This window comes from Arthrobacter luteolus NBRC 107841 (assembly GCF_001552075.1).
In the GTDB taxonomy this organism is placed as follows: domain Bacteria; phylum Actinomycetota; class Actinomycetes; order Actinomycetales; family Micrococcaceae; genus Arthrobacter_B; species Arthrobacter_B luteolus.
In genome coordinates this window covers 1-111,898 of record NZ_BCQM01000004.1, presented here as the reverse complement: position 1 = coordinate 111,898, position 111,898 = coordinate 1, and the positions used below count along the sequence as shown (strand labels likewise).

The window sequence follows — 111,898 nt, the reverse complement described above, 5'->3', positions numbered from 1 at the left end:
CAACACCCGCCAGCCCAGCCACGAAACGCCGCGCGGCCCGCCGGGCAGCGAGGAAGCGGCGCTGCAGGGCCGGCACGGCAAAGGCCCCGGCCCGAAGCAGTTCGGCCCGGGTCAGCGGAGCTTCAGCCGGGTCAGGTTCCGCCAGCTGCAGTGCGGCGAGTGCCAGGACGGCGGCCGAGTCGGCCCCGTCGCCGGCGCCGTCGCCTGGCTCGATCCCCGTCTCAGTCTTTGTCCCAGTCCAGGTTTTCATCCTGCCGCACCCTACCGGCTGGCGGCGGTTCGGGGAATCCCCCGGCTGCTGCTGTCCCGCGGCGGGCGGGCCGGAAATGACGGCCCGGGAATAAGCGGAAGGGCCCCGGACGTTGCGGGTTTTTGTGTTGGTAGAAATTTGGTCCGATATCGGATGTCCCTGGTGTTTCATTGGCAAGCGGCGTTTTGAAACCGCTCTGTCCCGCTTCGAGCACGCCGGAGAGGTGGAGGTCCGCTGGCGCAGCTACCAGCTGGATCCCACGGTCCCCGAGCACTTCGACGGCACGGAAATCGACTACCTCAGCAAGGTCAAGGGCATGGACCCGGCCCAGGTTGCGGGCATGCTGGAGCATGTCACTGCCCAGGCCGCCGGCGAGGGCCTGAATTACCGGTTCGCGGACCTGGTGGTGGCCAACAGCTTCACCGCGCACCGGCTCATTCACCTGGCCCGGGAGTCCGGCGGCGAGGAAGCCGCGGCGGCCGTCAAGGAAGCGCTGCTGTCGGCGCACTTCGAGCAGGGCCTGGATATCGCGGACCATGGGGTCCTGGCAGAGATCGGCTCCCGGGCCGGGCTGAATCCGGCAACCGTGCGCACCACCCTCTCCGGCACTGACTACGCCGAGGCCGTGGAGCAGGACGTGGCCGAAGCCCGGGCCCTGGGAGTCAGCGGCGTCCCGTTCTTCGTGCTGGACCGCAAATACGGCATTTCCGGGGCGCAGCCGGCCGAGCTCTTTGAGCAGGCACTCGCCCAGGCATGGGAGGCCGGGCACCAGCCGCTGCTGCCGGCCGCTGCAGCGGCAGATGCATCGCCGGACGGAGCCAGCTGCTCGCCGGAGGGCTGCAGCTAGCCTGCACCCGGAGTCATGGCGCTCCGCTGCAGCTGCAGCTAGCCTGCGTCCGCTGACGGAGAGCTTGACGACCAGGGGCAGCTGATGGGTCCGGGAATCGCTGCCTGCGCCTTTTCCACCGGGACCAGGCCCTCATACGTGGACCCCAGCACCACATCCACGGAGGAGTCTTTCCGGTCATCCTGGATGTAATGGGTGGACGGAATCTGTTGCTGCACCGTAAAGGCAGCCGCTTCACCGCCCGGTCCGGAAAGGATGATGGCTGTCATTCCCGCCCGGTTTACCGTGCTGTTCCCGGTCTGGTCCACGTTGAAGCCGCGGGATTTCAGCGCTTCCGCCACCTCGGTGGCGAGCCCGGGAGTCGGCGTCGAATTGTAGACGTTCACCGTCACGGTATCCGGCGCCTGGTAGAGGTAGGGGCCGGCGGGGCAGTCGGCCTGGGCCCCGGGCCGGATATCCGGCCGGGGCAGGTTGATCCACCCCGCGGCAATTCCCTGCACCACGATTGCGGCTGCAATCAGCACAGCGATGAGAAGCCCGAGCACAACGCCGTGAAAGGCGCGGCGGCGTTTCGCGCGGCGAGCCGCTGTGTCGTCCCCGCCGTCATTGAAGACAGTGCCGAGGTCCTCTTCGGTGACGATCCTGTGACCGTGCCACTGTTCAGGGGCGCCCTTTGCTTGAGCGCCGTCATGTTGCCCGCGAGGGGGCTGGTTAGTCATCGATCACGAGCACGCGGGCGTGCAGGATTGTGCGCTGGTGCAGCGCGGTCCGTACTGCCCGGTGTAGTCCGTCTTCCAGATACATAGTGCCCCTCCATTGCACGACGTGCGGGAACAGGTCTCCAAAGAAGGTGGAATCCTCGGCCAGCAGGGCACCGAGATCCAGCGTGGCTTTTGTAGTCACCAGTTCATCCAACCGAACCTGCCGGGGAGGTACCGCTGCCCAGTCCTTGGGTGTTACGTATCCGTGGTCGGGGTAGGGGCGTACATCGCCAACAGCTTTGAAGATCACTAACCCAGACTAGAGAAGTTAAGCACCCAAGGAAACAGGACTCCCCGGCGGCAGGCCCAGCATTACGCGGTTCCGGGCTGATTGGATGCCGGCGGGAGCGCTGGGAACGGGAATACTGGAGGGGTGAATCCATCTGCTTCCCGCTTTGGCCTGCTCCTCGACGTCGACGGCCCCATCGCTTCCCCGGTTACCCGCACCGTTTCACCTGCCGTGGTCGGCCATCTGGTGGCGCTTGCCACCGCCGGCTGGCCGGTGGTCTTCAACACCGGACGCTCGGACGAGTTCATCCGCACCCAGGTGATGGAGCCCATGATCGCCGCCGGACTTCCGGATGACGTTCAGGTGCATGCGGTCTGCGAGAAGGGCGCGGTCTGGTTTTCGTTCACCGGCTCCGGCCCGGGCGACGTCCAGGTTGATGAGGCGCTGGCGCTGCCTGCCGACTACGCCGACGCTGTCCGGGAGCTGGTCACCGGGAAATACACCGGTCACATGTTCTTCGACGAAACCAAGCTGGCCATGGTTTCGGTGGAACAGAACATCGGCGTCCCGAATGCCGATTACCTCGCGGAGCAGGAAGCGTTCGACGCCGATGCGCTGGCACTGATGTCCCGCTTCGACATGGGTGTGTGCCGGCTGGACCACCATGCTCCGGACTCGGACGATTCCGTGGACTACCGGATCGATCCCACCATCATTTCAACGGACATCGAAGCGCTCGGCGTGGGCAAGGACCTCGGTGCCCGGCGGGCGCTGTCCCTGCTGGAAGCCGCCGGAACGCCGGTTCCGCGGACCTGGCGGACCGTCGGGGATTCCCGGACGGATTACGCGATGGCCGATGAGCTGCATGCCCTGGGCTTCGACGTCGCACATGTGGACGTCCGTCCGGCCGACGGGGTGCCGGCCACACCGTACCCGGTGCTCACGGTGCCCGGACTGATCCACGACGACGCCGGTGCGGCCTTCCTCTCCCGGTGGGCTGCGATGGCTGCCGGACTGGCGGCGGACGACACCGGCCCGGCATAGGTCCCGAGCGGCTGGTTTTCGAGGCTGCTTGACTCCAAATATGACGCGCAGCAAACTTATGACTGCTGTAAAGCCCCAGGTCACAGCCCCATGACGCTATGTTGCGTAACATTTGGTTCCCAGTTGACAGCCCCCGGTGCTAACTTGCCGGAATGAGCGATAACCCCACATCGATCCCCGTCCTGGACCTCAGCACCGCCCGCAGCGCGGACGGGACCTTCAACGCCGAATTCATCGACCAGCTGCGCGAAGCGACCCACAAAATCGGGTTCTTCCAGCTGGTGGGCTACGGAGCCGGTGAGGAACGCGTCAAGGACCTTTTCGATGTCACGAAGCGCTTCTTCGACCTGCCTCTGGATGACCGGCTGGAGCTGGATAACCGGAAGTCCCCGAATTTCCGCGGCTACACCCGGCTCGGCACCGAACTGACCCAGGGCCGGCCCGATGCCCGCGAGCAGGTGGATTTCGGTCCGGAGCGCGACGCCGTCGAAAACTACCCCGCTGACCAGCCGTTCTGGCTGGTGCAGGGCCCCAACCTCTTCCCGGACACCGTTCTGCCGGAACTGCGCAAAACCTCGATGGAGTGGGCCGAACTGATGTCGGAGGTCGGTGCCGAGCTGCTTTCCGCCATCGCCGTTTCGCTGGAACTGCCCGAAGACCATTTCACCGAGCCGTTCGAAGGCACCCCCGCCTGGATGTCCAAGCTCATCCACTACGTGGGCGGTGTTGTGAAGGAAGCCGGCACCCAGGGCGTCGGCGCCCACGCCGACTATGGTTTTGTCACGCTGCTGCTGCAGGACGAGGTAGGCGGCCTTGAAGTGAAGCCGCACGAATCCGATGAATGGCTGCCGGTGGAACCGATCCCCGGCGCCCTGGTGGTGAACCTGGGCGAGATGCTCGAAGTCGCCACGCAGGGTTACCTCTCCGCGACGATCCACCGCGTGCAGGCTCCGCCGCCCGGCGTGGACCGCTACGCCATTCCGTTCTTCTGGTCCCCGCGCCTGGACTCGGTGATCGACCCGGTCCAGCTTCCGCCGGCACTGGCCGCCCAGTCCCGCGGTATCTCGGACGATCCGCAGAACCCGATGCTCGCCTCCTACGGCGCGAACGTCCTGAAGGGCTGGCTCCGCGCCCACCCGCAGGTCGCCGCGATCCACCACCCGGAGCTGGTCTCCGCGAAATAACAGTCAGCACGCAGCTTTGAAGTACGACGGCGGTCCGGCAGCAGGTGCCTTGAGCATCTGGAGCCGGGCCGCCGGCGTTAAGGCTGGCGGTCTCTAGGACTCAGCCGGCAGGCCTGGTTCGAGGACGAAAAAGATGAAGCTACGGGCCGGACGGCGTTCGTCTTCGCCGCGAGCGCTGCAGCCAGCGGCCCGGAGCCGCATCCGGCGTCCAGGATCCGGCGGCCCGCCACATCACCGGCCAGGCCGAGCATCGCCGGGCGTTCATACCAGGCGTTCAGGAGGCTGGCTTCGTTCTCTGCCGAGTAACTCTCGGCAAAAGCGTCGTAGTGGTCAGGCTCCATGGCTTCCCTTCAGGCGGGCTTTCGCGGACGGGACAACGCGCCGATCCTAGCAAGGGCGCATCCTTCCCCGGCCCGTCCCCGCTCGGCCGCTGACCCTCGGTTCCTCCGCACACCCGAAACCGGTAGGGTTTGCAGCCCCGGCAAAGTTGCCGGGCAGAAACAGGAGAACACGATGGCTGAAGTTCCGGGTCCCCTCGATCACACGTTTACCGCTCCCATCGGGGTGAACGTCAAGGGTGATATCTGGTCCTGCGTGGAGATGCCCGGATCCGCCGGGTTCTTTGGCACCGGAAAGACCGTGAAGGTTGTCGCCACAGTGGATGACGAACCGGTCAGGGGAGGTCTGATGCCCACTGGAACGGGCGGCCATATGCTCTCCATCAGTGCCCAGCTGCGGAAGAAACTGGGCAAGGAAATCGGAGACACCGTCACCGTCCACCTGACCGAGCGCCTGACCTAAGCGTCCTGGCCTAAGCACCGGGGGGGGCTGCACCGGAACCGACCGGAACGGGCCGCGTTGACCCCCTGGGCCCGGACGTCCGTCAGGCCGGCTGCGGGGCAAGCCACTGGCCCCGGCGCATCACCCGGGCCAGCTCAAGCGCCGGCCCCAGCACCAGAAGGTCGGCGGCGGCGCCGGCGGCAAGAACGCCAATCTCCTGCCCGCGGCCCAGAACCCCGGCCGGCACGGCTGCAGCCGAGGTGACCGCATCGTTGAGGCTGGCTCCGGCCCTGACGGAATTGCGGACCAGGTCCAGCATGGTGGCCGTTCCGCCGGCAATGGAGCCGGTTGAGGCGAGCCGGGCAACACCCTCCCGCACTGTCACTTCGGAGGGCCCTAGCTGGTACTGTCCGTCGGCCAGGCCGGCCGCCGACATGGAATCGGTGACCAGGGCAATGTTCTCCGCGCCCAGCAGCTCAAACATGGTGGCCACGAGGTAGGGATCCAGATGGGTGTTGTCAGTGATGAGCTCTACCGCCGCGCCGCCTGCCTTCGCTGCGCGCAGGCAGGCGGACAAGGCCCCGGGGGCCCGGTGGTGGATGGGGTCCATCCCGTTGAACAGGTGGGTGACCGTGGGCCGGGCGGCCTCCTGGGGAACACCGGATGCCGTGAGGTGCTGCCGGGCCAGTGCCAGGGACTGCGCGGCTTCCTCCGGTGAGCAGGCGGTGTGGCCGAGCGACGGCACCACTCCGTTCTCCGCCAGGAGCTCCACCAGGGCAGCGGCTCCGGGCAGTTCCGGCGCGTAGGTCATGGTGCGGAGCTGGCCGCGGGCGGCACTGATGAATTCCCGGGCCAGCCCGAGGTCCGGAGCGCGAAGCCACTGTGGATCCTGGGCACCGCAGCGCGCCTCCGCGAGGAACGGGCCTTCCAGGTGCAGGCCGGCGATCAGGCCCTCCTCCGCCAGATCCGCAAGCAGGGCAAGCTGCCGCAGCAGCGTCGCCGGAGCAGACGTCACCAGGCTGGCCATGACGGTGGTGGCCCCGGTGGAATGCAGCGCCTCAACGGCCCGGCGCGCTTCCTGCGCGTCCGCACCGGAAAAGTCGACGCCGTAGCCGCCGTGGCAGTGCAGATCAACCAGTCCGGGAACCAGCACCTCGCCGGCCGCCAGCTCGACGACGACGTCGCCCGGGCGCGGCACCAAGCCGCTGCCGGGTCCCACGTAGCTGAGCTCCTCGCCGTCCACCACAACTGCGGCATCCACCAGGATCTGGGCCCCGGTGAGCGCGTCCTCCCTCAACTCAGTTCCGCCCAGCGCAGTTCCACGCAGCACACGTCCACGCAGCACAGTGCGGGTGCGGTCACCGGATGCGGACCCGGTCTGCACGGAAGTACGGCCGGGTGCCGGCGTCGTGGAATGCTGCGCCGGGGTAGTCGTGGAATGCTGCGCCGGGGTAAACGGAGGCTTCGCCTGGTTGGCGGTCATGCGGTTGGCCTTTCGATGCGGAGGCGACTCGGGAAGGACGGGTGGCTAGGAAAGGACGGGTGGCCGGTCAGAGCAGCGACGCCGCAGCGGCGTCGGCCAGGACAGTGACCCGGCCGTGCAGCTGCAGGACCGATGCCGGGCAGTCCCGGCTAACCGGTCCCTTCAACGCCGCACGGAGCGCCTCCGCCTTGCCGGCGCCCTGGGCGATGAGCAGCAGGTGCCGGGCCGCCAGGATGGTGCCCAGCCCCTGGGTGAGGCAGTGTGTCGGAACGTCTTCGGGAGAGTCGAAGAACCGCTGGTTGGCGCTGCGGGTGTCCTCGGTGAGGGTTTCCAGCCGGGTGCGGGAATCCAGCTCTCCGCCGGGTTCGTTGAAGGCCAGGTGCCCGTTGCGTCCGATGCCCAGGATCTGCAGGTCGATCCCGCCGGCTGCCGCAATCTGCTGTTCGTACCGGGCACAGGCGGCCTGGTGGTCTCCGGTGTGCGGATTGGGCACGTGGACGGTCCGCGGATCCAGCCCCAGCGGTTCTACGATTTCGCGGCGCAGCACCTCGACATAACTTTCGGGATGGCCCGGAGGCAGCCCCACATACTCGTCGAGCGCAAACCAGGTGACGCCCCCGAAGTCCCGGGGGTTCGCGGCCAGCGCCGCGTACAGCGGCGACGGCGAGGAGCCGGTGGCAACTCCGATCACCGGTTCCGGCCGCGACGCAAGCGCTTCAAAGACACAATCAGCGGCCGCCGGACCGAGATCCTCAGGTTCCAGGCACCTCACCTGGACAGCGGCGGTGCCGCGCAGCATTCCGGTGTTCACGGGGCATCACGCAGCTTCGCCAGCTGGGCCCGGATTCCGTCGAAGTGCCGCCGCAGCCGCTCCGACGCCAGTTCCTTGTCTCCGGCCTTGACGGCCTCAACAATGCCGCGGTGAACGGCAGCGTTTTCCACGAGGTTGACCAGCGGATCCCCGCCCAGCTCCTGGTGGATCTGGCGGTAGACCTTCCAGAAAACGGACATCAGATTGGAGAGCAGCTCATTACCGAGGGGTTCAAAGAGCTGGTAGTGGAACTTTTCGTCCACCTCGGTGAAAGTCCTGCCGCTGGCTGCCGCGGCTTCCATGGCGCCGACCGTCTTCTCGATCTCGGCCAGGTGCTCCGGCGTCCACAGGTCCATGGCCTCACCAATGAGCCCGGCCTCCAGCGCCTGCCGGACATCCACCAGCTGCAGCGCCTCTTTGCCTTCATGACGCAGGGAGAGCCTGCCGCGGAAGGTCAGGCCGTCCGCCAGGGCATCGAAATTCGCCGGGGCCACAAACATGCCGTAGCCGTGCCGGATTTCCACAACACCCAGCGCCTGAAGAACCTTGAGGGCCTCGCGCAGCGTGTTCCGGCCGATCCCGAGCGCGGCAACGAGCTCTGCCTCGGTGGGAAGGGCGTCGCCGGCCTTCAGGTCACGCTCGAGAATCAGCTCCATAATGTCGGCCTGCAGCGCCCGCGAGCGGTTTTGGGCGCTGAACCGGGCCGCCGGCGGTGAGGCGTAGGGCAGACTCATAGGTCCTCCTGGGACAACGAAAAGGTGGGCACGCGGCGTAACGGTACCCGCATGCTCAACAGGTTATAGGATGTCCTATCTTTACGACAGGGTTGCTTATTCTTAATTGTGATTCGCTTGACGTGCTGTTGTGAGGAACCTTACAGTTCTGAACAAGCATCGGACATCCTACGTCCGATAAGTGACATGGATGGCGAGGCAACAGATGAGCAATTCTTTTGAAACCAGCGCGCTGCTGAACGACTCAAGCCGCCGCAACTTCCTCAAGCTGGCGGGCGTCATGGGTGCCGCCGCAGCTTTTGCAGGCTCCATTTCGGCCTGCAGCCCCGGAGGAAGCCCGGCCACGGGCGGCAGTGCTGCCGCCGCAGAAGGCACGGGATCGATCGAGGCCGGCATTTCCTACCAGCTCTCAACCGGGTTTGACCCGATGCTCTCCACGGGAGCAACACCCCAGGCCGCAAACCTGCATGTGTTTGAGGGCCTGACCGAACTTCACCCCGCAACCCGCGAGCCCTACCTGGCCCTGGCCGCCGCAGAGCCCGTCAAGGTCGACGACACCACCTACGAGGTGAAGCTCCGCAGCGGCGCGAAGTTCCACAACGGCGACCCGGTGACCACCGAGGACGTTGTGTTCTCCTATGAGCGGGTCCTCGATCCGGCGAACAAGTCCCTGTTTGCAGGGTTTATCCCCTTCATCGACACCGTGACGGCTAAGGACGACTCCACCGTCCAGTTCAAGCTCAAGTACCCGTTCCCGGGCTTCAGCCCCCGTATTTCCGTCATCAAGATCGTGCCGAAGGCCGTTGTGACCGCAGATCCCGCGGGCTTCGACCTCAAGCCGGTCGGCTCCGGACCGTACAGCCTGGTTTCCGCAGTCAAGGAAGACCGGATCGTCTTCAAGAAGTTCGATGACTACAACGGCAAATACCCGGCCCGCGTCGCAGACATGACCTGGCTGCTGCTGGCTGATCCCGCCGCACGCGTGGCCGCCGTTCCGTCCCGGACCCAGGCGATCGAGGACGTCCCCTACCTGGACGTGGACCAGCTCGCCAGCAAGGTTGATGTGGAGTCCGTGCAGTCCTTCGGCCTGCTCTTCCTGATGTTCAACTGCCAGAAGTTCGCCGACAAGCGCGTCCGCCAGGCACTGCACTACGCCATCGACACGGACGCGGTGATCACCAAGGCCCTGCTCGGCAACGCCACCGCGGCGACGTCCTACTTCCAGGAGGGACACCCTTCCTACACCAAGGCCGCCGGCTCCTACGGCTACGACGCCGAGAAGGCGAAGTCGCTGCTCAAGGAGGCCGGGATGGAGAACATCACCATCACCCTGACCTCCACGGACACCGGCTGGGTGACCCGCGTAGTGCCGCTGATCAAGGAGTACTGGGACGCCATCGGCGTCACCACCACCCTGGAAATCCTCCAGTCCGCTGCGGTTTACGCACCGGAAAAGGTGGGCGGAAAGAACTTCGACGTGCTGTGCGCACCGGGTGATCCCTCGGTCTTCGGCAACGACGGCGACATCCTGCTCAGCTGGTTCTACCGCGGCGCCACCTGGATGGAAAACCGCGCCGGGTGGAACACCACCCCGGAGTACGCGTCCGTGCAGACCAAGCTGGACGAGGCCGTGAAGCTCGACGCCGACAAGGCCAAGGCCATCCACGGCGACGTGGTGGACATTGTTTCCGAGGAAGTCCCGCTGTACCCGCTGTTCCACCGCAAGCTGCCCACCGCCTGGGACAGCAACGCACTGGACGGCTTCCAGCCGCTGCCCACGACCGGCGTCTCCTTCATTGGAGTCGGCCGCAAGTAACGGCACATCCCCGGCGGGGCGCCCACCTGCGGCGTCCCGCCGGATTTTTCCTGCGCATTGGAGTTATTGAGTGACAATGTTTATCCGCCTGCTTGGGCGCCGGCTTGCTGCCCTGCCGATCATGCTGCTGGGCGTGACGGTCATGGTGTTCATCGTGCTGTCCGTGGTCCCAGCAGACCGCGCCACCGCCGTCCTGGGTGAAAACGCCAGCGAGGAAGCCAAGGAGGCCTGGCGTGAAGAACGCGGCCTCAACGCTCCGCTGGTTGTCCAGTTCCTGCGCTACCTGGGCGGCGTTATCCGGCTGGATTTCGGCGTCACCAACCCGCCCGAAGAATCCGTGGCCACCAAGATCGCCGCGGCCTTCCCGGTCACCCTGCAGCTGACCTTCCTGGGCATCCTGCTGGCCATCGTCCTGGCCCTCACGCTCGGCATCACCGCCGCCCTGTACCGGGACCGCTGGCCGGACCAGGCCATCCGCATCTTCTCCATCGCAGCTATCGCCACCCCGTCCTTCTGGCTGGCGATCCTGCTGATCCAGTGGTTCGCCCTTCCCGAGGGATCCATCTTCCCCACCGGCGGGCTGGCCTGGGCAGAGCAGTACGGATTCGTGGGGTGGCTCTACTCCATGACGCTGCCGGCGCTGGCCCTGGGCATTCCCGTCTCGGCCTCGCTCATCCGCGTGGTGCGCACCTCCATGGTGGAGGAGCTGGACCGCGACTACGTCCGCACCGCGATCGGCAACGGTGTCCCCTACCGCACAGTGGTGGCCCGCAACGTCCTGCGCAATGCCCTCGTCACCCCGGTCACCGTACTGGGCCTGCGCGTCGGCTACCTGCTCGGCGGTGCCGTCGTCATCGAGAAAATCTTCAGCCTCAACGGCATGGGCGACCTGATTGTGGTGGGCCTGACGACGTCGGACACCAACCTGGTCCAGGGCGCGGTGCTCACCATCGCCGTCGCCTTTGTCCTGGTCAACATCGTGGTGGACCTTCTCTACCTGCTCATCAACCCCCGAATCCGGACGGTGTAACCATGCGCAACTCACTGGCCGAACGGCTCAGCAACACCGGAGCCCGCTTCACCGCTCTGAACCTCAGCTCCAAACTCGCCCTCGGATTCCTGACCTTCATCGTCCTGGTCGCGATCTTCGGGCCGCTCTTCGCCCCGTTCGAAGAAAACGAATCCAGTGCACCCGTGCTGCCGCCCGGCGGCGAACACATTTTCGGCACGGACGGTTCCAGCTACGACGTGTTCTCCCGCATGCTCTACGGAGCACGGGTGTCCATCGCGATCGGCCTCGGCGCCGTCGCACTGGCACTGATCCTGGGCTCCATCCTCGGTGCCGTCGCAGCCACGTCGCGCAAGGCCGTCAGCGAGACCGTGATGCGTATCCTCGACATCATGATGGCCTTCCCCGGCATCGCACTGGCCGCCGCCCTGCTGTTCGCCCTGCGCGACCACTCACTGAACCTCTTCGGTTCCACCGTTCCGGTGATCATCCTCGCGATCGCCATTGTCTACACCCCGCAGCTCGCCCGCGTGGTCCGGGCCAATGTGCTGGCCCAGTACGGCGAGGACTATGTCCGGGCCGAACGCGTGATCGGCGCCAGCCGCACCTACATCCTGCTCAAGCACATTGCCCGTAACTGCGCCGCACCCGTGCTGGTGTTCGCCACCGTGATGGTCGCCGACGCGATCATCCTCGAAGCGTCCCTGTCCTTCCTGGGCGCCGGTGTGCAGCAGCCCGCCGCGTCCTGGGGCAACGTGATGGCAGACGGCCGCAACGTGGTCTTCAGCGGTTCCTGGTGGCCGACCACGTTCGGCGGCATCACCATCCTGCTGACCGTGCTGGCGCTGAACATCCTCGCCGAGGGCCTGACCGATGCCATGGTCAACCCGCGGATCCGCAAGCCGCGGAAGGGTACGCAGGCACCTGCCGCCGTCGACGCCGTTGCCACCGCCGCCCAGCCGTCCGCCCTGGATGCAGCGGGCACCTCCCTGACGGAATCCGGCAGCGGCCGGCCTCCCGCAGAGGAAGCCGCCACCTCCACGGGAGCCAATGTTCACAAACCTGGCTCGCTGGAAGCCCTTGCCGCCGAGCTGGAGATGCTCGCCGCCGTCGAGGCGACCCGCACCGACCGGCTGCCCGCCGTGGCAGCGGACGCCCCGGTGATCCTGGAAGTAAAGGACCTCTCCATCCGCTTCCCGGAGCGCTACGGCGACACCGCCATCGTGGACCGGGTCAGCTTCACCGTCCGCGAGGGCGAGACCATGGGCCTGGTCGGCGAATCCGGCTGCGGCAAGTCCATCACCTCCCTGGCGATCATGGGCCTGCTCCCCCGCACCGCGCAGCTGACCGGGTCCATCCGGTTCAACGGCAAGGAACTGCTTACCAATGATCCGAAGGAACGCGACCAGCTCTACAAGGGGCTGCGCGGCGAGCAGATCGCCATGGTCTACCAGGACGCGCTGAGCTCCCTGAACCCGTCCATGCTCATCAAGGACCAGATGCAGCAGCTCACCCGGCGGGGCGGCCGCAAGAGCCCCCGCGAACTGCTCGAGCTGGTGAAGCTGGATCCGGACCGCACGCTGAAGAGCTACCCGCATGAGCTCTCCGGCGGCCAGCGCCAGCGCGTGCTGATCGCCATGGCACTCTCCCGTTCCCCGAAGATCGTGGTCGCCGACGAACCGACCACCGCACTGGACGTCACCGTGCAGAAGCAGGTGGTGGACCTGCTCAACGAACTGCGCGAGCAGCTCGGCTTCGCAATGGTCTTCGTCAGCCACGACCTGGCCCTGGTGGCCTCGCTGGCCCACCGGGTCACGGTGATGTACGCCGGACAGGTAGTGGAGTCCGGAGACGTTCCGGACCTGCTGGGCGACCCCCGGCACGAATACACCCGCGGCCTGCTGGGAGCGGTGCTGTCCATCGAGGCCGGCGCAGAACGCCTGCACCAGATCCAGGGCACCGTCCCCTCCCCGCGGGACTTCGCCCCGGGCGACCGCTTCGCCGAACGGTCGCTGCGGCCCGACGCCGATCCGAACCAGGTCCTGGAATTTGTCCAGGTGGGCGAAACCAACCACTACTGGGCCAGCCATGAGACGTCCAACCGCCAGGACCTCGTGGAAACCGGCACAAGCGCAAGGCAGGAAGCATGAGCAGCACGGACAGCAGCAACAGCCCCGTCCTGGAACTGAAGGGCATCAAGGTCCATCACCGGGCCCGCACCGGGTCCCTGTTCCGGCCCAACATCGTCAAGGCCGTGGACGGCGTGGACTTCACGGTGCGTCGCGGTGAAACCGTGGGCATCGTCGGCGAATCCGGCTGCGGCAAGTCCACGCTGGCTTCCGTCCTGGTGGGGCTGCAGGAGCCCACGGCAGGGGAAGTCCTCTTCCAGGGAACCAAGGTCAGCACCCGGGCCTCCTCCTCGAAGAAGACCTTCGGCCGCGCCGTCGGCGTGGTGTTCCAGGATCCGGCCACCGCCCTGAACCCGCGCATGACCATCCAGGACATCCTGACCGACCCGCTCCAGGTACACGGCATCGGCAACCAGCAGACCCGGCTGGCCAAGGTCCGGGAACTCCTGAGCCTGGTGGGGCTGCCGCAGTCCGCCGCCGAGGTAACCCCGCACCAGGTCTCCGGCGGGCAGCGCCAGCGCGTCGCCATCGCCCGGGCGCTGTGCCTGGATCCGTCGGTGATCGTGGCGGACGAACCGACGTCGGCCCTGGATGTTTCGGTGCGGGCGCAGGTCCTGAACCTGCTCTCCGACCTGAAGCGGGAACTGAACCTCGGCATGGTCTTTATTTCGCACGATATCCAGACCGTCCGCTATGTCTCGGACCGGATCTGCGTGATGTATTTCGGGCGGATCGTCGAGGAAGGCCCCGCCCGCGAGGTCTTCGACCGGCCCACCAATGATTACACCAAGAGCCTGCTCGGAGCAGCGCCCAGCCTTTTGCACGTCTAGAACTAGAACCAAGCACTGGAGAACCACTTGTCACACACACCCACATCCCGCTTCCACGGCGTAGTCCCGCCGGTTGTCACACCCCGCACCGCAGACGGGGCCGTTGATACGGCGTCGCTGGAAAAGCTGACCAAACACCTGCTCGAAGGCGGCGTTTCCGGACTGTTCGTCCTGGGTTCTTCCGGCGAGGTTCCCTACCTCACCAATGACGAGCGGGACGTCATCATGCGCACCGTCGCCGGCGTTAACGCCGGCGCTGTGCCCCTGATCGCCGGGGCCTGCGAGCAGACCACCCCGCGTGTCATCGAGGAGGGCCGCCGCCTGATCGACCTGGGCGCCGACGCCATCGTGGCGACCTCGCAGTTCTACGCCATCTCTGATGCCGCCGAAACCGAAACCCACTTCCGCTCCCTGCACGCGGCCCTCGATGTGCCCCTGTTCGCCTACGACGTTCCGGTCCGCACCCACTTCAAGCTGCCGCTGCCCGTGCTGGTCCAGCTGGCCCAGGACGGCGTCCTGGCCGGTGTCAAGGACTCCTCCGGCGACGACGTTTCCTTCCGCCAGCTGCTGCTGGCCACCAAGGACCTGCCGGACTTCGCCGTGTTCACCGGTCACGAGGTAGTGGTGGACGGCGCCCTGCTGGGCGGCGCCCACGGCGTGGTGCCCGGCCTGGGCAACGTGGATCCGGCCGGCTACGCGGCACTCTATGCCGCGTCCCAGGCAGGCAACTACGCCGAAGCAGCCCGGATCCAGGACCGCCTGGCCAACCTGTTCAACATTGTCTACGCGCCCACCCCCGGCCGCGTCTCCCCCGGTGCCGCAGGACTGGGCGCCTTCAAGACCGCGCTGGTGCTGCTGGGCGTCATCGAAACCAACGTTATGTCGGCTCCGATGACGGCACTCAATGAAGCTGAGACCGCCGTGATCCGCACGGTCCTCGAGCACAACGGGCTCCTCTAAGTTCCATGCGCCACGTCATCGGGATCGATCTGGGCGGCACCAAGACCGCGGGCGGAATTGTCGACGGCGGAGGGAACGTTGTGTTCTCCTCCACCGCCGCCACCCCCGCGCAGTCCGGCGCTGCAGCGGTGCTGGAGAATACCGCCGTCCTGGTCCGGTCCCTCCAGCGCGAGGCGGCCCGGCGCGGCCTGGACGTCGACGCGCTGGGCATCGGCTCGGCCGGTGTGATCGACTCCGGGCGCGGCGTGGTGGTATCCGCCACCGACGCCATCCTCGGGTGGGCCGGAACAGCGCTGACGGCTGAACTCTCCGCGCTGACCGGCCTGCCCGCCACCGCCCTGAACGACGTCCACGCCCATGCGCTCGGCGAGAGCTGGCTCGGTGCCGGGGCCGGGGTGCCCAGCGTCCTGTTCATCGGGATGGGCACCGGCGTGGGCGGCGGCTATGTACTGCACGGCGAATGCATCGAAGGCGCCAGTTTCACGGCCGGGCATGTGGGCCACTTTGCGTCCCCGTTCGCCTATGAGGCGGGCCAGCCGCTGCCCTGCAGCTGTGCCGGTGCCGGGCATGTGGAAGCCGTGGCCTCCGGGCCGGGAATCCACGCGCTCTACCGGCGCCTGGGCGGACGCGCTGCAGAGGACGGAGGGGCGGAGGACACCCGCGCTGTCTACCGTCTCGCGGCCGACGGCGATCCAACCGCTTCCGAGGCCCTGCGCCGCGGTGCGGCTGCTGCCGGATCCGCGATCGGCGGGCTGGCCAACATCCTCGATCCCGCCGTCGTTGTGGTTGGCGGCGGACTGGCCTTCGCGGGCCCGCTCTGGTGGGACCGGATGGAAACCGAAGCCCGCCGGGAACTGCTCCCCCCGCTGGCGAACCTGCGGATAGTTCCCGCACAGCTGGGCGAGACGGCAGCGATCCGCGGTGCCGCCCGCCGGGCCCTGATTCTCTTCCCTGTTACCGAAGGCACCCATGTTTAAGCTCGAAGCCCTCCGCTCCTCCCTGATCGTGTCCTGCCAGGCCTACCCCGGCGAGCCAATGCGTGATCCGCGCACCATGGCCCAGGTGGCACAGTCCGCGGTCACCGGCGGTGCCGCGGCCGTGCGGGTGCAGGGCATCAGTGACATCCAGGCGGTGCGCTCCGCCGTCGAAGTTCCTGTGATCGGACTCTGGAAAGACGGGCACGACGGCGTTTTCATCACTCCCACGCTGCACCACGCCCTGGCCTGTGCGAGCGCCGGCGCGCACATCGTGGCGCTGGACGGGACCCGCCGCGGACGTCCGGACGGACTGTCCCTGGCGCAGACCATCGCCGGTGTCCACGAGCACTCCCCCGCCCTGGTGATGGCCGACTGCGGGTCAGCGGCCGACGCCGTGGCAGCCGCCGAGGCAGGCGCTGACATTATCGGCACCACCCTCGCCGGATATACCGGTGAGCGGGAGAAAACCTCCGGACCGGACCTGGAACTCCTGCAGGAGCTCACGGCACTGGATCTGGGCCTGCCCGTTATTGCCGAGGGCCGGATCCACACCCCGGCCCAGGGTGCGGCCGCGCTGCAGGCGGGCGCGTTCGCCGTCGTCGTGGGCACCGCCATCACCCATCCGGCCACCATCACCAGCTGGTTCGCGGACGCCCTGGTGCCGTGATCTCTTTTCGGGACCGGGTGGACCCGGAGCTGCTGCCGGGCCTGGCGTATTCGGAGGCGTTTCCGCCGCCGGTGACGCCCGGTGAGCTGGCGGAGTTCCGCGCCCGGGCCGCCGCGCCGTCAGCTGCGGTGGCCGCTGCGGGCGTGGAGGTCCGGGACATCTCGGCGGACGGCCTTGCCCTGCGGGTTTTCACTCCGCCTGGCCCGGGACCGCACCCGGCGGTGTACTGGCTCCACGGCGGCGGAATGATTGCCGGCAGTGTGGAGCTGGATACGGCGTACTGCTCTGCCCTGTGCTCCCGGACGGACACCGTAGTGGTGGCAGTGGACTACCGGCTGGCACCGGAGCATCCGTATCCGGCCGCCCTGGAGGACGCGCTGGCGGGACTGCAGTGGCTGTTCGCCTCCGCAGAGGAGCTCCGCGTGGATCCGCAGCGCGTAGCCCTGGCCGGTTCCAGTGCCGGCGGCGGCCTGGCGGCAGGGCTGGCGCTGCTGAACCGGGACCAGCAGGGTCCCTCCCCCGCGTACCTGTATCTGATGTACCCCATGCTCGACCCCACACACAGCTCCGGCTCAGCCCGCGAGTTCACCGGGATTCCCACCTGGAACCGGGGCCACAGCCAGTTCGCCTGGAACTGCTATCTGGGTGCCGGTGCCGGGAGTGCCTCGCCGTACGCTGCGCCGGCACTGGCACAGGACCTGTCCGGACTGCCGCCCACCCTGATCCAGACCGGAGAGCTGGATCTGTTCCGGGACGAGGACATCAGCTTTGCGCTGCGGCTGCTCCAGGCCGGCGTTGCGGCCGAGCTGCACGTTTATCCGGGCGTGTATCACGGCTTTGAACTGAACTGCCCTGAATCCTCCGTGGGCCGCCAGAGCCTGCGGGACCGGGACCAGGCGCTGGTCCGGGCACTGCACGGTGCGGCTTTGCCCGCTGCGCTGCCAAAGCCGGATTCCCCAACGATTTCCACCCCCACCCCCAATACCCCCGCGGAAGGTTCACTGTTATGAGGCTCGAAGGCTGGCACATTGTCATCATCGTCGTTCTGGCGATCCTGCTTTTTGGTGCACCGAAGCTCCCCGGCCTGGCGCGCAGCGTCGGCCAGTCCCTGCGGATCTTCAAGTCCGAGGTGCGGCAGCTGAAGGACGAGGACGGCCCGTCGGCACCAGCCACGGACCCCGTGACCGGCGCCGTCATTCCGCCGGTGGTTCCTGCGGCCGGCACACCCCAGGCCAGCGCTCCGGTGCCGCCCGCCGGAGTGCCGCACCCCAGGGCTTAGCCCCCGGCAAACCCAGCAACAAAAACTCCGGGGCTGCCGGTCACCACTGGTGACCGGCAGCCCCGGAGTCTTTTTCTGTTTCTTTGGGTTCAGCCAGAGCGCTCTACTTCAGCCGCACCGGCTCACCCAGAAGCCGCCCTGCTGCGTTGCCCGCACCGGCAACGCTCCAGGTGGTGTCCGGGACAAAATAGCCGCGCGTTACATCCGCGGCGGTCACCGTGTGCTGCGGGGTGGAACAGGTGTAGCTGGCACCGGCTCCCAGGCCCAGATACCGGCAGTTGCCCGCGCCCGGCGGCAGGAACGGACTGAAGTTGCCGGCCGTGGGGGTTACGGACGCCGTCGCAGTCCCGGTGTTACTGACCGCGAACCGGTACGGAACCGCTTCACCCGCGGTGTAGGGGTTGGCAGCGACATTCCGCCCGGTATCCGTGCGGCTGCCGGTGACGGTTACCCCGGTGACCGCCGCCGTCGGAGCCTGGATTCCGGACTTGAGCGCAACCGGGTAGCCGAGCACCTTGTCGGTGCCGGTGGCTGCACCGGAAACGGACCAGGTGGTATCCGGCACAAAGTAGCCATCGGCGGCTTCTTCCGCCGTCACCGTATGGGCCGGTGTGCTGCAGGTGTAGGACGCCCCCGCAGCCAGCGAGAGGTAGCGGCAGTTGCCCGCGCCCGGAGCGGTCAGCGGCGCGAAGTTGCCTGCGGTGGGGGCGACGGCGACGGTGCCGGTGTTTTTGTTGGTCACGGTAAAGCTGTAGCTGACTGACTGGCCCGCGGTGTACGGGTTGGCCGCGAGGTCGCGGGAGGTATCGATGCGGGTCCCGGAGATCTCCACCCCGGCGATGGTGGTGGTGCTGGGCGCCGGGGCCGGGGTGCAGCTGTTGAGCCAGCTGTCGCTGAACTTGGCGAAAACAATCCCGTTGCTGTAGTTCGATTCATAGAGCACACCGACCTGCCCGCTTTCCAGCCGGGTCACGGTGGAATAGGCGGAGAATCCGGAGCGGATGGTGCGGGGAACTCCCCAGGTGGCGCCGTCGTCGCAGGAGACCCGGGCGGAAACATTCTGCCGGTTGTCCGGATGGTCGGCATTGGTGAAGATCAGCTTCTTCGCGTCCTCGCTGCCGGCGGGAGCATCCGGGAAGAGCCGGGCAATAGCCGCGTTGTTCGCGGGATCGGTCAGGGCCGTGTCCAGGGTGACGGGCCCATAGGTGGCGCCGCCGTCGGTGGAGATGGCCACCTTGCGGGCATTGTCCGCGGCGTTGTTGGAGCGGGAGTTAAGCATGACCCGGCCGTCGGACAGCTCCACGGTCTTGTTTTCATCCATCCGGGTGCCCACGTTGGCACCCTTGACCCAGGTGGCACCGTGATCATCCGAGTACACGCTGTAGGCCTGGATCGCGTTGGTGCCGTCAGCCTGCCGGATGTCACCGGCAAACTGCTGGACCAGCCGGCCGGCGTTGGCACCGTAGCGCAGCTGGATCCCTTCGCCGGAGCTGGCGAACATGGCGCGCACGTCCCCGGGCTGCGGGTTGGTGGTGCTGGCGCCGGGCTTGACCACGTTGGTGATCAGCCGGGGCTTCCCCCAGGTGAGGCCGCCGTCGCTGGACTCGGTGACCTGGGCGCTGAGAACGTTGCGGTTGGCGTCATCGTTGCCGAACGAACCGCTGCCGAATCCGGTGTTCTTGGAATAAACCGAGAACAGGAACAGCTTTCCGGTCTCGGCGTCGTAAACGAAGCTGGGATCGCTGTAGCCGTACTTGCCCGCGCCGTTGTTGGCCGCGTCCGCGAAGCCCGCCAGGATGGTCCGCTGGGTGTCCCAGGTGGCGCCGCCGTCGGTGCTGCGGCGCATCACGATCGAGTTGGGGTTAGGTGAGTCCGCGGCGTTGGTGGGCCGTCCGTCCCAGGCTGCGACCACCACGCCGTCGCCGAGGTAGCTGAGCGCGGGGATGCGGTAGGCGGCAAATGGACTGACCACAGTTGAGCCAAGGTTCTGCTCGCTGAACGTCCCCGGCGGATCGGTGGGAGCCGCCGCGGCGGGGACTGCCGCCACCAGCATTCCGGAGAGGGCTACAACGCCGGCCAGGGCAGCAGCGCTCAGGCGTTTGAAGGGCCTTCGGCGATATGTTCGGGACATTCCGGTCCTTTCAGTGGGCCGGCACGGATACCGGCTTGGGGCTTCTGCCGCCAAACCGGCGGCAGAGCCAGCCCTCCCCGGACAGTCAAAGCTGCAGTGCCGCACAGCCTGACGAAATCCAACGTTGGACATCCTACAACCGTAGTGATGCGTCTCACTAGGAGCAATGGAGTCCGTGGTTTTTGGGGTCGGTAAACCGAAAGTTGTTCTGACTGCCGATCGAAGTGGCCTGGGCGGGCCGGGACGCCTCCGCGGACTCCCCGGCTCCCGCTGGCTCCCCGGCCCCGAACGGCCGGTGTTTCTAGCGGCGTCCCAGCACCGCGACCAGGAAGTCCGATTCGACGTCGAACGGGCGCAGGTCCCAGGTGGAGAACTTCTGCTGCAGAACCAGCCCGGCCGCCGAGGCGTCCTCGAAGAACGTCCCGAAGTCATAACCGCGGCCGGCTCCGAAGCCCACCACGATGCGCCCGTTGGGGGCGAGGTGCCCGCGCATGCGTGCCAGGACCTCGGGGGCGGTTCCCGGCGCGAGGAAGGTCATCACATTGCCGGCGCTGACGATCAGGTCGAACGGCTCGTCGATCCCGGCAGCGGGCAGGTCCAGTTCGGCCAAATCCATGGTGAACCAGGGGACGTCCGGGAAGTCCTTCTTCGCGGCTGCGATCAGGTCCGGGTCAACGTCCACACCGACGACGTCGTGTCCGCGGCGGGCGAGCTCCCCACCCACCCGGCCCGGGCCGCTGCCGGCGTCGAGAATCCGGGCTCCGCGCGGCAGCATGGCATCGATCAGCCGGGCTTCACCGGCCAGGTCGGCGCCCTGCTCCCGCATCTTCTCGAAGCGTTCGATGTACCAGGCTGAATGCTCCGGGTTCTGGCGTTTTTTGGCTTCCCACAGGGTTTCTTTGCGCACCCCTCAAGCCTACGCGTCCAGCAGTGATAGAAGTCCTGGGGCCAGGCCTAGACCCCGTTGATGCGGATCTGGTTGCCGGCCGGATCGCGGAATGCGCAGTCGCGGATGCCGTAGGGCTGGTCGGTCGGTTCCTGGATGACTTCGGCGCCGGCGGCCTGCACCCTGTCGAAGGCAGCGTCAACATCGGGCGAGGCCAGGACGATCGTGGCGAAGGTTCCCTTCGCCATCATCTCGGCGATCATCCGGTTCTCCTCCTCCGTGATGCCGGGATCCGCCGCCGGCGGGTAGAGGACCACGGAGACTTCCGGCTGGTCGGCGGGGCCTACGGTGATCCACCGCATTCCCTCATAGCCGACGTCATTCCGTACTTCGAAGCCCAGGGCGTCGCGGTAGAAGGCCAGGGACTCATCGGGGTCGGTCTGGGGCAGGAAACTGTTGTGTATGTTGAGGTTCATGCCGGTAACGATAGTTACCGGGCTGCGGGCTGCGCTTCTCGATTCCTGACCGGTTTGAGGACCCTCTTGGCCATGCAGGCGGGAATCCCGTTCACCGACTCAGCGTGCTCGCGCCGGTAGATACTCGGCGGCACACCCACCAGTTCGGTGAACCGGGTGCTGAACGTGCCCAGGGAGGAACAGCCGACGGCGAAGCACACCTCGGTGACGGAGAGGTCGCCGCGGCGGAGCAGTGCCATGGCCCGTTCGATCCGCCGGGTCATCAGGTAGGAATACGGTGCTTCGCCGAAGGCCCGCTTGAACTCCCGGCTGAGGTGCCCGGGGGAAAGGTGTGCGTCGCGTGCGAGCGCCTCCACATTCAGCGGCTGCGCGTATTCCCGGTCGATCCGATCCCTGACCCTCCGCAGCACCACGAGATCGCGCAGGCGCTGTTCATGGGGTGCACGGGTGGGCATGCGGCTACTTTAGGCCCGCGGGAGGGGACAGCGGTAGGGGGTACGGCAGGCACTGACCGTCCGCTCATCGTTCGGAACCACCGAACGGGTCTGCGGAAGAACCCGCTGGCCTCCGCCGTCCCCTCCCCACAGGATGGACTTATGAACCTGTCCGCTCCAGAGACCTCCAATGACGGAGGAGCCCGCGTAGAGGCGGACATCGTCTTTGCCTCCCGGCCTTCCGGTGACCTGTTACTGGACCTCTACCATCCGCCGCGGGCTGAGGGCCCTGTACCCGTGGTGCTCTGGCTGCACGGCGGCGGCTGGTTCACCGGCGACCGTGCCTTGGCACCGGACCTGGCCCGGCATGCCGCAGCCACCGGGTGCGCCGTGGCCAGCATCGAATACCGGTTGTCCGGGCAAGCACTCTTCCCCGCCCAGCTTTTCGATGTGCGCGAGGCCATCCGCTTCCTGCGTGCCGGTGCTGAACGGTTCGGCCTGGATCCGCGCGCAGTCGGGGTGTGGGGTGCCTCGGCGGGCGGACACTTAGCTGCTCTGGCCGGACTCACCGGTCACCTTGCCCAGCTCCCCGGCGAACCTGTACCAGAGGGCGAGGCTGATGCCTCCGTGCAGGCTGTGGCTGAATCCTACGGTCCGGTTGACCTGGCCGCCGTGGTCGCCGAAGCTGAGGCCGCTATCCCGAGAATGAACGGAGCATCGTCGCCCGAGGCCCGGCTTCTGGGAGGCCACCCGGCCGGACTACCGGACCTCGCACGGTATGCCAGCCCGCTCAGCTGGATCAGTGCGGCCGCTCCTCCGTTCCAGATCTCCCACGGCACCGGTGACGTCCTGGTTTCCCACCGGCAGAGTGAGCTGCTGCATGAGGCCCTCACCGCAGCCGGCGCTTCCAGCGAGCTTCACCTTCTCGATGGCTACCGGCACGGATTCCTCAATCCGCCCGGCTTGCTGGACGTGCAGCTCAGCGGGGTCATGGACGACGGGCGGCTGTTGGCCGAGGAACCAACCCCCTCCCTGCGCCGCACCTCGGCTCAACCTGACCTGAAGGAGACGGTGTTCGGCTTCGAAGACATCGAGGTTTTCTTCCGCCGCCATCTCTTCGCTGAAACAGCAGAATCTACGGAAGGAAAACCCCTTGACCAGTACCAATCTTGAGACCATGCAGGGGCTCGCGCCCGTTGTGAATGCCCTGCCCGGTGAGCCCGTCCCCTACTACCTCGCTTCGGGCGAGGGGCTGCGTTACGAATGCGATGGCCAGCTATGGACAGTCATTGCCAGAGGAACCGACACCGGCGGGCTGTTCGATGCCGCCTACATCCTCGGTCCGCGCGGGGCGGAGTCGCCCTTCCACAGCCTTCCGTCACATCAGCGCTCCTATTTCGTTGTCGAGGGAAGCGTACAGTTCTGGCTCTCGGGGCAATCCCGGATCCTGGTGCCGGGGGACTCCATCCACGTCCCCGAAGGGGCTCCGGTGGCCTACCGGATGCTGTCCCACATGACCAGACTCCTGTTCTTCTCCGCCCCCTCCGGGGCGCTTGACGCGCTCACCGGAACGCGCCGGACCGTGGACCGCCACGTCTATTCCACGGAAGGAACAGGCGAACTGTATCTGCCCGGCACCGCCCAACTGCATGATCTGCCGCGCGCCGCCGCACAGGAGATCTGGGACGAAACCCTTCCAGCAGCGGAGGAGGGGTACTTCGTCCGCTCCCGCGGAGGTGACCGGCGCGGGTGGCCCGACTCCCTTAACGCCTACGCGGCCCGGGGCCGCACCACGGGTGGCCGGTATTTCGCGGTCAACACCCTAGCCGCCCCGCAGCCCTACATCATCCGGCACTTCCACCAGCAGCACACCGAAAATTTCCTCTGCCTCACCGGACGCATCTGGCTTTGGGTCAACGGCCAGGAGCTTCTCCTCACGGCTGGGGACTTCCTGCATGCTCCTGCCGGAACGGTGCACAGCTTTGCGATCGCTGCCCACAACACCCAGATGCTCGGACTGCTCACGTCGGACGTTTTCGAGCCGTTCTTCGATGTCACGGGTGTACCCACTGATGAGTTCGTGCACACCGAAGGCTTGATCGACCCGTCCGTGGTTATGCGCGGGATCCAGAGCACCCCGGATCTGGACCTGGTGGTCGTGGGCGGTCCGCCGGAACGTGTCCGGGCTGCCGGACTGTAGCGGTCTGGCTGGTCCACGCTGCTGTGATGCCTGCCGTGCCGCCCCGGGCCCTGCTGGCAGGATAGGTCCAAACCCGCCACTTGTGGCAGGACCACACCAAACAGACGAGCAGCACTATGGACCTCACCATTCATCACCTCCGGTGTTTCTTAGCCGTGGCCCGGGAACTGCACTTTGGCCGGGCGGCCTCGCAGCTGCATCTGAGCCCGTCGGCGCTCAGCGAGCAGATCTCAAACCTGGAGGGCCGGTTGAACCACCCGCTGTTCCACCGCTCCTCACGCACTGTGGAGCTAACCGACTACGGTCAGCGGCTGCTTCCCCTGGCGCAGGAAGCGGCCGCAGCCATGGACAAAGTCCTGGAATGGGGTGAGAAGGCAGCAGAAGAAGCCCACCTCCGGGTGGGCCTTATGGTCTCCAGCACGGGCTTCCGCACCATCATGTCCGCGGCGGCTCAGCACATGCCCCGGGTGCAGTGGGACATCCGGCAGCTGGGATTCCTGCATTGTTTTGATGCGCTGGAAAAGAACGAGGTGGATTGTGCTTTCATCATCGATCTCGGCCTCGAACTGCCTCCCCATTTTCGGTCTGTCCCGCTCTGGCAGGAGCCCTGCGTGCTCGTAGCCTCCGAACAGCACCCGCTGGCCGGCAGGGAAACCGTGAAGCTGGCCGATCTGACTGAGGAAACCTTTATTACCGTCCGGGACGCGGAAGCATCCACCCGCTGGTTCGGCGCACTGGACGCCGTCGGCGGTGCACCGCGGATGCTGGCCGCTGCACGAAACTTCGAAGAGGTCCTGGAACTGTGCAGCGCCGGCCTGGGCGTCAATATCGCCGGAAGTGCCGCAGCAGACACGTATGACCGCCCGGGACTTCGCTTTATCCCGATCGAAGACGCGCCGCCGGCCACCACCACACTGTTCCTCCGGTCAGGCAAGACCTCACCGGCGCTGGATCAATTCATTGGTCTGGCAACAGCGCTGGCAAATTCCTGAACCTGCGGTCCGCGGCCTGAATGATCTGTCCTCCGATATGACATAAATCGATGCCAGGCATCTAATTCATGAAAATTATTGTGGTCCACCGGTTTGGCTGGAAGCATCCTTGCAACGCACCGCGCTGCATTGGGCCGGGCCGGACAGGAAGACCTAGGAAAGCAGGCAGAGTCATGAAGGCGAAATCCAGAGGATTCGGACGGGCAGCAGCCAGCATCGGCATGATCGCTCTGCTGGTCACGGCAACCGGATGCGGCAGGTCCGCGGCCCCGGCAGCCGACGGCGGCAGCTCGGCTTCCGCCTCCGTGGACGCAGGCGCAGCAGCCGAGAGCCTGGTTCCGGCGGACCTCCGCGAGAAGGGAGTCCTGAAGGCCGCGACCGCCGAGGGGTATCCCCCGATGGAGATGTACAAGGACGGCACCACCGAACTGATCGGTGTGGATCCGGAACTGGCAGAGCTGATTGCCGGGCAGCTGGGGCTGAAGTTCGAGATCACCAATGCCTCCTTTCCCGGGCTGATTCCCGGCCTGCAGTCCAACCAGTGGGACCTGGCTATCTCCTCCATGAGCGACACCGAGGAACGCCGGCAGGCAGTCGACTTTGTCGACTACTTCGTTGCCGGCGGCGCCATCATGGTCAACAAGGGCAACCCGGAAGGCATCACCGGCATCGCCGACCTGTGCGGAACGAATGTGGTCGGAGCCAAGGGATCTTCGAACCTCGCCATCCTGCAGGACTACTCGGAGACCGAGTGCAGCACTCCGATGACCATTTCGGAGTCGGAGGACGCTCCCACCGGGCTGCTGCAGCTGGACACCGGCCGGGCCATCGCCACCGTGGTCGACTACCCGGTCGCCGCCGAGCTGGCGGCCAAGTCCGGCAAGTACGAGGTGCTGGAAGAGCAGTACGAGGCAGGCCCCTGGGGCATCGCCGTGGACAAAGCCGACCGGGAGCTGACCAACGCGGTGAAGGCCGCCCTGCAGGAACTGATCGACGACGGCCGGTACCAGGCCCTGCTGGAGAAGTACGGAGTGTCCAGTGCCGCCGTCGAGACCGCTGAAATCAATGCCGGCCAGTAATACCGACACCTCGGATTCAGCGCGCACGGACGCCGCGGAGCTTCCGCTCAATGCCCGGCGTGCTCCCGCGTGGGGGCGCTGGATCGGCGGGGCGGCCGCCGCGGTTTTCGGGCTGTGGGTCCTCTACGTCCTGGTGGTGACTCCGAATATCCACTGGGACGTGGTGGCCGGCTCCCTCACCGCCGGGCCGGTCCTGGAGGGCCTGTGGGTGACCATCGCCCTGAGCACCATCTCCATGGTCATCGGGATCGTCATCGGCCTGGTGGCTGCGGTTATGCAGTTGTCCAAAAACCCGGTGCTGCGGCTCGTCGCCGGTGCCTTCTCCTGGTTCTTCCGCGGCACGCCCCTGCTGGTACAGCTGCTTTTCTGGTTCAACCTCGGCGTGATCTTCCCCCGGCTGGAGTTCGGCATCCCGTTCGGCGGGCCCAAGCTCTTCGGTGTGGAGGCGTCCATCATCACGCCCTTCGTGGCCGGACTGCTGGGCCTGGCGATCAACGAGGGGGCCTACATGTCCCAGATCATCCGGGCCGGCATCCTCTCGGTGGACAGCGGGCAGCGTGAAGCTGCCGAGGCCATGGGTATGTCCCGGGGCCGCATCATGAGCCGGATCATCCTGCCCCAGGCCATGCGCATCATCCTGCCGCCCACCGGCAACCAGTTCATTTCAATGCTCAAAACCTCCTCGCTGGTTTCGATCATCGCCGGCTCCGACCTGATGACGGTGGTGCAGCGGATCTATCTGGGCAATTTCGAGGTGATCTCGATGCTGATTGTCGCGTCCATCTGGTATCTGGTCCTGACCACGGTGGCCACCGTCGGCCAGCACTTCCTGGAGAAGAAGTACTCCAAAGGCTTTGACGGCAGAACTCCCGTGCGGAGCAAAGTACTGGCAAATCTCTCCCCGTCATCCCTTAGAAAGCCAGGGCGCCATGAATGACCTGATTGTCCATGCCCGCTCCGTCCGGAAGAGCTTCGGGGAGAACAACATCCTCAAGGGAATCGACCTCTCCATCTCCGCCGGGGAGGTTGTCTGCATCATCGGCCCGTCGGGCTCGGGCAAGACCACCCTGCTGCGCTGCCTCAACCGTCTGGAAACCATCGATTCCGGCCGGGTGTGGATCAACGGAGAGCTGCTGGGGTTCGTGGAGCAGCCTGACGGAACACTCCTGGAACGCCGGTATGACGACCTGCGGCGCCAACGCCAGGGCATCGGCATGGTCTTCCAGCGCTTCAACCTCTTTCCGCACATGACGGCGCTGGAGAATGTGGTGGAAGGCCCCTGGAAGATCAAGGGTGAACCGCGTGCGGCGGCGGTGGCCCGCGCCGAGGATCTGCTGACCAGCGTGGGGCTCGGGGATCGGATGCATTTCCATCCGGCCCAGCTCTCCGGCGGCCAGCAGCAGCGCGTGGCCATCGCCCGGGCGCTGGCAATGGAACCCCAGCTGATGCTCTTCGATGAACCAACCTCGGCGCTGGACCCGGAGCTGGTGGGCGAAGTGCTGGCAGTGATGCAGGACCTGGCGGACTCCGGGATGACGATGGTGGTGGTCACGCACGAGATGTCCTTCGCCCGGACGGTTGCCGACCGGGTGATCTTTATGGCGGACGGCGTCGTTGTGGAGTCCGGCAGCGCCGAACAGGTCCTGTCCGATCCGCAGCACCAGCGCACCGCCGACTTCCTGGCCAGGGTCCGCTAGTGCCGGGCGTTTACCTGCTGCGCGGTGGACTGGTGGTCGACGGCAGCGGGGCCCCTGCCGTGCCTGCCGACGTCGCCCTGTCCCACGGGCGCGTGGTGCCGCCGGGAACCGTGAATCCGCAGGACGCGGCCGTTCTCGACGTGACCGGCCTGGTGGTCAGCCCGGGATTCATCGACGTGCATACCCACTCCGATGCGACCGCCCTGGATCCCCATCCCACTCCCCCGGACCTGGCCTGGGCCGCGGCACGGCAGGGCGTCACCACGGAAATTGCCGGCAACTGCGGCTACTCCCTGTTCCCCGCCGCGCAGGACGGCGCGCATGCCGCGGGCCTGCGGGACTTCTGCACCGCACTGCTCGGCCCGGCCGGCGATCCGGTTCCCGGCATGGACGGCTTCGCCGAGCGTCACAACAGTGCCGAACGCGTCAACAACATCGCGTCGCTGCTGGGGCATTCGACCCTCCGCGCGGCGGTTATGGGCTTCGCGCAGCGCAGCGCAGCGCCGGAGGAAACCGGCCGGCTGTGCACGCTGCTCGATGAGGCCCTGGCCGCCGGGGCAGCGGGATGGTCCTCCGGGCTGATCTACCCGCCGGGAACCTACGCTGACACCGCGGAGCTCATCGCCCTGGGCCGGATATCAGCCAGGCACCGGGCGCCCTACGTGACGCATCTGCGGGACGAGATGAGCGGTGTGGAAGCAGCCCTGGACGAAGCGCTGGAAATCGCCCGGCAGTCCGGCACGGCCCTGCACGTTTCGCACCACAAAACCGCCGGCAAGTACGCCGTCGGAAAGTCCGCAGCGACGCTGGCCATGATGGACGCCGCACGGGCGGAAGGCCTGGACGTCACCTGCGACGTGTATCCCTACGTGGCGGGCAGCACCTCCCTGCACGCGATGCTGCCGCCCTGGGCGTCAGCCGGCGGGTTCCAGGCCCTGCTGGCCCGGCTGGCAGAACCGGTGCAGCGGGAGCGGATGCGGGCCTCCATCGAACACGGTGAACCCGGCTGGGAGAACACCATCGGCAACGGCGGCTGGGACCGCATCGACGTTGCCGGCGCACCGCGGCATCCGGCAGCCGAAGGGCAGAGCATCGCCAAGCTCGCGGCGCAGGCCGGGCAGGACCCGGTGGACTTCGTGGCGGACCTGCTGCTGGCCGAATCCGGAGCCGTCACCATCATTTCCCACTCCATGGATGAGGCGGACATGCAGCGCGTGCTGGCCCACCCCGGCACCATGATCGGCTCGGACGGTGTGCCGCGGGACGGCAAACCGCACCCCCGCTGGGCCGGTACCTTCGCGCGGATCCTGGGCCGGTATGTGCGAGAACTCGGCCTGCTCTGCCTCGAGGATGCCGTCCGGCGGATGACAGCACTGCCGGCCGAGCGGTTCGGGCTGGCCGGCAGGGGCCTGCTTGCCCCCGGAGCCGTGGCCGACGTCGTCGTTTTTGATCCGGCGGCCGTAGCGGACCAGGCAACGTTCACCGACCCGCTGCAGCTGCCGCTGGGCATCGAGCACGTCTTCGTCGCCGGGCAGGAGGTGCTCCGCGGCCAGCAGCTGACCGGCGCAGCTCCGGGCGTCACCGTGCGGCGCCGGGCTTAGCGGTGCAGAACCGGGAAACCGTGTCAGGAGGAGGCGGCGTCGACGGCCGCCGCAAGCTGCCGCATCTCCGCGTCCAGCCGCTGCGCGGTGTCCCGGAGGTGCTCCATAAAGGCGGGCACCAGCGGATTGGGATTGTCCGCCCGGGTGGCGGCCCGGATGTGCCGTGCCGATGGATGCGGGGTGGACAGTGTGCGCAGCGGCACCCGGCTGCGTTCCGCGACCGGTCCCAGGCTGAGCGCGGGCACCAGGGCAAAACCGATGCCTGCCGAGACCATGCCCAGGGTGACGTCGTAGTGGTCCGTCCGGCAGCGCACGTTGGGGGTGTAACCGGCTGCGGCGCAGATCCGGTCCACGAGGGCCACCTCGTTATCCATTCCCTCGGTGGCGATCCACTGCTCGCCGGAGAGGTCCGCGATGCTGATCAGTCCCCGGGCCCGGGGCCGGTAACCCGGCGGGACGGCAATGAAATGCGGATCCACCAGCAGCGGTTCATAGGTGACCTTCGGCGTCCTGCCCGGGCTGGTCTTGGGCGGTCCCGCCGAATAGTCGAAAACGACGGCGACGTCGAGTTCCGTGCTGAGCAGCCGCGGGACCAGCTCATGGGGCTGGCCGGGAATGAGGTTCAGTTCAACGTGGGGACGACCGGCCATAAACGCGGACAGGGCAGTGGGCACCAGTTCAAGTCCGGCCGAGGCGAAGAACCCCAGGCTCAGGCGGCCGCGCTCACCCCCGCCGAGCTCCCGGATTTCCTGCTCCGCCCGCTGCATCAGCTCCGCGACGGACTCGCTGTGCTCCGCCAGCCGGCTGCCCGCGGCGGTGAGCCACACACCCCGGGGGCCCCGCTCGATGAGCCGGGTCTCCAGCTCCCGCTCAAGCGTCGAGATCTGGTGCGACACCGCGGAGGGCGTCAGCTGCAGCTTTTTGGCGGCAGCGGAGATGCTGCCCGTCCGGGAGACTTCGAGCAGGGCTACCAAGCGGGCGAAGGACAGCATGCCCGCCATTATTCCGCCTTGTCCCGGCCATATGAGAGCATTTCGCCATGCCCGTGAGTTCCGCCTGCAGCGACGGCGTTCCAAAGCTCGCCTACCAGGCCGTCGACGCGGCCGGCCGGGTGCTGGCCTCCCGCGGTGCCGATACCGTTTTCTACTCCGCCAGCACCATCAAACTTGCTGTCCTGATCGCCGCCGTGCGGCAGGTCGATGCTGGCCGGCTCAGCCTGCAGCAGCCGGTCACGGTGAAGGACCGGTTCCCCAGCCGCGTCCCCGGAGCCGGGGACTTCGTCTTCGAACCCGCAGAGGCAGACCAGGGCATGCCGCCGGCCGGCAGCACCATTTCCCTGGCCGATGCCCTGGGCCGGATGGTTTACGCCTCCTCCAACTCCGGAACCAACATGGTCCTGGAACTGACCGGCATGGAAGCAGCGGCCGAAGCCCTTGAGCTCTGCGGGGCGGCGTCGTCGCGCCTGGAGCGTCTCATCAGCGATCATCCCGCCCGGGACGCCGGGTTCACGCATGAAACGACGGCGGCCGACCTGGTCCGGATCATGCGCACCATCGTTTCCGGTGCAGCGGCCGGATCGGCCAGCACCCGTTTTATGCTCGAGCAGCTGCGCCGCCAGGAATATCCCGTGATTGGCAGCATCCTGCCCCGCGCCGTCGACTGGGGCAGCAAGTCCGGCTGGGTGGACGGCATCCACCACGACGTGGCGTTCGTTGGCACCCCGGGCACTGCCGGCTCCTATGTGCTTGCCGTCTGCACCCAGGGCTACGGACAGGAGCAGGCACTGGAAGCGATCCGGTCTGCCGCTTCGGCGGTGCAGTCTGCGCTGACAGTCTCGCTCACCGCCGACACCTGATTTACCGTAGGTGGGAGGCGCACGGTGCCGGGCCGGTTGCAGGAAGGACCATGCGATGAGTGACGCCGCAAAGACCGGCAGCCGGACGGGCGGGGTGCTGGCAGCCACATGCATCTCCACCCTGGTGGTTAACGCGAACACGTCCGCAGTCAGCATCCTGCTTCCGGCGATCTCCGCGGACACCGGAACGTCGGTGACAACCCTGCAGTGGGCAGTCACCGGCTACTCCCTGGTCGGTGCTGCAGTGATCGTCACCTCGGGCTCACTGGGCGATGTTTTTGGACGCCGGCGGGTCTTCCAGCTCGGGCTGCTGCTGTTCGTGCTGTCCTGCGTGATGATTGCCCTTGCCGGGTCCGGCGGGATGGTCATAGCCGGCCGCGTTATTCAGGGAGCTGCCGGAGCAACCATTCTGGCCTGCGGGCTGAGCCTGCTGTCAGTCGCGAATTCCGGTGACGCTCAGCTGCGGGCTGTCTCCCTGTGGGGTGCGGCCGCGGCTGTCGGGGCTGCCGCCGGGCCGTTGGCCGGGGGGCTGCTGGTTGATGCCACAGGCTGGCAGGGACTGTTCTGGATCGACGCCGGCGTAGCTGTCCTGTGCATGGCCCTGACCGCGGCAACCGTTGCCGAGTCGCGGGACCCGGACCGGCCACGGACCATCGACTACGCGGGCACCCTCTTGATTGCGCTGACCCTGACGCCGCTCATCCTCGGCGTCACCCAGAGCGGTGAGTGGGGATGGCTTTCGATCGGCACCCTCGGCTGCTTCGCGGTCACAATCGCCGCCGGCTACGCCTTCATCGTCGTCGAAGGGCGGGTGGCCGTTCCGCTCCTGGACCTCGCCCTGCTGCGCAACCGCGTCCTGGTCGGTTCGACCATCGCCATCCTCATCGGAGCGGGCACCATCAACGCCCTGATGTACCTCTTGAGCCTGTACTTCCAGGACCCCGCAACCCTGGGCCTCAGCCCGCTTCAAGCCGGGCTCGCCACCCTTCCCGCGACTGTCGGGCTTGTGGTCGTGGCGCCCTTCGTACCGCGGCTGGCGGCGAAGTTCGGTGGCCGGCAAACCATCGGACTGGGATTCGCCCTGACCACAGCGGGATTCATCATCGTTGGGTTCGTCCACCCCTCGTGGACCTATTCCCTGTTCCTGACACCGTTGATTGCCATTGCGGTCGGCATGGGTTTATCCAACGGCCCGGCGTCGTCGGCAGCAACCGCGGCAGTGCCGGAGAACCAGGTTGGAGGGGCATCCGGAGTATCCAACATGGCACGGTATGTCGGCGCTGCGGTCGCCACCGCGCTGGCCGCCACCATTTACGGCAACGTGATCGGCGCCCGGTCCACTGCCGGCGCACCAATCAGCGACGCCCTGGCCGCCGGGTTGGCCGCGGCCTCGTGGGCGATGGCAGTTTTCAGCTTCCTCGGGGTCCTGATGGCGTTTGTCATCGCACGCCACCGTGCGCCGAAGGGCACGCTGAACGACGCCGCGGCCGCTGCTGCAGCCACGTCCTTCACACTGCCAACCTCGGCGACGCCCGAACCCACCGACCGGAACCGCTAAGCACAGACCGGATCCAACAACGGGTGCACTGAGCCATTCCGGCGCACATAGCTGGTGCCCCGGGGGGCCGGGTTTCATACTTGAGCCACATCCCTGATTTGCCATCGTCACACGGAGGCACTCATGAGTAAGCGAGCGATTTTTCAGGAAGCACCGTGAGTGCCGACGCCCCGCCGGACGGAACCGCACCGCCGCCGCCGGCCCGCACCCGCCCCACCAACACGCAGTGGATCTCCTGGATCGCACTGGCGATGATGACCACCAGCTCCGTGGCCAGTCTCCGGGCCGCCCCCACGATGGCCGTCTACGGTTTGGCCTGCGTCTTCCTCTACGTGGTCCCGGCGATCGTTTTCCTGCTCCCCACCTCGCTGGTTTCCGCCGAGCTGGCTTCGGGCTGGACCGGCGGCGTCTACAAGTGGGTCTCGGAGGGCATCTCCAAACCGATGGGATTCCTCGCGGTGTGGTGCCAGTTCGCGATGACCATTTTCTACTACCCCAGCCTCCTGGGGTTCGTCGCCAGCACACTGGCCTACGTCATCAATCCCCAGCTCGCGAGCAGCGGGGTGTGGACCGCCTGCGTTATCATCGTCGTCTATTGGTCCGGGGTCTGGGTGTCCTCCCGCGGCACCAAGGGCGTGGCCGGGCTCGCCAGCGGCGGGCTGATCATCGGGACGCTGGTCCCCGGCGTCGTCCTCGTCACCCTCGGCATCGTCTTCCTCGGCCAGGGCAACGTTTCGGCTGCCCCCATGACCGCTGAGAATCTCCTTCCGGCCTGGGCCGGGCTCTCCAGCCTCGTCCTCATCGTCAACAATTTCCTGTCCTATTCAGGGATGGAAATGAACGCTGTCCACGTGTCTTCGCTGAAGAACCCGGACAAGGAATACCCCAAGTCCATGTTCCTGGCCATGGGCCTGGTGCTCGCCATCTTCATCCTGCCCGCCCTGGCAATCAGCTGGATCGTCCCCGCCGAGCAGCTGTCCCTCACCGCAGGGGTGATGCAGGCCTTCGACGCCGTCTTTGCCAATTTTGGGTGGCAATGGCTGACTCCGATCGTTGGCATCATGCTGGTCACCGCGTCCCTTGGCGGGATGCTCACCTGGCTGGCCGGTCCGTCCAAGGGGCTGCTGCTCATCTCCCGGCAGGAAGGGTATCTTCCCCCGTTCCTGCAGAAACTGAACAAGAACGGGGTCCAGCAGAACATCCTGGTGGTCCAGGGAATCGTCACCACGATCATCGGGCTCGCGTACGCGCTGCTTCCGAACGTGTCGAGTGCGTACTGGATCTTCTCCGTGATCACGACGCAGGTGTACCTGATTATGTACCTGCTGATGTTCGTTGCCGCGGTCCGGCTGCGCCGGAAGCAACCCGACCACCCGCGCGGTTTCCGGGCTCCCATGCTGCTGGGCCTGTGCGGGGTGGGCTTCGCTGCATCCTTGGCCGCCCTGCTGGTCGGGTTCGTCCCGCCGTCGCAGTTCGCCTCCGGCAACCCGGGAATCTACGTCCTGGTCGTGGGCGGCGGTGCCCTCGGCCTGGGCCTGCTGGTGCCGTTCCTCTTCTACCGGTTCCGTAAGCCGTCCTGGAAGCAGGGCCCAGCCGCGGAGGTGGACTCATGAGCACGCCAGCGGAGCATGAGCCCAAACGCCAGCGCACCTGGATCTACATCGTGGCCTGCGTGCTCCTCGCCGGCCTGGCAGTGTGGGCGCTGCTGGCGTTCAACACGGCCAGGAACAACCGGCAGGCCCAAGAGAAAGCGGAGCGGTTTATTACCCTGGTCGAGGCTTCCGGCATCAGTGCCCCCGACCAGGATCAGGTGGCCCGTGTGCTGGGCGACGACGGCGGTGCGGCCTGCGCCAATCCGAACGCCGCGCTCAGCCGGGCAACCCTGAACTCGATGCTGGCCAACGGGGCAACCGGGCCCGGCGCGCGGCCGATCATTTCCGAAAGCCGCGCGGTCAAGGGGCAGCTGCTCATCATCGAGGTCTATTGCCCCGAGCATCTGGACGATTTCAAAGCCTCCATCGAGGAACTCAAGACCGAAAACACGGGAGGCTGAGCATGGACGCACGGGAGAACGTGGCGCAGCTGATGCCGCAGGCCCATGAGGAACTGACCGAACTTGTGGCCCTGCGGTCCGTGGCGGATCCCCGCCAGTTCCCCGCCGAAGAATGCGAACGCGCCGCGGAGTGGGTCAGGGAAAGGTTCGCGGACCTCGGTTTCGCCGATGCCCGCCTGGAACAGACTTCGGACGGCAGCAAGGTGGTGGTTGGGTCCCGGCCCTGCGCCGATCCGCAGGCTCCCACCGTGCTGCTCTACGCCCACTATGACGTCCAGCCGCCCCTCGACGACGGTGCCTGGCGGACGCCGCCCTTCGAACTGACCGAGGTGGACGGCCGCTGGTACGGGCGAGGCGCCGCCGACTGCAAGGGGAACATCGTGATGCACCTGGCCGCCCTGCGTGCCCTGGGCCAGGACGTCCCCGTCAACCTCAAACTGGTGGTCGAAGGCTCGGAGGAGCAGGGCACCGGCGGGCTCGAGGCCTTCGTTGAAGCCCACCCCGATCTCCTGCGTGCCGACGCGATTCTCGTCTGCGACACCGGCAACGCCGCAGTGGGCTATCCGGCCGCCACCGTCAGCCTGCGCGGCATGGTCAACGTCGTCGTCACAGTGGAAGCCCTGGCCACCGAGATCCATTCCGGGATGTTCGGCGGGCCCGCACCTGATGCCCTCGCCGCGCTCGTGGCCATCCTCTCCACCCTCCGTGACGAGCGCGGGAACACCACGGTCAAAGGGCTGGACAACAGCCGGTCCTGGTCGGGTGCGCCCTACGCGGCTGATCAGTTCCGCACCGATGCCGGCGTGCTGGACGGGGTCTCCCTGCTCGGCGACGGCAGCGTCGCCGACATGCTGTGGGCGCGTCCGGCGCTGACAATTCTTGGCATCGACTGCCCGCCGGTCCTCGGCTCGGCTGCGGCCATCGTTCCGCGGGCGGCCGCCCGGCTGAACCTCCGGATTCCGCCGGGCACTGCGCCCGACGCCGCGGAGCCGTCCCTCATAGCGCATCTGCAGGACGCTGCTCCCTGGGGTGTCCACGTCACGGTGGATGTCGAGGCAACCGGTTCTCCGTTCGAGGCTTCCACCGACGGGCCGGCTTACCAGGCCATGGCAGCCGCCGCGCAGGAGGCCTACGGGCGGCCGCTGGCGAAGCTGGGGCAGGGCGGGTCCATCCCGCTGTGCAACGTGTTCGAGCAGACGTACCCCGGTGCGGAGATCATCCTGATCGGTGTCGAGGAACCGCAGGCCCTCATCCACGCTCCCAACGAAAGCGTGGACCCGGGCGAGATCGAGCACATGGCCCTGACCGAGGTCCTTTTCCTGCGGCGTTACGCCGACCAGGGCCGCTCAGGGAATGTGTGATTCCGGCAGTGCCGCTGGACCTACGGCGCCGAGGACCGGGAGGCTCCTGGACCAGAACCAACGATTAATACGACGACGGCGGCGGCCAGCGCCGCCGTCGCCAGGAAAACTCCCGCGTTTCCCGGATTTGGCGTGAAGGCGAGAATCACCGCAGGAAGGCAGGCGCCACCCGCTGCACCGCTGACAACCAGCAGACCGACCGCTTTTTTGGCGTCCTGCACTCTCACTCGTGTGAGCCCGATGCCGAGAACCAGTGAGTACATCGGTCCAAGGCAGGCCACTGCCACGCCGGTGGCCCCCAGCGCCGCTTCCGGTTGCGGTCCCCGGAGGAATCCCGCAGCAGCCAGACACGCTGCCGCGAGTGTGCAGGTGACGATGAGGACCGCCGCCGGCGTCACCCTGGACTTCAGGATGAACCAGGTGCTGTAGCGGCCCACGGCCATCAGGACCCAGAAGATTGAAGTTCCGGCTGCGGCGGAAGCGGCGTCGAGGGCAAGTACTTCCGCGGGGATGACCGCAGACCACCCGGCGAAGATTGTTTCGATGCCCACATAAAGGAAGAGGGCAGCGGAGATGGGCGCCAGCAGGAGGAACAGAGCAGGCCTGGCGGTTCCGGCGCCATCCGAAGCATCCGAAGCATCCGGGCGAGACGGGGAGGACCGCGGGAAGGAGAACAAGCCAGCGGTGGCGAGGTGCAGCAGTGACACGCCGAGCAGCAAGGGAGCCGGGCTGCCGCCCGTGGGCCCCGCGGCAATCAGCAGCGGGCCCAGGGCTGCAACCAGGGCCACCGTTCCCGTCAGCGCTGACAGCAGACCGGTGGTTCCTTCCCCGGCCAGAACCCGGGCCAGGATGCTGCCGCTGGCTTCGCAGAGGCCAAAGCCCAGGCCAGCCGCTGCTGCTGCGGCGGTGAAAGTGCCACCATCCGGGGCGGCGGCCACTGCAAGGAGCGCCGCAGCCTGCAGCGCTGATCCCGCAGCCAGGGTGGCCGCAGGCGTGATTACCCGCAGCAGGACCGAAGCCAGCAGCACCCCGGCCATCAGCCCGAAGAAGAGTGCCGGCACAGCGCTGAGGTAGCCGGCAACCGGCCTGTCGGCGTTGTGTGCTGCGAGCGGGATCAACGCGGGGATGATCGACGCGGTGCCGCCCATCCCGGCAAAGGCGGCGAACAGTCCGGCCTTCTGCGCCCGCAGGCTCAGAAGGTGTCTCCCGCTGCGGAGCAACGTTATCCGCCTACTGCCCGGGCGGCAGGGACGGCTGCCAGAAGTTCGCGGGTGTAGTCAGCCTGCGGGGCATCGAAAATCTCGGCGGGAGTGCCGCTCTCCACGATGCGGCCGCGCTGCATCACATGGACAGCATGGGAGATCATCCGGACCACGGCCAGGTCATGGCTGATGAAGAGGTAACTCAGGCCCAGTTCCCGTTGCAGGTCCGCGAGCAGTTCCAGGGTCTGTGCCTGGACCAGGACATCCAGGGCGGAGACGGCCTCGTCCAGCACCACCAGATCAGGCGAAAGGGCGAGCGCACGGGCGATGGCCACGCGCTGCCGCTGGCCGCCGGAGAGCTCATGGGGCAGCCGGCCAGCCAGCGCCGCCGGCAAGGCGACCTTGTCCAGCAGTTCCACACAGCGCTTGTGCCGTTCACCCTTGGTGCCCAACCGGTGCACCCGCAGCGGTTCCGTCACGGACTCCGCGACGGTGTAGCGAGGATCCAGGGAGGCATACGGGTTCTGGAACACCGGCTGCACCCGGCGGCGGAACTCGAAGAGCCCGCGGCGGCTCAGCGAGGAAATACCCGTCCCCTCGAACAAGATCTCTCCCGAAGTGATGTCCTCGAGCGCCAGCATCAGGTTCGCCGTCGTCGACTTGCCGGACCCGGATTCCCCGACAATGGAAACCGTCTGGCCGCGGGGAATGGTGAAGCTGATGTCATCGACGGCAGTGAAAGCGGTCCCGCCCCGGCTGCCGGGGCCACGGATGGTGAACACCTTGCTCAGGTTGCGCACTTCAACAATGTTCTCCGGCGGCGCTTCCATGCCGGGTCCCGCAGCAGCGGCCGGGCGTTCGGCGGTGAGGATGGACCGGGAGGCCAGGCTGGGTGCTGCCGTCAGCAGCCGTTGGGTGTAGTCATGCTGGGGATCAGTCATGATCTGGGCTGCCGGCCCGGACTCAACGATCTCGCCCTGCCGCATCACCACAATGGAGTCCGCACGCTCCGCGGCGAGCGCAAGGTCGTGCGTAATCAGCAGCACCGCGGTGTCCATCTGCCCGGTGAGTTCACCGAGCTTGTCCAGGATGCGGCGCTGGACCGTCACGTCCAGTGCCGAGGTGGGCTCGTCGGCGATCAGCAGGCTCGGACGGCAGGCCAGGCCCATGGCAATCAGGACACGCTGCCGCATACCGCCGGAGAATTCGTGCGGATACTGGCTGAGCCGGCGTTCCGGGTCCGGGATCCCCACCATCTCCAGCAGCTCGACCACCTGTTCCCGGCTGCCCTTGCCCCGGGACTTCCCGTGAACCTCCAGCGCTTCGGCAATCTGGTCGCCGACACGCATCAGCGGGTTCAGGTTGGACATGGGGTCCTGCGGAACGAAGCCGATCCTGGCACCGCGGATGGCAAGCATTTCCCGCTCGGTGGCCTCGGCCAGGTTGCGTCCCGCAAAGAAAATCTCGCCCCCGGTGATCTGGCCCGTCCCGGGTAGGAGCCGGTTCACTGCCGCAGCCGTAGTGGACTTGCCCGAACCGGATTCGCCCACGAGGGCCACTGTCTGCCCGGGGAACACATCCAGGGAGAAGTGGTGGACCACGGCCTGCCGGCGTTTCCCGGTTCCGAAGGCAATGGAGAGGTCCTGGATGGAAAGGAGCGGTGATTGGGGGGTCATGGCTGGTGCCTCTCTTGGGTGCTGCAGCTGCGGGAAAACGTGGGTGCCTGGCCTCGGGATCTGTGCGTTCATGGTGCACCGCCGGTGAGGTGGGTTCCGGCTGCCCCGAGGAACTCCGCCCACAGGGTCTCGGTCGGGACCGGTTCCCCGTCCACGAGCAGCCGGTTGCTGGCCAGCGCAAAAGCCAGGTGCCGGCCGGGTACGAACCCCACCGCGCACCCGACGTAGCCGGGGTGTCCCAGGATGGTCAAGGCCTCACCGGCCACGGTCAGCCGGTACCGGCGGAAGCCCAGCGATTGCCCTGCATCAGGCCCGGCCGCGAAGAACTCTTCGGCGGTCTCCGGGCTCCAGAGGGAATCGTGGTTTCGGTAATCGGCCAGCGCCCCGGCGAACCGCAGCAGGTCGGGGACCGTGGAAAACAGGCCAGCATGCCCGGAGACGCCGCCGAAAGCGTGGTAGGCGTTCCCGTCCGCGACCTGGCCGTGCACGGGCGAGCGCCGCCAGCGGGCGAAGTCGCTGCTTCGGAAGGGAACGGGATAGGGCCGCTGGGTGTCTAGCATGGCCGCTTCGATCCGGTCATCGCGGGCACCGGTTGCCACGTTGGCACCGGCGGGGGCTGCATACCGGGTTGCTTCGAGGCCGAGCGGTCCGGTGACCAGCTGCGCGGTCGCTGCGGCAAGGTCCAGCCCTGCCGCTGCGCCGACCACCCGGCCCAGGAGAATGAATCCGAGGTCCGAATAGCGGCGTTCCGTTCCGGGCGGGCAGGCCAACGGAAGTGTTTCGATGACGCGGTGGGCGTCCGCTTCGCCGTCGGCCGCCAGATACAGGGGATACCACTGCTGAAGCCCGCCCCGGTGCAGCAGCAGGTCCCGGACCGTGACGGTTTCCCTACCGGCGCCGCGGAACCGCGGCAGGTACCGGCGGACTTCGGCGTCGAGGTCCACCAGTCCGTCCGAGACGAGCCGGAGAAGGCATGCGGTGGTGCCGAGCACCTTGGTGACGGAGGCAAGGTCATGGTGGGTGTCCGGATGCATGGCGTCGATGCCCCGGCGCCCACCTCCGGACCAGCTGACGGTGCGGAACCCCGCACTCACCACGGCCGTGGTTTCCGGCGTCCGGAGCCCCAGCGTCACCCCGGGCGGCGGCTCCTGGGCAGCGGCTCCGGACAGGCGGGTGGAGAGCAGGAGGCTGGCCGCGGATTCCAGTGTGCTCATCCGGACCACGCCGCTGGAACCATACGGGAGGCTGCCCGCCGCAGCACCGAACGCATGGACACTGCCCTAAGCCCGGGAAAGGGTCAGGGTGCGGGGCGCTGACCCGGCGGGCGGCGGCAGGACGAGGGGTCCGCTGCCGGGGGTGATGCTGCCCAGAATGCGTGCGTCCCGGGCTCCGGTTCCTCCCGGGACGGTGCCGGGCAGCCCATGGGCGGTGCACCAGCCGATAAGGGCGAAGGCAATCGCTTCCTTGTCATCCGCGGGAGCACCATAGTCATCGGATTGAGTGATGACGACGCCGGGCAGAGCCTTTCGGAGTCCCTCCATCAGGACGCCGTTCCGGCAGCCTCCACCCGAAGCCACCACCAGGTCGATCCCGTGCGCCCGGATCTCCTGCGCCACGGTCCGGACCGTCAGTTCGGTGAGGGTTGCCACCAGGTCAGCGTCACCGGGCTCGGCGCCGGCGTCCCGGAGGATGCCTTCGACATAGGGCAGGTGGAAGTGTTCCTTGCCGGTGGATTTGGGAGCAGGCAGCTGGAAGTAGGCATCCTTGAGGAAGACGTCGAGCAGGTCCTCGTCGACGGTGCCGCTGGCGGCGATCCTGCCGTCGGCGTCGTACCCTTCCGCGCCAAGTTCCCGGGTCACCACCACGGCGTCGATCAGGGCGTTGGCAGGCCCGATGTCGTACGCGAACAATTCCCCGGCCGACGGAACAACCGTCATATTGGCGATCCCGCCGAGGTTAAGGGCAGCGGCGGTGCCGGGATGACCGGCCAGCAGCAGGGCGTCCAGGTAGGAAACCAGCGGCGCGCCGTGGCCACCGGCGGTAATGTCCCTGGCGCGGACGTCGGAGAGCACGGGCGTTCCGGTCGCCTCTGCAATCCACGCCGGCTGACCAATCTGCAGGGTGCCCAGGGCCTGCCCTCCGTCCACCCAGTGGAATACGGTCTGCCCGTGGGAGACCACCAGGTCCACGGGACCGCTTTGCCGGATGGTCTCCGTTGCCACCTGGGCGAACTGCTGGCCAACCAGGGTATCCAGCTCGCACATTTCTGCCAGCGTGGTCGAGGCGGGCGGAAGCGCGTTAATGATCCGGCTCCGGAGAGCCTGGGGATACGGGGTGCTGCCGGAGTGCTGGAGAATCCCGGTCAGGTGCCCGTCCTTCTCCTCAAACTCCACGACGGCGGCATCGATCCCGTCATGGGAGGTGCCTGAGATCATTCCCAGAATTCTCATGCTTGCTCTCCTAGCGCCGCGCGCAGCAGGCCGCCGTGCTTGGTCAATTGGGCCGCAGCAGCCACCGGATCCAGTCCCAGCCGGAGCGCGGTGATGGTCTGTTTGACGGAATTGTTGTTCGCCGCCAGGGCGTCCTGGGCTTCAGCCCGGGCTACCCCGGTAATCTCCTGCACCATCCGCAGGGCCCGCTCGCGCAGTTTCACGTTCGTGGGTTTTACATCGACCATGAGATTGCCGTAGGTCTTGCCCAGCTGGACCATCACAATGGTGGAGAACATGTTGAGCACGAGCTTCTGGGCGGTTCCTGCTTTCAGCCGGGTCGATCCGGCCACAACCTCCGGGCCGACGATGACTTCGATCGGGTATGCCGCGGCAGCGGCCAGCGGGGTTCCGGTGTTGCAGGTCAGTGCCACGGTCAGCGCGCCCCTGGCCCGGGCCCGGGTGACGGCGGCGATCACGAAGGGAGTCCGGCCGCTGGAAGCGATGCCGATCACCGTGTCCAGCGGCCCGATGCCTGCCGTGTCCATCGCCAGCGCACCGGCGTCAACGTCGTCCTCCGCCCCTTCGCAGGGCGCCACAACCGCTTTAGGGCCGCCGGCAATGACCGCGAAGATCTGATCCGGCGGTGTCCCGAAGGTGGGCGGGCACTCCGAGGCGTCGAGCACACCGATCCGCCCGGGGGTGCCCGCGCCCACGTAAATCATGCGTCCGCCCGCCTTCATCCTCTCCGCGGTGGCTTCGATGGCGGGTGAAATTTGCGGCAGGGCCTGCTGGACCGCTCCCGGAACGGCGGCGTCCGCGTTGTTCATGGTGCGGGCCAGTTCGCTGACCGGCATCGTGTCAATGGACGCAAAACGGGGGTCAGCGGTTTCCGTTTCCAGTCCGATCAGTCCGGCAATCTCACCGGGAGTCAAAGTCATCGCTTTCCTCGGTTCCGGGGGTCGAAGCCGTCGCGCAGCCCGTCCCCCAACAGGTTCAGGCCAACGACGAGGAGGACCACCACCACGCCGGGGGCAATCATGGTCCACGGCGCGACGTAGACCAGCGTGCGGGCTTCAAAGATCATCGACCCCAGTGAGGGCGCTGGCGGCGGAGTGCCGAGGCCAAGGAAGCTCAGGGATGCTTCGGTCAGCACTGCCCAGGACAGCGAGAGTGCCACCTGGACGATGATGATGGAGGTGATGTTGGGCAGCACGTGCCGCAGCATGATCATCACCCGGCTCTGGCCGGTGCTGGTGGCGGCCCGCACGTAGTCGATTTCACGCAGCGACAGGACAGGACCGCGGGTAACCCGGATGAAGATCGGGACATACACGACGGCGATTGCCACGGCTATCGTGAACCAGTTGCGGTTGAAGACGGAGGCCAGGGCCAGGGCCAGCAGCAGCGGAGGGAAGGCGAACAGAACGTTCGTGATCCCGCCGATAACGCTGTCAGCAGCGCCGCGGTAGAACCCGGCGACCAGACCGCCCAGCGTGCCGATGACTGCGGCAAAGGCCACGGCAACGACAGCGATGAGAGCCGAATTTGCCACGCCTGCAGCGACGCGGGAGAAGACGTCGCGGCCGAACTGGTCGGTGCCGAACCAGTGCTGTGCCGACGGCGCCAGAAGGCTGGACGGAGCGTCCTGCGTGAGCGGGTCGTAGGGCAGGGAGTTGCTGAAGGACAGGAGGGAAAGGACCGCCAGCAGGCAGATGAGGATCAGCCCGGACAGACCCGTGGGGCTCTTCAGGAGAGCGGGAACCCGGCGGCCAGCCGCGGCAGGAACCGGGCTGGTGTCGGTGGTCAGGGGCACGCCGGTCATGCGGCACGCACCCGGGGGTCGATGACCCGGTAGAGGAGATCGGTCAGGAGGTTCACGATCACGAAGGTCAGGGCGATAACAAGGACGGTGCTCTGCACGAGTGCGTACTCTTTCTGCTGTATTCCGAGCAGGACCTGCCGGCCGATCCCGGGAATCGAGAAGATCTGCTCCACTACGACGGCGCCGCCCAGCAGGTAGCCGAATTGGAGTCCCGTCATCGTGACGATCGGAACGAGGGCGTTGCGCAGCACGTGCCTGGCCTGCAGCCGGCCTTCCGGAACGCCTTTGGCGCGGGCGGTGCGGATGAAGTCATTGGAACGGATTTCCAGGACCGCAGTGCGCGTTGTCCGGATGATCGGCGCAGCAATGCCGAATCCGAGCACGACCGCGGGCAGGAGCATCTGCTGCAGGTTTAGCAGCGGATTGTCGGTAAACGCGGCGAAGCCCTCGCCGTTCGGGTTGAAGCCCCAGGAGGCGGCGAAAACCGAGAGCAGCGTGGTGGCGAGCAGGAAGGCCGGTACCGAGAGCCCTGCCAGGCTAACCACTTGGGCCAGGCCGTCGCGCGGTGAATCGGGGCGGGAAGCGGCCAGCATGCCGAGCGGCACACCGATCAGCAAGGCCAGGACAATCGCGAAAATTGCCAGTTCGAAGGTCACCGGGAGGGACCGCAACGTGAGGTCCAGGACGCTTTCCTGGGCACGGGAGGAGAAACCGAGGTTTCCAGTAAAGAGGTTTCCCAGCCAGGAGAAGAACTGGATAAAGAGCGGCTGGTCCAGCCCGTAGTAGCTCTCCAGCGCGGCCTGTTGGGCCGGGGTGAGTGCGGCAGCTTCGGTTCCGAGGCCGGCAGTGATCTGATCGCCGGGTATTGCACGGAGCATGATGAAAACGAAGACTGCCACTCCCAGCAGGGTGCCTGCAGCAGCGGCGATGCGGCGCAGCAGGGGGTTGTGGGTAAGTGTCTGGCGCATGTGCCTGGTTTTCTCGCCTGGGGCAGGCCCCGTCGCCGGGGCCTGCCTTCGGGGCGGTTAGTTGTTCGTTGTGGTGCGCAGGTACTGGAGCGAGCCGTTCGCCATCGGGATGAACCCGTCGACGGAGGTACTCGTCGTGGTGTAGGTGTAGCTGGTGAACAGCCAGACCCAAGCCGCGTTGTTCTCCAGTTCCTGGGAAACCTGGGTGTAGATGTCCGTGCGTTCCCCCGGGTCCGAGGCCGACTTGCCGGCGGCGAAGAGGGCATCGAGCTCCGGTGAGCTGTAGCCGGCAACCGCATTCAGGTTTCCGGTGCTGGTGAAGTAGCGTCCGTACATACCGTCCGGGTCGGGGCGGCCGCCGTTGAGGGCGACTGCGGCGTCAAAATCGCCTTCCTTCCAGCGGCTGACGAAAGCACCGGACTCCAGCACCTCAATGTCGAGCGTGATGTTGGCTTCGGCGAGCTGGGCCTTCAGGTTCTGGGCCTCGTCAACGGATGTGGCGTACTCCCCCTGGGAAACAATCGTGGAGATGGTGACCCCGTCTGCCTTCCCGGCCTTCTTCAGGTACTCGGCCGCTTTGCCGAGGTCCTTCTCGGGGCAGGGGCGGTCCGCAGGATCGGACTTGTAGGCCGGTGAGGTGATGGGCCCGGTGACTTCACCTTCGCCCAAGGCAGCGGTGTCCAGCACTTCCTGGCGGTCCACGGCGCACTGGATGGCCAGCCGGACATTTGCATCGGCGAGGACCTCCCGCCCGGCGTTCAGCTGCAGCGCGTGATAGCTCAGCTGCGGCGTTTTCGCGACCGTGAGGTTGGGACCTTCAGCGGTCTTGGCGACCAGCGGGCTGTTGAACACTGCGAAATCCACATTCCCGGACTGCATTGCCGAGACAATCGAGGATTCATCCGGGATGACCCGCAGTTCCACGCTGTCCAGTTTGGCCTTTTCGCCCCAGTACGAATCACTTCGCGCGAGTGTCAGCGACTGGCTCGGGACACGGCCCTCCAGGACGAAGGGCCCGGAGCCGTTCGGCTCGGTCATGAGTGCGGTCTCCGTGTCCTCAGATGAGAGGATCGCCATGTTAATCACGGCCAGGTTGGCGGGCAGGGCCGCGTCCGGAGCAGACAGGTTTACGACGACGGTGGCCGGGTCCGGAGCCTCGACCGAGGTCACGGCTGCCAGGGAGGTGCGGGCGACGGCGCCGGTCGCTTCCTCGTTGATCTTGTCCAGGGAGAACTTGACGTCCTCGGAATCCAGGGCGCTGCCGTCACTGAAGGTCACCCCCTCCCGGAGCTTGAAGGTGACCGCCAGTCCGTCCTCGGAGGCTTCCCAGGACTCGGCCAGCCCGGGAACTACTGCCAGGTCCTGATCGAACTCAGTCAGGGTGCCGTAAAGGTTCTGGAGCACGGAAACGGCCTGGAACTGGGTGGCCTTCCAAGGGAAGAGCGTGTCCGGGTCAGTGGTCACCCCAATGACGAGGCTTCCGCCGTCGGCGGCCGGATCCTGGTCCGGTTGTGCTGCCGGAGCACCACAGCCGGATAGGGCAAGGGACGCAGTAGCGGCTACAGCGAACGCCGAAAGCGTGCCACGGATGAATCGGGAACCGCTTTGCATGGTTGATCTCCTCGGTGACATGTGATGCATCCTGCATGCCGCGTCGGCCCCCGCAGGTCCCCCGGTAGAGCATCGGAAGTCCGGGTTGGTCATTAACGTACCTTCACCGACTGATTCATGTAAAGATATTCCCTAAAGAGATTTTCCGGCTTGCTTTCCGCCGTTTCGGCGGCTGGCCGGGGAGAATGATCCGGATGAGGGAGCGGAACGTGAACCACGTGTTGGAAGCACCGGAGTCTGAAACCGTGCTGATTCGGATTCGGGCTGCCCTTCCCTCCCTGCGTCCGTCAGAGCGGCGGATCGCCCAGGTGTTTGTTGACGATCCCGCTGCGGGGGCCTCGCTTTCAGTGGCCGACCTGGCTGAACTGTGCAAAACGTCGACCACCTCGGTAGTGCGCTTTTACAAGCGGATGGGGTACTCCCACTACAAAGACCTCCTGATGGATATCACCCGGGAGTCCATGCGCCAGGAACTCGCCATTTCGAGCCTGCCCCCGGTGTCCGGCGACATCGGCCGCACCGATTCACTCGAGGACATCGTGGCGAAAGTTGCGACCAACGAAACCCTGTCCATTGCCGATACTGCCCGGACGCTGGACACCAAAGCTCTTGGCGAGGCTGTTAGCCTGCTGTCCCAGGCACGGCGGATCGATACCTTCGGCATGGGCGCAAGTTCCTTTGTAGGCCTGGACCTCCAGCAGAAACTGTCCCGGATCGGCCGGACGGTACTGAATTGGGCCGACTCACACTCCGCTTGGACCGCTGCGGCCACGCTGGACAGCACCTGCGTCGCCATCGCCATTTCCCATTCGGGAAGCACGAAGGACACGCTGGAGTTCCTGACCGCGGCCAGGGAATCCGGCGCTGCGACCATCGCGATCACGAATTTCCAGGACTCCCCTGTGGCCTCCGCCGCTGACGTAGTGCTGCGGACCGCCGCCCGGGAAACCCGGTTCCGGTCCGGTGCCCTGGGCAGCCGGATCGCCCAACTGATGGTTGTCGACTGTCTCTTCACCGCCGTCGCGCAGGCATCTTACGACTCCTCCATGGAAGCCCTGCGCAATACCTACCGTGTGGTGCACGACCGGGGCGCGCAGAGCAACGCATAGACCGGCGCTTGTTCTTCCTTACACCGCCCGAACCGGTGAGTATTGAAGGAGCGTGGGAGGTTATCCGCGATCCATCAAGCGTGAGGAGCAACCATGAAAGCCGCCCGTTATTACGACCGTGGGGACATCCGGATTGACGATCTTCCCGAGCCGGAGGTGGCTCCGGGCACCGTGGGGATCGACGTCGCCTGGTGCGGCATCTGCGGCACCGACCTGCACGAATATCTTGAGGGGCCCATCTTCGCTCCCGCGCACGGCCAGTCGCATCCCATCTCCGGCGAATCCCTGCCCGTCACCCTGGGGCACGAGTTTTCCGGGGTGGTTTATGCCGTGGGTGAGGGAGTGGATGATCTGCAGGTCGGCCAGCACGTCGTCGTCGAGCCCTACATCATCCGGGACGACGTCGACACCGGCCCGGACAGCAGGGACTACCATCTGTCGCCGGACATGAACTTCATTGGGCTCGCCGGCCGGGGCGGCGGACTGGGAGAAAAGGTTGTGGTGCAGCGCCGCTGGGTCCATCCCATTGACCCGTCCGTGCCCCTGGACCAGGCTGCCCTGATTGAGCCGCTGTCCGTTGGCTATCACGCGGTGGAGCGTTCCGGAGCCAAGGCCGGGGACTTTGCCCTGGTCGGCGGGGCAGGGCCGATCGGGCTCCTGACAGCTGCCGTCCTCAAGGCACAGGGCGTCACGGTGGCCATGTCGGAGCTGAGCCCGCTGCGCCGGCAGAAAGCCGTCGAATCCGGGGTTGCCGACCATGCCCTGGACCCGTCGGAGGTCAACGTGGCGGAAGAGGTGCACCGGCTTACGGACGGGAAGGGTGCCGATATCGCCTTCGAATGCACCAGTGTCCAGGTGGTCCTGGATACGCTCATGGATGCGCTGCGCCCCACCGGGGTGCTGGTGGTGGTGTCCATCTGGGGCAAGCGGGCGGATTTCGATATGCACAAGCTGGTGATGAAGGAAATCGATATGCGCGGCACCATCGCCTACGTCAACTCCCACCCGGCGACCATCAAGCTCGTGGAGTCCGGAAAGATCGATCTCTCCCCCTTCATCACCGGCCGGATCGGCTTGGACGGCCTGGTTGATGAGGGTTTCGACACCCTCATCAACCGCAATGAGACCGCGGTGAAGATCCTGGTCTCCCCTTCGGGAAGGGGCCTGTAAGTCTGGTTGGGCGCGTACCTGTAGGGTTCGGAGTCAGGAACCTCTTCGGTTCCGCTACAGGAGCGAACATGTCAGACAAGTCCCCGCGCCAATCAGCATCCAAAAAGTCCGGCAAGTCCATCAAGGAAAAGCGCGCCGATAAGAAGGCTGCGGCAGCTCCATCCGCTTCCAGCGACAAGGCCCCCGGCGCCCAGCCTGCAAGCCGTAAAAAGTGAACGGCCCTTCGAACGGCCTCACCCTGGGTGTTGTGTCCAGCACCCGGAAGCCCGATGAGCGGCGCCTGCCCATCCATCCGCTGCACTTCGAACGCATCGCGCCCGAGGTGCGGCGGCAGCTGATCCTCGAAGAGGGCTACGGGGAGAAGTTCGGAGTTGCGGACGACGTCCTGAAACCGCTGGTGGGAGCCATGCTTCCGCGGACGCAGCTGCTGGCGGAGGCCGACGTCGTCCTCCTGCCCAAGCCGCAGCCGGCGGACCTCGCCGATCTCCGGGACGGGCAGACCCTCTGGGGCTGGCCGCACTGCGTGCAGGACCGCGCCATCACCCAGCTCGCCATCGACAAGAAACTCACCCTGATCGCCTTCGAAGCGATGAACCACTGGGCCAGCGACGGCGGGTTCGGGCTGCACGTTTTCCACAAGAACAACGAGCTGGCCGGATACTGCTCCGTCCTGCATTCCCTCGCCCTGACCGGAACGACGGGTGACTACGGCCGGCGGCTGCGCGCCGTCGTTATTGGCTTTGGTGCCACGGCCCGGGGCGCGGTGACTGCCCTGAACGCCCACGGCGTCCACGACGTCCAGGTCCTGACCCACCGCGGGGTCGCGGCGGTCGGGTCTCCGATCCATTCGGTGCGGATTGTGCAGTTCGACCATGAGGACAAGGCGCCGTTCCTCAGCGAGGTCATCACCGAACGCGGGCGGGTGCCGCTTGCACCCTTCCTGGCGGAGGCGGACATCGTGGTCAACTGCACCCTGCAGGATCCCAACGCCCCGCTGACCTACCTGCGCACCGCAGACCTGGCGGCTTTCCGGCCCGGCAGCCTGATCGTGGATGTTTCCTGCGACGAAGGCATGGGCTTCGAGTGGGCGAAAACCACCACCTTCGCCGACCCCATGTTCGAGGTCGGCGATCACATCAACTATTACGCCGTGGACCACAGCCCGTCCTACCTCTGGAACTCCTCCAGCTGGGAAATCAGCGAGGCACTGCTGCCCTTCCTGGAGACCGTTCTCAGCGGGCCCGAGGCCTGGGAGCAGAACGAAACCATCCGGAAGGCCATCGAAATCCGCGGCGGCGTCATCCAGAACCAGGACGTACTGCAGTTCCAGCAGCGGGCGGCCAGCTACCCGCACCCTGCACTGTCTTCCTGACGGTGCCCCGGACCGCGGCCTGACCGTGGAGGACCGGCCGCCGGGAATAGAAAGCAGGGTGAGCGTCTTTTACCGCTCATGAAAGCAATCGTTTACTCGGCCACCGGTCCCTCCTCCGTCCTCTCGCTCGCTGAGCGGGAGGCTGCAGTGCCCGGTCCGGGCGAAGTACGGGTGCGCGTCGTCACCTCCGGGATGAACCCCACCGATTGGAAGGCCCGCGCCGGAAGCAATCTGGCCTTTTCCGAGGTGGTGCCGAACCAGGACGGCGCCGGAGTGGTCGACGCCGTTGGCGAGGGTGTCACGGACCTGGAGCCGGGCGACCGGGTGTGGCTGTACCTCGCTGCCCACGGCCGGCCAACGGGAACCGCCCAGGAATTCACCGTTGTCCCCGCCGACCGGGCAGTCCTGCTTCCCGACGGCGTTGGTTTCGACGTCGCAGCCAGCCTGGGAGTGCCGGCGATGACGGCGCACCGTGCCCTGACCGTGCATGAGGACGGCCCGTCCCGGCTCTCCCCGGGAGCACTCGAAGGACGGGTGGTCCTGGTGCAGGGCGGCGCCGGAGCCGTGGGACACGCCACGATCCAGTTCGCGGCCTGGGCCGGCGCCACCGTGATCGCCACGGTCAGCAGCGATGCGAAGGCGGAGCTGGCACGTGCCGCCGGCGCGCACCACATCGTCCGCTATCCGGACGACGCCGAGGCCGACCGCATCCGCGAGCTCGCTCCGGACGGTGTGCACCACATCGTTGAAGTTGCTCCGGCCCAGAACGCGGCGCTGGACGTTGAGGTGATCGCCAACCACGGCAGCATCGCCTACTACGCGAACAACAACGGGGAAGAGTTCACCGCCCCGATCGTCGCCAGTTTCATCAAGAACATCCGCTGGCAGGGCGTACTGATCTACACGGTGGGGCAACGGGCCATCCAGGCCGCGGTGGAGGACATCACTGCCGCCCTGCGCGACGGCGTCTTTCCCGTGGGCGAGTCCGCTGGGCTCCCGCTGACCTGGTTCCCGCTGGAGGAGACGGCTGCCGCGCACGACGCCGTGGAGAACGGTGTCACCGGCAAGGTCCTGATCCGGGTGAGTGAAGAAAGCGCCTAGGATCCGCCGGCACCCGGCACCTGGTCCCCTACGCGGCGCAGATGGTGAAAACGCCGTGCATACGGGCCGCAGGTAGGGCACACTGGGCGCGTGAACTCCATCCCCTGGGTGCTGCATGTGGACCTCGACCAGTTCATCGCTGCGGTCGAAGTGCTGCGGCACCCGGAGCTGGCCGGCAAGCCGATCATCGTCGGCGGCCGGGGCGATCCCACCGAACGCGCGGTGGTGTCCACCGCGTCCTATGAGGCGAGGGCGTTCGGCGTCGGCTCCGGAATGCCGCTGCGGATCGCGGCCCGGAAAGTGCCCGACGCCGTCCTCCTCCCGGTCGATGCCGAGGCCTACCTTGAGGCGTCCGAACAGGTGATGGCCACCCTGCGGGCCCAGCCCGGCGCCGTCGTGCAGGTCCTGGGCTGGGACGAAGCGTTCGTTGGCGTCACAGCGGAAGACCCGGAAGCCTACGCGCGGCAGATCCAGGCCGCCGTGCTGGAACGGACGCAGCTGCACTGCAGCGTGGGCATCGGCGACACCCTGGTCCGCGCCAAAAACGCCACCGATTTCGGCAAGCCGGCCGGCGTCTTCCGGCTCACGAAAGAGAACTGGCTCGAGGTGATGGGGGCTAGACCCACCAGGGAACTGTGGGGTGTCGGAGCGAAGATTTCGGGCCGGCTGGCGAAGCTCGGTGTCACGACGGTTGCCGAACTGGCAGCGGCTGATCCGCAGGGCCTGGTGCCGGAGTTCGGCCCCAAGATGGGTCCCTGGTACGCGCAGCTCGGGCGCGGAGACGGCTCCAGCGCCGTCGACGACACGCCCTGGGTTGCCCGCGGGCACAGCCGGGAGACCACCTTCCAGCAGAACCTCACCGAACCCGCCCAGGTGCACGACGCCGTCACCCGGTTGGCCGCGGATGTCCTGCAGGATGTGGCGGCCGAGGGACGGCCCGTGATTGGGCTGACCCTCAAGGTCCGCTACGCGCCCTTCACCACCAAAACCCACGCCCGGAAGATCCCCGAGACCTTCGACCGGGAGGAGGTCCTGGCCCGGGCCCTGGACCTCGCCGGGGCGATCGAAGCCGGCCGTCCGATCCGGCTGCTGGGCCTGCGCGCCGAAATGGCCATGCCCGACAACGCGCGGAAAGGGCACACGCCCACGCGCGGAGGCTGGTGACGGCATCGGCGGGTTCTCCAGATTTTGGGCTGCTTCTAGGGACCGGCGGCCCCTAGGCACAGGGGGCGATTGGGTCTATTAATCAAAGGGGTAGGTCAATGCGCTGGCGGCCCCCGCAGGGGCCGGACCAGGTGAAAAGGTGCGTGCTCCGCGGAGGGATTCAGCGCCCAAGCGCAGTTGTGGAGCCTGCCCAGGACAACCAGCAGGACCGACCGCAGGAGGTCATGATGCCCGGTTTAGTTCGCAAAAGCCTGGATTCGCCCGAGGAGACACGTCCTTTCGAAGGCAATTCGGGTCAACTTCAACTCGTCAACCTGGAGCAGGGTGCGGTAGGCCGCGCGACGTTCCTGCCTGGCTGGCGCTGGTCCCTGAACGTCAAACCAATCGTTAAAACCGAGAGCTGTCAGGCCGCCCACCTGGGGTACTTCGTTTCCGGGCGGATGAAGGTGGTCATGAACGACGGCGAAGAAATGGAATACGGGCCGGGCGACTTCGCCAGCATGGCGCCCGGGCACGACGCCTGGGTCCTGGGCGACGAGCCCTGTGTGGTCATCGATTGGCAGGGATTCGCCGACTACGCGAAGCCCTGACACTCCGGCCCACTCTCCGGCAGCCCGGGCGCGGCGGCCGGCCGCCAGGTCAGCGAGAACAGTGCTGTCAGGCGTCCATCTGGGCGAGCACGTCATCGGCGCGCTGCGGGCTGCCCTCAGCGAGGCCGCGGTCGATGGCGCTGCGGAATACCAGCCACATCAGGATGCCGGCCAGCAGCACGGCCACTTCGGTGACGGTCAGTGCCCAGATGATGCCGTCGAGCCCAAACCACAGATTTCCCAGAAGCACGATGGGAACGAACAGGACACCCTGGGTTATCGACATCACGGTCGCGGGCAGGATCCGCCCGGTGGCCTGGAAAAATGATGTCAGAAGGCCGGTAAATCCATTGGCGATCATCGCAACAAGCTGCGCCGTAAGGATGGTGGCTCCGAGCAGCAGCAGAGAGGAATCCGGCAGGAAGAAGGAGACAATCTGTTCCCGGAACGCAACGGCCGGAACCGCAAAGATCAACGCGATAACACCGACCGCAATTCCGGAAGTGCGCAGTGCCGCCAGAAGCCGGCTACGGTCGCCCTTGCCGTAGGAGTAGGCCAGGAGCGGCAGCACGCCAAGCGTGATGCCCATCAGCAGGAACTCGGGCACCTGGGCGATCCGGACCGCAACCCCCATGGCCGCAAGCGGTCCGTCTCCATAAGCGGCGGCAAGATTGTTCAGCACCAAAGAGGTGACGATCAGGAAGCCAGCCTGCAGCAGTTCGCTGACGCCTATGCCCAGGACAGGTTTAAGGACAGCTGGTGAGAGCGTAAACCAACGCGGAGCGAGCCTTACGTGCTCGCTGTGCCGGTGCAGCCAGGTCGCGAAATAGGCGACAAGTACCAGGTTGGAGAGGCCGACTGCCAGCGCGGCGCCCGCGACTCCCCAGTGCAGCCCGAGGATGAACAGTACGTCGAAGGCAACATTCGAGGCTGTGGAAATGATGATCCCGGTCATGACCTGGCGGGCGGCACCTTCCGCCCGGACGAGCTGTTCCAGGCAGAAAGCGGCGGAGAGCACCGGAACAAAGAGAAGAGTGACGGCGGTAAAAGCCCGCGTTGCCGGGGCCGCCGCGGCATCGGCACCCAGTAAACTCACCAGCGGATCCAGCAGAAGCAACCCGATGCCGCCGAGGATCGATCCGGCCAAGGCGGCGCCCCATAGGGAGAACGACGAAACGTGCTTGATGCCCCGGGCCTTCTCGGGGTCGGACTCCGCCTCGCCGAGCAGCCGGGAAACCAGCGCGCCGCCGCCAGTGCCGAAGACGCCGCCGACCGCCATGACAAGTGCCAGGAGCGGAGAGCCCAACGTGATGGCGGCCAGAAGCGTCGTGTCATGCAGCGAACCGATAAAGCCGGCGTTGATGACGTTGTAGATGGCGCCGACAATCATGGCTGCGGCCATGGGTACACAGAGGTGTACAAGCGCGCGCAGGATCGGTGAAGCGGACAGGTACCAGTGATTGGTGCCGACGGCGGCTGCCTTCGGTACCGGAAATTCGGGGTTTGTGGAGCTCATAGCTGCTCCTTTCAGGCAGGTTCGAGCGCCGCGCCGGCGAAGGCCGGCACGGGGGAAGGGAGGTTTGTTGAGGTGGGTTTTGGCCGCAGGCGGCAGTGACTACCGGGGCGGCCCCTACTACTACCGGGTCGGTTTCGGCATTTCTGCGGTGACCTTCAGGAGCAGGTTGTGAAGAAGTTCCCGTTCGGCCTGATCCAAGGGGGACAAAATGACCTCGTCGGCGTCGCTCATCGCGGCTTCGAATCCGGAGATAAGCTCGGTGCCTGCCGGGGTGGCGTAGACGCGCTTTCTGCGTTCATCACCGTTTTCGCTGCGGCGTTCAACCAGGCCGCGGCGCTCGAGTCCCTGCAGGAGACTTGACACGCTCGCCGGGCTCGTCCGGGTCATCTGCGCGATTTCACGCTGAATCACCCCGGGATTTTTGCTCAGATATCCGAGCACGAAAGCCTGTTCGTGGCTGAGTTCGCGTGCCCGGATCCAGTCCTCGCCAGCTTTGCGTTGGGCCCAGCCGATCCAGCGGACCAGGTCAAGCGTGGTGCTGAGGGAAACTCCGGTTTCATCCATAGTTAGAAGACTAATAGTTAGAGATCTAACTGTCAATCGCTGGCCGGCAGGCTAGCCGTTAGGGTGGGACGACAACGTACAAGTCCCCGAGGGAACCATGAAGAAAACTGCCGCTGTTCCTGTCATGGCACTGCTGCTCCTCACCGGCTGCAGTGCAGCTGATGCGAAGCCCGGTTCCGGGCCATCGTCCGCGCAGGCAACCGCCCCGGCGAGTGCCGAAACCGCCGCACCCTCTTCAGCCGCCGTCGAAACGGTGGCTGAGGACCCGGAAAAGCCGGCTTGCCTGGGGCTCCTCGGAACCGACGGCAAAGGGCCCCTGTACCAGGCGATCTCGATTGTGAGGATCAGCGACGGGACGTACAGCCTCGGAGGAGGGGACCCCGAGAGCGCCCGCCTGCTCAACGGGGAAGTCCAGGCAATAGCTGAGGAAGCCCCGCAGGACATGGAACCCCTGCTGGAGGAACTGTCTACCGCCATGAAGAGCACCATGCCGCGGACCGGGAAGCTGGATACCGCCAGGACCTTCGACCCCTTTACCTGGTCCAGCGCCGTCGCGGGTCTCCTCACCCGGTGCGCCCCCCCATGACGCCGGCAGCGCCGCCGTGCCAATTGCGCCCGCGCTTTCCACGGCGGGCGGGGCCAGCGCTGTGTACGCGGGCTATCCCCTGCTGGTGAACGCCGCCTCCGTGGACTACCGTGTTGCTGCCTGGTTCGGCGACAGGCTGGCGGACGGTCAGGTTGTGGCGCTGGCCCCAGGACTCTACGCGCCGTACGACCCCAATGTTCCTGATCTGGCAGCCTACTACGACTCATCCAATGTGGCCGGGAGCAGTGCCATGAAACAGACGGTTTTCCCCGGATCCGGGGCGGCCGCTTCCTGGTCGGGTGTGGCCCCGGGGCCTCAGGAGCCCTAGCCGCACTTCACCCAATTTCGGGGCGGACCGGTACAGCAGCGGCATTGTTATTGTCAGCCTCTCACCCGATTGGCAGGATGACTCATGGCCATCATTGTGAACGCCGATAATTTTGTCCGCGCCGAGAGCGCCCGCATGTTCCATGACCTCCAGCGGGACGCCGGAGGCATCAATACCTTCCTTCACAACCGGCAGCCGGCCGCAATCGACAGGCAGACCGTCATCCGGCTCAACCGCGACACGCTCTACAGCTTCGCGATCGTCGACATCTCCCACGGTGCCACGCTCACGATTCCCCAGTTTGAGGACAGGTACCTCTCGGCCATGGTCGTCAACGAGGATCACTACATCAACGGTGTCTTCCACTCCCCCGGAAAGTACGACCTCACCGTCGAGGAATTCGGCTCCCCGTATGTCGCGGTCGCGGTGCGCATCCTCGCCGACCCTGTAGATCCATCCGACCTCGCCGTGGCCGGTGCGATCCAGGACCGGCTCCAGCTGCGCAGCAGCTCCTCCGTTCCATTCGAGACCGCCGACTACGATGCGTCGTCGTTCGCGGCCACCCGCGACGCTTTGCTCTCCCTGGCCAGCCACCTCACCGGCTACGACCGCATGTTCGGCTCCCACGATGCAACTGAGCCCGTGCGCCACCTCATCGGAACCGCCGCAGGCTGGGGCGGCCTCCCCACGAGCGAAGCCACCTACATCGGTGCGAGCCCAGACCTGCCCGACGGGCGGTACGAATTGACCGTCAAGGATGTTCCGGTTGACGGGTTCTGGTCCGTCTCGGTCTACAACGCGGCTGGCTACTTCGAACCAAACGATGCCGGCGCGTACACAATCAACAACATCACTGCTGACAAGAACCCGGACGGCTCAGTGACCGTTCGATTCGGTGACTATCCAGCTGGCACCCACAACGCCATCCCCACGCCGGATGGCTGGAACTACCTTGTCCGCCTCTACCGCCCACACCCCGAGATACTCGACGGCACCTGGACGTTTCCTGCGCTTTCAGAGGCCTAGCACCGGCGGTACGCCCTCCCTGGTGGCGGTTCGGACTGGCTTCCCCTGGGGCCTAATCGCCCTCATGGTCCTTCACGAGGTACTGATTTCTGCTCTCGATCAGCTTCTTGAGGTAGCGGCCCAGCAGCAGTTTTTCAGCCATGCGTCCCGCCGGCCCGAACGGCGCCTCGAACTCGATTCGATCCACCATTGTGGTGCCCTCCGCATCCTCGCTGAACTCGTGGACATGCCGGAACCGCCGAAACGGACCCTTGACCTGCTCGTCCACAAAATAGTTCGGCGGCTCCATCGCGGTAATCCGGCTGGTCATCCGCAACGGAACGCCAAAGTGCCACGCCCGCCACGTGACTGTTTCGTCCAGGGAGATGAGCCCTGAGGTAACGCCGGCGACCGCAGCTTCACGAGATCGAGCCATCGAGTCCTTGTGCTCGTCAATACTTCGGGCACGGTCAAACAGCTCCGCTTTGGGCATATTTGTCCGGGTTGTGCACACAAAGGAAACGGTCATTACCGGAGTATGGCACGGTGCGCAGCTTCAAGGCCGGGGCCAGTCGCCGGCGCCGAAAGCTACGCCCGAGGGTTCCGCGGATCGATGCCCAGTTTCGCAAGACGCCGGTAGATTGTCGCGCGGCTGATCCCCAGTTCCGCCGCGGCTTCGGTCACAGAGGTTCCGGGCCGCGCCAGTACCCGGAAGATCTCATCCCGCTCGAACGTTTCCATCCGGGTCAGCCGCTGGGCGGTGCGCCCCAACAGGTCGGGCGGAAGGTGCCGGACGTCAATGGTTTCGGTGAGCAACGCGGCGGCGTGGACCGCCTGGATCAGCTCGTCGACGTTGCCCGGCCAGTCGTGGCTGGTGAGGGCCCGCTCGGCCGCCGCCGTGAAATCGAGCTCCCGCAGCCGGGTCTGGCGCGCCGCGTACCGCGCGAGCGGCATCACGTCGGCGGGCCGGTCCCGGAGCGCCGGGACGGCGACCACCCGGGCGGCCAACCGGGTCAGTTCAGACGGAATGTTCTCCAGGTTCTCCGCCGTGAACGCCCAGAGCAGGGCCGGCGCTGAGGCGGCAGGCGCCGCTGGGGATGAGGCGCGGAGCAGATTCCACACCTGGCCGGCGAGCTCGTGCGCAGCCCATTCCGGGAGGAAATCTGCGTTCTCGATGATGATCGCGGTGTCCGGTTTGGACAGCTCCGGCGTCCAGAGGGCCAGCCAGTCTTCCACCATGTCCGGCGCGGGTACGGAGGCACAGAGGATCCTGCTGGCAGGACGCGCCTGGCGCAGTGCCTGGCCCAGCAGCGTGGCCCGTCCGCTTCCGTGTTCTCCAACAGCGGCGACGACGTTCCCGCAGGCCAGCGCCGCCGTCGCATCATCCAGGGCCGCAGACCAGGCGGCGGACATCGCGCGCATGGTTCCTGCCGCCGGCTCAAGGCGTGGACGCTGCACCCGGAACACTCCGCCCTGCGGCTTGGCGGACTGGACCCGGGTGTGTGACCGGCTGGACATCAGCGAGGACGTATTCGCGGCAGCGGACTGGGCCAGGGCCACCAGCAGTCCCGGGGAGGTTTTGGACCAGGTGGTGATGTTGACGCTTCCTTCAAGGCTTCCGGTGACCGGATCCAGCACGGGTGCCGCTGCACAGGTGTAGGTCCGGAGACTGGCGCTGTAGTGCTCTTCCGCGCGGACCAGGGTCGGCGCCTTGTCTGCCAGGGCGAGCCCCAGCCCGTTAGTCCCGGCCAGCCGTTCGGAGTACGCGAACCCGGGGGCCAGATACACCCGGTCCAGCGCACGCAGGAGCGCGGGATCACCACTGAACCGGTTAAGGACAAGCCCGTCCGCGTCGGTCAGCATCAGGCTGAGCGGCTCGTTCGCCAGGGACTGCTGGAGCCCGGCCAGCACTTCCTGGCCGCATTGATAAAACAGTGAATCGTCCGGAATCTCACCGGCCCAGGCAGGATCAACGGTCTCCGCGGACACACCGTATTCCTGGCTTCGCTGCCAGGACGCAAGGAGCCGCCGGGACCCGGAAGAAACCTCGTGGGCACCGGATCGCTCCCCTGACGGAAGAACGCAGTCATCGTGGTCCGGCTTCATCGCCGCCCTCCTTGAGCATCGTCCACTGAGACTAACCCGGATGAGTCCCTGTATATCAGGGATGCCGTCTCAAATTGAGACGCCGGTCACACCCGCAACGGTGAAATAGCTCGTACCGTCGTCCGCATCGCGACTATGGCAGTCGCGAAGAGACGGAGATCTGACATGTACACAAAAAACGGCGAGAACTATTTCATCGTTGACGCTCACATCGCCCTCTGGGACGCCCGCCCTGAAAACCAGCTCAACATCCACGGCAAGCAGTTCATCGACTGCTTCTACGACTACCACCGCAACCTCTCACCGGCCGAGGAACTGTGGCCCTACGAGGAGTACCTCTACCAGGGAAGCCAGCGGCTGATGAAGGACATCTTCGAGGACGGCTACGTTGATCACGCGATCTTCCAGCCGGCCTACCTCGGCGAGTTCTACAAAAACGGATTCGGCCAGACCGAAGAGGCCTACAGCCTCGCCGCCGCCAATCCGGACCGCCTCACCTACAACCACTGCTTCGACCCCCGCAACGGTGAGGCCGGGCTGGACCAGCTGCGCGCCGACCACGAGCGAATGGGGTTCACGGGCGTGAAGCTCTACACGGCTGAGTGGCACGGCGACTCGCGCGGCTACAAACTCAACGACCCGTGGACCTACAAATACTTCGAGGAATGCCGGAAGCTGGGCGTGAAGAACATCCACGTCCACAAGGGCCCAACCATCCGCCCGCTGGACCGGGACGCCTTTGATGTCTCCGACGTCGACCACGCGGCGACGGACTTCACGGACCTGAACTTCGTCGTCGAACACGTTGGGCTGCCGCGGCTGGAGGACTTCTGCTGGATCGCCACGCAGGAACCCAACGTCCACGGCGGGCTCGCCGTCGCCATGCCGTTTATGCACACCCGGCCGCGCTACTTCGCGCAGATCATCGGGGAACTCATCTACTGGATCGGCGAGGACCGCATCCAGTTCTCCAGCGACTACGCGCTCTGGACCCCGCGCTGGCTGATCGAATCCTTCGTGGATTTCCAGATCCCCGAAGACATGACCGAGTACGCGCCGCTGACCATCGAGCAGAAGAAGAAGATCCTCGGCCTGAACGCGGCGAAGATGTACGACATTCCGGTTCCGGAGGCGCTGCGGATCCCCGACGCGCCGGAAACGGAAACCGGACCGCGGCAGCCGGAACGGGCAGACCTGGGGGCCGTGTGATGACGGTGATCCAAACCCGGCCCGCCCCGCAAACCGGCACCGTCGGGACGGAGGACATCCGCCGGGCCCTGGGCACAGTGCAGGACCCCGAGCTCGATGAACCCATCACCGACCTGGGTTTTGTCCGTTCCATCGACATCTCCCCCGGCGTCCGCGGAGCCGCAGTTCACGTGCACCTGCGCCTGCCGACGTCGTTCTGTTCCCCCAACTTCGCCTACCTGATGGCGTCCGACAGCAAGGACGCCGTCGCGGCGCTGGAGGGGGTGGCAACCGTCGTCGTCGAACTCGATGACCACCACGATTCCGGCCTGATCAACGCCGGACTCGCCGCCGACGCCGGATACCGGGGCACCTTCGGGCACGAGGCGGAGGACAGCCTCGACGAGCTGCGCTGGACGTTCCGCCGGAAGGCGCACACTGCCGCCATGGAACGCTGCCTCACCGAGCTGCTGCGGGCGGACCGGGACCTGGCGGAGACCGACGTCGGACGCGTCACGCTTGCGGGTCTCCCGGCGGGCCGGACCAAAACAGCCCTGCTCCGCCGGCGCGAAGCGCTCGGGCTGCCGCTGGAGCCGGGAGCCCTGGTGCTTGTTGACCACCGCGGAATCGCCTACCCCTCCGAGGACGTGCCGATGGCTCTGCGGCGGGCGCGGTCGACCCGCATCTCGATCGACGGCAACGCCCACTTCTGCCGCGGGCTGCTCCGCACCCGCTATGCCGGAGCCGAAGCGGACCAGAACGCCCGCCCGGAAGGCGCAGAACCCGGCGACCAGCACACCCTGCTTCCCATCACTGTTAAGGAGAACGCGTGAACACCATGCGAGCCGTCCAGGTTGTCGGTTACGACCAGGGCCTGAAAATGGCAGAAGTTCCCATGCCGGAGATCAACGGTCCGCTGGACGTGATCGTCCGGATCGGCGGAGCCGGCGTCTGCCGCACCGACCTGCACATTCTCGAGGGACAGTGGGCGGAGAAGTCCCAGGTGAAGCTGCCCTACACAATCGGCCATGAGAACGCCGGGTGGGTCCACGCCGTCGGCAGCGCAGTGACCAACGTGAGTGTGGGCGACAAGGTCATCCTGCACCCGCTGGTGACCTGCGGCCTCTGCCGGGCCTGCCGCTCCGGGGACGACGTGCACTGCGAGACCAACAAGTTCCCGGGCATCGACACCAACGGCGGCTACGCCGACTACCTGCTCACCTCGGCCCGCTCAGTGGTGAAAATCGACGATTCCCTCGAACCGGCCGACGTCGCCGCCCTCGCCGACGCGGGCCTCACCGCGTACCACGCAGCCGCGAAGGCAGCCCGGGGGCTGACTCCCCGGGACACGTGCGTCGTCATCGGGGCCGGCGGCCTCGGGCACATCGGCATCCAGGTGCTCAAGGCACTCACGCCCAGCCGGATCGTCGTCGTGGACCGCAATCCCGCGGCCCTCGAACTGGCGACAAGCATCGGCGCCGATGCCGGCATCCCCGCCGACGGCACGCAGGTCCAGCAGGTCCTGGACCTCACCGGCGGAAACGGCGCCGAAGCGGTCATCGACTTCGTCGGCGAAAACGGGGCAACATCCGAAGGCATCGCCATGACCCGGCAGGGCGGCGACTACTTCGTGGTCGGCTACGGCGAGAACGTCAACGTCCCGACCATCGACCTGGTGTCCGCCGAAATCAACATCATCGGCAACCTGGTGGGCAGCTACAACGACCTGCAGGACCTCATGGCGCTCACGGCCCGCGGCGCCGTCACCCTGCACACGCAGAAATACCCGCTGGAGAACTTCCAGCAGGCCATCAGCGACCTCGACGCCGGCAAAGTCCGCGGCCGCGCCATCCTCATCCCCTGACCCGCTTTCCACCGAAACCCACCCAGTAAGAGGAGAATCCCATGTCAGAAAATGAAAACCGCGTTGCCCTGATCACCGGAGCAGGCCGCGGCATCGGCCGGGCCATCGCTGAACGGCTCGCCGACGACGGCCTGGACATCATCGTCGCCGACGTCCCGGGCGCGAAGTCGAACATTGACGACGTCGTCAGTGCCGTCGAGTCCCGCGGCCGCCGCGCCGTCGGCGTCACCGGGGACGTCGCAGATCCCGACGACGTGACCCGGATGGTCGCCGAGGGCACCAACGCGCTGGGGAACCTGAGCGTCCTGATCGCCAACGCCGGCATCGCACAGGTGGACGAAATTCTGGATGTGAAGCCCGATGCCCTGGACCGGATGCTGGATGTCAACATCAAGGGTGTCTACTACTGCTACCAGGCGGCTGCGCGGCAGTTTATTGCCCAGGGCACCGGCGGGAAGATCATTGCCGCCGCGTCGATCGTGGCGTTCCGGCCGTTCCCGGTGCTGGCGTCCTACTCGGCCACCAAGTGGGCCGTCCGCGGCCTGACCCAGGCCGCGGCCATGGAGTTCGCCAAGTACAACATCACGGTGAACGCCTACGCCCCCGGCGTGGTGGGCACCGCCATGTGGGACCTGATCGATGAGCGGCTCACGGAGCGGGACGGCACCCCGCGGGGCAGCGCCCTGCAGGCCCAGGTGGACAACATCCTGGCCGGCCGGGTGTCCGAACCGGAGGACGTCGCCAAGCTGGTCTCGTTCCTGTCCGGACCGGATTCGGACCACATGACCGGCCAGACGGTGCTGATCGACGGCGGCATCAACTTCTCCTAAACAGCGCCTCTGCGCTTTTGCAGGCAGATAACGACGGCGGTGCGCTGCCTTTTCGGGGGCGCACCGCCGTCGTTCCGTGCCAGCCGGGGGGGGGCACCGCCGTCATTCCGTGCCAGCCGGGGGCAGGCGGGGAGCTCAGCCCAGGCGGCGGGCGCTCAGGCCACGCACCACGTTCGGGTCGGCGTGGTCGAAGAACTGCGACGCACCGGTGTCCAGGCCGCGGATTTCCGCCATCTCACCGGGCGTGAGCTCAAAGTCGAACACGTCGAAATTCTGCGCCATCCGGTCCGGGTTGACGGATTTCGGGATGGCGACCACACCGCGCTGGATGAGCCAGCGCAGCACAACCTGCGCCACGGACTTGCCGTGCGCCTTGCCGATCTCCGACAGCACGGGATTGGTGAACAGGTTGTTCCTGCCCTCTGCGAAGGGACCCCAGGACTCGATCTGGATTCCGTCGCCCTTCATGAGCTCCTGGTAGTCGAGGTTCTGCTTGAACGGGTGCGTCTCGATCTGGTTGACCGCGGGCACAATCTCGTTGTTGGTGATGAGGTCCACCAGCCGGTCCGGGGCGAAGTTGGAGACCCCGATGGCACGGGCGCGTCCCTCCTTGTTCAGCTGCTCCATGGCCCGCCACTGACCGTAGTAGTCACCAAACGGCTGGTGGATCAGGTACAGGTCCACGTAGTCCAGGCCCAGGTTCCGCAGCGACGTGTCGAACGCCCGTTTGGTGTTCTCCTCCGCGGGAGCGTCCTGGATCCACAGCTTGGTGGTGATAAATAGTTCCTCGCGCGGGATGCCCGAGCGCTTGATGGCAGCGCCCACGGCCGCCTCGTTGCCGTAGGCCGCGGCGGTGTCGAGCAGCCGGTAACCCGCGTTCAGCGCCGCCGTAACGGCCTGTTCGGTTTCTTCGCTGCCGACCTGGTAAACGCCGAAGCCGAGGACGGGCATCTCGATGCCGTTGTTAAGAGTCACTGTTTGCATTCCTCCATCCCACTCCTGCCAGCCGCACACATCAAGTGACCAGCGGTCCATGTACTGCCAGTCCCTCCCTCGCGTGCAGGGTCCGCTGTACCGTGGACGGAATGGATAACCAGGCTGAGGCCAGCGAGTTCCTCCGCACCCGCCGCGCCCGAATCACGCCTGCCCAGGCAGGCATCATCGGCGGGGGCCGCCGCCGGGTGGCGGGCCTGCGCCGCGAGGAAGTGGCGATGCTCGCGGGGATGAGCGTGGATTACTACGCCAAGATGGAGCGCGGCCACCTCACCGGCGTCTCCGCCGAGGTCTTGGCCTCCCTGGCCCGTGCCCTGCAGCTTGATGAGGCCGAAACCGAGCACCTGCAGGACCTCGCCCGCTGGGGTGGGCCGGCTCCCCTCCGGCGCCGGACAGTGCCCACTGAGACCCGGGTCCGCCCGAGCCTGCAGCGGTTCCTTGACGGCATCACAGGTTCCCCGACCTGGGTGCTGAACCGGCAGTCGGACATCGTCGCTGCCAATCCGGCCGGCAGGGCACTCCTGCGCCCCATACTCGAAGACCCTGCCAGCCGCGGCAACAATGCGCGGTTCGCTTTCTTCAGCCCGGCAGCGCGGATCTACTACCCCGACTGGGAGCAGGGCGCGAGCAGCATCGTCGCCACCCTCCGTTCCGCGGCGGGGCGCAACCCCCATGACAGGGGCCTCACCGATCTCATCGGCGAACTCGTCACCCGGTCGGATGACTTTCGGCTTCGCTGGGCAGCCCACGATGTCCGCTATCACCGCACCGGGGTGAAGCGGATCCGCCACCCGGATGTGGGCGACCTCGAGTTTACGTACGAAGGATTCGATCTGCCGGACAGCCCCGGCTGGAGCATGTACGCCTGCACTTCGCCCGCCGGCTCCCCGACGGAGGAGCGCGTCGCGCTGCTCGGCTCGCTTGCCGCCACTGCCGGTACGACGCCGGCCGGGCGCGGTTCCGCCGCGGCCTCCTGACCACCTCCGCCCCCAGGAAAGGACAAACCCCATGCCCAGCACTCCCAGCAACGGCGCCGCCGTCATCACCGGCGCTTCCTCCGGCATCGGCGAAGCCACCGCCCGCGCGCTGCACGCTGCCGGGTTCCGGGTGGCGCTCCTCGCCCGCCGCCGCGACCGCATCGATGCACTCGCAGCGGAGCTCGGTGACGGCGCCATCGCCATCCAGTCCGACGTGACCGACCGCGGCTCGCTCGTGGCCGCCGCCGAGCGGGTGCAGTCGGAGCTGGGCGGCGCCACGGTACTGATGAACAACGCGGGCGTGATGCTCCTGGGGCCGTTCTCCACGGAGCAGCGTGAGGACTACCGCCAAATGATCGAGGTCAATCTCCTCGGCGCGATCACCGCGACCGAAGTGTTCCTTGACCAGATCACCGCCCGCGGCGGCGACATCATCAACATCTCCTCCGTCGCGGGCCGGACCGCCCGTGCGGGCAACGGCGTCTACGCCGCGACCAAGTGGGGTATCAACGGATGGTCCGAGTCCCTCCGCCAGGAGCTCCTCCCCGACGTCCGGGTGACCCTGATCGAACCGGGCGTTGTTGCCACCGAGCTGCCTAGCCACATCACACACCAGCAGACCAGTGCCGCCGTCAACGAGCTGTACAGCCATGCCACCGTCACCGCGGAGGACATCGCGGAGGTCATCGCCTTTGTGCTTTCCCGGCCCCGGCACCTGGCCATTAACGAGATCCTGCTCCGGCCTGCCACCCAGGCGTGAGACGGGTTTTTCCGCGGCGGGAACCGGCCCTCAGACGGTCAGTTGCCCGGCACGTACCGGCGGCAGCTCCTGGAACGCCGGTTTCGCAAACCAGTAACCCTGGAACAGGCGGATGCCCGCTGCCTCAAGGACCCGGAATTCCGCTTCGGTCTCGATGCCCTCTGCCAGCAGCGTGATGCCGAGTTCTTTGGCGATGCCGACAATTCCCGCCACGACGGCCCGGCGGGCCGGACTGGTATCGATTCCGCGAATGAGCAACATATCGATTTTGATCAGGTCCGGCTGAAACTCGGACAGGAGGCCCAGCCCTGCATGGCCGGCGCCAAAGTCATCAAGGGCGGTAGTGAAACCGTGCCTGCGGTATTCGGTGATGATGTTCGTGAGATGTGCGGGATCCGCCACTTCCTCGTTCTCGGTGAACTCGAACATGATGGAGGACATCGGGAAATTGAATTTCCTCGCAGCCTGCAGGGTTGCGCGCAGGCAGGCAGCAGGTTCGTACACCGCTTTCGGCATGAAGTTGATCGACAGCATCAGCTCCTCCCCCGCAGGGAAAAGGCGCGAGGCCAGCTCGATTGCCTTGACCCGGCAGTCCTGATCGAAGCGGTACCGCTGCTCCGGCGAAACCTTGGACAGGACCTCGTACGCTCCCTCGCCGTCCAGGCCCCTGACCAGTGCCTCGTAGCCCCAGACCCGGCCAGCACCGGCGTCGTAAATCGGCTGGAACGCCATGCTGAAATCGAAATCAAGTTTTGGAGCGGTCGTGCAGCCTTCACATGCCATATGTGCCCTCATTCGCTGGTTTTATGTTCCCGTATCGTACGACGGTTATCCCTTATCCCACGTGCAATTCCGCCGCGTCTTTTGAGAGTGTTTATCCAGGTCAGTCCGCATATCCGCCGCGGGCCTGTGCACACCATTGTTAGTGCGGAAGACTTTGCCGGACGCCCGCGTGCTAGGGTGCGACGACTGTCTACGATTCCCGGGGGAACGATGAGAAAAACAGCTGCTGTTCCTGTCCTTACTGTCTTAGCTTTGCTGCTTGTCACCGGCTGCAGTGCGGCGAATGCGGAGGCGGAAGCTCAACCTTCGCCGCCTCCCAGCTCGGTCTCTGCCGAGCCCTCAACCGAAGCCCCGGTCGAAGATACCGAAGAGCAGAGCTGCCTCAGGCTCCTCGGATCGGACGGCCAGGGACCCCTCCACCAGGTGATCTCCGTGGTCCGGATCGGCGACGGAACAAGCGGCGTCGAGATGAGCGCGGAGGACGCGCGCCCGCTCCACGAGGAAGTCCTCGCCATCGCCAAGGACGCACCCGCTGACCTGGCGCCGTTGGTGAAAGAGCTGTCTTCCGCCACTGGAAACGTCATCCTGCAGGCTGAAAAGCCCGGCCGGGCCTGGACCTTCAACGCCGACACCTGGACCGCCGCTGCCGCGGAACTTGAGGAGCGGTGCCAGCCTTAACCCGTTGTGCGGCCGGGCCTGCCGGCATGACGGAAAGTCCTTTCATGGCTGACCAGTTGGGCGAAATGCAACGGCCCCACCCAGGAGGATAGATATGCCGATTTCCCATCCCCCGACGCCGGGAAGTGCCCTCTGGGTGACGGCCCACCCCCGCGCCGAATCCCTCAACGGACGGCTTTTCCGCGAGGGCGTGGAGGCCCTCTCCACCCGCTATGTGGTGGCGACGTCCGACCTCTATGCCCAGGACTTCAATCCCGTTCTGGGCGACGGCGACCTTGGCAGCCTGGCCGGCGTTCCCGGCAACCTCGCCCAACAGGCCGGAAAGTCCTATACCGCCGGCCAGCTGCCACCCGAGGTGCAGGGCGAACAGGCCAAGCTCGCGTCTGCCGAGCTGCTGATCCTGCAGTTTCCGCTGTGGTGGTACGGGCCCCCGGCGATCCTGAAGGGCTGGTTCGACCGCGTGCTCACCGACAGCTTTGCCTACGGGGATCTGGACCCCGAGCTCGGTATCCCGCGGCGCTACGGCGACGGCGGGCTGGCCGGGCGCCGGGCGCTCGTCGTCGTCACCGCCGGCGAAGACGAACGTACGATCGGCCCGCGCGGCCTCAGTGGCGACATCGACACCCTGCTCTTCCCGATCACCCACGGGGTGCTCTGGTACACGGGCATCGAGAGCCTGGATCTGCACGTGGTGTACGACGCCGACACCCTGGACCCAGCCCGGGCAGAGCGGGAGATCAAGCGGCTGCGGGAACGGCTGGACTCGCTGGATGCGGAGACTCCCCGCCGCTTCCGCAGCCTGCGCGACGGCGACTACCGCGGCACCCGCGCCCTGCGCGCGGACATCCTGCCTGGCCGGACCGACTTCGGGATTCACCTGGCTGACTAGGCGGTTACGGTGCACTCTTCAGCAAGTCCCTCGGCGAAAAGGTGCACGAGCATGTTCCTCCAGTGATGTGACCCAACGCCCAGTACGGTTGGGGCATGGCTGATGTTGCGGGAAGCCGCTGGGTAATCACTGGTGCTGCGGGAACGATTGGGTCTGCCCTGCGGCAGGCCCTCTCCGAGCTGCAGGTCGAGCTGGTCTCCACTGATATACGGCCCGTGGTGCCGGTTGGCCCGAACGATCACGTGGTGACGGCCGATCTCAGTGACCTGAGCTCGTTGGCGGAGCTGTTCGCGGGCGCGGATGGTGTGATCCACCTTGGCGGAATCCCCGATGAAGCGGATTTCCATGACCTGGCGGAGGTGAACATCGTTGGGACCTATCACGTCCTTGAGGCTGCCCGCCGGACCCGTGTAGCGCGCGTGGTCTACGCCAGCAGCAACCGGCTGACCGGCATGTACCCTGCGGGTGTTCCGGTCACACCCGAGATGCCGCCCCGCCCGGACGGCTTCTATGGAGTGTCTAAGGTTGCCGGCGAAGCCCTCTGCCGGCTCTATGCGGACAAGTTCGGCGTCAGCACCGTTGCGGTGCGCATCGGCAGCTATGAACAGCGTCCGGGTTCCGCACGTGAGCAGCGGACATGGCTGAGTCCATCGGATGCGGTTCGGGCGTTCCTAGCGGCGATGACGACGGCGGAACACGCCGCCGTCTTCTACGCCGTCTCAGCGAACACCGGCCGGTGGTGGGACCTCGAACCGGGAGAGGCCGTCGGGTTCATCCCCGAGGACGATGCAGCCCGGCTTGGAACACCGGAAGGCTTTGACCCAAACCTGCCACAGGGCGGCGCCTACGCTGCCAAGGAGTACTCAACCGACAAGATGCGCTCGTAGCTGCGAACAGCGTCACGAGCACCCAGTTGGCCAGTCCCGATGCTGGAACCACGCGTAAGGGTCGCAGCGCCGTCGGCTCAGACTGCCGTGGCGATCGGCACCGAGGGCGCAAACGGATACAGCTCCTGCTCGCCGCCGTGTACGACGATGCAGGTGGCTTCCGGTACTTCCTGCCAGGCACCGTGGAGATCTCCCAGCGGTTCGGAGACTACCAACCGAGCGTCGTCCGAGAGCCCGCTGAGCACTTCATTGTCCGGGTACTGGGCCTGGAGGGTCGCAATGTCGCTGCTGACGAAGAGGGATCGCGAGTTGCCCTCGCTGGAGTAACGGAAGGCCCAGGTTGTGTCGCCGTCGGTCGTTGCAACTGTCATCTGGATGGGGTGTTCAACGCCGTGCTCCCGCCCGGCATCCTCGATGAATGCCACTGCCTCAGCGACTGCCGCGCGGGGATCGCGCTCCAGCCCGAAGGTCAGCGCGAGGTAGAAGAACATCTCGGAGTCCGTTGATCCTTCGATCTCCGGGTAGAGGCTGGGCTCGACCGCCATGGCCAGGTCACGCTTCACCTTCGGGAAGTCCCCGAGCACCCCGTTGTGCATCCAGAGCCACTTGCCGTGGCGGAACGGGTGGCAGTTCGTTTGCTGGACGGCCGTGCCGGTGGTGGCCCGGATGTGCGCGAAGACGCGGCCGGCGGAGGCCTGCGCTGCGAGTTCGCGCAGGTTGCGGTCGTGCCAGGCAGGCTCGGTGCTGTGGAAGAGCCCGGGAATCGGCTCGGTGCCGTACCAGCCGACGCCGAACCCGTCCCCGTTAGTGGTCTCGGCGCCCAGCCGCGAGTGTTTGCTCTGCATAACGAGGGAGTTGGTGGGTTTGTAGAGCAGGTCGTCCAAGCGGACGGGGGAACCGGAATATGCTAGCCAACGACACATTGTCGTCTCCTTCGGATCGGGCCGGATTTCCAAACCGGCGGTCCGAGGGGGTGGGCTTCACGATCATCACATCGCTCGGGCCGTGAAAATAGTGGAGCACGGAACGAGGGGAAGTTCCATAGCAGCTGGCTAATTGGTGAATCTGGTTCCCGCAAAGTGTTGATACCGCTGCCGGTTTCGCCCATACTCAGGGCCAAGCAATTGCAGATCTTTGGGATGAGCCCACCGACCAGCCCCTGGGAGCAAGATGTCCGGCACAGCTCTGGCCAGATCAACGATGAGGTTCGGAACCCGGCTCGGCCTGGCCGCCGTCGTCCTGATCGCTCTGGGTCCCTTCATCAATCGGAACTTCGGCCTTGGCGACAGCCTGAGCTTTGTGCTGCGTCCCGGGGTCTGGGATTCAGCCCCCATAGCCGTGCTGGTATCGCTGACCTACCTGATCTTGTTGGTGGCGTGCGCGCTGCTTTCGGTCACCTTGGTCACGGCTTCACTGGTGATCCGTTCTGCGGAAGGAAGCGATGCAGCAACGAACAGGGATTCTGCCGTTAGCTCTCGCTGATTTCATCGACTGATTCTGTTCCTCGCTCACTCATGGGGAACTGCGGTCATTCAGCGCGCCGGGACCACTGGCGCTCAACGCGCTTTCGCGTGCCGTCCTTCGTTCATCAGCTAGGGCAATACCGTCACGGACCGCGCCTCTAATAACCAGGTAAAGGACGTAGAAGAAGACGGTGGTAAAACCGACCGAAAGGATGACGAAGTTTAGCCAGCCAGCATCCATGACTTTCCCCCAATGTTGTTCGCAGTCCAAACGGAGCTGCTTGATCATAACGTCGAATGAACGCTGCCCTTTGTACCACCGGTTTGAAGGCACCAAGCCTGCGACAGCTCGGACGCCGGCGCCCCTTACGACTTCACCTGGTCTTTCGCCGGGGCCCTTGTGGAGCCAGTCGAGATGGTCAGCTTGGCCACGACCGAGCGGATGCTTCGGGGCATCCGGGACCGTGCGGAGTCCTGGATCAGCTTAGGCTGGTGCCGAGGGCCCCTGTTACGTAGGGAACCAGCCATATCCCCCAGACGATGAGGGAAAACTTGTGGAAACGCTCCTTCTCCGCCTCGCGGTTGCGGACCAGCACGATGACCGCCCAGGCGAGGTGGAACACCATCAGGAGCAAAGCAATGGCACCGGTAACGGCCATGATGGCGTTGAGCCCCGCTCCGGTCCCGCCGGAATTGACGTCGCCCGATTGCGCAAGCTGGGACATGAGATAGGTGCCAGTGGCATCGCAGATGAGGCCCAGGGCAAAAAATCCAGCATGCCACCACTTCAGGACGCGCTGCCGGTGCTCCGACCACACACCAATTGTGTAGAAGACCAGAGCAGCCGTGATGATGATAATTGCTGGCACTAGCATGCTCTGAGGCTACAGGTGCTTTGCTGGGAAGGGACCAGGCCGGGGCTTGAACTAATCTCAGGGCCCTTTACTCTTTTCCAGTCTCCGGTGGCCCGAAAGATGTGTCCGCCAGCGGAGCATACGCATACCAGCCAGAGCCCCCGGACTGCTCCATCTCTTCTCGGGCCAGGTAGGAAGCTTGCCCACCTGCCTGCGGGGCGTTAGCCAGAGCGTTGAACGCCGCCACTGCATTGGCGTTGGGTGCGGCACCGGACGAGTGGAACAACCGGGCAGGCACGCCGTCCTCGTAGGAGGCGAAGCTGATTTCGAAGCCCTCGCCCAGTTCGTCCGCGACCTGCCTTGCCAGCCGATTACCCTCAGCTGTGAACCGATGGGCCGCTTCCGCGGACACCCAGTCAATGTCCGGAGTCAGGGACTGGTAATAGGAGTCTTCCCATGACCGGAGGGCTCGGATGAGGTCCTGAGCCAGTCCCGAGTCCTCATATCTGATGGGGTTGCCGAACCAGAGCACTGTCCCGGCGTAGTCCGGGAACATGCGCACGGTTAGCGGGCGGCCCCTATCCGGAGTTGTCATGTCAGGAGCGTACTGCTGTGTCGGGCCACGGTACAGGCGTTGGATGGCGGCCACGGACAGTCATTGCCGTGCAGCAGCAACAACTGTCCGCGGGAGACCCGTTATCTGCGCGTTGCCGGCAACCGCAGACGCCCGGGAACCACCACCCTCTGCTCACTGCAGCAGGGTGAACCCCGATTCATTCCGGGTCTTCCCGAGTGCGGCCAGCACGATCTGCAGGAAACCCATCGCCTCGAGTTCCCTCGCGCGCGACAGGGGGCCGGCGTCCACCGCGCGCATCCCTGACGCGTTAATAAGGTCCGCTACGGCGATTTTCGCGTCCGCGTAGTCGCCGGCGAACAGGACCGTCGTCGTCGTAGTGCCGTTTGTGCCGCTGGTGAGCGTGTCGCCGAGGTTGACGTTGAAGGCTTTTACGACGGCGGCGTCTGCGGGCAGCTGTTTGGCGAGCTCGGCGGCGGTGGAGGAGTCAGCCGGTGACTTCAGCTCGTCGTAGGTGGTGAAGTCGATGGGGTTGCTGATATCGATGACCACCTTGCCGCTGAGCCGCTCTCGGTAGTGCTCCAGGATGCTCGGGTAGGCGTTGTACGGCACCGCGAACACCACCAGGTCTCCGGTGAGCTCCTCACCCATGCTGCTGTAGGTGGCATCCGGCCGGTCCCCGGAGGAGCTCGATGTACTGCGCCGAACGATCTGGATATCCGCCCCGGCCCGCGCTGCGACTTCGGCAATCGCCGCGCTCATCTTGCCGCTGCCGATGATGCTGATGGTTCTCATGCGAACTGCACCTTCCTGAATCGTGTGAGTGCCTTCTCGGCGACTTTCTGCGCGTCGTAGTCGAACACCGCGCTTCGGCGGAAATCCCGTCCGACCCGCAGATCGGCGTCGCGCTTTTTGAGGTCCGCGAATTCATACTGCGCATCGAACATGGCCCCGGCCCGCCGGGAACCGTGCTGCAGGATCGCGGTGCGCTGCATCCGGACCGAGGTGTAGCGCCGGAACGCTTCGGGGATATCGGCAGGGCTGTCCGCGGCGTTGAGGAAGATGGCCAGCGCCATGCTGTCCTCGATCGCCTGGTTCACGCCTTGTCCCTGGTGCGGCAGCATGGTGTGCGCTGCGTCGCCGAGGAGCGTGATCGGCCCCCGTGACCAGTTGGTGAGGGGTTCGTGATCAAACAGGCCCCACCAGAAGGTCTTCTCAACAGCCTCGATGAAGCGGTGCAGCAACGGGTCCCAGCCCTCCCCCGCGAACTCGGCGGCGAGCTCACTCACCGCTGCCGGCCCGGACCAGGGCCCGTTGAGCGGCCGGTCACTGGGGACGCCTGCCACGAAGTTGAACAGCTTCCGGTTCTGCAGCGGATAGCACATGAAGTGCCTCTGGTTGCCCATCCAGACCTGGCTGATCATGCGCCAGTCGTCGGGGAGCAGAGACGTATCAACGACTCCGCGGTAGACGATATATCCGGAGTAAACCGGCTCCGGGAATTGCAGCACGGATTTCCGCACCACCGAGTGGATACCGTCCGCACCGACGACGGCGTCGAAATCCTCGGATGCTCCGTTCTCGAAATCGATGCGGACACCGGAATCCAGCGCCTGGACGGACGCGATTCGCTGGTTGAGGCGGATGGTTTCGGGATCGACTTCCCGAGCCAGGACGTTGATGAGGTCCGGCCGGTACATTCCGATGTTGCGGTATCGCTGCCCCGAATCTTCCCAGGCCGCGTCGGTGACCAGATTGCCCAGGGCATCCTGGTAAATGCCGTGCCCGTCGGGTACCGCGCCGGCACGTTTGACCTGTTCCAGGATGCCGAGTGTTTCCAGCACGCGCTGGGCGTTCGGTGCCACCGTGACGCCTGCACCCACCTCGCCCAGCTTGCTGGCCTGCTCGAACACCGTGACCTGGACGCCGGCTATCCGGGTCAGGGCGATCGCGGCGGTGAGTCCGCCCATCCCTCCGCCGATAACCGCGATTCTGGTGGTGGAACTAACCATTATTTCTCCCTGTCTGTACTGCTAAACACTTGTGATTCCCTATCGTTTTCCGGCGAACTCCTTGGCGGCCGCGCGCGGAGTGAACATCGTGGCTCCGCTCGCCTGCTCGGCCTCGTGCTCGGAACCAAGCGGGATGCCGGAGCGGTCCCGCAGGCAGAGGGTTGCAATGCCACCGAGGAGGGAGGCGGTGAGAAGGTAACCGGAGACGGCCGCCGTCGTGCCCGTGGCCTCAAGCAGCATCTGCGCGATCAGAGGGGCGAAAGCTCCACCGAGGACCGCGCCGATCGCGTAGGTGATGGAGACGCCGGAGAAGCGGATCGACGCGGGGAAGATCTCCGAGTACCACGCGGCCAGCGGGCCGTAGGTGAGGCCAAGGCTGGTCGAGATGAGGACGAGCCCGGTGTAGAGCCCGGGCAGTCCGCCGTGGTCGACGAGCCAGAAGACCGGGAAGACGACGGCGGCCTGCAGCGCGAAGCCGATGAGGAACGTGCTGCGCCTGCCGATCACATCCGACAGGTAGCCGGCGATGAGGGTCGAGAAGAACCACACCGCGGCTCCGGTTGATGCCGCCAGGAGCACCGAGGTGGTGTCGAGGCTCTGCACGTTGATGGCGTATCGGTTGAGGAACCCGCCCGTAGTCATGTAGCCGAGCGTGCCGTTGCCTGCGAACACCAGCGCGGCGAGGATCACGAGGTACCAGTGCCGCTTGAACAGCGTCACGACAGGAACCTGCTTCTGCTTGCCCCGTTTGGCGAGATCGGTGAATACCGGGCTCTCCTCGACCGATCGGCGGATCACGAAGCCCACAAGGATAAGCACGATGCTCACGAGGAACGGCACCCGCCAGCCCCACTCGAGGTAGGCATCGCCCGGAGAGATGACGCCGGTCATGAGGGCCGTCATTCCCGATGCGAGAAGGAAGCCTAGAGGAACGCCGAGCTGCGGCCAGGAGCCGGCGCGGCCGCGGCGGTCCGCGGGGGCATGCTCGACTGCCATCAGCACCGCTCCGCCCCACTCGCCGCCGGCGGAGAGACCCTGCAGGATGCGGAGGAGGAGCAGGAGGATCGGCGCGGCGATGCCGATCTGGGCGTAGGTGGGCAGCAGGCCGATGAGCGTCGTCGCAACGCCCATCAGCACGAGCGTGAGGACGAGCATCGCGCGGCGGCCGAGGACATCACCGAAGTGGCCGGCGAGGAAGGCACCAAGCGGGCGGAAGAGGAAGGAGATGCCGACCGTGGCGAAGGAGAGCAGCACGCCGATCTCCTCGCCGGCAGGCTGGAAGAAGAGCTGCGCGAACACGAGGCCTGCTGTCGTCGCGTAGATGAAGAAGTCGTACCACTCGATGGTGGTGCCGATGATCGTAGCGAACGCGATTCGCCGCTGGGAGGTGCGGTTTTGGGTGGGTGCGGAGGAGGTCATTCTTGTCCCTAACGTCTTTGTCGCCCTCTCAGGGGAGGGGCTCGGGAAGCTGTTCCTTCAATGTTGTGGTGCCTATCTCTGCGTGTAAATCACAGTAATGTGGGGATGTAATTCGGTTTTGTCGAAGAAGATGGTTTCGTAGAGGAGGGTGGTCATGACGGATGTGAGCCTGCGGCAGCTTGAGCTGTTCGCCGCTTTGCCGAACTTCGCCACCCTCAGCGCGGCGGCGGCCCACCTGCACATCTCGGAGTCCGCGCTGTCGCAGGCGGTCACCTCCCTTGAGAATGCTGTTGGGGTGCAGCTGTGCGTGCGCCGTAAGGCCCGGGGGCTCACCCTGACTCCGGCCGGCCAGCAGTTCGCGAAGCAGGCACGCAGGATCATCTCCGAGACGCAGGAGCTCGTCCTGGGTGCCCGCCGGACCGAGGAGCTGCGTGGTCCGGTGAAGCTCGGCTGTTATTCGAGTTTCGCCACGAATGTAATTCCGGAACTTCTTGAGGGCTTCCCCAGGAGGCATCCAGGAGTGCAGATGGAGATCATGGTGGGCACCAACGAAGAGCTGCTCTCCGCGCTTCAGTCGGGGCATCTCGACGTGGCCCTCGTCTACAACGTGTCCTTGCCGCTTGGGTACCGCCGCCGCAAGATCTACGCGACGGAACTGGAGGTTCATCTGCATCCGGACCATCCGCTCGCTTCGGCCAGCACCGTCGACCTCGCGGATCTCGCGGGCGAGCCCTACATCCAATATGTAGCGACACCCGGCACCGTCAACGTCATCGATGCCTTCACCGCGCTCGGTCTTGTTCCCAGGATCGAAACCCGGGTCAGCCAGACCAACCTCGTCGAGGCGCTGGTGGGCCGCGGCGTGGGCTATGGTCTGCTTATGTCACGGCCCAACAGGCTCCCGATGAGCACCGAGGGCCGGCCGGTGGTTCGGCGGCCTCTCGACCCACCCGTCACGGTCTCGCACGTAGTTGGGATCTGGCCTGAGGATATGAATCTCACGCCGCGCGCTTCGGCCCTTCTGGACTTCGCGGTGGAGAAACTCGGCGGCTACGGCCGGACTGATCCGGCGTGAAGCCAGCGGGCGTCGGGGCAGTTACTCGTCGTCTCGGGTGGCCGGGGGTGCTGTTCTCCCAAAGTGGCCACCGGTGCCCGTAGTCAGGGCACAAGCGGATGACTCGACGGGCGGGGTCGTCTGACATGGCCAAATCAGCCCCAAGCCGACCTCCTCATGCCTGCTTGTCCGGCTCCATGGGACTGCCTGTCAGCCGATCCTCCACCGGGGCACTAAGCTGCTTTGCATGCTGCTGCCAGGCAGAATGGCATCCCATCGGAGCGAAAGAGCTCGCGATCTGGCCAACATGCAGCCACTACTGGAAATTGAGGCACGGAGATTAAACGCTTAGCAGCCTGCTTCGTCTCACTTGTCGCTACCGGCTTCTTGAGTGGCTGCACACCGGGGCTCGAACCCGGAAGCATCGCTGTTGAGTTTCGACCCACTGTGCCCGCCGTACAGGGCGGCAAGTATGAGGTCCGCGTCGTCGGACCGGACGGCGCTCTGATTTTCTCAGAGGCTATGCGTGGTGGCGACAGCTTCTCACACACAGATATTCCCTTGGGGTGGGTATCCATCAGCGCGGACCCTCTGTGCACGGTTGAGGCTGAACTCACTCCGGATCAACCTTCAATGGGGCTAATCGTGGATGGTTCGAATTGCACGCTGACCGATGGACAGGATGTCCCAAACTCCCCGTGAACGCGCGGAGACGGGAATCGTCTAATACTTGGAAAGCAAGAAGTCAGACCGCAGATAGATCCTAAGACCCCCTTTGCCTTCAGCGCGGCCAATGCATGTCTTGCGCAACGTCCATAGGTTCACCGGCTCACAACGTTCCGATGCCAGCTCCAGATCGGCAACTAAAGACCTTGCAGTCTGCGGGGATTCGATTTCAACGTCCATTTCCCACCAGCAGCCTCCCGAGCCACAGAATTGTGAAATTTCTCCTGCCCGGCTGGGCGCTGGAATAGTCCCGAACTCCGAGACGGGAGGAACGGCACCTTCATTTACAGCGCTGAAGGCAACCGATCCCACCCAGGCAGCGAGAAGTAGACCGATAGCGAGCTTCACGGCGCGCCTTCGTCGTTGACGAGTTCTAAAGCAGGCCTGGTCGTCCTTCATCGGCGAGTTCCCAGGGACTGCACGCTTGCAGGGCTATACGAAAGGCCGCGATCTTTCCAGCGAGAACCCACGTCATCAAAAGCAGAATGGTCGCTCAACGGGATCAGACAGGCGAGCGCTACCGACAGACAGATACCGCCAAGGAGACCCCCCGGTGGCCGCGAGAAAGTCTCGGCTACCCCCAGTGGCTTCGCTGCTTCCCCAGACACCGTTCCCCCCTCCATAAATCCCCGTCGGCCCGTTACCAGAGCGTATCCGCTCTCCGGCATGGCGGACGGATGCCCGCCGGTTCACGGCCGACGCCGAGCAAGCAACCACCTCACGACACGCGAAAGCCGTGAGTTCCTTCGCTGCCCAGTGCGTTCCTGCCCTAGGTGCCACGTTCCCGTCCTAGGGAAGGATCGTGATGCTCTCCTGCGGCATGACGCAGGATACGAGTGTGAAGGTATGGGTTTCGGCTTGTGCCCGGTTGTTCCGCCCGGTGTCGTCGCACCAGTCGATGCCGTGTGGATAGGCCGTGATGGAGCTTTCTCCCGCTGCGGTGTCGGCTGGAACGTTGAACGTGTAGGTGAACCCACCGGCGTCGTTCATTGGGGCTGTCGTGTCGATGACCTGATTGCCAGTGGAGTCCGTGACGGTGATCTTGATGCTGGCCTCCTGCCCATAACGGGGATTGCACTCCGAGTCAGAAGCCGACACGGTGACCTGCTCACCAATCCGGGCGCTGGCAGGACTCACCGAGAACTCAGGAGGCAGGCATGGCGGCTCGCCCCTGAAGATGGATTGGCAGCCTGCCACAGCGGGCATACCGACGACGACGGCGGCGGCGGCAACGCTGAGCGTCCGGAACGGCCGGCTAATGGGAGTTCCCCTCTGGACGACGCGGAAGATTCTCGTCAGCGTCTATGTCCGAGATTGTGTAGGCCGGGCCGCTGGAATGTTCAATCGTTGAGCTTCCCGGGATAAAGGCGAACATTCGTGATTGGACGGAAGCTGTCATTCGCTCACCCTAATCAGAAGGCACTGCCGCGGCCAGAGGCGGCACCTGAGCGTCGTCGTCGGCTTAGCCGTTTCGGACTTATTGCGCCGGACGGTTGAATGACAAACCGGCGCCACAAGATGGAAAAACCCTCTTGCGCTGGAATGACTAACGAACTCCAATGGCCCAATGACAAGAGATTCCGGCCCGCCGGCGCCAAAACCTCAAACCGGATTGAAGCGGGCAATTGGTACGCCGCTGCTGTTCGCGTTTATCGTCGGCGACACCCTCGGTGCCGGCATCTACACCCTGGTGGGCACCATGGCCGCCGACGTTGGGGGCGCCATCTGGATGCCCCTGCTGATCGCTCTGGTCGTCGCGCTGCTCACTGCCGCGACCTACGCCGAGCTGATCACCAAATACCCGCACGCCGGCGGCGCCGCACGTTACGTCGACCGGGCTTTCGGCATCCCCTACCTGTCATTCCTCGTCGGATTCCTGATGATGGCCTCCGGAATCACCACTGCAGCCGCCCTGGCGAACGCCTTCGCGGGCGACTACCTGACCGCGCTCATCGATGTGCCCTCCGCACCCGCAGCAGTCGCGTTCATCATCCTGCTGACCCTGATCAACCTGCGCGGCGTCAGGGAATCCCTTACCGCCAACCTCATTGCGTCCATCATCGAGGTCACCGGACTCGTCATCGTCATCTTCGTCGGCGCCATCGTGCTCACCTCCGGCAACGGGGAGCCCTCCCGGCTCCTTGAGTTCGCACCTGACATACCGCCTCTTGAAGGCGCCTTCGCCGCCTCCATCGTCGCCTTCTTCTCGTTCCTCGGCTTCGAGGCGGCGGCCAACATGGCCGAGGAAGTGCGCCAACCGTCCAAGTCCTACCCCCGCGCGCTGTTCGGCGCTATCGGCACCGCAGGGCTCGTTTATCTCCTCATCGCCCTCAGCGCAGTCATCGTCCTACCCCCGGCGGAACTGGCCGACTCCACCGGGCCGCTGCTCGACGTCGTCGCCGCCAGCGGCGTCGGCATCCCGCCCTGGTTCTTCAGCCTCATCGCGCTGATCGCCATTGCCAACGGAGCGCTGCTTTTTATGGTCATGGCCAGCCGGGTCGGCTACGGATTGGCAGAAGCAGAACTGCTTCCCCGTGCCTTCAGCCGAGTGCTGCCCGGCCGCCGTACCCCGTGGGTCTCCATCGTCGTCATTGCCGCTTTGACGATCATCCTCACCCTGACCGGGAATGTCGCCTCTTTGGCCGAAACCACCGTGCTGCTCCTGCTCCTGGTGTTCCTGTCCGCCAACGTGAGCGTCCTCGTCCTCAAAAAGGACAAAGTGGAGCACGACCACTTCACGGCCCCCAGATTCGTGCCGGTCCTCGCGATCATTGCGAGCATCGTGCTTTTGGCGCAGCAAACCTGGCCCATCTGGCTCGGTTCCGCCGCCTATGTTGCGGTCGGTTCGCTGTTGTTCCTCGCCGCCCGGGCACGGCGCAAACGCGAGGACCGTGTGAGCGCAGGCTGACGTGCGGCGGGACCGTTGCTGGGACCCTACGAGCAGCTTTGCGTGCAGCGCGCCACTCACGCTTGGCATGCGGCCTTGTGGAGGCGGCCGCTACACAGGACCGGATGCCAGAGCCGTGGCGAGTCCGTCCAGCGACTCCGGACTCGCGGCGAGTTGCACCTTGCCCTTGTCAGTCAGCAGGGTCATGGCTTGGTATCCGGAGGCTGGCAGATACTTGCGCTCTTTACCGCTGACCTTCCACCGGTCCGGAAACACGTCCAGCACTACAAAGTCTGTTGCCCGTCCTGAAGGCTCCAAGGTGTCGTAAACAGCGGGCTGGAAGCGGACAGACCCGGCAGCGGGAGTCGCGATCCCTTGGTTCCAGATGCCGCTGAGTGAACCCGGACGGGAGTCGGGATAGCGGATATAGGCCTTGAACTGCCCGTGTTCCGCGAGCCGTTTTTTGGTTTTCCAAGCAGTTCGAACCTGCGACAGTGCGAAAAGCCAGTAAACCGAGGTGTATATAAAGGCACCGACCAGGGCATCAACCAGGTCACGTGAGTTAATGCTGAAGCGCACGGCTGCTGTGAACACGAAGAAGATCACATAGCCGGATGCAAGTGCCAGGTAGGGGTGTAGCCGGACCCAGTTCTTCATACCGTCATCCGGTTGGGGGACGGACAAGTGGCGCAGCTCTTTCAACCCACCCGCGGTCCAACACTTTCCTTGGCCCGTCAGTACCAGCGCCGCAGAAAGCGACCGCTTGTCCCATCCCGAGGCAGCAGAGAAGTCTGGGCGTTCGTGGGTCATTCATGCGCGAAGTGTTACACACCCTCTTCGTTATAGGAATGGGAGGTAGGGCCGGGCGCCGGGACCAGGATCAGGTTATCGGCCGCCTTCGTTTGGTGGGGAAGCTGAGTTCCTTACCACCTTGATGACTACGAGGACTGTGGTGAACGAAGCAAAAACAATGCATAGGCAATTCGAGGTGGAGTTGAGTCGATGGTGAAGATTATCGCCAGCAGGTACAGCAAACCGATCTGCGGCCGGATCACGATATCTCCAACGCCTGCGGTTACGTGCCATAGCTGGACTCCAAGGTTGTTGGCGGCCTTCCGCAGATTGGATGGTGGTGACAATGTAGCGGTTGATCGCCCGTGCGATGAATGTCCTGCCTAGCAGGAGCCGTAAACGTTTCGCGCTGAGGGGACGCCCAGGGAGGCTACGTGTGATTCTGTGATGTCTTGGCATAAGCCGGGTCCGACCGAGTCTGGATGACGATCCCCGTTATCATCAGAGCCGCCGCGATCAAAGTAATCGGCAAGTCCGTGTTGTAGCCGAAGAGACCAACTGCGACCGGCGTCAGAACAGCCAGCGCGGACAGCGCGAAGAACGCTCTCGCAACACGCTTCATTCTGCGCTGACGCGCTAGGGCGGCTGGGGGAAATTCTTCCATCGGTGCACATCCTCCGCTTTCGGACACTCGCCAATGAATCCTCGCAGAATGATGCCCGAATTGTACCGGTTAATGATCCCCAGGCGAGACAACTGGACAGTTTTAGTCACTTCCCCGGCGCTTATCCGGTCCGTAGTCACCAAGTCTGTTTTGGCTTGCCCCGGACGTCCACTGTCGGGTGTGTCCGGCTGCGGCTTGGTGCCGGTTCATGGCCGTCGATAGATCTCCCGCACCAAAACCGGCGGGTCTGGGAGCTGCAGTACGGCACTAAACGCTTCAACCCTCGATACTCATGCACTGCTGCGCCCGGCGTGATCCCGAGGCTCTGGATGCTCCCGTTGTCCCAGTGGAGGGTCCTTCAACGGACACCTGACCCCATGCCCGCTACGAAGATGCAGAACGGATGACCGGCCGGATCGGCGTAAACGTACAACGGCTCGTTCGGGTCGTCCGTCCGATCGAGACGGAGCTCTGCCCCCAACGCCAACGCCCTGGAGTGGTGATGCTCCAGCGCCTCTCGGTCAGGAACCGTCAGGTCGAGGTGCATCTGCATCGGCACCTCAGGCAGCGGCCATGTTGTCCGCTGCAAATGATCAACCTGCTGAAAAGCAAGCCTGCGTTTACCCTGTCCATCAGTGAGAACGAGCCAATCGACATAGTCAGCCTTGCCCTCCTCCACGGGCTCATCTCCTGGCCGATACTGGAGTCCCAGGAGGTGACGGTAGAACTCCGCCAGTCCTCGCACATCAGTAGTGTCGAGAACCGTCTGAAGCACCTGAGGGAATGCACTCATGGACCGAGACTAACGATTCTGAAGGTTCCCTCGCCAGCCCTTCCCGACCATGAGGTTCCCGTCCCGTAAACCGGTCCCTCAACGGGACGTCCCTAGCTGAGGAGCTAAACCCGGACTGCTCCAGTCGGGGATCGGCTTACAGACATGTGGATGACGCACAGACATGGGAAAACGTCGCTAGGTATCGCTGCCATTCGTGCGCTAGGGTCACAGCGAGAATGGAGGTTCCCGCATTCATGCCCGTATAGGGAACAGTCCTGGTAGAGCCGAAATAATCGCAGCAGCTAAAAAATGGCGAAATCAAAAGGGGTTGACTTGAAACTGCGCTTTTCTTTCATGCTGCCAGCGCTGGTGATTGTTGTTGCCCTTGGAATTACTGGTGCGATTTTTCCTGGCCTCATAGCGATGGTTACGGGGCTCATGCCTGTCGTAGTTTTTGCTGCGCTCGTCAGCATGATGCTCACGGAGCGGAAGCGGGGACGCCGTAACCGGGATGGCTGAGGTCGCGCCTGCGACCAAGGGGCGGCCAACTACTGCGTGACCATGCCATTCGCATATACCCCGCCCGCGTTAGTGCCCGGTGAAGGTGGCCCAACCGCTACAGCATTCAACGCCGTTCAACGGCGCCCACCGCTTCCAACCCCACACCGCCGTCGGGCACCTGACTGCAGGGAACTACGCTGGGTGGATGGCAACAGTAATCCTCGTGCGGCACGGCCGCACCACAGCGAATGCCTCCGGCCTCCTGGCCGGGCGGACCCCCGGCGTGAGCCTCGACGACGTCGGACGGGACCAGGCGGACGCAACCGGGAAACGACTCGCCGTCGTGCCCCTCGTTGGAGTGGTGTCTAGTCCGCTCGAGCGCTGCCGGCAGACCGCACAGTTCATCCTCGCTCAGCAGCAGGGCACCCCCCACGCACCGGTCGACGACGCCCTCACCGAATGCGACTACGGCCAGTGGCAGGGCCAAACCCTCGCCGACCTGGCGAAAGAGGATCTGTGGAAGGTCGTGCAGACCCAACCCTCCGCCGTCGTTTTCCCCGGCGGCGAGTCCATGGCCGCGATGCAGGCCAGGGCAGTGGCGGCGATCCGGCGGCACGATGCAGCCTTCGAGGCTGAGCACGGGCCGGGCGCCGTGTGGGTGGCGGTGAGCCACGGGGACATCATCAAGTCTGTCCTGGCGGACGCGCTCGGCATGCACCTGGATATGTTCCAGCGCATCGACGTCGGGCCTGCGTCCGTATCGATCGTGCGCTACGGCGCGGGGCGGCCCACCGTCCACGCGACCAACACCGACGCCGGAGACCTGTCCTGGCTGGCCGCCACCCACGAACACAGCGATGCACCGGTCGGCGGTGGCGCAGGCCATACGGCCCCACCGGTCCGAGGAGCCTAAAGTAGTCCTATGCCTACTACCGTTCATGATTTCGACTGGCCGGACCGCGTCGTCGTCGGCACCGTCGGCGTCCCCGGGCAGCGCACGTTCTACTTGCAGGCGCGGGCAGGCAAGCAGCTCATCAGCATCGCCATGGAGAAGCTGCAGGCGGACCAGCTCGCCGAGAAAATCGACGAGATCCTCGACCAGCTGATGACCGTCGACGGCAACCCCTTCCACGTTCCCGCGAACACTCCCCTGGAGCTCGTCGACAATGACGATCTGGACCCGGTGGAGGAACAGTTCCGCGCCGGCGTGATGAGCCTGGGCTGGGACCCGACGACGGCGCAGGTCGTCATCGAGGCCTACCCCATCGAAGAAGTTGATGAGGACGACGACGGGCTCCTCGAGGATGCCGACGACGCCGACGCCGCCGAAGTGCTGCGCGTGCGGATGCCCGTGGGCACCGCCCGGGCCTTCGCGAAGCGCACGCGGGAAATCGTGGGCGCCGGGCGTCCGATCTGCGTGATCTGCGGTCAGCCGATCGACGCCGACGGACACACCTGCACCCTCCCCGAGGCCTGATGCCGGCACCGGACCTGCTCACCGACGAACTCACGCTCACCGGGCGGATTACGACGGCGTCGAACGCCACCTTCCTGGGCAGCATCGGCGACGCGGCGGTCGTCTACAAACCCCTTGCTGGCGAGAAACCGCTGTGGGATTTCCCCGACGGCTGCCTGGCGCACCGCGAAGTTGCGGCGTATCTAGTGTCGGAGGCGCTGGGCTGGAACATCGTGCCGCGCACCTGGCTGCGGGACGGTCCGCTCGGCGAAGGCATGGTCCAGCTTTGGCAGGAGACCGCCCCGGAACAGAACGCCGTGGATCTGGTGCCGCTGGAGGATGTGCCGGAGTCCGGGTGGAAGCTTGTGTTGGAGGGCGAAGACCCGGCCGGGCGGATCGTCGCGCTCATTCACGAGGACTCGGTGGCGCTGCGGCGGATGGCGGTGTTCGACGTCGTCGTCAACAATGCCGACCGCAAAGGCGACCACATCCTTCCCGTGGCCGACGGGCACCGCTACGGCGTGGACCACGGGCTGACCTTCCACAGCGACCACAAGCTGCGGACCGTGCTGTGGGGCTGGATCGGTGAGGCTTTGAGCGCCGAGGAACTCGCCGGGATTGATCGGGTTCTCGCGGGGCTAGAGGGTGAGCTTGGTGTGCAGCTGGCGGAGCTGTTGACTGCGGAAGAGATCGAGGCGCTGGCCGCCCGCTGTGCCCGGCTGCGGTCGACGGCGGTGTTCCCGGGGCCGCGCGGCGGGATGCCTGCGGTTCCCTGGCCGCTGTTCTAAGCCAACCATGGTGCTCTAAGGCCGCGGCGCGCCGACGGCGGCGATTGAGCTCAATGCTCCAGGCACCTAGGGTGGGCCGGACACAGCCCGGCACAACCAGGAGGCAAGAATGAAGCCCGCTCTTCGCGCAGCCCTTCCCATCCTCGCGGTAGTTCTACTTGCCACTGCGGTCGTCATGATCGGCGATCTCCCCCATGATCAGACAACCATGTTCCCGGTGACCGGAGCGCTGGTAGCCCTGGTCGCCGGATTCGGTGCCTCTCTGCGGAACTGGACGCACATTCCCTGGCTGCCCACCGCAGCCATGCTCGTATCTGCGGGCGGATATCTGGCCAACAACTTCGACTGGATGATCGGAGGGTTTTTCGCCGTGATAGTTCTACTTGGGTGGCACGGCTTGCAGCGGGAGAATGCCCGGTCAGGGGCTTCACCCATCCGCTGATCTGTCCCCCGCCGGCGATTCTCCAGTCACCACACAGGCGGGGAGCTTAGCAGAGACACGAAGGCCGCCGTCGGGCCGTCCCTTGATGGTGAGCCTTCCGTCATGGGCCTGGACCATGCTGAGAAAGATGGTCAGCGCCACCCTGTGCCCGCCACTCTTGACACTGTCATGACTTCCAGCTGGACTGCAGGGCCGAGCGCTTGGAGGCCCCATGGCGACCTATGTTTTCTGCTGTCCTGACTGCGCGGAGTTCGAGCTGCTGCTCCCGATGTCCGAGTTAGTACCCGTTCTGGAGTGCCCGCAGTGTGGTCTGGAATCCCGGCGGGTCTATACCGCGCCCGCCTTGACCGGTACACACCGGGCCACGGACCGGGCGCGCAACGCAGCCGAAGCCAGCGCCGAGTCCCCCTCCGTCGTGCGGTCCCTCCCTCCGGGCGCAGGCATCGGGAACGGACAGCGCTGGAGCCCATTCACCGGAGCGGCACCCCGGACGGCCGGTCAAAGGGGTTCCGCCCAAGGATCCGGCCCCTACCAGCCGCTGCCCAGGCCATAGCCGTGGCCGCCGTCGAACCCTCCACCATCACATGCTCAAGGCCCCTGCATCCTGAAAGGACTCCGCCATGCCCGAAGTAGTGTTTAGCGTTGACCAGAGCAAGTCCATGCGCGACCAGGCCGTGCCCGGCCACAACAGATGGCACCCCGGCATCCCGGCCGCCGCCACCGTCAAACCCGGCTCCAGCGTGCGCATCGAGTGCAAGGAATGGACCGACGGCCAGATCGGCAACAACGATTCCGCGAACGACGTCCGCGACGTGGACCTTTCCCGGTGCCACATGCTTTCCGGCCCGATCGCCGTGGAGGGTGCCCAGCCCGGAGACCTGCTGGTAGTGGACATCCTGGACATCGGACCCGTACCCCAAACGGTGGGCGAAAACTGCGGCGAGGGGTGGGGGTACTCCGGCATCTTCGCCAAGATCAACGGCGGAGGCTTTCTCACCGACTACTTTCCCGATGCCTACAAAGCCATCTGGGACTTCTCCGGCCAGGAATGCACCTCCCGGCACATCCCGGGGGTGCGGTACACCGGCATCACCCACCCGGGCCTGTTCGGCACCGCACCCTCGCCTGACCTGCTGGCCCGGTGGAACCGGCGTGAGCAGGCGCTGATCGACACCAACCCGGACCGGGTGCCTCCGCTGGCTCTTCCGCCGCTGCGGGAAAACACCCTGGGCGGCACTGCCCAGGGTGACCTGCTGGATGCGATTGCCCGCGACGGCGCCCGCACCGTTCCGCCCCGGGAACACGGCGGGAACCATGACATCAAGAACTTCACCCGCGGCAGCCGTGTCTTCTACCCCGTTTTCGTCGACGGCGGACTCTTCTCCGGCGGTGACCTCCACTTCTCCCAGGGCGACGGGGAAATCAACTTCTGCGGCGCCATCGAAATGGGCGGCTACATCGACTTCCACATCGACCTGATCAAGGGCGGCATGGAAACCTACGGGATCCGGAACAACCCGGTCTTTATGCCCGGCCGGGTTGAACCGAGGTACTCGGAGTACCTGACGTTCATCGGCATCTCCGTTGACCACCGTGATGATACGAACCTCTACCTCGACGCCACGCAGGCGTACCGCAACGCCTGCCTCAACGCCATCGAATATCTCACCAAATGGGGTTACACCGGTGAGCAGGCGTATCTAATCCTGGGCACCGCACCTATTGAGGGGCGGATTGGCGGAGTGGTGGATATCCCCAATGCCGCCTGCTCGCTGTTCCTGCCCACCGAGATTTTCGACGTCGATATTCGGCCGGGCGGCAACGGGCCGGTGAGCCGTGACCGCGGCCAGGTTGCGGTCAGCTCATAGATGAAGTGCTATTCGGGATGCCACTGCGAACCAGCTGAAAACCCGTAAACAGAAGCAAGTCTGACGGACACGCGTTGACGCTCTGATGCGTCTTGGAGGCATCGGTTAGGCTCCGACGCATGAAGCTTCAGAGCGCCGCAGGCCACCCTTCGCGCCGGTCCGTCAGCAGGTTCATAAGGGCGGTGCTGGTGGGTTGCATTGTCCTTCTGGCAGCTGCGGTCATTGTTGTGGCCGCCGCAGGCGTGAAGCCTGCGTCCCTTGCAGCGCTGACGGGTGGGCTGGCCTGCCTGGGTGGCGTCCTGGTCATTGCGTTTCAGGGAGTGGGGAAGTGGGCGGCTGACTCCGAATACTCGCTTCCGGGCAAGAGCCTTGTCTTTATACTGGCCCTTGCGGTTGCCGCAATAGCGCTGCTTTTCTGGTCAACCTCCCTATGACCAATCCTGCCGGTCATAGGGAGGCTGACCGGCCGGGGACTCCCGCCGTCGTGCTCGGGCCGGCTTTCTAGCCAACCGCATTCGCTGGCAGAACCGCGGAGACCCGAAGGCCGCCGTCGGGCCTTCCAGCGATAGTGAGGGACCCGTCATGGGCCTGGACGATGCTCCTGACAATGGCCAGCCCCAAACCGACGCCGGCCTGGTCCGAGCGCACCCGTTCCGTGCCGCGCTGGAACGGCTCGACGAGCGTCGGGACCAGTGCGGGCGGCAGCTTTTCGCCGGTGTTCTCCACAACCAGTTCGACGCTCCCGCTGCCTGCCTCGGTCCTCACCCACGCCACGCCGTCGTCCGGCAGGTTGTGGACGATCGCGTTGTGCAGCAGGTTGGTTGTCAGCTGCAGCAGCAGCGCACGGGAGCCGACGACGCTGGCGGCGCCGCCGTCGGTGCGGAGGGAGACCCGGCGTTTCTCCGCAAGTGGCAGCAGGGTTTCGGCTGCTTCCTCCAGGAGCAGGGACAGGTCCATGCGCTCCTATGGCCCAATGCGCTCGGCGCTCCGGATTGGCCCGCGGCGCACTCGACTGCATTCGGCGTACGGAACCGGTAAATGCCATTTACTAATAGGTTTGCCCGTAATCTTGCCTCTGGAGGCAAGAACATTGAAACAAGAACTGAAAAGTGCCGGGATGGTTAGTATGCGAATTCCTCAGCCGTGAGCAAAAGGGGTCCAAATCGAGTCCTGGGGTCCCTTCGCGGAGGGCAAGAACACGCTGAAATGGGATTGTGACCGGCTCACCTCTCCCACTTCCCACGGCAAGGCACACCGGACCGTCTCCCAACAGCTGCACCGCGAACGCATCCTCGGCGTCGCTGGCCTCCCTGCCCAAGGGCCGCGCTGTGGTCCTGCCATCCGGCAACCGTCCGACACTGATTCGAACTCAGCCTTGGATGACCGGGCCTCACGCCGACCAAGTGCGTGCTTCCATAGGCACCCACGACCCCCAAGCTGAACGCACTATCAGAGACGCCGAAAAAGAGAACGGCACCATCGCAGCACCCTTAGCAAGGGAGGAATGCAGTGACCGACTGGGGCGTTGATGAGAATACCAAGCGCCGGCGGAAGTGGCCGCAGGAACCTCCGACGCTCCTCCAGAGGAACAAGCTTCTGAACCCAGCCTGTACGTCGGCAGCGTCGACGAATTCATGCGCGAGTACCTTCGCAACGCCTACCGCCGCGCAGGATCGACGGAAAATCCCGTATCTGAGCGGCCCGCTGGTGGGAGTACGACGAAGCAGTCATCCGGATTGAAGCTCTGTGGCGTTCCTGGGAGCATCTGCGCCAGGATCCGAGCACCGGCATGAGCGCCTGGTGGCGGGATCACGCGGATCACCACATGTCTGCGCTGATGGACCCGCAGGGCCCCTTCAACGCAGCGGACACCGCCAGCCGGGAGAACCAAGAGACGAAGGGCGGACCCCTCCCATATGCGGCCCGCCGGCTGGTCTCTTTCCCGATGTGCGCTAGCCGCTAGTGCTGTTCCTCTCCAGCTTCCGAGAGACCTTGTAGTCGTTGGCAAGCTCTTCGCTCGTCTTCGTAAGGTCCCCTTGCTCATTCCTCCAGTTATTGTCGCGAACATCGGTGAATACGAACGACGCCGCCCGCCTCACACGGTAGCCCTCAGTCATACCGTCGATAGTCGGATCGTTCCAAGCGATGTCGAATGAGAACTTCTTCCTTCCACCCGGAACGACAGTGTCAATGAACGTCCGTGGTACGTCCCCCGGAGGCCGGGCCTCTCCGTTGTCCTTATAGATGGCCCCATCAATGCCATCGAGCCACAGAATCAAGTGATTGATTGGTGAAGATCCAGCATTGTGAACTTCTCCCCTATAGCGAAAGGTTTCGAAGCTCTTCCCCGGGAAGTTATTGACCATGTGCAGAACATCATCATTCCAATCGATCGCCACACGGGCAGCTTCTGCTCTCTGCGCTGCTTCTGCTCGGGTTTTTTGTTCGAGAGCGTTAAACCGCAATGTAATAATTGCCGCAACAAAGCCTCCGGCTGTAGCGCCGGCACCGAACCATTCAGCGACAGAGCCCCACGCTGTCGCCCAGGGAATAACCTGCTCCCTCCATGCGCCCAAAACAAGGAGCAGGAGGATAAATCCCGCAGCAAGGAACACGATTAGCCAGCGTTCGAGCTCTGTGCGGTGCGTCCAAGCTCTTTTAAGTCTCTCGATCACCGGTCGACGCCCGGCCGCTGGATCTGCTTTCCCCTATAACTACGGCTCTTGCGGGCCTTCAATGATTTCACACCAGTCGACTTTACCGCTTTGGTAGAAGGCTTAGCCTGGCTAACGTCAGCACGCATGCGTGTGGCGATGGCTTGTCCATCGACATTGACCGGCTGTGCCGTTCCGTTTCGGCTTCGGAGGGTACTGCCCGCCCTTCTCTTGGCAAGCCTCCGCCGGCGACTTTCGCGGCATATCCCCACTCGCTGCGCTCCCTCCGGTATTCCACGCTCCCCCGGCTCCGGCTGGCCAATTCACTTCGCGGCCAAGATGTGACGGCTTTGCCGAAAGGAACGGGGGCAAAGAGAAAAGGAGCAAGTCCGTGAACCAGCTCATGACCCCACAGCAGGTAGGCGCCGAATACGGCGTCACTGTCCAGGAACTGGCCGAGTGGCGACGCAAAAAAATCGGCCCGGCGTACTACGTGCTCGGCACCCGGGTCATCCGATACATGCCCGAAAACGTCGATCAGTGGTTCCGCGACCCGGCCAACTCACGCTGGCATGACTTCCCGGCAGAGGCCTTCCCCGAAGGACGCAGGGATACGGCCGAATGGTTGGGCATAGCTGTGCACCGCCCACTCACCTGATGGCGGGCAACTCCGAAACAGCTGGGCACCCGAGTCGCTGATTCTGACCAGGGCGCGTTTCCCCGATGGGAGTCTTACGACCAGGATTGGAAAGCTATCGGGAGAACCATTGAAGACGTAGGAGAATCCCAGTGATCACGAGCACGACTTGAATACATACCCCAAACAGGATCGCAGCGCTAACCAGGGGAACCTGCAGATCGGAAACTCCGGATAGTCCGCCGCCATTGTCTGGGCAGCAAACACCGCACTGATCTGTCCCGCAATGACTGTGATTAGAAGGCTCCGTGCGGAGAAACCCGGCTGGAGACATCGATCGGTCAGATATCGCCGCTGTTAGGCTGCCCCTATGGGGATGATCAAAAAGCTCGTGGCAGCCTTTCGACGCGATGAGGCGGCGATTGATGCACCGGAACAAATCCTGCAGGAAGCACCCGGCCCGGACCCCGTGCCGGCGCATGCAGAGGATATCAAGAGGTTCATTCCCGTGCCGGCTCCAAAAAAGCCAGTGCCTGAAGCCGGCCGACACCCAAAGAACAACCAGGAGACTGAACCGGGGAGCATTGGCGTCAAGAGAGTTGTCCTTATCGAAGCCGGGCTTTCGGTCCTTGACCTCCGTGAGCTACCGTCCAGCAGGTTCCGCATCGTTGGCTCTGCGTATTGGGTAACAGACGCAGGACGACATAAACACGGCAGCGACGAGTACTTGCTTGTTCGCGAGCCCAGGAACCGATGGGACACCAACGCCGTCGCTGTATTCGGTAAGGAGCGCAAAGTGGGCTACCTAACCGAGGCCAAAGCAGCCGCCTTGGCTCCCATCCTCGACGTGCTCCCCTACGACGCATTCCGGGTCGGCGGTGCGGCACCTTCGGGCAATTCGATCACTATGTGGGTCGACATTCCAGCTCTCCCCAAGCTCCGGAAATTCGCGGGTGCTGTCACTGTCACTCAAGCGGGAAAAGATGACCGGTAGACCAGCACGATTTCTGAATCGCCGATGTGGGTACCACCATGCCTTGGCCTGGTATTCGCGTCCACACTCTGAACGGGAAATATGAGCGCCAAACCAGCTAAGACAGTCAGGTTCGGCGGCAGGATGCGGCCTCCAACCGACGGAACCGATATGCCAACTTTGACCTTCGGGTTGTTCACTGAAGCAGATCCGGTAAATCTGTCCTCTGAGGCCCTGGAGGCTTTCAGGCGGGACTGGGCGCCGCCCGGGGCCAATTCCTGGTACGTCCTGGACATCAATCAGGCGCCGGACAGCGGACGGCAGAGTATCCATGCGTCGATGCTGGTTCCCGGTGTAGATGCCTGGGAGCTGTCAGAGGCGCGGATTTCCCGAATCGGCGGCCGCGCAGCCGAGGACCTGGAATTTCGCAATCAGCTCTACATGCGGATTGGTTCGGCGGCGGTTGCCGGTGGCCGGATCGAGGCAGCCATGAAACGGCTCATCCTGGGAATGTCAGGGAACCCGGAACCCAAATTTGCCGATTCAGAGGACCCGTGGAAGACGCTCGACAAGAAGCTGCGGAAGTTAGCTGTAGCTTTGGGTGAGCGCGCCACCGACATCGTAAAGCTCCTGGACTGGGGAGAAGAAAACAACATCCGGGACATACGCAACGACATCATTCACGCCTACTGGTGGGACTACGCGGATGTCGGGATTACCCGCGGCCGTGTCCATCTGGACGGTACGAGCGAGCTCATTCAGATAACACCGGAACAACTGGACGAGGACTGCAGGAAACTTGAGCTCTATGCAGACATGCTCGACTCTGCCGTCGAGGGAAGGTGGCTGAACATATACCTCCCCCGCCGAAATCAAGTGGACACTCCTGGAACCCGGACACCGGACAGCCCCCTCCGCAACCCGAAACATGAGTCATGAACACATCTGAAACCCCTGCTACGACGCACCCAGTGACCATCCGGCAGTCTGAGCCCGGAGACTTCCCCGGCATACGCTCGCTCCTGGACCAAATGCCGCAGTGGCAAACCGCCGCACAGCGCCTCCCCTACAGCCGGGGCCTCGTATCTGTCGACGGCCATGGCCGTGTCGGTGGATGGCTTGCAGGGCATCACCATTCATACGCCTGGGCGAGCGTCTCCGGATATGACATGCCTGAGGACTGGCGATGCTCGTTCGTCGAATGGCTCCTCGTCGATAAGGACTGGCGGTCGGCCGGCATTGGAGGCGCGCTGATGGAGAGGTTCGCCCTCGAGTCCTCCGAAGCCGGACGGGACACCATCATCGTCTCGCCCCAGGCAGGTGACGATGAGCAGGCGCTGCTGAAGTTCTACTACCGGCTTGGCTACCGGCGGACGGTGTCCGGCCACGTCCACCGCGGACCCCACGGGCAGCAGGAGCACACTCCCCTGCCCGAAGACGAGATGGAAGCTATGTCCCGAACCGTGTCCCCGACTGAGGCTGCTGAACTTGAGGAAATCATGCGCCGGTACAGGGGGTCCCTCGGGCTGTGAGGGCCGGTTTTTAGTTCAATCACGAAGAGGCGCAGCTGCTCGGCGGATCACTCCAGTGCCCCACCCCTGACGGTCCTGACGGGTCAGGATCTCCCGGCGCACCTCTTGCCCGAAGACGGCCCGATCCTTCAACGTTCTGCCACCCATTCGCGGGCGTCGAACTCCGCCATTCTCCGGTACAGGGTTGCCCTGGACATGCCCAAGTCCCTGGCCACATGGACGGCTGGTTCGCCTGCCTCGATGAGCCGGCAGGCATTGCGGATTTGGCTGTCGCTGAACTGTTGGCGGCGACCTCCGAGATCCTTGCCCGCTGCACGGCGTTTGGAGACGGAGTCGTTGATGCGTTCGCGTTTGATCTCAAGCTCCATCTGAGCCAAGGCCGCCATCACGGTAAAGACCATGGAACCCATTGGTGTGCCGGTATCCACGTTCCCGCCACCCAGATTCAGCACTCGGAGATTCACTCCCCTGGCACGCAGCTCCTCGGCTAGACCAAGCATGTTCACCGTCGACCGCCCCAAGCGGTCCAAGGTAGTAATCACCAAGGTGTCGCCCTCGTGGAGCGCTTTCAAAGCCTGGTCGAATCCGGGGCGAGAGGCCCTGGCACCGCTGACGCCATGGTCTATATATAGGTCATCGCGTCGCACCCCCGCCGCCAGAAGGTCCAAAACCTGCCGGTCTGCGTCCTGCGCCTTGGGAGAGACCCGGGCATAGCCAATGAGCTTCACCAGAGATTCCTCCAAGCTGTCTCGCAACTAGGGTTCATGTCACGAACGATAGCAGGAGGTTGCGATACATAGTGACAAGACACCCGAAAGACTGCACGACCGTGGTCTTGCCGCTGTCTCGCACATATGTCTTGTATCCCATGGGTTTCGAGACTGATATCGAGGATTCCCTGGCGTAGCGAATTGCCTACTCCGAACTTACGAGCGGCAACTGCGGCAGCGGGTCTTAAAAACGGTCGATTCATACACGGGACCGCGGGGTCTTGTCAGTAGCACTCGTTAGAGTAATGGGATCAGATCAGCCTCAATGTTCAGGAACCAGGGGTCCAGTTGAACACAGTTGAATCACTCATCGAGTCGAAGCAGGGTCAGCGCCAGCTGCGTCTGCTCGAAGTCCTGGCGGAGACGATGGACAGCGGCCATCGCGCGGACACCCAAGCCATGGAGGATGATCCCGGACGCTGGGATTTCTCCGAGGAGTCCCTCAAGAGCGATCTACGGGCGATGAAGACCTGGGGATGGCTAATATTCGAGGAGAACCACGGGGGAATCGGGTCTGTAGACATCTACCAGCCCGGTCTGGACGCCGTCAGCGCATACAAGGATCTGAAGTCCAACCCGATACGAAAGATGCTGCATCTCCGGGACGTCGTATTGGCCTGGCTTTACGGCCAGGGAGCTCTCGATGTCCATGTCAGCGCCATCAGTGACTTCCTGGAATCCGGGCACAACCAGTATCTCGGCAGCCCGTACTCACACAAAGACGTCATGCGGGCAGCCGATTGGCTCCTGCAGGAGGAGTACATCGAGGGCTTCAAAATCTTCGGGGGCGAGATCGCCCGTCCGAAGCCAACACCCAAAGGCATGCGCATCGTGGAATCCGAAGAGTCAGTCAACCAGACACCCCGTGTAGCCGGGAACACCCACAACAACATCAACATTCAGGACTCGAATTCAGTCAACGTAGCATTCCAGAGCTCAAGGGTGCAGCAGTCCAGCGTCCTCTCACAGAGCCAGGTGCAGCAGGTCGAGCGCGCCTTGAGCTCCGTCCGGGCCATGCTGAACCCTGATGTGCTTGGTGTCACCAGCGAAGATGCCGCCGAAGCCCGTTCTATCGCCGAGAAAGCGGACTTAGAAGTCCACGCTGAGACGCCCGACCGAGGGAAGGTGAAGGCACTACTCGGCAAGCTCGCTGAGCTGGCAGCGACCGGCACCGTGCAAGGCGCGGTCGATGCTTTGATCTCCATACTGCAGCAGGCCATCGGGAGCATGTAGCCCAGCTGGCCTTCGGCGGTGTCGCGCTTCCGGAATGGCGGCGTCATGCCAGCCCTAGGCCTCCCAATGCTTCACTCGGCAATGGGTTAGCTATACGCTCGGGACTACTTCAAATGTCAAATTCACAGAACATGAAGTCTTTATATGCGCGGTCTATCTAAGCTATGACCATGCGCCCATATGACGAAGATGCTTTCCCAATCGAAGAGCCTCTCCCTCAGGTGGGGGCCGGACCTTGGGGCGACGCAGCTCTCGCAGCAAGCGCTTCAATGCTTGGGGGATTGATTCCTCCAGCTGCTCCCTTTGTCGCCGGAGGCGCGATCCTACTAATGGATTTCGGGAAAAGGGTTAGTGGGCATATTGCCAGGAGAGATAAGTTATTGCTAGACAGCGGTGCTCATTTTTCGGGTCTCAACCCAGCAACTCTGATCGAACGTCTGCTTGCCGACGAAGAACTAACCATGCTAGCTGCAACTGCAATTGATGCCTCGCGTCGGTCGCGGATGTCCGAAAAAGCCCGCATGCTTGGTACGTGCCTCGGTTCGCTAGCTGCTGACGACGCCCGGATTGACGAGGAATCGCTATGGGTAGATATTATCGCCAGGCTCGAGCGGCCGCATATCAAAGTCGCATCTCTGTTTGTGGGCGATGGAGGCAGATTTGGTACAGGACAGCCATTGCCTCTCATACTGCCGCCAAAAACTCCTGAAGAAATTGGTGAGGATACAGGACTTGGGCCCCTCGTCATGCCCCTGATCCAAGAACTCTTGTTAATGGGGATACTTATCAGACCAGGCGCTGAGGGTCTGTCCATCGGAGGGCCGGACTCATATAGTGAAGGCGTCAAAGCAGGACCCCTCGTCGGAGAACTCTTCGGTAGGCTTTGGGACGCACAAGAGGAAGATAAGAACAGGCCAGTCACTTGAATCTCACCACAACAGGAAGATCTGCCATCGCGCTTTTTATGTGCTGGACCTTCACAGGAGACGAAAATCTGCCCCACCCGACGAGTCCTCGAACGCCGATAACAGCGCATATGACAACTAGTCGCGACGCGCTCCGTCGTCCCGAGCGACTGCCTTCCTCATCTCCGCCCGCCTCACCGCCAAGCCGGTTGGGCCTCCCACCTCAGCTAAAATCAGGGAGGCCCGTTTTACCCCTTCGTTCCGGGCGGAAAGCGCAGCATGTCCTTCACAGAAAACGCCGTAGCCCGCTGGGCGGAGCTACAGCGGCTACAGGCCTCGCCCGGCTGGAAACTCACCAACGCGAACCCCTGGGTCCTGGCCCTGTTCCGCGAGGCCTTCACGCGCACCCGCCCGCGCATCCCCCTGGACGAATTCCACAGCCTCACCGACTCCTTCCTGCACCAGCTCAGGCTCAACGGGCAGAGCCTGCGCGAAGACTGGACCGGCAAGAACTACGCTGATGACTGGGTGGCCCGCCGCTTCCTGGCCCGCCCCCGCGCCGACGGCCGCTTCGTCTACGAACTCACCGAACCCGCCGTCCGGTTCCTCTCCTACCTGGACGGCTTCACCGGCGACACCACCAGCCTGAACTCCTCCCGCCTGAACACCCTGCTGTCCAGCGTGGAAACCCTGGCGCACGAATCCAATCCGGACCCCGAGGCGCGCATCGCCGTCCTCGAAGAAGAGATCGCCCGCCGCGAAGACCTGATCCGGTCCCTCCGCGCCGGCGACGCTCCCCCACCCCTGGACGACGACACCGCCGTCGAAGCCGCCCGCGACATCCTGGACCTCGCCGCCGCCCTGCCCGCAGACTTCAAGCGCATGCGCGACGGCCTCGAGAAAATGCTGCACACCCTGCGCCAGGAAATGGTCGAATCCCAGGCTTCCAAGGGCCTAACCATGGGCGAAATCCTCGAAGCCGACAAGCGCCTGCGCAGCACCAGCGAAGGCCGCACCTACGAAGGCTTCACCGCCTTCCTGAACGACGCCGACCAGCAGGGACGCTTCCGGCACGCCATCGCGCAGGTCCTGGAACGCGACTTCGCCGACGCCATGACCCCCGGCGACCGGCAGGCCCTGTACCGGATGATCAGCGACATGCGCGAACAGGCCGCCGAAATCCAGCGGATCTACGGCCGGCTCTCCGAATCCCTGCACACCTACGTCCAAAGCGACGAGTACCGGGAATCGGTCCAGTTGCGCAAACTCATCCGCGCCGCCGAAACCGCCATCCACAAAGCACCGCGCGGACGCCGCCGCGCCGCCGTCGTGCCGGCACCCCGGCTCTACGCGTCCGCGTTCGAATCGCTCAGCATGGTCCGCACCTACGACCCCGCCGAGCACGCCGCACCGCGGAAGCTGCCCGCACCGCCGTCGTTCACCGAAGCTGACATCCACCGGGCCGCCCGCACCCCCAAGGCCGACCGCCGTGTGCTGCACGACGCGATCACCCGGGCCGGCAGCCGCCGCGGCCGCGCCACCGTCGCGGAAATCTTCGCCGAACTGCCCGCCGAACACCGCCACCTCAACAGCATCCGCGCGCTCCTCGCCTCCGCCGCCCCCACTGAGGACAGCAACAGCACGACGACGACGGCAGCCGCGAGCGAGTCCATCCCCTTCCTCCAGATCGACGGCAGTTCCCGCACCGCGGTGCTGCCGGTCCTCACCATCGCCGAAAGCCCCCAGCCATGACTGAAACCCCCACCACCGCAGAAGACCTCGACTACGACGTGGAGGAAGAGGAGTACCAGCAGCCCCGTGACGTCCTGATCGACGGCCCGGAACTGTTCCCCGGAGACACCGGCACCCTGCCGCTGAAACTCCGCCAGGCCCTCATCCGGCTGCTGCGCGGACCGTACCTGGACGCCAACTCCTCCGACAACGTGTACAACACCGTGGTGGATAACCAGGAGCAGCTTCGCGTGCGGCTGAGCGAACTGTTCCTGGAACTGGTGGTGGACGAGGACCACAAGGTCGCCCTGCTGCGCCCGGTGGAGATGGCCGAACCGCACACCACCGCCCTGCAGCGCCAGCGCGAAATGACCCGCGAGGAAACACTGCTGCTGCTGCGCATGCGCCTGGTCCTGGACCGTCACTCGGGCACCGGCAACGAAGCCACGATCGCCCGGCAGGACATCATCGACGTCCTCGAGCAGTACGTGGACCCGCAGGCGCACGACGCCAAGGGCGTGGAAGACCTGGCCGACGCCGCCATCCGCAAACTCGTCACCGAACGCCGCCTGCTGCTGCCCACCGAGCTCGACGACGTCTGGGTCATCTCCAACGCACTGCCGCTGGCCCTGCCGTACGAGCACATCGGCGACATCATCACCTTCATGAACTCACTGACCGAGGCCCCGGCCGAGCCGGAGACGGCTGACGAAGCGCCCGCCGAAGACGCGGTCACTGAAACACAGCACGACGGCGAGGAGCCGGCATGAGCATCGAAACCACCCTTCCCATGGGGGACCTGATCAACCCCGGCCAGAACCGGCTCTCCCGGATCCAGATCGTGAACTGGGGAACGTTCGACGGCGCCCACACCATCCACGTGGACCGCGCCGGCACGCTGCTCACCGGCGACTCCGGCGTCGGCAAATCCACCATTTTCGACGCCATGCTGCAGGTCATGGACGCCCGGCCCAAGATGAATGAAGCCGCGCAGAACAACGGCGGCACCGCCGCCGAGGAAAAGCGCACCGCGTTCTCCTACATGCGCGGCCGGCTCGGCACCCAGGGCATGGAAGCCGGCGACGGCACTGCCTACCAGCGCCCCGGCGCCACCTGGTCCGCCGTCTGCCTCACGTTCGACAACGGACTGGGCCAAATCACCAGCCTCTCCGTCCTCATGGACCTGCCGGCGACCGGCACCGAACATCACGTCGGCCGGTTCTACGCCGTGCACAACCGTCCACTGGACATTCCCTCCCTCGAAACCGGCATGCGCGGCCGGTTCACCAAGGGTGCCCTGGAATCCCTGCTCCCGGGCGCGCAGATCTTCGATTCGCACAAACTCTTCGCCGAGCGGTACCGCACCGCCCTGGGTGTGGAGGACGAGAAGGCGTTCGGCCTGCTGCGCATCCTGCAGACCGGCAAGGGCCTGGGCGGAACGGTCAACGACTTCTTCCGCACCAACGTCCTGGACACCCCCAAGACCCTCACCGCCGCTGACGAAGCGGTGGAGGACTTCAGCCACCTGCGCAGCATCCGCCGCCAGCTCGAACGCGCCCGCCAGCAGCGCGACCACCTGGCCAACGTCCCGGACCAGCACCGCCTGTTCCTCACCACCAAAACCGAGCTGGACCGGGTCCGCGCCCTCAGCGCTGACGGGCTGCCCGCCTACCGCCGCCGTCTGGCGCTGGCCAGCCACGAGCGCGACGTCGACCGTCTGACCTCCGCCGCCGGCACCGGCCGCGAAGCGCTGAAGGCCGCTGAATCCCAGCGCACCAAGCTGAAGAAGCAGGTCAGCGCGCTCACCGCCCGCTACACGCAGGAGGGCGGCGGCGCGATCGCCACCCTGGAACGCGAGGTCGCCGCAGCGCAGGCGCAGCTGGTTTCCCGTGAAACCATCGAGAACGCGTTCCGCGCCGATCTGCGCGCCGCCGGCATCGACACGGATCTCTCCCCCGCCGGGCTGGTCACCGCCCGCAGCCGCGCCAGTGAGCTGGTCAAGTCCCTGAACGCCGACGTCGACGCCGCCCGCGAGCGCAGCTCCGACGCGCACGGCGAGGCGTGGGCCCTGAAGGGCTCGATCGCGAAGCTGGAAACCGAGATCGCGTCCTTCCGCCGCCGGCGCAGCAACATCCGCCCGGAAAGCCTGGAGCAGCGAGCCCGGATCTGCGAAGCCACCGGCATCGACGAGGCGGAGATGCCCTTCGCCGGCGAACTGATCGACGTCCCCGCCGAACACACCGAGTGGCGGGCCGCCGCCGAACGGGTGCTCCGCCCGCTCTCCACCGCGCTGCTGGTCCCCGGCGAGCACATGGCCGCCGTCACCCGCTACCTCAGCGAAACCAACCTCCGCGGTTTCCTGCGCTGCATCGACACGTCCATCCCCGTGGACGGCCCGGCCGAACCCGGTCCCCGGGACCTGATCACCAAGCTCAGCACCTACGACTCCGCGATGGGCGACTGGGTGGCCCGGAAGATCACCGCGCACTACGACTTCGAGTGCGTCGCGAACCCGGACGAGCTCGCCCGGGTCTCCCGCGGCGTCAGCCTCGGCGGTGCCGTGAAGCGCAACTCCTCCACCACGGAGAAGGACGACAGGCATACCAAGGCCTCGGACAACGTCCTGGGCTTTGATAACAAGGACAAGATCGCTGCCCTGGCCGCGGAGCTGCTGGCCCTGCGTGCGAGCTTCGAAGAGGCCGACGTCGTCTCCCGCAAGCACGCCGCCGAGCAGGATGACCTGATCCGCCGGCTCGCCGCCGTCCGCAAGGTCGCTGCCGACACCCGCGAGTTCGAGGAGATCACCGCCGGGGAGCAGCGCGCCGCCGTCGCCGACGCCGTCGAGCGCCTGGAATCCGCCCGCGACGCCAACGCGGACCTGGAGCAGATCCGCTTCGAACTGGACACCGCGGAGCTGGACCTGACCGCCGCGACCGAGAAGATCGGTGTGCTCAAGGGCGACCTGGCCCGGCTCGAGGCCGAGCTGACCGCCGCCACTGAACGCCGCGACACCCTGGCCGGCCGCGGCCCGGATGCCCTGGCGGAGGACCTGCGCGCCCAGCTGGATGAGCTGTTCGCCCCCTTCGGTGAGATCACCGACGTCGTGCACCTGAACGACGCCGCCGGGCAGGTGGAGCGGAACCTGCTCACCGACGCGGCCCGGTTGGATAAGACCCTGCTGGAAACCCGCACCCGGCTGGAACGCAGCTTCGAGACGTACAGCGAGAAGTGGGGTTCGGACTTCGGCACGGGCGTGGACTCGGCCGAGGAGTACGTGCACCGGTACGAGGACATCGTCACCGAGGGCCTGCCGCAGCACGAGTCCGAGTTCCGCGAATACTTCAACAACCGCACCTACGAGCGGTTCAGCGACCTGCTGCAGCTGCTCGACGAGGAACGCCGCAGCATCTCCTCGCGACTGCTGCCGCTGAACTCGGTGCTGCGCCGGGTGCCGTACCACGTGGACAGCCACCTGGAGATCGAGGTCAAGACCACCGTCCCAGACGACGCGCACAAGTTCCGCACCGAACTGAAGAACGCGCTGCCCATGATGGGCGTGCGGCAGGACAAGGCGGACATGGACGCCCGCTACGCCGCGCTTGAGGGCCTGGTGGAGAAGCTGAAGGACCCGCAGGAGCGGCGCTGGCGGGCCGAGGTCCTGGACGTCCGCGCCCATGTGACCATCACCTGCACCAACAAGCTCGCGAACGGGCAGTCGTTCACCAACCTGCAGGCCTCGCTGATGTCCGGCGGCGAGGGCCAGCGCTTCACCGCGTTCATCATGGCCTCGGCGCTGGCGTACCAGCTGGGCATTGTTTCCCAGGGTTTCAGCACCTACGGCACGGTGATGATGGATGAGGCGTTTGTGAAGTCCTCCCTGTCCTTCGCCGAGGCGTCCATCAACGCGCTGCACGAGTTCGGCTTCCAGCTGCTGCTCGCTGCCCCGGAGGACAAGGTGGACCTCTCCCGCTTCCTGGGCTCGGTCACCGAGATCCTGCGCGACGACGCCGCCAACCGGTCCGGCACGCTGGAGCGGGTTCCGGTGGGGTCTTCTGGTGCGGGCGGCTCCCGGGCTGTGGACATTCTGCTGCGGTAGCGGAGGGCGGGCCAGGTACTAGTGCCGGGCCTGCCGCTGTTGTTGGCGCCCGATCGGGAATCGCTCCGGTTTGGGACATCGCTCCGGTCCGCGGTGGCAGCGATGTCCCAAAGTGGTCGCTTAGTCCCAATGAGGAGCGAATCGGCAGAGGGCACCGCGAGTAGCCGTGTGTCACCGTGGAAGATCTTGGTGCACGGAGACTGATAGCGCGGGCAAGCCCGGATTTAGAGGGCTTCGTAGCTCTGCCTATGCGGGCCGGTGAAGGCCTGCGGAATGCCGTCCTGAGACAGGACTAGTCAGCCGTCAGCACTTCGCGGGAGCTGGTCCCTGATCGCGGGGACGACGGCTTCGCCCTCGTTGCTGATCCAGGTGACGTCCAGGTCCTGCACCAGGTCCACGAAGCGCTGCCGGTGGCCCGGAGCGACGTACGGCAGCACTGCACTGTGGAAGACGACGGTCGCGGTCCTTCGGTGCCTGCGCCACCAGCTGCGGGAGAGCCTCCACGATGTCGCCCTGGACCAGGTGTGATGGGTCGGCGGCTGCAATCCGGAGATATTGCTCGAAAAATCTCCTAGGTTTCGAGGCCTGGAACGGAAGTCCGCAAAAACTCGGCAAGGTCCGGGGCCACTCTGGGTTCCCGAACAAGGCTCACCATCGGCTCATACCAGAACAACACACAATAGGAATTTAGTTTACCGAATGCGATTAAGTCCGAATCGTTAATCTGATCACCATTCAGAAGGCGTCGAAGTGGACCAAGTGCGTTGGCCCCCATGATGGCAAATTCAGCATCATATGGAGCAATTGATTCGCCACTCGTCCACGATCTGAGCGGTTCTCCCGGCCTATAGTTAGAAGATTCATACCAAGTTGGTTGCTCGTCGCCCACTAGCTACCTTCTTCCTCGCTCCCCCTGAGATATCACCTTTGGATTCAGCAATCTACCCGAGGCCCTTACCTCTCCACGTATTTGCGGCAAGCCTGAGTTCGAGTGGCTCGTCGACACCTGCGCACCCCTGAACGTGGACGTGCTTCCGCCTTTCTAGCCGGCGCCGTCGGCCGCCCTGACACCTCCCAGCCGGCAGGACCATACTGGAACGATGGGCAAGCTTCTTTCTTCCTGGCGCCGGCAGCTGGTCGGCACGTTCAGCAACAACTCGGAGACCATTCCGGAATGGGAGCTGGAGCTCGCCAACGGCACCGACCCCGGCTACTACGGACCGGACTCCGCGGTGTGGGCCGTCCACGGCTCCATGACCACAATCATCGCCGGAATCCGTGCCCTGCTGCTGCAGGCCCTGCACCCGGGCGCGATGGCCGGAGTGCGCGACTTCTCCAACTACAAAGAGGACCCGCTCGGCCGGCTGGCGGGCACCATCCGCTGGATCTTCACCGTCACCTACGGGGATACGACGGCGGCACGCAGCGCCTCCAACTGGGTGCTGCGCCTGCACGAACGGGTCCAGGGCACCTACGAAGACGCCTCCGGAACGCTGCGTCCCTACTCGGCGAACGATCCGGACCTGGCCCGCTGGGTCCATCTGGCTTTCACCGATGCGTTCCTCACCTCGCACATCGAGTTCGGCGGGCCGATCCCGGGCGGACCGGACCAGTATGTGGCCGAATGGGCCACCGCCGGTGAACTGATGCGGATCGAGAACCCGCCCCGTGACCTCGCCGGGCTGCGGAAGCAGATGGCCGCGTTCGACCCCGAGCTGCGCTCCAGCCCCACGGTCGAAGAAGTCGTGGGCTTCATCCGGCGCCCGCCCCTGCCCAAGAACCAGCTCATTGGTTACCGGGTCCTGTTCGCCGGCGCCGTCGCGTCCCTGGAACCCCGGCACCGCAAGCTGCTCGGCCTTCGCGAACCGCATCTGGGCCCGTTCAAGCTGCCGGTGCACGGCCCGGTGAAACTGGTGCTGCGGGTCATCCGGTTCGGGCTGGGGAACATGGGACCGTCCGAACGCTCCGCCCGCGAGCGCATCGCCCGCCTGACGGCTGAACAACAGCTTCACCAGGACAACGAGCAGTCGAAGCCGCAGCAGAACACGTAGCTTCGGCCACACACCCGCCTGATCGAAATCACACAGAAGCAAGCTTCCGATCCCCCGGCGTCCAGTGGAAAAATTAAAGATATATCCGCCATACAGCCTTCCCTTCGTAGAAAGGAACTATGCGCAGGACTGTCCCTTCCCTGGTTATCGCTTCAGTACTCGCCCTTGGCGGTGTCGCCTCCTGCGCGGCACCTGAATCGGCACCCGAAACGACCGCCACGGCATCGGCAGCCCCCTCAATCTCCGCGGAGCAGCTGGACATCGTGGCACCGGCTGATGCCCGGGCGATCACCAACCCGGCCGACCCCCAGGCCACCCTGGTTCTCTTCACCGACTACGAGTGCCCCTACTGCGCCAAGATGGACCCGCTGATCCAGCAGGCCAAGGAGGACTACGGGGACCAGGTCCGCATCCTCATCCGGAACTACCCGCTGGCCAAGCACGTAAATGCCGAGCCGGCCGCCCAGGCCGTGGAAGCGGCCGCGGAACAGGGCGCGCTGGAAGAGATGGCGGGATCCATTTTCGAGCGCCAGGCGGACTGGGCCGCCGAGATCGATCCGGATGACACCTTCGCCCAGTACGCCGAAGACCTTGGCCTGGACGTGGAGAAGTTCCGCACCGATTACTCTTCGGACGCCATCAAGGCCCGCGTGGCCAAGGATTTGGAGGACGCCAAGGCACTCCAGGTCAAAGGCACGCCCACGCTGATCCTCGACGGCCAGGTGCTTCAGCTGGAATCGGTGGACTACGCCGAACTCCAGGAGCCGCTGGATGAGGCCCTGCAGAACTGAGGGCATTGCAGAACTAACTAAGCGCCGGCCAACTAACGTGGCCCGGCGAAAAAGCGTGGCCGGGCGAACGAAGAAGCAGGCTATTTGTGCCCGGATCGGCCGGAACCCGGTCCGGTAAACCCGGTTGCACCTCAGCAGGAATAGACTCCGCTCATGCGTTTGGCGGTTGTCGGAGCAATCCTGCTGGTGCTTGGCAGCGTAGCGGCGGTCAGCGGCACGCTGACCGCCGCTGAACTCACGGCACTGGTGGACCGGGTGGTGCCCATCCTGCTGTTTGTCGCCGCGATTACCGTGGTGACGGAGCTGGCCAGCGAAGCAGGTGTTTTCCTCTGGGCCGGGCGCCGGCTGCGGTTCTGGGGTTTTGGCTCCAGCCTGGCCCTCTGGCTGCTTTTGGCCCTCCTGGCAACGTTGAGCACCGTCTTCCTGTCCTTGGACACAACGGCGGTGCTGCTGACCCCGGTGGTAGTGACCGTGGTGAGACAGGCCGGGTTGCCTCCGCTGCCCTTTGTGCTCACCACGGTCTGGCTGGCCAACACCACAAGCCTGCTCCTGCCCGTTTCCAACCTGACAAACCTGCTGGCCCAGCACAGCCTGGGCGGTTTGAGTCCCGCCGGTTTTGCCTCCCTGATGTGGGCGCCTGCCCTCGCATGCCTGCTGGTGCCCATGATTTTCCTCGGCATCGTCTTCCGCCGCGAGCTCGGACGGCGGTACTCACGGTTCCCGCCGGGTCCGGCCGGCCAGACCGGGTCGCGCCGGACCGGGTCCGGCCAGACTGAGTCCCACCAGTCTGAGTCCCACGAGACCGGGCCCGGCCAGGGCAACACACCGGCACCGAACCAGGCTGGTGACCGCATCCTGCTGGCCACCGCCGGAGCTGTGCTGGTGGCGCTGGTGCCGGCCCTGGTGTCCGGAATCCCGGTCTGGATTCCCGCGTCTGCCGCCGCCGTCCTCCTGACGCTGATCTTCGCGTTCCGGCGGCGCCAGGTACTGACGCTCCGGCTCATCCCCTGGTCCTTGCTGCTGTTCGCCTCCGGACTCTTCCTGGCGATGGAGTCCTTCCTGACTCTCGGCGGGTCCGCTCTGCTGGGCAGCTTGGCCGGAGAGGGCCAGGACTTCCCCGACCTGCTCCGGCTGGCGGCCACAGGTGCAGCCGGAGCAAACGCGGTGAACAACCTCCCCGCCTACCTGCTCGCCGAGCCCCTGACCGAAACGCCGCAGCGCATGGCTGCCCTGCTGATCGGCGTTAATGCCGGCCCCCTCGTGACTCCGTGGGCTTCCCTGGCGACCCTGCTCTGGCACGAACGCCTCGTGCGGATGAACGTGCTGGTCAGCTGGAAAGGCTACGCCGTTTTCGGGCTCATCATCGCACCGCTGACCGTGGTCACCGCCGTGGCAGCACTGGCTGCCACGGCGTAGGCCGCCGGAGCTAAACCGCCCGCCCTACCCGCCCGAACGCCACCACGCAGTTCTGCCCGCCGAACCCGAATGCGTTCGTGACCGCGTACCGCACCTCCTGTTCCCGGGCGGTGTTGGGCACATAGTCCAGGTCGCACTCCGGATCCGGGGTGGCGTAGTTGATGGTCGGCGGAATAACGCCCTCTCCGATCGACATGGCGCACAGCAGCGACGCCAGGGTTCCGGCAGCGCCGATCAGGTGCCCGGTCATCGACTTCGGCGCGGTCACCGCCAGCGCCCCGGCATGCTCGCCGAACACAGTGTGCAGGGCCGCAGTTTCCGTGCGGTCGTTGGCCTTGGTTGAGGTTCCGTGGGCGCAGACCAGGTCCACGTCCGACGGGTCCAGCCGGGACTGCTCCAGCGTCCGGGCAATCGCCCGGGCGGCGTACTTACCGCTCGGCTCCGGTGCCACGATGTGGAACGCGTCGGACGTCATCGCCCCGCCCAGCACCTCGGCGTAGACCCGGGCGCCGCGTGCGCGGGCATGCGCAAGCGTCTCCAGGGTGCACACCACCGCGCCCTCGCCGAAGACGAAACCGTCGCGGTCGGCGTCGAACGGCCGGCTGGCTTCCTGCGGCACGTCGTTATTGCGCGACAGTCCACGCATCGCCGTCAGGCCCGCGAACATCACCGAGGTGATGGCGGCGTCCGTGCCCCCGGCAATAACGACGTCGGCGTCCCCGGCCAGCAGCAGCCGCCGCGCCTCTAGCAGTGCGTGCGTTCCGCTGGCGCAGGCGAGCGCACTCGCGTTGACGGGTCCGTGCACCGCCAGGTCCATCGCGACCTCGCACGCGGGCATGTTGGTCAGTGATGAGGCCACGAAACTCGGACTGATCGGCCGGATTCCGCTGTGTTCAAACAATGTGGTGGCGTCCTGGATCTCCGGATACCCGGATACCGCACTGTTAATTACGACGGCGGCGTCCACCTCTTCCAGCGTGGCGCCCAGTCCGGCGTCGGTCACCGCTTCCCGCGCCGCAGCGACGGCCAGCTGTGAGGCCCGGGAAGACCGGTTGATCCGTTTGACCGGCAGCCAGGCGGCGGGATCGAAGCCCTTCACCTCGCCCGCAATCCGGGTGGGAAAGTCGGATGCGTCAAAGGCCGTGATCCGGTCGATCCCGCTTTTGCCCTGCTTCAGGGCCTCCCAGGTCAGCGGCCAGGTACCGCCCAGCGGCGTCTGCGCGCCCATGCCGGTAATCACCACGCGTTCGGAACTCACTGCCTGATCACCTTCACTCCGTTGCCGCCTTCACTCCGTTGCTACCTTCACTCCATTGCCACCGTTCGTTCCGTTGGTACGGCCGCGCCCGCTCCCGGTGACGGTGCGGCTCCCGGCGCGCTGAAGTTCCCAGCCGCCAGGTCCTGCACCGCGGTCTCCGCCAGCTTGAAGTGCATTTTCTTGCCGGTTGCCGTCACCGGGACTTCGTCGACAAACCGGTAGGCCCGCGGACGTTTGAAGTCCGCCAGATCCGGGTGGGCCAGGCAGAACGCGTCCAGGCTGCCGGCGTCGGCACTCGCGTCGGCACTGCTGTCAGCATCCCCGCTGCGGATCACATAGGCCACCACCCGCTGGCCCCACTGGTCATCCGGGACGCCGACCACCACGGCGTCCAGCACGGCCGGATGCTCGGCCAGGACACCTTCCACCTGCACCGGATGGATGTTCTCGCCGCCGGAAATGATCATGTCGTCCTTGCGGCCCAGGATGGTGACAAACCCGTCCGCGTCCCAGGTCGCCATGTCCCCGGGATACAGCCAGCCGTCGTGGAACTTCTCCTCCTCCACAGCCGGCAGGTTGATGTAGCTGTACCCGGCTTTCGGCGAGCGCATGATCACTTCACCCGCCTCCGTGCCGTCCTGCGCCGCCAGCTCATCCGGCCGGCCCCGCCGGTCCGGAAAAACCTTCACGACGGCGACGTCGTCATCGGTACACGAACGCCCCGCGGTGCCGGCCCGGGCGGGCAGGTCCTCCGGACGCAGGAACGTGTTCCAGAAGGCTTCGGTGGTGCCGTACCCGTTGAAGATCCGCGGGGTCAGGAGCTCCTGGTACCGCAGCGCCGCCGCCCGGTCCAGCGGTGCACCCATGGTCACAATGCCCTTCAGCGTGCCCAGGTCCCGCGGCTGTTTCTCCTGCTCGGCGGCGATCATTTCCAGGGTGGTCGGGGCGCCGATCAGGAACGTCAGGCCGTACTCCCCTACCCAGTCCAGCACCGTTCCCGGGCTGAAGCTGCGCAGCGGCACCACTCCGGCGCCAATGTAAAAGGCAGGGGTGGGGCCGCCGGAATGCAGCCCGCCGCGGTGGAACCACGGGGTCATGTTCAGGGTGCGGTCGGTGGGGGAGAGCGGGAAATGCATGATCACGTCGTGCGCGCTCATCACCTCGGCGATCGACGGCAGCGCCACTCCCTTGGGCATGCCCGTGGTGCCGGAGGTGTACAGCCGGGTGGTCTCCTCATAGATGGAGAAGTCCGTCGGCAGGTCCGGCGGCGCCCCGGCTGCCGCTGCCAGCGCCGCCGCAAAGTCTTCCCAGCCGTCCGGTCTTCCGCCGCCGGGCTCCCCCACTGCCAGCACCGCCGGGTGGATGCCCGAGAGTTCCAGTGCCTGCGCAGCGGCAGGCGCGCACTCGGCGTCGACAATAAACACTGTGGGCTGGCTGTCGCGGAGGATGTGCGCGGTTTCCCCCGGCGCCAGCCGGTAGTTGGCCGGCACACTGATGGCACCCAGCCGCTGGGTGGCCAGGTACAGCAGCGCGAACTCGACGCCGTTGAACAGCTGGTACATCACCCGGTCCCCGCGGCCCACGCCGCGTTCCGCCAGCGCCGCAGCGCAGCGGCCGACGTCGGCGCCCAGCTCCGCGTAGGTCCACTGCCGGCCGCTGGGCGGATCGATCAGGGCGACAGCGCTTCCGTACCGCGCAACGTTGCGCCGGAAGCCGGCCGCGTAGGTGATCTGGTGCTCGAAGTAGTCCTTGAACCGCCCTGGGTCGTACTGCATGCAGCCAGTCCTTTCGTTCAGTCTACCGAGGGGCTTGGGGGCCGCTGCGGCCGGTCCGGAAGGGCCACCGGCGGGGTGGTTTCGCTGAAGAACGGCGGCGCGATCACGGACAGTCCCCCGTCCACGGCCAGCGACTGCCCGGTGATGTACTCAGCTCCGGGCGAGAGCAGGAAGTCGACGGCGGCAGCCATCTCATCCACGGTTCCGGGGCGCTGCTTGGGGATGCGGGAGATAACGCTGTCCATGGGGGCCATCCCGTCCATGGTGTAGAAGTACTCGAGGGAGTCGCTGTCGATCAGCCCGCCGTTCACGGCGTTGACGTTGATCCCGTAGCCGGCGAACTCCACGGCCATAAACCGGACAAAGGACTCGACGGCAGCCTTGTAGGAGCCCAGCGCCGCGTAGGTTGGGAAGGCCCGGACGCTGCCGTACGAAGTCAGCGCGACGATCCGGCCGCCGTCGTCCATCAGCTTGACCGCCTCCTGCGAGCCGAGCACGAAGGGGCGGACGTTGACGGCGTAGGCCCGGTCCAAGTGGTGGGTCTTGAGGTCCACGATCTTTTTGAAGGCTGCGGCGGCGGCGTTGTTCACGTAGTAATCCAGCCGGCCGTATTCCGCTGCGGCGGCGTCGAACAGCCGAATGATGTCCTCGGGGTTCTCGATGTCCGCCTGCACCGCCAGCCCGCCGCCGCCCAGCCGCTGCAGCTCAGCAACCGTTTCCTTCGCGAGGTCCGCGTTCTTCCGGTAGCCGACCACCACGTGCGCGCCCTGCGCGGCGAGCCGTTCGGCGACCCGCCGGCCGATGCCGCGGGAGGCTCCGGTGATCAGGGCGATCTTGCCTTCGTGTTCCACGGGCAACCTTCCGCACCGTGAACCCGGCGCCGGCGTCTCGATTTCGGGCCGCGGACCCGGATGGGGCGCCGGAGGCCGCGCGGAGTCAGATGTGGCCGGACACCGGCCGGTACACAACGGACCCCTTGGTCCGTAAATCCTCATCCGGCGGGTGGCCTGCGTCAAGGGTGCTGGGACTGCTGCCCTGTTTGAGCTGCACGTCAGCCCGGCTGGCAGGCGGTCCGGAGCGCCGACGCCGCGGGTACCCGCCCGGCCCCGGGGAACCAACGAGCCCCGGCAAACAGAAATGCCCCGGTCCGAGGACCGGGGCATTTCTTTGATGAATTACTCATCTGGCGGAGGATGGGGGATTTGAACCCCCGAGGGCGTTAACCCAACACGCGTTCCAGGCGTGCGCCATAGGCCGCTAGGCGAATCCTCCAGGCTTTGCTCGTCAAGAGCAGATACAAGACTACCGGATACCGGCTCAATTACCGAATCGGCTTCTCACGCACCGCTGGGTGTGGCCAGGTGCCCCCGGCCCCATCCGCGCACGGCCAGGTTGATCACCAGGATTGACAGCCAGGACAGCTCGGCGGCGCTCGGGCTGATGAACGCTATGGGGATCGAGAGCAGGAACACCGCCGGAGTGATGGGCGCGCGGACCCGGGCATAGGCCAGCAGCCGGGGATCGACGTCGTCACGGAACAGCCCGCGGCGCCCGCAGTAAACCCAGAGCAGCGAATTAACGGTCCCGATCAGGCCCAGCGCTCCGGCATAAATAACGACGCCGAGGGGCTGGTCATCGTGCAGGGCGAGCATGTCGGTGGCATAAGCCAGCAGCGCGACGAAGAACAGCAACACCAGGTTCAGCCGCTGCAGCCCGCCCGTGTAGCCCTTCAGCAGCCGGAAGAGACGGTGGTGGCTGAGCCAGTACGCACCGGCGACGGCGAAGGACAGTCCGTAGGCAAAGAACTCCTGGCGCTGGTCCAGGATGGCCTGCCCCAGCTGGTCGGCAGGAACCTGAGGGACCTTGATATCCACCGCGAGCAGCGTCATGGCGATCGCGAACACCGCATCGCTGAAGAACATGGTGCGGTCAAGGTCCGGCCCGGAGTCCAGCCGGCGCCTGAATGGGTCCTGTTTCTCCGGCACAGGGCCAGTGTGGACTTTCCTGTAGCCGCGGGCCACGGTGGGAGGGGCTAGGTGGGCCCAGGCGGGGCAACTGGGGGGCGGGGTGGAGAGGGACGGCCGGGCGGACGGCTTGGAAAAGCAGGCGCGCGGTCCGGACCGTGGGCCGGCCGCGGTAGCGGACGGCTTGGGAAAGCGGCGGCGCCGGAGCCTTTGGGAAAGCGGCGGCGCCGGTAACCGGACTCCTTGGAAAAGCGCTTTGACCTTGAGCGCGCAAGGCTTTGACCTTGAGCGAGCAGGTGGGTGAAACCGGATCCCGTGGAATCGTTAAACAGATAAGGACCCGTACGTCTTTGTACGAGTCCTTATCACCAGAGAATGTCCGGCGGTGACCTACTCTCCCACACCCTCCCGAGTGCAGTACCATCGGCGCTGTGGGCCTTAGCTTCCGGGTTCGGAATGGAACCGGGCGTTTCCCCCACGCTATGACCGCCGTAACCCTTTATCCACGCTTTCGCGGGAAAATCGAGGTCACTAACCGCAGTTCTTCAACTTCTCAGTTGTAGTGCCTGCGGCGGTGATGCTCATTAATCATAACGTAAGTTCTGGGCGTCTGCGACCACGGGTGTGGGGTGCCGGGACGAGACCTGGGTCCAGGTGACCCGGGCGGGGTGACTGGGACGAGGTGGCTGGGACGAGACGGGGACGGGGTGGCTGGGACGAGACGGGGGCATCACCTAGGCAGCCGCGCGTGGGTGGGCAGGTCCGATGACCCGGATCTTCTTCGAGCCCCACTACCGCGCACCGGGGAGGCCCGTGTCGAAGGTCGGCATCGCTGGGTGCGCAGGTCTGGTGACCTAAACGTCGGCAGCCCGCATTATCTGCGCACCGGGACGCTGGCACTGGGCACTCCCCCGCCTGGGTGCGCACCTCTGCCAACCAGGAACGGCTGCAACCCGTCCATCCCTGGCCCGCCCACTCCAGCACGCGTTCCCAGTCTTTGTTGCGTACCGGGGCTGGTGTGACCTCAGGAGGTTACACCTGTCACGGAGAGTGGGAAGGCGTGTCGCCGTAATGGCCGTGTTGTTCAAATACGGCGGCAGTCGGGGTTGGGGAGAGTGGGTGACCGCCGCGTTTCCCAGCCGTCGTTGCCCATGAGGCGGGTGAGGTCACAGCAGGTTACTTCTGTCACGAGGGGTGGGAACTTCGGGCCTGTTTGGCCCCGGAAGTCATGAGAGTGGTTGAGGTTCCCCGTCTGGGTGCGCAGCTCTAGTGGCCTATGCGCCGGCAGCCCGCGTTAGCTGCGCACCGGGCGTCCATATGCGGACCACGACCCAAGCAAGTGCGCGTGTGGGTGCGCAGCTCCGGTGACCTAAACACCAGCAACCCGCATTACCTGCGCACCGAGGAGACGGGCCGGAGACTCCCCTGCATGGATGCGCAGCTCTAGTGACCAAGAACGCCAACAGCCCGCATTACCTGCGCACCGGGGAGTGCAGGTGTGGAGCAACACCCGGCAGGTAGGCGTGGGTGCGCAGCTCCGGCTGCCTGGGCCC

At 65.5% G+C, this 111,898-nt stretch carries 111 protein-coding genes, 1 tRNA gene and 1 rRNA gene (1 of these 113 cut by a window edge); 67 read left to right on the top strand and 46 right to left on the bottom strand.

Annotated features, from left to right (window positions below):
- Nucleotides 1-250, bottom strand: the start of a protein-coding gene (locus tag AL3_RS09210) for a 4'-phosphopantetheinyl transferase family protein (RefSeq protein WP_066299740.1). 539 nt of this gene lie to the left of the window's left edge; only the first 250 of its 789 coding nucleotides appear in the window; it begins with the start codon at nt 248-250; its stop codon lies off the left edge, out of view.
- 124 nt (nt 251-374) lie between these two features.
- Here AL3_RS09210 and AL3_RS09205 point away from each other — a divergent pair, with 124 nt between their 5' ends.
- Nucleotides 375-1,097, top strand: coding sequence for a DsbA family oxidoreductase (locus AL3_RS09205; protein WP_066300210.1), 723 nt, complete (start codon nt 375-377; stop codon nt 1,095-1,097).
- Nucleotides 1,098-1,135: 38 nt separating this feature from the next.
- Here the strand turns inward: AL3_RS09205 and AL3_RS09200 are convergent, their stop codons facing one another.
- Together AL3_RS09200 and AL3_RS09195 are read right to left on the bottom strand one after the other, a co-directional pair.
- Nucleotides 1,136-1,816, bottom strand: a complete 681-nt coding sequence (locus AL3_RS09200) for a LytR C-terminal domain-containing protein (protein WP_083521614.1) — start codon at nt 1,814-1,816, stop codon at nt 1,136-1,138.
- Nucleotides 1,809-2,108, bottom strand: a complete 300-nt coding sequence (locus AL3_RS09195; RefSeq protein ID WP_066299736.1) for a type II toxin-antitoxin system VapB family antitoxin — start codon at nt 2,106-2,108, stop codon at nt 1,809-1,811. The genes AL3_RS09200 and AL3_RS09195 overlap by 8 nt, the downstream gene beginning before the upstream one ends.
- Nucleotides 2,109-2,231: 123 nt before the next feature.
- Here AL3_RS09195 and AL3_RS09190 point away from each other — a divergent pair, with 123 nt between their 5' ends.
- Nucleotides 2,232-3,131 (top strand): hypothetical protein, encoded by a 900-nt coding sequence (locus tag AL3_RS09190; protein WP_066299734.1) that lies wholly within the window; start codon nt 2,232-2,234, stop codon nt 3,129-3,131.
- Between the two features lie 152 nt (nt 3,132-3,283).
- Nucleotides 3,284-4,315, top strand: a complete 1,032-nt coding sequence (locus tag AL3_RS09185) for an isopenicillin N synthase family dioxygenase (RefSeq protein WP_066299731.1) — start codon at nt 3,284-3,286, stop codon at nt 4,313-4,315.
- A gap of 77 nt (nt 4,316-4,392) precedes the next feature.
- Here the strand turns inward: AL3_RS09185 and AL3_RS09180 are convergent, their stop codons facing one another.
- Complete coding sequence (locus tag AL3_RS09180) at nt 4,393-4,656, bottom strand: class I SAM-dependent methyltransferase (RefSeq protein ID WP_066299729.1); 264 nt, start codon at nt 4,654-4,656, stop codon at nt 4,393-4,395.
- 172 nt (nt 4,657-4,828) lie between these two features.
- On the opposite strand from AL3_RS09180, the gene AL3_RS09175 reads away from it, so the two are divergent.
- The gene (locus AL3_RS09175; protein ID WP_066299727.1) at nt 4,829-5,116 is read left to right on the top strand and encodes a DUF1905 domain-containing protein; all 288 of its coding nucleotides are present in this window, start codon (nt 4,829-4,831) and stop codon (nt 5,114-5,116) included.
- An 82-nt stretch (nt 5,117-5,198) separates the two neighbouring features.
- On the opposite strand, the gene AL3_RS09170 is transcribed toward AL3_RS09175, so the two are convergent.
- The 3 genes from AL3_RS09170 to AL3_RS09160 all read right to left on the bottom strand — a co-directional run bounded on the left by AL3_RS09170 (nt 5,199) and on the right by AL3_RS09160 (nt 8,123).
- The gene (locus AL3_RS09170) at nt 5,199-6,578 is read right to left on the bottom strand and encodes an N-acetylglucosamine-6-phosphate deacetylase (RefSeq protein ID WP_083521613.1); all 1,380 of its coding nucleotides are present in this window, start codon (nt 6,576-6,578) and stop codon (nt 5,199-5,201) included.
- A gap of 67 nt (nt 6,579-6,645) precedes the next feature.
- Nucleotides 6,646-7,389, bottom strand: a complete 744-nt coding sequence (locus AL3_RS09165) for a glucosamine-6-phosphate deaminase (RefSeq protein ID WP_246168729.1) — start codon at nt 7,387-7,389, stop codon at nt 6,646-6,648.
- A complete protein-coding gene (locus AL3_RS09160) occupies nt 7,386-8,123 on the bottom strand; it encodes a FadR/GntR family transcriptional regulator (protein ID WP_066299724.1) in 738 nt (245 codons plus the stop codon). The genes AL3_RS09165 and AL3_RS09160 overlap by 4 nt, the downstream gene beginning before the upstream one ends.
- A 205-nt stretch (nt 8,124-8,328) precedes the next feature.
- On the opposite strand from AL3_RS09160, the gene AL3_RS09155 reads away from it, so the two are divergent.
- The 9 genes from AL3_RS09155 to tatA all read left to right on the top strand — a co-directional run bounded on the left by AL3_RS09155 (nt 8,329) and on the right by tatA (nt 17,790).
- Nucleotides 8,329-9,939 carry an ABC transporter substrate-binding protein gene (locus AL3_RS09155; RefSeq protein WP_066299722.1) on the top strand — a complete coding sequence of 537 codons (1,611 nt, stop codon included), beginning with the start codon at nt 8,329-8,331 and terminating at the stop codon, nt 9,937-9,939.
- Between the two features lie 70 nt (nt 9,940-10,009).
- Complete coding sequence (locus tag AL3_RS09150) at nt 10,010-10,969, top strand: ABC transporter permease (protein ID WP_066299721.1); 960 nt, start codon at nt 10,010-10,012, stop codon at nt 10,967-10,969.
- Between the two features lie 2 nt (nt 10,970-10,971).
- Nucleotides 10,972-13,098: a dipeptide/oligopeptide/nickel ABC transporter permease/ATP-binding protein gene (locus AL3_RS09145; protein ID WP_066299718.1), complete on the top strand. Its 2,127-nt coding sequence runs from the start codon at nt 10,972-10,974 to the stop codon at nt 13,096-13,098.
- Nucleotides 13,095-13,907 (top strand): ATP-binding cassette domain-containing protein, encoded by an 813-nt coding sequence (locus AL3_RS09140; RefSeq protein WP_066299715.1) that lies wholly within the window; start codon nt 13,095-13,097, stop codon nt 13,905-13,907. The genes AL3_RS09145 and AL3_RS09140 overlap by 4 nt, the downstream gene beginning before the upstream one ends.
- 27 nt (nt 13,908-13,934) lie before the next feature.
- On the top strand, nt 13,935-14,867 hold the full coding sequence (locus AL3_RS09135) for a dihydrodipicolinate synthase family protein (RefSeq protein WP_066299712.1): 933 nt from the start codon (nt 13,935-13,937) through the stop codon (nt 14,865-14,867).
- Nucleotides 14,868-14,872: 5 nt separating this feature from the next.
- Complete coding sequence (locus AL3_RS09130; RefSeq protein WP_066299708.1) at nt 14,873-15,844, top strand: ROK family protein; 972 nt, start codon at nt 14,873-14,875, stop codon at nt 15,842-15,844.
- Nucleotides 15,837-16,511, top strand: a complete 675-nt coding sequence (locus tag AL3_RS09125) for an N-acetylmannosamine-6-phosphate 2-epimerase (protein ID WP_066299706.1) — start codon at nt 15,837-15,839, stop codon at nt 16,509-16,511. The genes AL3_RS09130 and AL3_RS09125 overlap by 8 nt, the downstream gene beginning before the upstream one ends.
- On the top strand, nt 16,508-17,521 hold the full coding sequence (locus tag AL3_RS09120) for an alpha/beta hydrolase (RefSeq protein WP_066299703.1): 1,014 nt from the start codon (nt 16,508-16,510) through the stop codon (nt 17,519-17,521). The genes AL3_RS09125 and AL3_RS09120 overlap by 4 nt, the downstream gene beginning before the upstream one ends.
- Nucleotides 17,518-17,790 carry a Sec-independent protein translocase subunit TatA gene (tatA, locus tag AL3_RS09115; protein ID WP_066299699.1) on the top strand — a complete coding sequence of 91 codons (273 nt, stop codon included), beginning with the start codon at nt 17,518-17,520 and terminating at the stop codon, nt 17,788-17,790. Before AL3_RS09120 ends, tatA begins: the two co-directional genes overlap by 4 nt.
- Nucleotides 17,791-17,893: 103 nt before the next feature.
- Here tatA and AL3_RS09110 read toward each other — a convergent pair whose 3' ends face one another.
- From AL3_RS09110 to AL3_RS09095, 4 genes are all read right to left on the bottom strand, one after another.
- Nucleotides 17,894-19,921: a sialidase family protein gene (locus AL3_RS09110; protein WP_066299696.1), complete on the bottom strand. Its 2,028-nt coding sequence runs from the start codon at nt 19,919-19,921 to the stop codon at nt 17,894-17,896.
- A gap of 301 nt (nt 19,922-20,222) precedes the next feature.
- Nucleotides 20,223-20,828: a class I SAM-dependent methyltransferase gene (locus tag AL3_RS09105; RefSeq protein ID WP_066299693.1), complete on the bottom strand. Its 606-nt coding sequence runs from the start codon at nt 20,826-20,828 to the stop codon at nt 20,223-20,225.
- A 47-nt stretch (nt 20,829-20,875) separates the two neighbouring features.
- Nucleotides 20,876-21,283: a VOC family protein gene (locus AL3_RS09100; RefSeq protein ID WP_066299692.1), complete on the bottom strand. Its 408-nt coding sequence runs from the start codon at nt 21,281-21,283 to the stop codon at nt 20,876-20,878.
- A gap of 14 nt (nt 21,284-21,297) precedes the next feature.
- Nucleotides 21,298-21,738 carry a helix-turn-helix transcriptional regulator gene (locus AL3_RS09095; RefSeq protein ID WP_066299691.1) on the bottom strand — a complete coding sequence of 147 codons (441 nt, stop codon included), beginning with the start codon at nt 21,736-21,738 and terminating at the stop codon, nt 21,298-21,300.
- A 141-nt stretch (nt 21,739-21,879) separates the two neighbouring features.
- Here AL3_RS09095 and AL3_RS09090 point away from each other — a divergent pair, with 141 nt between their 5' ends.
- The 7 genes from AL3_RS09090 (at nt 21,880) to AL3_RS09060 (ending at nt 29,286) form a co-directional block, all read left to right on the top strand.
- The gene (locus tag AL3_RS09090; protein ID WP_066299688.1) at nt 21,880-22,890 is read left to right on the top strand and encodes an alpha/beta hydrolase; all 1,011 of its coding nucleotides are present in this window, start codon (nt 21,880-21,882) and stop codon (nt 22,888-22,890) included.
- On the top strand, nt 22,871-23,917 hold the full coding sequence (locus AL3_RS09085) for a quercetin 2,3-dioxygenase (protein WP_246168728.1): 1,047 nt from the start codon (nt 22,871-22,873) through the stop codon (nt 23,915-23,917). The genes AL3_RS09090 and AL3_RS09085 overlap by 20 nt, the downstream gene beginning before the upstream one ends.
- A gap of 116 nt (nt 23,918-24,033) precedes the next feature.
- Nucleotides 24,034-24,909 (top strand): LysR family transcriptional regulator, encoded by an 876-nt coding sequence (locus tag AL3_RS09080; RefSeq protein ID WP_151724092.1) that lies wholly within the window; start codon nt 24,034-24,036, stop codon nt 24,907-24,909.
- A gap of 173 nt (nt 24,910-25,082) precedes the next feature.
- On the top strand, nt 25,083-25,988 hold the full coding sequence (locus AL3_RS09075) for an ABC transporter substrate-binding protein (protein WP_083521612.1): 906 nt from the start codon (nt 25,083-25,085) through the stop codon (nt 25,986-25,988).
- On the top strand, nt 25,975-26,925 hold the full coding sequence (locus AL3_RS09070; protein ID WP_066299682.1) for an amino acid ABC transporter permease: 951 nt from the start codon (nt 25,975-25,977) through the stop codon (nt 26,923-26,925). Before AL3_RS09075 ends, AL3_RS09070 begins: the two co-directional genes overlap by 14 nt.
- Nucleotides 26,918-27,685, top strand: a complete 768-nt coding sequence (locus AL3_RS09065; protein ID WP_066299680.1) for an amino acid ABC transporter ATP-binding protein — start codon at nt 26,918-26,920, stop codon at nt 27,683-27,685. Before AL3_RS09070 ends, AL3_RS09065 begins: the two co-directional genes overlap by 8 nt.
- On the top strand, nt 27,685-29,286 hold the full coding sequence (locus AL3_RS09060; protein ID WP_066299677.1) for an N-acyl-D-amino-acid deacylase family protein: 1,602 nt from the start codon (nt 27,685-27,687) through the stop codon (nt 29,284-29,286). The genes AL3_RS09065 and AL3_RS09060 overlap by 1 nt, the downstream gene beginning before the upstream one ends.
- Before the next feature lie 23 nt (nt 29,287-29,309).
- Here the strand turns inward: AL3_RS09060 and AL3_RS09055 are convergent, their stop codons facing one another.
- A complete protein-coding gene (locus AL3_RS09055; RefSeq protein WP_066299673.1) occupies nt 29,310-30,287 on the bottom strand; it encodes a LysR family transcriptional regulator in 978 nt (325 codons plus the stop codon).
- Between the two features lie 38 nt (nt 30,288-30,325).
- On the opposite strand from AL3_RS09055, the gene AL3_RS09050 reads away from it, so the two are divergent.
- The 5 genes from AL3_RS09050 to AL3_RS09030 all read left to right on the top strand — a co-directional run bounded on the left by AL3_RS09050 (nt 30,326) and on the right by AL3_RS09030 (nt 36,113).
- Nucleotides 30,326-31,141 (top strand): serine hydrolase, encoded by an 816-nt coding sequence (locus AL3_RS09050; RefSeq protein ID WP_066299665.1) that lies wholly within the window; start codon nt 30,326-30,328, stop codon nt 31,139-31,141.
- 55 nt (nt 31,142-31,196) lie between these two features.
- Complete coding sequence (locus AL3_RS09045) at nt 31,197-32,699, top strand: MFS transporter (RefSeq protein ID WP_066299661.1); 1,503 nt, start codon at nt 31,197-31,199, stop codon at nt 32,697-32,699.
- 155 nt (nt 32,700-32,854) lie between these two features.
- Nucleotides 32,855-34,312: a glutamate/gamma-aminobutyrate antiporter GadC gene (gadC, locus tag AL3_RS09040; protein WP_066299660.1), complete on the top strand. Its 1,458-nt coding sequence runs from the start codon at nt 32,855-32,857 to the stop codon at nt 34,310-34,312.
- Nucleotides 34,309-34,752: a hypothetical protein gene (locus AL3_RS09035; protein WP_066299654.1), complete on the top strand. Its 444-nt coding sequence runs from the start codon at nt 34,309-34,311 to the stop codon at nt 34,750-34,752. Before gadC ends, AL3_RS09035 begins: the two co-directional genes overlap by 4 nt.
- Before the next feature lie 2 nt (nt 34,753-34,754).
- Nucleotides 34,755-36,113, top strand: coding sequence for a dipeptidase (locus AL3_RS09030; RefSeq protein ID WP_066299651.1), 1,359 nt, complete (start codon nt 34,755-34,757; stop codon nt 36,111-36,113).
- A gap of 20 nt (nt 36,114-36,133) precedes the next feature.
- On the opposite strand, the gene AL3_RS09025 is transcribed toward AL3_RS09030, so the two are convergent.
- The 8 genes from AL3_RS09025 to AL3_RS08990 all read right to left on the bottom strand — a co-directional run bounded on the left by AL3_RS09025 (nt 36,134) and on the right by AL3_RS08990 (nt 45,824).
- Nucleotides 36,134-37,333: an MFS transporter gene (locus AL3_RS09025; protein WP_066299650.1), complete on the bottom strand. Its 1,200-nt coding sequence runs from the start codon at nt 37,331-37,333 to the stop codon at nt 36,134-36,136.
- Nucleotides 37,334-37,335: 2 nt separating this feature from the next.
- The gene (locus AL3_RS09020) at nt 37,336-38,991 is read right to left on the bottom strand and encodes an ABC transporter ATP-binding protein (protein ID WP_066299648.1); all 1,656 of its coding nucleotides are present in this window, start codon (nt 38,989-38,991) and stop codon (nt 37,336-37,338) included.
- A gap of 68 nt (nt 38,992-39,059) precedes the next feature.
- Nucleotides 39,060-40,205: a serine hydrolase domain-containing protein gene (locus AL3_RS09015; protein WP_066299647.1), complete on the bottom strand. Its 1,146-nt coding sequence runs from the start codon at nt 40,203-40,205 to the stop codon at nt 39,060-39,062.
- Between the two features lie 66 nt (nt 40,206-40,271).
- A complete protein-coding gene (locus AL3_RS09010) occupies nt 40,272-41,441 on the bottom strand; it encodes an anhydro-N-acetylmuramic acid kinase (RefSeq protein WP_066299643.1) in 1,170 nt (389 codons plus the stop codon).
- Nucleotides 41,438-42,361, bottom strand: coding sequence for an N-acetylmuramic acid 6-phosphate etherase (gene murQ / locus AL3_RS09005; RefSeq protein WP_066299641.1), 924 nt, complete (start codon nt 42,359-42,361; stop codon nt 41,438-41,440). Before murQ ends, AL3_RS09010 begins: the two co-directional genes overlap by 4 nt.
- Nucleotides 42,358-43,245, bottom strand: coding sequence for an ABC transporter permease (locus AL3_RS09000; RefSeq protein WP_066299640.1), 888 nt, complete (start codon nt 43,243-43,245; stop codon nt 42,358-42,360). The genes murQ and AL3_RS09000 overlap by 4 nt, the downstream gene beginning before the upstream one ends.
- A complete protein-coding gene (locus AL3_RS08995) occupies nt 43,242-44,213 on the bottom strand; it encodes an ABC transporter permease (RefSeq protein WP_066299639.1) in 972 nt (323 codons plus the stop codon). The genes AL3_RS09000 and AL3_RS08995 overlap by 4 nt, the downstream gene beginning before the upstream one ends.
- A 57-nt stretch (nt 44,214-44,270) precedes the next feature.
- On the bottom strand, nt 44,271-45,824 hold the full coding sequence (locus AL3_RS08990) for an ABC transporter substrate-binding protein (protein WP_066299638.1): 1,554 nt from the start codon (nt 45,822-45,824) through the stop codon (nt 44,271-44,273).
- A gap of 194 nt (nt 45,825-46,018) precedes the next feature.
- Between AL3_RS08990 and AL3_RS08985 the strand changes: the two genes are divergently transcribed.
- The 7 genes from AL3_RS08985 (at nt 46,019) to AL3_RS08960 (ending at nt 52,330) form a co-directional block, all read left to right on the top strand.
- On the top strand, nt 46,019-46,933 hold the full coding sequence (locus AL3_RS08985) for a MurR/RpiR family transcriptional regulator (RefSeq protein WP_083521611.1): 915 nt from the start codon (nt 46,019-46,021) through the stop codon (nt 46,931-46,933).
- A 93-nt stretch (nt 46,934-47,026) separates the two neighbouring features.
- Nucleotides 47,027-48,103 carry a 2,3-butanediol dehydrogenase gene (locus AL3_RS08980; RefSeq protein WP_066299636.1) on the top strand — a complete coding sequence of 359 codons (1,077 nt, stop codon included), beginning with the start codon at nt 47,027-47,029 and terminating at the stop codon, nt 48,101-48,103.
- A 68-nt stretch (nt 48,104-48,171) separates the two neighbouring features.
- Nucleotides 48,172-48,318 (top strand): hypothetical protein, encoded by a 147-nt coding sequence (locus AL3_RS18645; protein WP_169795748.1) that lies wholly within the window; start codon nt 48,172-48,174, stop codon nt 48,316-48,318.
- Entirely contained in the window at nt 48,315-49,475 is a 1,161-nt protein-coding gene (locus AL3_RS08975; RefSeq protein WP_066299634.1) for a N(5)-(carboxyethyl)ornithine synthase, read from the top strand. Before AL3_RS18645 ends, AL3_RS08975 begins: the two co-directional genes overlap by 4 nt.
- Nucleotides 49,476-49,553: 78 nt before the next feature.
- On the top strand, nt 49,554-50,576 hold the full coding sequence (locus tag AL3_RS08970; RefSeq protein WP_066299631.1) for an NADPH:quinone reductase: 1,023 nt from the start codon (nt 49,554-49,556) through the stop codon (nt 50,574-50,576).
- 90 nt (nt 50,577-50,666) lie between these two features.
- Nucleotides 50,667-51,740: a DNA polymerase IV gene (locus AL3_RS08965; RefSeq protein ID WP_441394251.1), complete on the top strand. Its 1,074-nt coding sequence runs from the start codon at nt 50,667-50,669 to the stop codon at nt 51,738-51,740.
- 227 nt (nt 51,741-51,967) lie between these two features.
- A complete protein-coding gene (locus AL3_RS08960; RefSeq protein ID WP_066300192.1) occupies nt 51,968-52,330 on the top strand; it encodes a cupin domain-containing protein in 363 nt (120 codons plus the stop codon).
- Between the two features lie 67 nt (nt 52,331-52,397).
- On the opposite strand, the gene AL3_RS08955 is transcribed toward AL3_RS08960, so the two are convergent.
- Both AL3_RS08955 and AL3_RS08950 read right to left on the bottom strand, forming a co-directional pair.
- Nucleotides 52,398-53,846 carry an MATE family efflux transporter gene (locus AL3_RS08955; RefSeq protein WP_066299628.1) on the bottom strand — a complete coding sequence of 483 codons (1,449 nt, stop codon included), beginning with the start codon at nt 53,844-53,846 and terminating at the stop codon, nt 52,398-52,400.
- Nucleotides 53,847-53,966: 120 nt separating this feature from the next.
- On the bottom strand, nt 53,967-54,410 hold the full coding sequence (locus tag AL3_RS08950) for a MarR family winged helix-turn-helix transcriptional regulator (RefSeq protein ID WP_066299619.1): 444 nt from the start codon (nt 54,408-54,410) through the stop codon (nt 53,967-53,969).
- Between the two features lie 97 nt (nt 54,411-54,507).
- On the opposite strand from AL3_RS08950, the gene AL3_RS08945 reads away from it, so the two are divergent.
- From AL3_RS08945 to AL3_RS08935, 3 genes are all read left to right on the top strand, one after another.
- Nucleotides 54,508-54,996, top strand: coding sequence for a hypothetical protein (locus AL3_RS08945; RefSeq protein ID WP_066299610.1), 489 nt, complete (start codon nt 54,508-54,510; stop codon nt 54,994-54,996).
- A 16-nt stretch (nt 54,997-55,012) separates the two neighbouring features.
- Complete coding sequence (locus AL3_RS08940) at nt 55,013-55,324, top strand: hypothetical protein (protein ID WP_066299607.1); 312 nt, start codon at nt 55,013-55,015, stop codon at nt 55,322-55,324.
- An 84-nt stretch (nt 55,325-55,408) separates the two neighbouring features.
- A complete protein-coding gene (locus tag AL3_RS08935) occupies nt 55,409-56,350 on the top strand; it encodes a DUF1214 domain-containing protein (protein ID WP_066299606.1) in 942 nt (313 codons plus the stop codon).
- 52 nt (nt 56,351-56,402) lie between these two features.
- Here AL3_RS08935 and AL3_RS08930 read toward each other — a convergent pair whose 3' ends face one another.
- Both AL3_RS08930 and AL3_RS08925 read right to left on the bottom strand, forming a co-directional pair.
- Nucleotides 56,403-56,822, bottom strand: coding sequence for an SRPBCC family protein (locus tag AL3_RS08930; protein WP_246168727.1), 420 nt, complete (start codon nt 56,820-56,822; stop codon nt 56,403-56,405).
- A gap of 95 nt (nt 56,823-56,917) precedes the next feature.
- The gene (locus AL3_RS08925) at nt 56,918-58,435 is read right to left on the bottom strand and encodes an AAA-type ATPase lid domain-containing protein (protein WP_066299601.1); all 1,518 of its coding nucleotides are present in this window, start codon (nt 58,433-58,435) and stop codon (nt 56,918-56,920) included.
- 165 nt (nt 58,436-58,600) lie between these two features.
- On the opposite strand from AL3_RS08925, the gene AL3_RS08920 reads away from it, so the two are divergent.
- The 4 genes from AL3_RS08920 to AL3_RS08905 are packed head-to-tail and all read left to right on the top strand — an operon-like array spanning nt 58,601 to nt 62,317.
- Nucleotides 58,601-59,644, top strand: coding sequence for an amidohydrolase family protein (locus tag AL3_RS08920; protein ID WP_066299597.1), 1,044 nt, complete (start codon nt 58,601-58,603; stop codon nt 59,642-59,644).
- Complete coding sequence (locus AL3_RS08915; protein ID WP_066299594.1) at nt 59,644-60,456, top strand: iron-sulfur cluster assembly protein; 813 nt, start codon at nt 59,644-59,646, stop codon at nt 60,454-60,456. The genes AL3_RS08920 and AL3_RS08915 overlap by 1 nt, the downstream gene beginning before the upstream one ends.
- Nucleotides 60,457-60,461: 5 nt before the next feature.
- Nucleotides 60,462-61,487 carry an NAD(P)-dependent alcohol dehydrogenase gene (locus AL3_RS08910; RefSeq protein WP_066300191.1) on the top strand — a complete coding sequence of 342 codons (1,026 nt, stop codon included), beginning with the start codon at nt 60,462-60,464 and terminating at the stop codon, nt 61,485-61,487.
- 41 nt (nt 61,488-61,528) lie between these two features.
- The gene (locus AL3_RS08905; protein WP_066299588.1) at nt 61,529-62,317 is read left to right on the top strand and encodes an SDR family NAD(P)-dependent oxidoreductase; all 789 of its coding nucleotides are present in this window, start codon (nt 61,529-61,531) and stop codon (nt 62,315-62,317) included.
- Between the two features lie 135 nt (nt 62,318-62,452).
- On the opposite strand, the gene AL3_RS08900 is transcribed toward AL3_RS08905, so the two are convergent.
- Nucleotides 62,453-63,301: an aldo/keto reductase gene (locus AL3_RS08900; protein ID WP_066299580.1), complete on the bottom strand. Its 849-nt coding sequence runs from the start codon at nt 63,299-63,301 to the stop codon at nt 62,453-62,455.
- A gap of 101 nt (nt 63,302-63,402) precedes the next feature.
- Here AL3_RS08900 and AL3_RS08895 point away from each other — a divergent pair, with 101 nt between their 5' ends.
- Together AL3_RS08895 and AL3_RS08890 are read left to right on the top strand one after the other, a co-directional pair.
- Nucleotides 63,403-64,287 (top strand): helix-turn-helix transcriptional regulator, encoded by an 885-nt coding sequence (locus tag AL3_RS08895; RefSeq protein WP_066299573.1) that lies wholly within the window; start codon nt 63,403-63,405, stop codon nt 64,285-64,287.
- 31 nt (nt 64,288-64,318) lie between these two features.
- Nucleotides 64,319-65,047: an SDR family oxidoreductase gene (locus tag AL3_RS08890; RefSeq protein ID WP_066299571.1), complete on the top strand. Its 729-nt coding sequence runs from the start codon at nt 64,319-64,321 to the stop codon at nt 65,045-65,047.
- A gap of 30 nt (nt 65,048-65,077) precedes the next feature.
- Here AL3_RS08890 and AL3_RS08885 read toward each other — a convergent pair whose 3' ends face one another.
- The gene (locus AL3_RS08885) at nt 65,078-65,779 is read right to left on the bottom strand and encodes an EAL domain-containing protein (RefSeq protein ID WP_246168726.1); all 702 of its coding nucleotides are present in this window, start codon (nt 65,777-65,779) and stop codon (nt 65,078-65,080) included.
- 474 nt (nt 65,780-66,253) lie between these two features.
- Between AL3_RS08885 and AL3_RS18455 the strand changes: the two genes are divergently transcribed.
- The 3 genes from AL3_RS18455 to AL3_RS08870 all read left to right on the top strand — a co-directional run bounded on the left by AL3_RS18455 (nt 66,254) and on the right by AL3_RS08870 (nt 68,284).
- A complete protein-coding gene (locus tag AL3_RS18455) occupies nt 66,254-66,508 on the top strand; it encodes a hypothetical protein (protein ID WP_157075262.1) in 255 nt (84 codons plus the stop codon).
- A 94-nt stretch (nt 66,509-66,602) separates the two neighbouring features.
- On the top strand, nt 66,603-67,397 hold the full coding sequence (locus AL3_RS08875) for an NAD(P)H-dependent oxidoreductase (protein ID WP_066299565.1): 795 nt from the start codon (nt 66,603-66,605) through the stop codon (nt 67,395-67,397).
- 95 nt (nt 67,398-67,492) lie between these two features.
- Entirely contained in the window at nt 67,493-68,284 is a 792-nt protein-coding gene (locus AL3_RS08870; protein WP_066299562.1) for an NAD-dependent epimerase/dehydratase family protein, read from the top strand.
- Between the two features lie 77 nt (nt 68,285-68,361).
- On the opposite strand, the gene AL3_RS08865 is transcribed toward AL3_RS08870, so the two are convergent.
- Nucleotides 68,362-69,207, bottom strand: a complete 846-nt coding sequence (locus tag AL3_RS08865; RefSeq protein WP_066299560.1) for a class II glutamine amidotransferase — start codon at nt 69,205-69,207, stop codon at nt 68,362-68,364.
- Between the two features lie 247 nt (nt 69,208-69,454).
- Between AL3_RS08865 and AL3_RS08860 the strand changes: the two genes are divergently transcribed.
- Nucleotides 69,455-69,766 carry a hypothetical protein gene (locus AL3_RS08860; RefSeq protein ID WP_151724091.1) on the top strand — a complete coding sequence of 104 codons (312 nt, stop codon included), beginning with the start codon at nt 69,455-69,457 and terminating at the stop codon, nt 69,764-69,766.
- A gap of 460 nt (nt 69,767-70,226) precedes the next feature.
- Here AL3_RS08860 and AL3_RS08855 read toward each other — a convergent pair whose 3' ends face one another.
- The 5 genes from AL3_RS08855 to AL3_RS08835 all read right to left on the bottom strand — a co-directional run bounded on the left by AL3_RS08855 (nt 70,227) and on the right by AL3_RS08835 (nt 74,606).
- Nucleotides 70,227-70,622 carry an HsmA family protein gene (locus tag AL3_RS08855; RefSeq protein ID WP_066299554.1) on the bottom strand — a complete coding sequence of 132 codons (396 nt, stop codon included), beginning with the start codon at nt 70,620-70,622 and terminating at the stop codon, nt 70,227-70,229.
- A gap of 67 nt (nt 70,623-70,689) precedes the next feature.
- A complete protein-coding gene (locus AL3_RS08850) occupies nt 70,690-71,196 on the bottom strand; it encodes an immunity protein CdiI family protein (RefSeq protein WP_151724090.1) in 507 nt (168 codons plus the stop codon).
- Between the two features lie 153 nt (nt 71,197-71,349).
- Entirely contained in the window at nt 71,350-71,970 is a 621-nt protein-coding gene (locus AL3_RS08845; RefSeq protein WP_066299550.1) for an NADPH-dependent F420 reductase, read from the bottom strand.
- Complete coding sequence (locus tag AL3_RS08840; protein ID WP_083521609.1) at nt 71,967-73,187, bottom strand: FAD-dependent monooxygenase; 1,221 nt, start codon at nt 73,185-73,187, stop codon at nt 71,967-71,969. The genes AL3_RS08845 and AL3_RS08840 overlap by 4 nt, the downstream gene beginning before the upstream one ends.
- Before the next feature lie 39 nt (nt 73,188-73,226).
- Nucleotides 73,227-74,606: an MFS transporter gene (locus AL3_RS08835; RefSeq protein ID WP_066299544.1), complete on the bottom strand. Its 1,380-nt coding sequence runs from the start codon at nt 74,604-74,606 to the stop codon at nt 73,227-73,229.
- A 154-nt stretch (nt 74,607-74,760) separates the two neighbouring features.
- On the opposite strand from AL3_RS08835, the gene AL3_RS08830 reads away from it, so the two are divergent.
- Nucleotides 74,761-75,681: a LysR substrate-binding domain-containing protein gene (locus AL3_RS08830; RefSeq protein WP_066299541.1), complete on the top strand. Its 921-nt coding sequence runs from the start codon at nt 74,761-74,763 to the stop codon at nt 75,679-75,681.
- A gap of 1,494 nt (nt 75,682-77,175) precedes the next feature.
- On the opposite strand, the gene AL3_RS08825 is transcribed toward AL3_RS08830, so the two are convergent.
- A complete protein-coding gene (locus AL3_RS08825; protein ID WP_246168725.1) occupies nt 77,176-77,484 on the bottom strand; it encodes a hypothetical protein in 309 nt (102 codons plus the stop codon).
- 469 nt (nt 77,485-77,953) lie between these two features.
- Here AL3_RS08825 and AL3_RS08820 point away from each other — a divergent pair, with 469 nt between their 5' ends.
- A complete protein-coding gene (locus tag AL3_RS08820; protein ID WP_066299539.1) occupies nt 77,954-79,294 on the top strand; it encodes an APC family permease in 1,341 nt (446 codons plus the stop codon).
- A gap of 90 nt (nt 79,295-79,384) precedes the next feature.
- Here AL3_RS08820 and AL3_RS08815 read toward each other — a convergent pair whose 3' ends face one another.
- From AL3_RS08815 to AL3_RS08805, 3 genes are all read right to left on the bottom strand, one after another.
- On the bottom strand, nt 79,385-80,083 hold the full coding sequence (locus AL3_RS08815; RefSeq protein WP_151724089.1) for a hypothetical protein: 699 nt from the start codon (nt 80,081-80,083) through the stop codon (nt 79,385-79,387).
- 412 nt (nt 80,084-80,495) lie between these two features.
- Nucleotides 80,496-80,729: a hypothetical protein gene (locus AL3_RS08810; RefSeq protein WP_066299531.1), complete on the bottom strand. Its 234-nt coding sequence runs from the start codon at nt 80,727-80,729 to the stop codon at nt 80,496-80,498.
- 358 nt (nt 80,730-81,087) lie between these two features.
- The gene (locus tag AL3_RS08805) at nt 81,088-81,522 is read right to left on the bottom strand and encodes a VOC family protein (RefSeq protein WP_066299529.1); all 435 of its coding nucleotides are present in this window, start codon (nt 81,520-81,522) and stop codon (nt 81,088-81,090) included.
- 291 nt (nt 81,523-81,813) lie between these two features.
- Between AL3_RS08805 and AL3_RS08800 the strand changes: the two genes are divergently transcribed.
- The 7 genes from AL3_RS08800 to fmdA all read left to right on the top strand — a co-directional run bounded on the left by AL3_RS08800 (nt 81,814) and on the right by fmdA (nt 86,559).
- Nucleotides 81,814-82,023, top strand: coding sequence for a hypothetical protein (locus tag AL3_RS08800; protein WP_066299526.1), 210 nt, complete (start codon nt 81,814-81,816; stop codon nt 82,021-82,023).
- Nucleotides 82,024-82,210: 187 nt separating this feature from the next.
- Nucleotides 82,211-82,918, top strand: coding sequence for a histidine phosphatase family protein (locus AL3_RS08795; RefSeq protein WP_066299522.1), 708 nt, complete (start codon nt 82,211-82,213; stop codon nt 82,916-82,918).
- Nucleotides 82,919-82,927: 9 nt separating this feature from the next.
- A complete protein-coding gene (locus AL3_RS08790) occupies nt 82,928-83,482 on the top strand; it encodes a DUF3090 family protein (RefSeq protein ID WP_066299520.1) in 555 nt (184 codons plus the stop codon).
- Complete coding sequence (locus tag AL3_RS08785; protein ID WP_066299517.1) at nt 83,482-84,249, top strand: SCO1664 family protein; 768 nt, start codon at nt 83,482-83,484, stop codon at nt 84,247-84,249. Before AL3_RS08790 ends, AL3_RS08785 begins: the two co-directional genes overlap by 1 nt.
- Before the next feature lie 109 nt (nt 84,250-84,358).
- Nucleotides 84,359-84,691, top strand: a complete 333-nt coding sequence (locus AL3_RS08780) for a hypothetical protein (RefSeq protein ID WP_066299514.1) — start codon at nt 84,359-84,361, stop codon at nt 84,689-84,691.
- A gap of 211 nt (nt 84,692-84,902) precedes the next feature.
- On the top strand, nt 84,903-85,244 hold the full coding sequence (locus tag AL3_RS19115; protein ID WP_083521607.1) for an FmdB family zinc ribbon protein: 342 nt from the start codon (nt 84,903-84,905) through the stop codon (nt 85,242-85,244).
- A 67-nt stretch (nt 85,245-85,311) separates the two neighbouring features.
- Entirely contained in the window at nt 85,312-86,559 is a 1,248-nt protein-coding gene (gene fmdA / locus AL3_RS08775; protein WP_066299513.1) for a formamidase, read from the top strand.
- A 501-nt stretch (nt 86,560-87,060) separates the two neighbouring features.
- On the opposite strand, the gene AL3_RS08765 is transcribed toward fmdA, so the two are convergent.
- On the bottom strand, nt 87,061-87,516 hold the full coding sequence (locus AL3_RS08765; protein WP_066299508.1) for an ATP-binding protein: 456 nt from the start codon (nt 87,514-87,516) through the stop codon (nt 87,061-87,063).
- A 772-nt stretch (nt 87,517-88,288) separates the two neighbouring features.
- On the opposite strand from AL3_RS08765, the gene AL3_RS08760 reads away from it, so the two are divergent.
- On the top strand, nt 88,289-88,522 hold the full coding sequence (locus AL3_RS08760) for a DUF4913 domain-containing protein (protein ID WP_306303029.1): 234 nt from the start codon (nt 88,289-88,291) through the stop codon (nt 88,520-88,522).
- Here AL3_RS08760 and AL3_RS18450 read toward each other — a convergent pair.
- Nucleotides 88,512-89,234, bottom strand: coding sequence for a type II secretion system protein M (locus AL3_RS18450; RefSeq protein WP_151724088.1), 723 nt, complete (start codon nt 89,232-89,234; stop codon nt 88,512-88,514). The genes AL3_RS08760 and AL3_RS18450 overlap by 11 nt on opposite strands.
- Nucleotides 89,235-89,604: 370 nt before the next feature.
- On the opposite strand from AL3_RS18450, the gene AL3_RS08750 reads away from it, so the two are divergent.
- The 4 genes from AL3_RS08750 (at nt 89,605) to AL3_RS08735 (ending at nt 92,355) form a co-directional block, all read left to right on the top strand.
- Nucleotides 89,605-89,871, top strand: a complete 267-nt coding sequence (locus AL3_RS08750; RefSeq protein WP_066299500.1) for a helix-turn-helix transcriptional regulator — start codon at nt 89,605-89,607, stop codon at nt 89,869-89,871.
- 349 nt (nt 89,872-90,220) lie between these two features.
- Nucleotides 90,221-90,844: an HIRAN domain-containing protein gene (locus AL3_RS08745; RefSeq protein ID WP_066299497.1), complete on the top strand. Its 624-nt coding sequence runs from the start codon at nt 90,221-90,223 to the stop codon at nt 90,842-90,844.
- 150 nt (nt 90,845-90,994) lie between these two features.
- Entirely contained in the window at nt 90,995-91,762 is a 768-nt protein-coding gene (locus tag AL3_RS08740; RefSeq protein WP_151724087.1) for a hypothetical protein, read from the top strand.
- Nucleotides 91,763-91,992: 230 nt separating this feature from the next.
- Nucleotides 91,993-92,355: a GNAT family N-acetyltransferase gene (locus AL3_RS08735; protein ID WP_066299492.1), complete on the top strand. Its 363-nt coding sequence runs from the start codon at nt 91,993-91,995 to the stop codon at nt 92,353-92,355.
- Between the two features lie 128 nt (nt 92,356-92,483).
- On the opposite strand, the gene AL3_RS08730 is transcribed toward AL3_RS08735, so the two are convergent.
- On the bottom strand, nt 92,484-93,086 hold the full coding sequence (locus AL3_RS08730; RefSeq protein ID WP_066300189.1) for a recombinase family protein: 603 nt from the start codon (nt 93,084-93,086) through the stop codon (nt 92,484-92,486).
- A gap of 327 nt (nt 93,087-93,413) precedes the next feature.
- On the opposite strand from AL3_RS08730, the gene AL3_RS08725 reads away from it, so the two are divergent.
- From AL3_RS08725 to AL3_RS08710, 5 genes are all read left to right on the top strand, one after another.
- The gene (locus tag AL3_RS08725; protein WP_066299485.1) at nt 93,414-94,358 is read left to right on the top strand and encodes a hypothetical protein; all 945 of its coding nucleotides are present in this window, start codon (nt 93,414-93,416) and stop codon (nt 94,356-94,358) included.
- Between the two features lie 329 nt (nt 94,359-94,687).
- Nucleotides 94,688-95,284 (top strand): hypothetical protein, encoded by a 597-nt coding sequence (locus AL3_RS18445; protein ID WP_151724086.1) that lies wholly within the window; start codon nt 94,688-94,690, stop codon nt 95,282-95,284.
- Nucleotides 95,285-95,542: 258 nt separating this feature from the next.
- Nucleotides 95,543-97,015, top strand: a complete 1,473-nt coding sequence (locus tag AL3_RS08720) for a DUF3375 domain-containing protein (protein WP_066299483.1) — start codon at nt 95,543-95,545, stop codon at nt 97,013-97,015.
- Nucleotides 97,012-97,764, top strand: a complete 753-nt coding sequence (locus tag AL3_RS08715; protein ID WP_066299480.1) for a DUF4194 domain-containing protein — start codon at nt 97,012-97,014, stop codon at nt 97,762-97,764. The genes AL3_RS08720 and AL3_RS08715 overlap by 4 nt, the downstream gene beginning before the upstream one ends.
- Nucleotides 97,761-101,090, top strand: a complete 3,330-nt coding sequence (locus AL3_RS08710) for an ATP-binding protein (RefSeq protein ID WP_066299478.1) — start codon at nt 97,761-97,763, stop codon at nt 101,088-101,090. Before AL3_RS08715 ends, AL3_RS08710 begins: the two co-directional genes overlap by 4 nt.
- 296 nt (nt 101,091-101,386) lie before the next feature.
- Here the strand turns inward: AL3_RS08710 and AL3_RS18440 are convergent, their stop codons facing one another.
- Nucleotides 101,387-101,635 (bottom strand): hypothetical protein, encoded by a 249-nt coding sequence (locus AL3_RS18440; RefSeq protein ID WP_157075261.1) that lies wholly within the window; start codon nt 101,633-101,635, stop codon nt 101,387-101,389.
- A gap of 555 nt (nt 101,636-102,190) precedes the next feature.
- On the opposite strand from AL3_RS18440, the gene AL3_RS08705 reads away from it, so the two are divergent.
- The 3 genes from AL3_RS08705 (at nt 102,191) to AL3_RS08695 (ending at nt 105,348) form a co-directional block, all read left to right on the top strand.
- Entirely contained in the window at nt 102,191-103,141 is a 951-nt protein-coding gene (locus AL3_RS08705) for an oxygenase MpaB family protein (protein ID WP_066299475.1), read from the top strand.
- A 119-nt stretch (nt 103,142-103,260) separates the two neighbouring features.
- Complete coding sequence (locus AL3_RS08700; protein WP_066299472.1) at nt 103,261-103,932, top strand: DsbA family protein; 672 nt, start codon at nt 103,261-103,263, stop codon at nt 103,930-103,932.
- Nucleotides 103,933-104,085: 153 nt separating this feature from the next.
- Nucleotides 104,086-105,348, top strand: coding sequence for an SLC13 family permease (locus AL3_RS08695; RefSeq protein WP_066299470.1), 1,263 nt, complete (start codon nt 104,086-104,088; stop codon nt 105,346-105,348).
- A 10-nt stretch (nt 105,349-105,358) separates the two neighbouring features.
- Here AL3_RS08695 and AL3_RS08690 read toward each other — a convergent pair whose 3' ends face one another.
- The 6 genes from AL3_RS08690 to rrf form a co-directional block, all read right to left on the bottom strand.
- On the bottom strand, nt 105,359-106,606 hold the full coding sequence (locus AL3_RS08690) for a beta-ketoacyl-[acyl-carrier-protein] synthase family protein (RefSeq protein ID WP_205054179.1): 1,248 nt from the start codon (nt 106,604-106,606) through the stop codon (nt 105,359-105,361).
- Nucleotides 106,607-106,653: 47 nt separating this feature from the next.
- Nucleotides 106,654-108,381: a class I adenylate-forming enzyme family protein gene (locus AL3_RS08685; protein WP_083521606.1), complete on the bottom strand. Its 1,728-nt coding sequence runs from the start codon at nt 108,379-108,381 to the stop codon at nt 106,654-106,656.
- Nucleotides 108,382-108,398: 17 nt separating this feature from the next.
- Nucleotides 108,399-109,232, bottom strand: a complete 834-nt coding sequence (locus AL3_RS08680) for an SDR family oxidoreductase (protein WP_246168724.1) — start codon at nt 109,230-109,232, stop codon at nt 108,399-108,401.
- Between the two features lie 333 nt (nt 109,233-109,565).
- Nucleotides 109,566-109,653 (bottom strand) — tRNA-Ser (locus AL3_RS08675).
- A gap of 65 nt (nt 109,654-109,718) precedes the next feature.
- Entirely contained in the window at nt 109,719-110,366 is a 648-nt protein-coding gene (locus tag AL3_RS08670; protein WP_066299461.1) for a TMEM175 family protein, read from the bottom strand.
- A gap of 356 nt (nt 110,367-110,722) precedes the next feature.
- Nucleotides 110,723-110,839: ribosomal RNA gene (gene rrf / locus AL3_RS08665) — 5S ribosomal RNA — on the bottom strand.
- Nucleotides 110,840-111,898: the final 1,059 nt, after the last annotated feature.

Excerpts from the sequence above, each read along its gene's own strand:
- AL3_RS09000 (WP_066299640.1), bottom strand. The coding sequence starts at position 43,245 with ATGACCGGCGTGCCCCTGACCACCGACACCAGCCCGGTTCCTGCCGCG.
- AL3_RS08720 (WP_066299483.1), top strand. The coding sequence starts at position 95,543 with ATGTCCTTCACAGAAAACGCCGTAGCCCGCTGGGCGGAGCTACAGCGG.
- AL3_RS09200 (WP_083521614.1), bottom strand. The coding sequence starts at position 1,816 with ATGACTAACCAGCCCCCTCGCGGGCAACATGACGGCGCTCAAGCAAAG.
- AL3_RS09070 (WP_066299682.1), top strand. The coding sequence starts at position 25,975 with ATGCCGGCCAGTAATACCGACACCTCGGATTCAGCGCGCACGGACGCC.
- AL3_RS09095 (WP_066299691.1), bottom strand. The coding sequence starts at position 21,738 with ATGCCCACCCGTGCACCCCATGAACAGCGCCTGCGCGATCTCGTGGTG.
- AL3_RS08920 (WP_066299597.1), top strand. The coding sequence starts at position 58,601 with ATGTACACAAAAAACGGCGAGAACTATTTCATCGTTGACGCTCACATC.
- AL3_RS08875 (WP_066299565.1), top strand. The coding sequence starts at position 66,603 with ATGCCGATTTCCCATCCCCCGACGCCGGGAAGTGCCCTCTGGGTGACG.
- AL3_RS09030 (WP_066299651.1), top strand. The coding sequence starts at position 34,755 with ATGGACGCACGGGAGAACGTGGCGCAGCTGATGCCGCAGGCCCATGAG.
- AL3_RS08980 (WP_066299636.1), top strand. The coding sequence starts at position 47,027 with ATGAAAGCCGCCCGTTATTACGACCGTGGGGACATCCGGATTGACGAT.
- AL3_RS08700 (WP_066299472.1), top strand. The coding sequence starts at position 103,261 with ATGCGCAGGACTGTCCCTTCCCTGGTTATCGCTTCAGTACTCGCCCTT.
- AL3_RS08795 (WP_066299522.1), top strand. The coding sequence starts at position 82,211 with ATGGCAACAGTAATCCTCGTGCGGCACGGCCGCACCACAGCGAATGCC.
- AL3_RS09180 (WP_066299729.1), bottom strand. The coding sequence starts at position 4,656 with ATGGAGCCTGACCACTACGACGCTTTTGCCGAGAGTTACTCGGCAGAG.
- AL3_RS08890 (WP_066299571.1), top strand. The coding sequence starts at position 64,319 with ATGCCCAGCACTCCCAGCAACGGCGCCGCCGTCATCACCGGCGCTTCC.
- AL3_RS08710 (WP_066299478.1), top strand. The coding sequence starts at position 97,761 with ATGAGCATCGAAACCACCCTTCCCATGGGGGACCTGATCAACCCCGGC.
- AL3_RS09035 (WP_066299654.1), top strand. The coding sequence starts at position 34,309 with ATGAGCACGCCAGCGGAGCATGAGCCCAAACGCCAGCGCACCTGGATC.
- AL3_RS09045 (WP_066299661.1), top strand. The coding sequence starts at position 31,197 with ATGAGTGACGCCGCAAAGACCGGCAGCCGGACGGGCGGGGTGCTGGCA.
- AL3_RS09145 (WP_066299718.1), top strand. The coding sequence starts at position 10,972 with ATGCGCAACTCACTGGCCGAACGGCTCAGCAACACCGGAGCCCGCTTC.
- AL3_RS09080 (WP_151724092.1), top strand. The coding sequence starts at position 24,034 with ATGGACCTCACCATTCATCACCTCCGGTGTTTCTTAGCCGTGGCCCGG.
- AL3_RS09090 (WP_066299688.1), top strand. The coding sequence starts at position 21,880 with ATGAACCTGTCCGCTCCAGAGACCTCCAATGACGGAGGAGCCCGCGTA.
- AL3_RS09055 (WP_066299673.1), bottom strand. The coding sequence starts at position 30,287 with ATGGCGGGCATGCTGTCCTTCGCCCGCTTGGTAGCCCTGCTCGAAGTC.
- AL3_RS08815 (WP_151724089.1), bottom strand. The coding sequence starts at position 80,083 with ATGACCCACGAACGCCCAGACTTCTCTGCTGCCTCGGGATGGGACAAG.
- AL3_RS08895 (WP_066299573.1), top strand. The coding sequence starts at position 63,403 with ATGGATAACCAGGCTGAGGCCAGCGAGTTCCTCCGCACCCGCCGCGCC.
- AL3_RS18645 (WP_169795748.1), top strand. The coding sequence starts at position 48,172 with ATGTCAGACAAGTCCCCGCGCCAATCAGCATCCAAAAAGTCCGGCAAG.
- AL3_RS08715 (WP_066299480.1), top strand. The coding sequence starts at position 97,012 with ATGACTGAAACCCCCACCACCGCAGAAGACCTCGACTACGACGTGGAG.
- AL3_RS08970 (WP_066299631.1), top strand. The coding sequence starts at position 49,554 with ATGAAAGCAATCGTTTACTCGGCCACCGGTCCCTCCTCCGTCCTCTCG.
- AL3_RS08810 (WP_066299531.1), bottom strand. The coding sequence starts at position 80,729 with ATGGAAGAATTTCCCCCAGCCGCCCTAGCGCGTCAGCGCAGAATGAAG.
- AL3_RS08790 (WP_066299520.1), top strand. The coding sequence starts at position 82,928 with ATGCCTACTACCGTTCATGATTTCGACTGGCCGGACCGCGTCGTCGTC.
- murQ (WP_066299641.1), bottom strand. The coding sequence starts at position 42,361 with ATGACTTTGACTCCCGGTGAGATTGCCGGACTGATCGGACTGGAAACG.
- AL3_RS08915 (WP_066299594.1), top strand. The coding sequence starts at position 59,644 with ATGACGGTGATCCAAACCCGGCCCGCCCCGCAAACCGGCACCGTCGGG.
- fmdA (WP_066299513.1), top strand. The coding sequence starts at position 85,312 with ATGCCCGAAGTAGTGTTTAGCGTTGACCAGAGCAAGTCCATGCGCGAC.
- AL3_RS08765 (WP_066299508.1), bottom strand. The coding sequence starts at position 87,516 with ATGGACCTGTCCCTGCTCCTGGAGGAAGCAGCCGAAACCCTGCTGCCA.
- AL3_RS09110 (WP_066299696.1), bottom strand. The coding sequence starts at position 19,921 with ATGTCCCGAACATATCGCCGAAGGCCCTTCAAACGCCTGAGCGCTGCT.
- AL3_RS08960 (WP_066300192.1), top strand. The coding sequence starts at position 51,968 with ATGCCCGGTTTAGTTCGCAAAAGCCTGGATTCGCCCGAGGAGACACGT.
- AL3_RS09140 (WP_066299715.1), top strand. The coding sequence starts at position 13,095 with ATGAGCAGCACGGACAGCAGCAACAGCCCCGTCCTGGAACTGAAGGGC.
- AL3_RS08985 (WP_083521611.1), top strand. The coding sequence starts at position 46,019 with ATGAGGGAGCGGAACGTGAACCACGTGTTGGAAGCACCGGAGTCTGAA.
- AL3_RS08820 (WP_066299539.1), top strand. The coding sequence starts at position 77,954 with ATGACAAGAGATTCCGGCCCGCCGGCGCCAAAACCTCAAACCGGATTG.
- AL3_RS08740 (WP_151724087.1), top strand. The coding sequence starts at position 90,995 with ATGCCAACTTTGACCTTCGGGTTGTTCACTGAAGCAGATCCGGTAAAT.
- AL3_RS19115 (WP_083521607.1), top strand. The coding sequence starts at position 84,903 with ATGGCGACCTATGTTTTCTGCTGTCCTGACTGCGCGGAGTTCGAGCTG.
- AL3_RS09170 (WP_083521613.1), bottom strand. The coding sequence starts at position 6,578 with ATGACCGCCAACCAGGCGAAGCCTCCGTTTACCCCGGCGCAGCATTCC.
- AL3_RS08990 (WP_066299638.1), bottom strand. The coding sequence starts at position 45,824 with ATGCAAAGCGGTTCCCGATTCATCCGTGGCACGCTTTCGGCGTTCGCT.
- AL3_RS08930 (WP_246168727.1), bottom strand. The coding sequence starts at position 56,822 with ATGCCCAAAGCGGAGCTGTTTGACCGTGCCCGAAGTATTGACGAGCAC.
- AL3_RS09010 (WP_066299643.1), bottom strand. The coding sequence starts at position 41,441 with ATGAGAATTCTGGGAATGATCTCAGGCACCTCCCATGACGGGATCGAT.
- AL3_RS08995 (WP_066299639.1), bottom strand. The coding sequence starts at position 44,213 with ATGCGCCAGACACTTACCCACAACCCCCTGCTGCGCCGCATCGCCGCT.
- AL3_RS08835 (WP_066299544.1), bottom strand. The coding sequence starts at position 74,606 with ATGACCTCCTCCGCACCCACCCAAAACCGCACCTCCCAGCGGCGAATC.
- AL3_RS08945 (WP_066299610.1), top strand. The coding sequence starts at position 54,508 with ATGAAGAAAACTGCCGCTGTTCCTGTCATGGCACTGCTGCTCCTCACC.
- tatA (WP_066299699.1), top strand. The coding sequence starts at position 17,518 with ATGAGGCTCGAAGGCTGGCACATTGTCATCATCGTCGTTCTGGCGATC.
- AL3_RS09015 (WP_066299647.1), bottom strand. The coding sequence starts at position 40,205 with ATGAGCACACTGGAATCCGCGGCCAGCCTCCTGCTCTCCACCCGCCTG.
- AL3_RS09125 (WP_066299706.1), top strand. The coding sequence starts at position 15,837 with ATGTTTAAGCTCGAAGCCCTCCGCTCCTCCCTGATCGTGTCCTGCCAG.
- AL3_RS08805 (WP_066299529.1), bottom strand. The coding sequence starts at position 81,522 with ATGAGTGCATTCCCTCAGGTGCTTCAGACGGTTCTCGACACTACTGAT.
- AL3_RS09175 (WP_066299727.1), top strand. The coding sequence starts at position 4,829 with ATGGCTGAAGTTCCGGGTCCCCTCGATCACACGTTTACCGCTCCCATC.
- AL3_RS08905 (WP_066299588.1), top strand. The coding sequence starts at position 61,529 with ATGTCAGAAAATGAAAACCGCGTTGCCCTGATCACCGGAGCAGGCCGC.
- AL3_RS09155 (WP_066299722.1), top strand. The coding sequence starts at position 8,329 with ATGAGCAATTCTTTTGAAACCAGCGCGCTGCTGAACGACTCAAGCCGC.
- AL3_RS09020 (WP_066299648.1), bottom strand. The coding sequence starts at position 38,991 with ATGACCCCCCAATCACCGCTCCTTTCCATCCAGGACCTCTCCATTGCC.
- AL3_RS08885 (WP_246168726.1), bottom strand. The coding sequence starts at position 65,779 with ATGGCGTTCCAGCCGATTTACGACGCCGGTGCTGGCCGGGTCTGGGGC.
- AL3_RS09130 (WP_066299708.1), top strand. The coding sequence starts at position 14,873 with ATGCGCCACGTCATCGGGATCGATCTGGGCGGCACCAAGACCGCGGGC.
- AL3_RS08800 (WP_066299526.1), top strand. The coding sequence starts at position 81,814 with ATGGCGAAATCAAAAGGGGTTGACTTGAAACTGCGCTTTTCTTTCATG.
- AL3_RS09160 (WP_066299724.1), bottom strand. The coding sequence starts at position 8,123 with ATGAGTCTGCCCTACGCCTCACCGCCGGCGGCCCGGTTCAGCGCCCAA.
- AL3_RS08705 (WP_066299475.1), top strand. The coding sequence starts at position 102,191 with ATGGGCAAGCTTCTTTCTTCCTGGCGCCGGCAGCTGGTCGGCACGTTC.
- AL3_RS08840 (WP_083521609.1), bottom strand. The coding sequence starts at position 73,187 with ATGGTTAGTTCCACCACCAGAATCGCGGTTATCGGCGGAGGGATGGGC.
- AL3_RS08855 (WP_066299554.1), bottom strand. The coding sequence starts at position 70,622 with ATGCTAGTGCCAGCAATTATCATCATCACGGCTGCTCTGGTCTTCTAC.
- AL3_RS18445 (WP_151724086.1), top strand. The coding sequence starts at position 94,688 with ATGGATTTCGGGAAAAGGGTTAGTGGGCATATTGCCAGGAGAGATAAG.
- AL3_RS08935 (WP_066299606.1), top strand. The coding sequence starts at position 55,409 with ATGGCCATCATTGTGAACGCCGATAATTTTGTCCGCGCCGAGAGCGCC.
- AL3_RS08685 (WP_083521606.1), bottom strand. The coding sequence starts at position 108,381 with ATGCAGTACGACCCAGGGCGGTTCAAGGACTACTTCGAGCACCAGATC.
- AL3_RS08735 (WP_066299492.1), top strand. The coding sequence starts at position 91,993 with ATGCCTGAGGACTGGCGATGCTCGTTCGTCGAATGGCTCCTCGTCGAT.
- AL3_RS08925 (WP_066299601.1), bottom strand. The coding sequence starts at position 58,435 with ATGAAGCCGGACCACGATGACTGCGTTCTTCCGTCAGGGGAGCGATCC.
- AL3_RS08865 (WP_066299560.1), bottom strand. The coding sequence starts at position 69,207 with ATGTGTCGTTGGCTAGCATATTCCGGTTCCCCCGTCCGCTTGGACGAC.
- AL3_RS08860 (WP_151724091.1), top strand. The coding sequence starts at position 69,455 with ATGTCCGGCACAGCTCTGGCCAGATCAACGATGAGGTTCGGAACCCGG.
- AL3_RS08955 (WP_066299628.1), bottom strand. The coding sequence starts at position 53,846 with ATGAGCTCCACAAACCCCGAATTTCCGGTACCGAAGGCAGCCGCCGTC.
- AL3_RS08785 (WP_066299517.1), top strand. The coding sequence starts at position 83,482 with ATGCCGGCACCGGACCTGCTCACCGACGAACTCACGCTCACCGGGCGG.
- AL3_RS08695 (WP_066299470.1), top strand. The coding sequence starts at position 104,086 with ATGCGTTTGGCGGTTGTCGGAGCAATCCTGCTGGTGCTTGGCAGCGTA.
- AL3_RS08870 (WP_066299562.1), top strand. The coding sequence starts at position 67,493 with ATGGCTGATGTTGCGGGAAGCCGCTGGGTAATCACTGGTGCTGCGGGA.
- AL3_RS08950 (WP_066299619.1), bottom strand. The coding sequence starts at position 54,410 with ATGGATGAAACCGGAGTTTCCCTCAGCACCACGCTTGACCTGGTCCGC.
- AL3_RS08900 (WP_066299580.1), bottom strand. The coding sequence starts at position 63,301 with ATGCAAACAGTGACTCTTAACAACGGCATCGAGATGCCCGTCCTCGGC.
- AL3_RS09065 (WP_066299680.1), top strand. The coding sequence starts at position 26,918 with ATGAATGACCTGATTGTCCATGCCCGCTCCGTCCGGAAGAGCTTCGGG.
- AL3_RS08910 (WP_066300191.1), top strand. The coding sequence starts at position 60,462 with ATGCGAGCCGTCCAGGTTGTCGGTTACGACCAGGGCCTGAAAATGGCA.
- AL3_RS08830 (WP_066299541.1), top strand. The coding sequence starts at position 74,761 with ATGACGGATGTGAGCCTGCGGCAGCTTGAGCTGTTCGCCGCTTTGCCG.
- AL3_RS09075 (WP_083521612.1), top strand. The coding sequence starts at position 25,083 with ATGAAGGCGAAATCCAGAGGATTCGGACGGGCAGCAGCCAGCATCGGC.
- AL3_RS09100 (WP_066299692.1), bottom strand. The coding sequence starts at position 21,283 with ATGAACCTCAACATACACAACAGTTTCCTGCCCCAGACCGACCCCGAT.
- AL3_RS08745 (WP_066299497.1), top strand. The coding sequence starts at position 90,221 with ATGGGGATGATCAAAAAGCTCGTGGCAGCCTTTCGACGCGATGAGGCG.
- AL3_RS08850 (WP_151724090.1), bottom strand. The coding sequence starts at position 71,196 with ATGACAACTCCGGATAGGGGCCGCCCGCTAACCGTGCGCATGTTCCCG.
- AL3_RS09050 (WP_066299665.1), top strand. The coding sequence starts at position 30,326 with ATGCCCGTGAGTTCCGCCTGCAGCGACGGCGTTCCAAAGCTCGCCTAC.
- AL3_RS08780 (WP_066299514.1), top strand. The coding sequence starts at position 84,359 with ATGAAGCCCGCTCTTCGCGCAGCCCTTCCCATCCTCGCGGTAGTTCTA.
- AL3_RS09185 (WP_066299731.1), top strand. The coding sequence starts at position 3,284 with ATGAGCGATAACCCCACATCGATCCCCGTCCTGGACCTCAGCACCGCC.
- AL3_RS08845 (WP_066299550.1), bottom strand. The coding sequence starts at position 71,970 with ATGAGAACCATCAGCATCATCGGCAGCGGCAAGATGAGCGCGGCGATT.